An 81,378-nucleotide genomic window follows, 5' to 3' on the forward strand; every position below is an offset into this window, starting at 1 on the left:
CCCTCACCACCCACACACTCGCAGGACGCCAACTCCCTCCACCCTTCCCCTCCGCTCCGTTCCCCTCCGCTCCGTTCCCTCTCCTCATCCACCACCCAAGCCACCTCATCTAACGATGAGTGAACAACACGTCACCGACCGATAATCGACTGTTGGTCGGCAACTGGGTCCACGTTCAGTCCCGTCGACGAAGGTTGCTTTCCGTCGGTCCCCCGACCGGCTTCACCCCCGAGGCGACGGAGAGCAATCCGCATGCTCACGACACATTCCCAACATCCTCGAAACCCCTCCTCCCCTTCAAAGACACGACGCTGTTCCCGTGCCCTCCTCACCGTGTCTACGGCCGCGGTCCTCGTCGGCGCCCTCACGCTGGTGCCCGCCACCGCTTCGCCGGACCAGGCACAGGACTGGGACGACATCGCCTATCGTGGCGCGATCGAGGTCGTCCAGGCCGAGAACGGTCCCGAGAACGACTCGGTGCTGACCGGCAAGGTGTTCGTCGACTCGGACCGGGACAGCGCAAGCGACGGCGAGTCCGGGCTGGCCGGGGTCACGGTGACCAACGGCCGCGACGTGGTGCGGACCGACGACCAGGGCGAGTACGAACTGCCCGTCTTCGACAACATGACCGTGTCGATCACCCAGCCGTCCGGGTACCAGGTACCGGTGGACGAGTACAACGTTCCGCAGTTCCACTACAACCACCTGCCCGAGGGCTCCCCCGATCTGCGCTACGGGGGCATCGAGCCGACCGGGCCGCTACCCGCCGCGATCAACTTCCCCCTGGTGGAGAGCGAGCTGACCGCTGAGGCGGCACAGAGCTGTGTCATCGCCGGTGACCTGCAGACCTACGACAAGCAGGAGGTCGAGTACGCAAGGGCCGGTGCCATCAAGGACCTGTCCGAACGTGACGACTACGCGGGTTGCGGCACTCTGTTCGTGGGCGACATCGTGGGCGATGACCTGTCGCTCTACCCCGACATCAAGGAACTGACCGCCGAGACCAACGGTCCCGCCCGGTTCCTGCCCGGCAACCACGACCTCGACTTCGACGCACCGATCGCCGCGCACTCCTTCGACACCTTCCGCGCGCAGCTGGCCCCCGCCTACTATTCCTACGACGTGGGCGAGGTGCACGTGGTCGCGCTGAACACCGTCGACTACCCGTGCGCGGCGGCCGAGGACAGCCCCGAGGGTATCGAGGAGCACTGCGCCGACCCGGAGGGAAGCCCGTCGTACAACGGCCGGATCAGCGACGATCAGCTGGACTGGTTGGAGAGCGACCTGGAGAACGTGTCGGACGACAAGTTGATCGTGGTCGCCGGGCACATCGGTCTGCTCAACTACGCCGACGAGAGCTCCCCGGTACACCAGGTCGACCAGGTCGTCCGGGTGCACGAGCTACTGGAGGGCCGTGAGGCCGTCGCGGTGTCCGGACACAGCCACAGCATCGAGAACCTCAAGGCCGGCGACGACGCCGCGGGCTGGCGGGACCTCTTCGGCATCGAGGGGATCCCCTTCCCGCACATCACTGCGGGCGCGATCTCCGGTGACTGGTACTCCGGCGAGGTCGGCGAGGACGGCTACCCCACCGCGATCGGCCGCGACGGTGGTCGCCCCGGCGTGGTGACGCTGGACGTGGAGGGCAACAAGTTCCAGGAGCGTTACACCGTCACGGGCGAGTCCGACGAGGTGCAAACGCAGCTCGGACTGAACAGCCCCACCTTCCGCGAGTGGTTCGACGAGCGCCAGGAGTGGAACGACGACCCCGCCGGGGAGGCGCCCGAACTGGACGAGCCTTTGGTGCTCGACCGGGCCGACCTGGCCGACGGCACCTGGCTGACGACCAACTTCTTCTTGGGTTCCACCGGTTCGACCGTCGAGGTCGCCGTCGATGGAGCCCCCGCCGAGGAGGCCACCCGCACCCAGTTGTTGGAGGGTGAGGACGTCAACGTCGGTGTCGAGTACTCCGACCCGCACGCGGTCGCCCAGCAGCTGGTGCACGGCGGCAGCCTCGCCGACCGGACCATGCACCTGTGGCGGTTCGATCTGCCCGGCGACCTCGAGGCCGGCACCCACACCGCCGAGGTGACCGCGATCGACTCCTACGGCCGCGAGTTCACCGACGTCCTCGAATTCGAGGTCGTCGAGGAGCGGTAGGGCGCTCCCGAGGGACAAGGGTCGTCGCCGGTGTTCGATCACGGGCGGCGACCCTTCGTCGTGATCGGAGAACATCGCCATGGGCCACCCTGTGCGGCACGGTTGTCGCCCCTGGTCTCGCCTATGGTCTCTGTCGCACCTGGAGTCGATACCCCAGGTCGATCGCGCGCCCTGACCGGAGCTCCCGTAAGCTGACCTGCCGAACCGGGACGAACCGGACCGGCGATCCAGAGAGCTCCGAGAACCGAAACGTGAAGCGTCGAGCGCCCGAATGGGCGACCCTCTCCCCCAGGCGCGAGGTCCTCGCCGTCGTGCGCAGTGTCCCCGCCGCCGGGCGGCTGCTGGACGTCACCTCGCTGCTGGCCGATGAGCGAGTAGGGGTCACCTTCACCGTCACCCCCGGTTCGGCCTCCGAGTCCGGGATCGAATCCCTGCTGCGCACCGCCGGTGTCGACGAGGTCCTGCCCTGGGAAGAGGCCCTTCGTACCCGGCATGATCTGGCGTTGGCCGCCAGCACCAAGGGCGATCCGCACCGGGTGCCGGCCCCGCTGGTACTCATGCCGCACGGGATCGGACACAACCGACGGGTGGGCTCCGCCCCTGGTTCGTTGGCAAGGGCCTCCGGGCTGGATCCGGGCGAACTCCTCCACGAGGGCGAACCCATCGCGGCGCGATTCCTGTACTCGCACCGTGAACAGCTCGAACGTCTCCATCGAGTGCTTCCGGCGGCCCGAGGCCGTGGTGTGGTGGTGGGCGATCCCGCCTTTGATCGGATGCTCGCCGCCGGCGGGCGACGCGACCGGTACCGGCAAGCCCTGAACGTGGACGACCGTCGGCTGGTGGTGGTCTCCTCCACCTGGAACCGGGGGTCGTTGTTGGGCGCGCGCCGCGACCTGGTGCGGGCCTTGCTCGCCGAGCTCCCCCACGACGAGTACCGGGTGGCACTCATCGCCCACCCCAACGTGTGGCGATCGCGCGGACGGGCCCAGTTGGAGCTGTGGTTGGCCGACGAGATCGAGGCGGGGCTGGCCCTGATCCCTCCGGAGGAAGGATGGCGCGCTGCCCTGATCGCCTCGGACGTGGTGGTGGGCGACGTGGGTTCGGTGACCTACTACGCGGCCGCTCTGGGCCGACCGGTGCTGCTCGCGGCCTTCGACACCGCCGACATCGACCCGGCCTCGCCCCTGTTGGAGTTCGGTTCTCTGTTGCCGCGTCTGGGGTCGGGACGCCTGGTCGAACAGGTGGAGCTGGCGGCACGGTCCTCCGTTCCGCCGGTGGCCGATCTGCTCATCGAACACCACGGCGACTCGGCATCCCGGCTCCGGACGGTACTGTATTCACTGCTGGATCTGCCCGAACCCGAACGCCCCGCCTATTTCCCGCCCTTGCCCGACCTGCGACCCCAGGTCGACGACATCACCGCCTGGCGGATCGACTCGGCGGCCGTTGAGGGGGCGGAGGAGACGGAGCTGCGTCTGCGACGCCACCCTTCGGCCGTGCCCATCGGGCCACCGGAGGAGGCCGCCACCCGCCCGTTGGTCGTGGACGCCGAGGACACCGCCCTCCCTCGTCGGGACGCCGCCGACTCCTGGTCGCGTCGGCGGGTACGGAGTGAGTCGGACTCCGTCTCCTGGGTGAAGGAACGGATCGCCTCCTACCCGCGTGCCCGATCGGCGGTCGCCGCCCTGGACCGGAACTCCACACTGTTGTTGGATCGTTCCGGCGCGGCGATGCGGGTGCACGACGTACACGGCGTCCATCCCCTGGACGCCGCCATCGTGGCGGCCGCCGCCGTGGCCTGGTCACGCCGGGCATGCCCGTGGCGGGCCTGGCACCGGGGGTTGCCCGTTCGTGTGGGTGAGCGAACCCTGCGCCTGAAAGGCACCCCCCCCCCGCCGGAATTCGCTTTTCTGGGGGATGTCGAGGAAGTCTCGGGCTAACGGTGGAGTTCACGCCGGATCTTGGCGGACTCGGTCTCCAGGTGGTAATGGCCGGCGACCTTCCCGGCCCACTCCAACCGCTTGCGGGACAGGTCGTGTTCGTCTCGTGCACGATCCAGTTCGGCCAGGAGCCGCGCGCCGCGCACCTGTTTGACGGGGTCTGCCATCTGGACGAAGACCTCCAGAGCCTCTTCGGCCTTGAGCGCGGCCTCTTCGGTTCGGTCGATCCCGGCCAGGGCCCGGGCCAGAAGCAGTCGGATCCGGGCCCGAAGCTGCTTCCAGTCGTCCACGACCCACCGTGCCCACCGGTGCGGGCTCTCCGCGACGAGCTCGGCGATACGCCGGTCGGCGATGTCCTCCGCGTGGGTGAGCTCCTGGAGCGCGTGGGCGGGATCGCCTCGGCGTAGGGCCTGGCCACCCAGTTGGTAGGTCTGCATCGCCTCACCGCGCGGACGTCCCGCCTCCCGGTGGATCCGCCGGCAACGGGTGAGCAGTTCACTCGGAGAGGACGCGGGCAGCCCTGGCAGGTCGGGCTCGCGTTCCTTGAGCAGCGCCTGTGTCTCCAAGACCACCGCGCGGTCGAGTTCGTGGTCGGTGCGTTCGGCCTCGCGTTCGGCCTCGGCGACCAGGGGAAGCGCCCGTTCCGTCATGTCGAGCTCGATGTACAGACGGGCGAGGTAGTTGGCGCAGCGGGCGACGGCACCGTGGTGTTCCAACCGCCGTGCCACTTCCAGGGCACGTTGATAGATGGGAACGCCGGTCTTGAGACGACGACGGCCGTAGCAGGTCGGCCAGACCGCGTCGGCCAGTGCCGGCACCGCCAGGGGGCGGTCGAGTTCCAGAGCCAGGGACATCAGTTCGGGGACACGCTCGATCCGACGGTCCTGCCACTCCGCCGCCTCCCGCCGGCCGTCGAAGGGGACCAGGTGGTCGCCGGGCGGAACGGTGAGTTCGGCGGTGGGCAGGTCGTCGGTGAGCCGGTGTCGTTCCCCCAGTGCCGCACGATCGGCCAGATGGTGGGTGACGGTGTGGTAGCGCAGCACGGCGGCCACGTCGGAGGCCCACTTCTCACCCGCCTCCTCTCGGACCCTTTTGCGGACCAGTTCCACCATCCCGCGACCGCCGCCCTGGCCGCGATGCAGCAGTCCGGCCTCGGCCAGTCCGTTCAGTACTTCGTCGGCCCGCTCCTTCAGCACCAGGTGGGCCAGTTCCCGGTCGAAGCCGCGGCCCGGGTCCATGGCGAGGACGTCGAGGACCCGGCGCTGATCGGGTGCCAGACCGGAGACCGCGAGGTCGACCACGACCTCGGCGCCGCTCCGTGGCGGGAAGGTGGAACGTTGCCGTTCCCGGATCGCGCTCACCAGTTCGGCCACGCCCAGTTCCTGGGCCTCGATGTGTCCAGCGGCCATCCTCAGGGCCGCGGGCAGGCCCCCACAGAGTTCGACGAGTCGTTCGGCCGCGACCCGTTCGTCACGGTCCCGCAGACGCCGGTCGACACCGTGGAAGGAGCGTAGGAGCGCGAGCGAGTCGTCCCCGCCCAACGCCGTGAGGGTGACGGCTTCGGCTCCACCTGCCACCAACTCCGCGGTCGAGGTGAATCCGAAGGCACAGGCGGCCACGACCAGGTGCGGTCCGGTGCCCAAAGACAGGGATCGAAGATCCCTCTCGTCGGCGACCCCGTCCAGGAGCAGTAGAAGCGGCTCACCCGTGGTGATCCTGCGCAGCCTGCCGTGCAGGACCGACGCGTCGGTCTCCTCACCCACGTCCCCCACCTGGAGTTCGGCGAGCATGCGGCGCAGCACCGCCGCCACGTCGAGCACGCCTTCCCCGTTCCGCCAGTCGCGCAGGTCGAAGTAGAGGTCGCCGGCCTCGAACCCGCGTCCCACCCGGTGGGCCACCTCCGCGAGGGTGACGCTCTTGCCGACCCCCCGATCCCCGGTGAGCAGGGCGAGCGCGCCACGTCGTTCCCGTAGGACCTGCGCGGCCACACTCTCCAGTCGGGCGAGTTCGTCGACGCGGTTGGTGTACTTGCGATCGGCGTTGGGCGCCTGGTGCGGCGGCGCGGGCGGCTTCGGCTCCATGAAGGTGACGGAGACCCGGTCCCCTTGGATGGACGTGCCGTGGTTGTCCCGCAGCTGGTAGTGGTGTCGGGGGTCGGACACCTTCGGCCTCCTGGTGGTGTGTTGGCACGCGTGCGCCGAGTGGTCACGGCCACCGCCGATCCTAGGCCCCGGGCCGGGTCCGGGGCCTGGGACGCCCCCCTCTGTCCACTTCCGGCCTCGGGCTTCAGTCCACGCCGGCGGCCTCCAGGGTGCTCGCGTCCGGAGCCTTGCTGAGCAGACTGGCGATCACCAGGGCCAACACGGCCGCGGGCAGCGCCACGATCACGCCGTTGAAGCCGCCGGGCGCCCCCGCGACCTCCCAGCCGATGGTGACGGCGGATCCGGTGATCAGGGCCGCCACCGCGCCGGCGGTGGTGGCGCGCTTCCAGAACAGGACCGCCAGGACGGCCGGGGTGATGGCCGCGCCGTAGATCGTGTAGGAGTACATCTGCAGGTCGAGCACGGTGGGGAAGTACAGGCCCAGGGCGATGGCGACCAGGGCGATGGCCACGACCGAGGTGCGCTGCACCACCAGGGTGCCCCGTTCGCCGATTCTGTCACCGGCGAACCTGGCGAACAGGTCGTAGGCGATGTTGGAGGCGCCCGACAGCATGAAGGACGATCCGGTGGTGACGACGAACGCGACCGCGCCGGCCAGCAGCAGTCCGCCGATGATGGTGGGCAGGTGTCCGTCGGAGGCAAGGCGCAGCACGGACTCGTCGCCGTTGATATCGGGCATGAGCACGGCGGCGGAGGTGGCCAACATGATCACGGGGACGAACACGAAGAAGCCGGCGATGAGCATGCCCAGGGTGGAGTTGCGGGCGGCGCGTTCGTCCTTGGCCGCGGCCAGTCGCTGGTAGAGGTTCTGGTCGGCGAGCAGGAGCAGGAACAGCGGCAGGAAGTAGCCGAGCAGCTGGAGTGGGCCGAGGCCACCGGTGGGGGTGCGCGCGGCCTCGGGAAGCCCCTCCCAGTAGGCGGGCAGTCCGCCGACGGCGACCAGGATGAGCGGCACCGCCACGATCAGCGCGCCGAAGACGAGGATGGCGGAGACGAAGTCGGTGTAGGCGACCGAGAACAGGCCTCCGGTGACGGTGAGGATGGTGACGACCACCGCGACGACCAATGCGCCCTGGGTGGTGCTGAGCGGCGTGATGAGCGCGAGGACGTAGCCTCCACCGACGAACTGGGAGGCGACCAGACCGATGTAGGCGATGGTGGTGACCACGGCGGCGACCGTGCGGACCCCGGTGCCGAAGCGGGCTTCGAGCAGTTCGGGGACGGTGTGGCGGGCCGCCCTGCGGATGCGGCGCGCGGCCAACAACAGGACGAGGATTCCCAGGGGTGTGCCGGCGAAGAAGACCATGCCCGCCATGGGGCCGTGGTTGTAGGCGAAGTTCGCGCCGCCGATGATGGTGCCCGATCCGACCCAGGTGACGACGAGGGTCGCGATCATGACGGGGGTGGACAGGCTCCGCCCGGCGAAGAGGAAGTCCTCACCCGTGCGGACCTTGGCGGATCGGGTGTAGTACAGGCCGATCCCGACCATCACCACGAGGTAGAGGGTGATGAGGATCAGGTGCGTCGTTTGCATGGATGGCCTCGAGAGGGAGACGGAGGGGTTCGACTGAGGCCCGATGTAACCAGCAACGACAGCAATAATGCAATAGATGTTGCATTCTATGTGACCTGGATCACCTAGAAGAGTTCCGCCTGCTCCCACAGCCGCTCGGTGCGACGCACCGCGGCCAGGGCCGTCTCGCCCCCGATCCTGGCCAGCTCGGCCAGGATCGCGTGCACGATCACCATCGCCGTGGTCAGCGAGGGGAACATGCCCACTCCCTCGCTGGGCACGACGACGACGTGGTCGGCCACGGCGACCAGGGGCGAGTCCCGACGGTCCGTGATCAGCGCGATCGGCACCGATTCGTCGGCGGCCATACGCGCGGCCCGACCCAGCGCCACGGGGAGCATCCACAGATCACAGACCACCAACAGATCACGCTCGCCCAGCCGCGCCAGGGCGTTGACCAAAGAGGTGCCACCGGAGTCGTGGAGTCGCACGTCGTAGCCCATGATCTGGGCGGCGTGGGAGAGCTGGACCCCCGGCGCGGCGAAGGTGCCCGAGCCCAGGACCAGGGACCTGCGCGCCTCGTGCAGGGCCGCGGCCACCGCGCGGACCCGGCCGGGCTCCAGGGTCCGCTCCAGCAGACGCAGGTTCTCCCGATCCGAACGCACCGCGGCCCGCACCGGATCGGCGTCGGAGCCGGCGTGCTCGGCCAGCACCTCCCCCGCGCTGAGCGAGGCCAGGTAGCGCGAACGCAACTCCACGCGCAGCGCCGGCCAGCCGGAGTAACCCAACTGTTGGCCGGCCCGCACCACCGTCGCGACGTTGACCTCGGCCCGTTCGGCCACTTCGGCGGCGGTCGCGTAGGAGGCGAACCTGGGCTCGTCGCGCAGCACCCGCAGCACCCTCTCGGTGGCCCTGCCCGCGCGCCCGCGCTCCAGTGTCTCCTCGATCCAGTCCGCCATCGCCCTGTCCGTTCTCCGTTCGAGCGATCCGGACCGCCCGGTTCGCGCCGAACCCAGCGATATCACCCCCGCTGGACAACGACGCCCAGATGCAACGTATATTGCATCTCATCGTCGTGGCCCATCCCACGACGGGCCCGTGCACCCACGCCTGGAGGTTCCCCGTGACCGACCACCCGCGCCCCATCGTGTACACGAACACCGCGCTGCTCGATCCCGAGACCGGAACACGCGCGCCCGGGAGCTGGCTCCTCGTCGAGGACGGCCTCATCGCGGCCCGTGGTACGGGTGAGGTCCCAGCGAGCGTCACCGACCGGTCCGAGACGGTCGACCTCGCCGGGGCCACGCTCATGCCCGGCCTCATCGACGCCCACGTGCACGCCACCGCGTTGAGCGCCGACCTGGGCGCCGTCGCCGACCACTCCCCCTCCTACGTGGCCGCCTACGCCTCGAACTCACTGTCCGACATGCTCGGCCGGGGGTTCACCACCGTTCGCGACGTCGGCGGCGCCGACTGGGGACTCGCCGAGGCCGTGGACGACGGACTCATCGACGGACCCCGCCTGCTCTTCGGCGGCAAGGCCCTGTCCCAGACCGGCGGGCACGGAGACTTCCGTCCACGCGGCAGGCACGGCACCGACCAGCACGGATGCTGCCCCGGGGCGGGTCTGATCTGTGACGGGCCCATCGAGTTCCGCCGCGCCGCACGTGAACAGCTGCGCACCGGCGCCCACCACGTCAAGGTGATGCTCTCGGGCGGGGTGGCCTCGCCCACCGACCGGATCGACTCCACCCAGTCCTCCGAGGACGAGCTGCGCGCGGTCGTGGAGGAGGCCGAGGCCGCCGATCGCTACGTCACCGGGCACGCCTACACCGCTCGGGCGGTCAACCGCGGGTTGCGTCTGGGGGTTCGCTGCGTCGAGCACGGCAATCTCATCGACGAGAGCAGCGTGGAGCTGTTCGTGGAGCACGGCGCCTTCCTGGTCCCGACTCTGGTCACCTACCGCGAACTGTCCCGGCAGGGGGCTCGCCACGGGCTTCCCCCCGAGAGTCGGGCGAAGGTGGACACGGTGCTGCACCGGGGTCTGGAGGCCCTGCGCATGGCACACGAGGGCGGGGTGCGCCTGGTGTTCGGCACGGACCTGCTCGGTGGCATGCAGGTCCACCAGAGCGCGGAGTTCGCCATTCGCGGCGAGGTCCAGCCCGCGGCCGACGTGGTGCGCGCGGCCACCAGTGAGGCGGCGGCCCTGCTGGATCTGGAGGGCGAGGTCGGCACACTACGCACGGGGGCGCGCGCCGACCTGGTCGTCGTGGACGGTGACCCGCTGACGGATCTGTCGGTGCTGGCCGAACCCGAGCGCGGCGTGCGGGCGGTACTGCGCGGCGGTGTCCTGCGCCGCGGGGGTCTTTGAGGGCATGGGGGCGCCCGAGGGGTCAGGCGGGGCGGGCCACGCCGGTCGAGCGCAGTAGCGCCCGGTCGCGCTTGCGGCGTTCGCAGCGCACTTCCTCAAGAGCCCTCTTGAGCTTTTCCTCGGGAGTTTCCGTTTTCTCGGCCAGGTAGTTCTCGCGGGGGCTGGTCAGTTTGAACTTTCCCATCACGACCATTCCTTTTTTCGGGGTCGGGCCCTCCGGTCGCGCCTCGGGCCGCCTCCGCGAACAATATACCCAGTGCGGCGGCGAACAAAGCGATCGTGGATCCGTGCTGGTGGTCCAGGCTGCCCGGGTCGGGGGCGTCGATGGTGACCATTCCGAAGGCGTGTTCGGTGGAACGGATCGGCGCGGCGATGAAGGTGCTGTAGTGGGCTCCGGTGCCCGCCCAATAGGGGGTGTCGGCGCCCTCCGAGCGCAGGTCCTCGACGATGACGAACCGGCCGGGTAGTTCGTCGAGGATGCGGAAGGCCTGGTCACCGCGTTCGGTGCCGCGGACGAAGTCGCGGGGACGGTCGGGGCGCCCCGCGGGGAAACGGGGTTCCATCCGTCGCCCGTCGTTGGAGACCACGAACACCACGGCTCGCACCCCCGGTACCGAGACGAAGGCGGCGCGCAGGTCGCCCGCCACCCGCATCGCCGCGGCCTCGGCGGTCTCCACCCTCTTGTCACGGGGGCGGAAGGTGGCGGTGGCGGCCAGTTCCAACAGCGGCGCGAGCGCCTCCTCCAGGACCTTCTCCCGGGCGGAGGTGAGTTCGTTGTTGTTCTTGCTGCGCCGTTCCCACCAAAGGTCGAGGGCGGGGATGACCACGCCGACGACGATGGGCGGCACTCCCCACCAGATCACGATTCCGGAGACGATACCGCCGAAGGCGACCAGGAGCCCGGACAACGTCAGGGCCAGGGGTTTGTGACGGTGCGCGATGTAACCCAGCCACGAAAGCGTGCCCAGGAGGGGGTTCACGGGCTTTTTCACGCGCTCACCCTAGCGGGATCGGCGCCCTTGCGTGACGAAGGCCCGGTGGGCGGTACCGGCGTGATGCCGGGCGCTCCACCGGGCCCGAGTACGGATCAGTACGGATCAGTGACGACCGGAGGTGACACCCGGTCCGGGGTCGCTCGTCTCGGTCGGCTTCCGGTCCTCATCGGTCTGCTCGGCCGACTCGTCCTGGTGCAGGTGGGCGCGTTCCAGGGCAGATCCTTCCACGTCGACGTCGGGCAGCACACGCTCCAGCCACTTGGGCAGCCACCAGGCGGCGTCACCGGCCAGGTGCATCACCGCGGGGATGAGCAGCATCCGGACCAGGAACGCGTCCAGCAGCACACCGAACGCGAGCCCGAAGCCCACGGAGCTGATCATCATCATCTCGGAGAAGATGAACCCGCCGAACACCGAGATCATGATGATCGCGGCGGCGGTGACCACCGAACGGCCGGCCCGGAAGCCCTGCACCACCGCGAGGCGGGCCGGGGCGCCGTGCACGTAGGCCTCGCGCATGCCGGTACCGATGAAGAGCATGTAGTCCATGGCCAGGCCGAACAGGATGCCCACCATGATCGTGGGCAGGAAGCTCAGCACGGGCCCCGGGTTCTCCATCCCGAGCAGACCGCCGAGCCAACCCCACTGGTAGACGGCGACCACGCCGCCCAGGGCGGCGAAGTAGGACAGGATGAACCCGAGCGTGGCCACCACCGGCACGAAGATCGACCGGAACACCAGCAACAGGATGACCAGGGACAGGCCCACGACCACGGTCAGATAGGTGGGCAGGGCACCGGCGATCTGCTCGGAGATGTCGATGTTGCCGCTGGCCATACCGGCGACGCCGAGCGGCGCCTCGCCGTGGATGGGTTCCATGCCGCGCAGCGTGTGGACGAGGTCCTCGGTGGACTCGCTGGAGGGGCCCTCCGCCGGTTCGACCTGGAAGATGGCCAGGGTCTGGTCGTCGGAGACATCGATGGGCGCCACCGCCTCGACGTCCTCCAGCGCGTAGATCGCGTCGGCGACCTCGTGCTGGTACTGCTCGGCGTTGGCCTCGGCCTCGTCGTCGTCAGGGCCGCCGGGCAGGTCCGCGGTGACCAGGAGCGGACCGTTCTGGCCCTCGCCGAAGTTCTCCTGGACGGCGACGTAGGCCCTGTACTGGGTGGAGTCGACCGACTGGGAGGAACCGTCCGGCAGGCCCTGGCGCAGGTCCAGGACCGGCAGGGCGATGACGCCCAGGACGATGACGGCGATGGCGGCTCGGCCGATCGCCCGGATGTTGGACATCGGCTTGATGTGGCCGGGCTTCTCGGCCGCCTGGCCGTTGGCGGATGCGGTGCCCAGACGGGCGCGCTCGCGCTTGGACAGGATCCGTCGTCCCACCAGTCCCAGCAGCGCCGGGATGAGGGTGATGGCGACGATCACCGCGATGGCGATGGCGATGGCGCCGACGCTGCCCATGAGGCCGAGGAAGCCGATACCGGTCAGGTTCAGACCCAGCAGGGCGATGAGCACGGTGGCTCCGGCGAACACCACGGCGTTGCCCGCGGTGCCGTTGGCCAGGCCGACGGACTCTTGGAGCTCCAGCCCCTGCTTGAGTTGACGTCGGTGCCGGTTGACGATGAACAGCGCGTAGTCGATGCCCACCGCCAGGCCGAGCATGAGGCCCAGGATCGGGGTGATGTCGGCGATGGCCAGGACACCGGACAGCGCCATGGTGATCAGGGTGGCGATACCCACACCGACGAGGGCGGTGAGGATCGGCAGGCCGGCTCCGATGAGGGTGCCGAGCATGACCACCAGGACGACGCCGGCGACGACAACGCCGATGATCTCGGCCTTGCTGACCAGGCTGGGCAGCTCCATGGCGATGTCGTCGGCGAACTCGACGGTGGCCCCGTCGACCGGTTCCGACTCGAAGACGGAGATGACGGCGTCGCGGGTCTCCTGGGAGACCTCCTCCTGCGCGTCGGCGAAGGAGACCATCACCATGGCGGCGTTGCCGCCCTCGGAGACGGTGCCGATGCCGTCGGCCATCTCCATCAGGGCCTCGCCCTGTTCGAGCTGTTCCTCCTCGGTTTCCAGGGTCTCCAGGCCCTGGTCGATCTCGTCCTGTCCGCCGTCGAGGGCCTCCTCCATCTGGTCGAGCATCCCCGCGGCCTCGGCCTGGGCACGGTTCTCGTCCAGTTCCTCCTGGCCGGCCTCGATCTCGGCGCGGGCGTCGTCGATCTGTTCGCGCCCGTCCTGGAGGAGCTCGACCTGTTCGGCGCGCTCGTCCTCGGTGGCGAACGGGTCGACGACACCCTCGACCCCGTCGACCTCGGTGGCGAGGTCGACCCGCTCACCGATGGCCTCCTTCTGTTCGTCGGTGAAGGGCTCGCCGTCGTCGGTCTCGTAGATGATGGTGCCGGCGCCGCCGCCCATGCCCTCGAACTCGGTCTTGAGGCGCTGGTTCACCTGGTCGGTGGCGGTGCCGGGGATGGAGAAACCATCCTCCAGCTCTCCCGAGAAGAGGAAGAAGGCACCGCCCGCGGCGACCAGCAGGGTCAGCCAGAGCACGATGACGGTGCGGGCGCGCCGTGCCGAGGCACGCCCTAGTCGGTAGAGAAGTTCAGCCATGGTTCTTCCGCAGGAGTGGTGGGTGTGGTGAGCGGATCCGCTCAGGTGGCCGCGGTGCCGGTGTCCAGGGCGCCGAGGCCGTCGCGGTAGGTGCCGATCATGCGGTCGAGCAGCTCGTTCCAGACACGGCGGGATTCGACGGTGTCAGCCCCTTGGGTGGCCCTCTCCCAACGACGGACCACGACCAGGGCACCGCCGATGAGGGCGCCGCACATCAGCTCGACCTCCATGGGGTCGGCCGAGGGGTGGTGGCGCAGGGTGGTGGCCGCGATCCGGGTTCCCAGGTCGGTGAGGGCGCGCTCGAAGAGCACGGCCTGGCGCGGGTTCAGGGCCCGGTCGCCGATGGCGAGGGCGTGGCCGGGGCCGCAGTCCTCGGTCTGGAAGATGCGCGTGAGCTCGTTGATCGGCGTGACCAGGTCGGTGGCGCGCAGGGCGCCCGCGACCCGGTCGAACATCGAGGTGCCCTCGTCGCTCACGGCGAGGTTGGCGTCGACGCCGTCGAGGATGACCGCGAGCATCTCGCGGAACACTTCGAGGGTGATGTCGTCCACCGTCTTGAAGTGGTTGAAGACGGTGCGTCGGGAGACGTCGGCGCGCGCGGCGAGACGGTCGACGGTGAAGTCGGTGCCGCCGATCTCGGACATGAGCTCGGCCGCGGCGTCGACGATGGCACGCCGGTGCCGTGCCTTGAGAGCCTCACGTCGGTCGAGGGCGGGCGAGCGCCGCTGTTCTGCCATGGCACAAGACTACGGAATTCGGTGCACTCAGTGCAACGACGCACTGAGTGCACCTGCTCACATCGTTTCGGACGTGAACGGCCATAGGCCCACTGAACGGACATAGGAGGCGGTCGTGGCGACCATGAGCACCAGCGCCGCGACGCCGAGCAGGCTGTGGTACCACTCCCATTCCGGGCCCGCTCCGAGAAAGGCTCCCCCGACCATCGCCACGGCGGCGGCGCCCACCCCGATCAGCGCACCGGCCAGGAGGAAGAGCATCAGCGGCCGTGGCAGGCGGCGGCCCGCCTCGGTCACCGCGGCCAGGATCAGCAAGGCTCCGAAGATCCCGGTGGCGGCCGCGAGCCACTGTTCGGCGACCACGCCCAACACCGCGCTGACGGGGCGTTCGTAGGCCTCGGGCGGCACGTCCGGGCCGCCGGGAAAACCCAGACGGCCTTGGGAGGCGTAGTAGGCCTTACCCAGGGCGTAGCCGAGGAAGGCCACCACCAGTGGCACGGCGAACCATCGTGGGCGGCGACGGTCGTTCACGGGCACTCCCTCATCGGAAGGATCGGTGCGCCACGGCGAGTGGAGTTCCCGAGCGCGGGCGGGACGCCGGGGTCACTTACGCTTGGCGCGGCGGCCCACACGCCAGTAGGCGCAGAACTGGACGTTGTCCTTGGGCACCCCGGAGTTCAGGGCCAGGGAACGCGTGGCCAGGACGAAGGACGCCTCACCCACCACGTACACGCGGGTGTCGGCACCGATGCCGCGTGAGCGCAGGTGTTCCAGGGCCCGGTCACCGGCGGACTCTCCGTAGGTGCGCACGTTCCAGACCGGGTCGGCGCCGACCAGTTCACGACGGTCCGCGGCGTCGGGGACCTCCAGGACGTAGTCGCAGGGCGCGCCGTTCAGGGAGCGGGCGATCCCCTCCACGCCCGGCAGTCCGCTCTCGTCGGCCACCACCAGGACCGGGCCGGTGTGGTCCTCGACGTTGAAGATGCGCCCCTGGTCCAGCACGCCGATGTGGTCACCGGGGCGGGCATCCAGGGCCCAGCGGGCGGCCACGCCCTCGACCTCACCGGTGGTGACGCAGCGGTGGATGACGAAGTCCAGGTCCAGCTCCCAGACATCGTCCACCCGGCGGGCGTCACGGATGGTGTAGTTGCGCACCAGCGGACGGTGCGACTCCTCGATGTCCAGCAGGCGGGAGTACCAGCCCTCCGCTCCGCCCAAGGGCAGGTCGAGGGTGCCGTCCGGGGCGGTCAGGAACAGTCGGAACCAGTGGTCGAAGCCCAGGTACTCGAAGTCGTCCTCGAACCCGTCGCCGGTGCTGCGCAGGGTGACGCGGGAGAAGCCGGGGAAGGGACGGGAGGTGGCGTGCACGACCAGGGAACGGACCGAGGCGGCGCGGGGGTGGACGGGGCGAAAGTCGGCGAGCTTCTGGGCCATGGGTGCCTCCTCGAGGTGCGGTCGATCGGGAGGGGGCGTCCTCGATCCGCGATTCGGGCTGTTCGGGGTGGGTGCGGCCACGGTTCCGCACGGGAACACCGGAGGACCTCACGTTGGCCAGGTTAGACTAACCTAACTAAATTATCGAGGCCGGGTCGGCATCGAATTTCCGAGCCGACCGGGTCGGGGTTGTGGGATCCCCACAGAGCGCCCCGTCTCACGGTGTGGGCGGTAACACGCCCCCGGGAGGTCCGAGTGGTCCGCGACGTCGGATCACGGGCCGTTTTTGGTCGATCTCCACAACTCCACCCCCTCAAGATGCGTTGGGTGCGTCATGGCGCTCGGAGGTCCCCAGACGAGAAGGTGGAGAACGCCGGGGCCGTCTCTCAGTCGCCGCGCGCACATCATTGGTCTTACAGAAGGGCTCATCCGCGTGTTCAGTCGTGTCGCCATCGTGAACCGTGGTGAGGCCGCCATGCGGCTCATCCACGCCGTCCGTGACATCGCCGCGGAGAGCGGAACACCGATCGAGACCGTCGCCCTGCACACCGACGTCGACCGCACGGCCGCGTTCGTGCGCGAGGCCGACCTGGCCTACGACCTCGGTCCCGCCGCCTCTCGCCCCTACCTGGACATGGAGGTGTTGGAGCGCGCCCTGGTGGACTCGGGCGCCGACGCCGCCTGGGTCGGGTGGGGTTTCGTCGCCGAGGATCCGGCCTTCGCCGAACTGTGCGAACGCGTCGGGGTCACCTTCGTCGGCCCCTCGCCGGAGGCCATGCGCAGGCTGGGCGACAAGATCGGCGCCAAGCTCATCGCCGAGGAGGTCGGGGTACCGGTCGCCCCGTGGAGCCGTGGCGCGGTCGAGAGCCTCGAAGAGGCCCTGGCCGCGGGTGAGCGAATCGGTTATCCGTTGATGCTCAAGGCCACCGCAGGTGGCGGTGGGCGCGGCATCCGCGTCATCAACGACGGCGCGGAGCTCGCCGAGGCCTACGAGCGCACCAGCCAGGAGGCCGCCCGGGCCTTCGGCAGCGGCATCGTGTTCCTGGAGCGCCTGGTCACCGGCGCCCGCCACGTCGAGGTCCAGGTCATCGCCGACGGTCAGGGCACCGCTTGGGCGCTGGGCGTGCGCGACTGCTCGGTACAGCGCCGCAACCAGAAGGTCATCGAGGAGTCCGCCTCCCCGCTGCTGAGCCCGGAGCAGACCAAGGAGCTCAAGGAGTCTGCAGAGCGGCTGGCCGTCGCGGTGGACTACCGCGGCGCCGCCACCGTGGAATTCCTCTACCACCCCGGTGAGAAGCTGTTCGCGTTCTTGGAGGTCAACACCCGCCTTCAGGTCGAGCACCCCATCACCGAGGCCACCACCGGGTTCGACCTGGTGCGCGGCCAGCTGCACGTGGCCGGCGGGGGGAGGCTGGAGGGCGCGGCCCCGGCCGAGCGCGGGCACGCGGTGGAGGCCCGGCTCAACGCCGAGGACCCCGACCGCGACTTCGCCCCCTCCCCCGGGCGCATCGCCCGCCTGGACCTGCCCGCGGGCCCCGGCATCCGCGTGGACACCGGTGTGGCCGAGGGCGACACCATCCCCGCCGACTTCGACTCCATGATCGCCAAGATCATCGCCTACGGGAGTGACCGCGAGCAGGCGATGGCGCGTCTGCGTCGGGCGATGCGCGAGACCACCGTGATCATCGAGGGCGGTGCCACCAACAAGAGCTTCGTGCTGGACCTGCTGGACCGACCCGAGGTGATCGACGCCTCCGCCGACACCGGGTGGATCGACCGGGTGCGCGCCGAGGGCGACCTGGTCTCGCACCGGCACTCCGCGGTGGCCCTGTCGGCCGCCGCCATCGAGGCTTACGAGGAAGAGGAGCGGGTCGAGCGACAGCGGCTGCTGTCCACCGCCTTCGGTGGGCGCCCCCAGGTGCAGCACGAGAGCGGTCGCCCGCTCGACCTGAAGCTGCGGGGGGTCGGCTACCGGGTACGGGTGGCGCGTCTGGGCGCCGACCGGTTCCGGGTGGTCGTGGCGTCCGGAGAGGACACGCGCACCGCCGACGTGGAGCTGGAGCGCTTCGACCGGCACAGCGGTCGCATCACCGTCAACGGCTCCCGCCACCACCTGCTCATCGGCGCCCACGGCCCGGTCCACCTGGTGGAGGTCGACGGTGTGGCGCACCGTGTGAGCCTGGACGAGGGCGGCGTGCTGCGTTCGCCCACGCCCGCCCTGGTGGTCGCCACCCCGGTGGCGGTCGGCGCCGAGGTCGAGGCCGGCGCTCCGGTGTTGGTGCTGGAGAGCATGAAGATGGAGACGGTGCTGCGCGCGCCGTTCCGCGCACGCCTGAAGGAGTGCACGGTGATCGTGGGCGCTCAGGTGGAGACCGGCGCCCCGCTGCTGCGTCTTGAGCCGCTGGCCGACACCGAGGAGGCCGAGGAGGCCGACACCGCCCCGGTCGAGCTCGACCTTCCCTCCCCGTCCGAGGACGTCCCCGTGGTCGAGCGTCTCGCGCGTGGCCGCGAGGACCTGCTCGGCCTGCTGTTGGGCTTCGACGTCGACCCGTTGGACGAGCGCCGGGTGTTCGACGAGTACCTGGCGGCCCGACACGAGGCGGTCTCCGCCGGCCACCGCCCCCTGGCCGCCGAGCTGGACCTGCTCGACGTGTTCGCCGACCTGGCCGATCTGAGCCGCAACCGGCCCGCCGGTGCGGACGACGTCGGCGACACCCACGTGCACAGCCCCCGCGAGTACCTGCACACCTACCTGCAGAGTCTGGACGTGGAGCGGGCCGGGCTGCCCGAGTCGTTCCAGACCAGGCTGTCCCGTGCCCTGGCGCACTACGGGGTGACCGACCTGGAGCGCACCCCCGAACTGGAGGCCGCGGTCTTCCGCGTCTTCCTCGCCCAGCAGCGTTCTTCCAGCGACGCGCGCCTGGTCACCGGTCTGCTGCGCGCCTGGCTACAGGACGCTCCGCCCGAGGCCGAGTTGCACGAGCCCACCGGTCTGGCCCTGGAACGGCTCGTGGCCGCCACCCAGGTTCGCTTCCCGGCCGTGGCCGACCTCGCCCGAGGCGTGGTGTTCGCGTGGTTCGGTCAGCCCATGCTGCGCCGACACCGCGCCCAGGTCTACGCCGAGGTGCGCCGTCACCTGCGTCACCTGGACCAGAACCCGGACTCGCCCGAGCGCGCCGAGCGCGTGGCCGCCATGGTGCGCACCACCGAACCGCTGGTGCGCCTGCTCGGTCAGCGACTGGTCCGCGCCGACCTGGACAACGCCGTGCTGTTGGAGGTGCTGACCCGCCGTTACTACGGCAACAAGGGTCTGGCCGACGTGCGCACCACACGTGGTTCGGGGTGCACCTACGTGGTGGCCGAACGCGCCGGGGTGCGCCTGGTGTCGGCCGCCGTCGGGTTCGAGAACCTGGGAGACGCGGTCCGGGGCCTGGCCGAGCACGCCCAGGGCGACCTTCCGGTGGACGCCGACCTGTACCTGTCCTGGGAGAAGCAGCCCGAGGACTTCGACGCGACGGCAGCCGCTCTGCACCAGGCCGTGAACCTGCACCCGATGCCCGCGGGCGTGCGCCGCCTGACCACCACCGTCGCCGGTCGCGACGGCTCGGTCATGCACCACCACTTCACGTTCCGTCCCTCCTCCTCCGGTTTGGAGGAGGACCGGCTCATCCGCGGGCTGCACCCGCACATCGCCGAGCGCATGCAGATGGAGCGCTGGAACCGGTTCGACCTGACCCGTCTGCCGTCCGCGGACGAGGAGGTGTACCTGTTCCGGGCCGTGGCGCGGGAGAACCCCTCCGACAACCGGCTGGTCGCCTTCACCCAGATCCGCGACCTGACCGAGCTGCGCGACCACGAGGGCAGGCTCATCTCCCTGCCCACCGCCGAGAACACCATCGCCACCTGCCTGGACTCGATCCGTCGCGCCCAGGCCGGACGACCGAAGAAGAAGCGGTTCGACACCAACCGGATCGTCATGTACGTGTGGCCCCCGGTCGGCATCACCGACGAGGAGATCCAGGCGATCGGGCGGCGGGTCCTGCCCACCGTCGCCGGGGCCGGTCTGGAGGAGATCCTCTTCATCGCGCGCCGTCGCGACGCCGAGACCGGTGAGCTGGTCAAGACGGCGGTACGGGTGCCCTTCGACGCCACCGGCGAACCGGGCCTGGCCATCGGTGGTCTGTCCACCGAGCCGGTCGAACCGGTCGACGACTACCGCCAGAAGGTGCTGCGCGCCGGCAGCCGCAACACCGTCTACCCCTACGAGCTCACCGACCTGCTCGGCGACTTCGTCGAGCACGACCTGGACGAGCACCACGCGCTGGTTCCGGTGGACCGCCCCAAGGGACGCAACTCCGCGGCGATCGTCGCCGGTGTGGTCACCACCCGCACCCGACGCCACCACGAGGGCATGAGCCGGGTGGTGCTGCTGGGCGACCCCACCAAGTCGCTGGGCGCGCTGTCGGAGGCCGAGTGCCGCCGGGTCATCGCGGCTCTGGACCTGGCCGAGCGGATGGACGTTCCGCTGGAATGGTACGCGCTGTCCGCGGGCGCCCGCATCTCCATGGACTCGGGCACCGAGAACATGGACTGGGTGGCCGCGGCGCTCAAGCGCATCGTGGAGTTCACCCAGGACGGCCGTGAGATCAACATCGTCGTGGCGGGCATCAACGTCGGCGCGCAACCGTACTGGAACGCCGAGGCGACGATGCTCATGCACACCAAGGGCATCCTGGTGATGACCCCGGACTCGGCGATGGTACTCACCGGCAAGCAGTCGCTGGACTTCTCCGGTGGCGTGTCGGCCGAGGACAACCACGGCATCGGCGGCTACGACCGGGTCATGGGCCCCAACGGGCAGGCCCAGTACTGGGCGCCCAACCTCATCGCCGCCCGCGACATCCTCATGGCGCACTACGAGCACACCTACATCGCGCCGGGTGAGCAGGCTCCGCGACGGGCCGCGACCTCCGACCCCGCCGACCGGGACGTCTCGGACTTCCCGCACGTGGTGGAGGGCAGCGACTTCACCACCGTCGGGGAGATCTTCTCCAGTGCGGCCAACCCCGACCGCAAGAAGCCGTTCGACATCCGAACCGTGATGCGGGCGCTGTCGGACCAGGACCATCCGGTGCTGGAGCGCTGGGCCGGCATGGCCGAGGCCGACACCGCGGCGGTGCAGGACGTGCACTTGGGCGGGATCCCGGTGTGCCTGTTGGGCATCGAGTCGCGGTCGGTGCCGCGACGCGGTTTCCCGCCGGCGGACGGCCCCGACACCTACACCGCGGGCACCCTGTTCCCGCAGTCGTCGAAGAAGGCGGCACGGGCGATCAACGCCGCCAGCGGCAACCGTCCACTGGTGGTGCTGGCCAACCTGTCGGGCTTCGACGGATCGCCGGAGTCCATGCGCAGGCTCCAGTTGGAGTACGGCGCGGAGATCGGTCGGGCGATCGTGAACTTCGAGGGCCCGATCGTGTTCTGCGTGATCTCCCGGTACCACGGTGGTGCGTTCGTGGTCTTCTCCAAGGCGCTCAACCCGAACATGACGGTGCTGGCCCTGGAGGGCTCGTTCGCGTCGGTGTTGGGCGGCGCCCCGGCCGCCGCGGTGGTCTTCTCCGGTGAGGTCAACGCCCGTACCGCGGCCGACCCGCGGGTCGGGGAACTGGAGGGACGTCTGGCCGAGTCCTCAGGGACGGGGCGGGCGACCCTGGCCGCCGAGCTGGAGGAGGTTCGTGCCTCGGTGCGTTCGGAGAAGCTGGGCGAGGTGGCCGCGGAGTTCGACCGGGTGCACAGCATCCAGCGGGCCGTCGAGGTGGGTTCGGTGGACGCGGTGATCCGCGCCGCCGAGATGCGTCCGCGCATCATCGAGGCCATCGAGGCGCACCAGGGCGCTCAGCGGTAACCGGTAAGCGAAAGGGGCCCACCGAGAACTCTCGGCGGGCCCCTTTCACGCTCGGGTGGGCCGGCACGGCGGTCGCCTCACGGCGGATGGCACAACAGGGTTCCTGCCACCTGACGGTGCGGTATTCCCTGAAGGCTGTGTGTAGAGCCCGGGGGACACTTGATACCGCGCCGACCCACCACGTGTAACGGGCCCACCCCCTCCCCTATTCCACCTCCGTCCTCATCGATGAAAGATCACGACCGGTCGGATCCGTCGGAGACCTGCTCGGAATCGGAGAGCCTGGTGAGCGGGGTGCGGACGCTCCCTCCGGTGAGGACGGTGTGGACACCGACCGCCACGGACTCGATGGTCTCGACCCCGTACTGCATACCAGGGGCGTCCGCGGTGCCGTCGGTGAGCACCACCAGGTCGTAGTCGCCGATCGGGGTGTCCTGGAACCCACCGATGCTGTTGATCCGCCAGGTGTCGGTGTCCGGGTAGGGCAACCACCCGTTCTTCAGGTACACGGTGGCGTCTGCGGGAGCCCCGGTGGGCACGCCCCAGCGCTGTTCGTCGATCACGTCGCCCATGAGCCCGCGCGCGTAGTCCCTCTGGCCCGCGCCGAGCACGTCGTTGTCGGTGCGCAGCAGTTCGAGGAGGGTGAGCTGGTCGTCGGCGGTGATCTTCATGAGACCGACGAAGCCGTCCGGGTGCAGGACGGTGTCGTCCATGCCCGCCAGGTCGAGGAAGTCCTGGATGCGTTCGGCTCCGAGTCGATCGCGCAGCTCAACCGCGGAGTCGTTACCGGACACCGTGATCATGTCGGTGGCGAGATCGTCCTCGCTGTCGGTGAGTTCGCGGTCCTCGTCCATGGTCAGGCGCAGCAGCGCCCCGAGGACCACCACCTTGCCCACGCTGGCGGCGTCGAACTCGGCGGTGGGGTCGAGTCCGCACCGGAGGTCGCCGTCGTGGGCGGACACCCCCACCGAGACACGTCCGTCGCGTGCCTCGACCCGCTCACGGATCTCCTCGGAGAGGCGTTCGGCGACCTCGGGGTGGGTGTCGGAGGCGCAGACGGGGTTCTGGATGTCGGCGGCCGCGTTGGTCGGTACCAGCAGGGTGAGTCCCAGGGCACAGGTGGCGGTGAGGGCGACGGGGGTTCGATTCGTGGGCATGCGGTGTGTCCCTCCAAGGGGGCGTCGACCGCCACACCGACCCCGGCCGCGACCAGGGCACGGCGCAGGGTGTTCGAACGTCGATTCGCCGTCCATGGTGCCGCATGGGCGGCGCTTTCGCCCACGACACTCCGCGAGATTCACGGGTGGGGCCGCGTTCGGCCGGCCTGGAAGGCCTACGGGTCGTTGCCGATCAGCGGGCCGAGCAACACGGTCACCCCCGCCGCGACCCGGGAACGCCTCGGCGTGCAGAGGGGACGGTTCCGCGTCGTGGACGCGGAACCGGACGCGGACCTGGATCAGTCGTCCTCTTCCTCGTGGTGGTCGAGGTCGGTGGTGTGCCTGCGCCAGTAGCCGGTCCGCCTCGCTGGTCCGGTTGCGCACGAAGCCGAGTGCGGCCGTTTGGAGGGCCCCGCACTGAAGGATCCGAAGAACCCGTTGAAGACGGCGATCGCGTAGATCGCCCACAACCAGGGTTCGTTGGGCAGGAGCGTCTTGGCGGCCGGCGCTCCGAAGCCGAAGATGGAGATGAGCCGGGCGACGAAGACGAGCCTGAACTCGCGGCTCAGCCGGAGGGGACCGATGTCGACCATCAGCTGGGAGAGTTCCACGGGGTCCTTCGCGGGTGGTGGGTGGCGTCGTTGCGGTTCACCGACTCCAGGCCCGCGACGACCTCGGCGGGTTCGATGCGCACCCCGCCGATCTCGACCTGGTCGTCGGCGCGTCTCAGGTAAACGTCGGCGCGCCCCGTGCGCATCCCCCGGGAGACGGGCGAAACCACGCGAGAGTGAGGTGGCCGTCACCTGGAAGTCGCGCTCCGATCGGGCCGACGACTCCACAACCCCGGGTCCGGCCCCCGACAAGGGTGTCCTAACCTGATGAAGGCCGCCCCCGCAGCACGTCGCGCCTTGCCACGAACCCGAGGAACCACCTTGAACTTCAATTCCCTGTCCGCCCTGGCCTTCCGCGTGGTGGCCGTATTCGAGGCCTTCACCTGGGTCGGGCTCTTGGCCGGCATGTACTTCAAGTACCTGGGCAACGGCAGCGAGCTCGGCGTACAGATCTTCGGCCCGCTGCACGGTGGGGCCTTCGTGGCGTACGGACTGGTCGCCCTGTTGGTCGCCTACCGATTCCGGTGGGGCGCCTGGCCGACCCTGGTGGCGCTGGCCGCGTCGGTTCCTCCGCTGGGCACCCTCCTCGCGGACTGGTGGTTGCACCGGACCGGACGCCTGAACCCCGAGCGCGCCAAGACCGGGCAAACGCCCGAACCGGTGGCCTGATCCCACCGTTCGAAACGAATCCCCGAGCGGGTCACGATTCCTTTCGTGACCCGCTCTCGTCGTTTCCGCCGAACCCGGACCCCGTCGGCCACTTCAGCCACAGGAGGTCACTCCCCTACCTCAGAATGATCTTCCCGAGAAGGGGTGTAAAAGGTTTACCAATTGACCGATAGCGGACAACAGAAACTTTCATTGACCCCTTTGCGTGCGGAAAGGGATCCGTGTTCAGTTGTGACCGCCAAGTAACCTCCCCGATCCGAGAAGGGCTCCCCCCGCTATGTGTCAGCAAGATGGACCCGCACGTCGCACGGTCTTGCAGGGAGCGGCCGTCGCCTCCGGCGCCGCCCTCGTCGCAGGTGCCGGTGTGGCCACCGCGAACGCCCAGACCCGGGCCGCGGCGGCCGAACCGGCGATGTACTTCCGCGCCGACTGGAACGCCCGACCACCGTCGAGCCCCGTCCAGGTCCTGGCGGCCCCTCCCACCCACGTGGTCGTCCACCACACCGCGACCCCCAACAGCACCGACTACTCCGAGGCCCACGCCCTGGCGCTGTCCAGGTCGATCCAGAACCACCACATGGACACCCAGGGCTGGATCGACGCGGGCCAGCAGTTCACCATCAGCCGTGGCGGGCACCTGATGGAGGGTCGCAACCTCGCCGTCGTGGCCGTCCGCGAGGGCACCCACTGCGTCGGCACCCACGTCGCCGACCACAACGGCACCACCGTGGGCATCGAGAACGAGGGCATCTACATGGAGGAGGGCCCCACCCAGGAGCTCACCGACAGGCTCATCGAAACCCTCGCCTGGTTGTGCGGTGCCTACGGCCTCGACCCGCAGCAGGCCATCGTGGGGCACCGCGACTTCAACTCCACCGCCTGCCCCGGTGACGTGCTCTACGCGATGTTGCCCGAGCTGCGCGACGCGGTGAGCGGTCTGATGGCCGCCCAGGGCATGGAGTCCGGTACCGCCGACGTGGCGGCCGAGGACCGTCCCACCTATCCGTCGGCCCCCGAGGACGAGCCCCGGCGCGAGTTCTTCCACGGCCCCGGTCGCGGAGCCGACGACTTCAGCCGCTGATCACCGGATACGACGACTCCCCGCTCGTCGTCGACTGACAGGGGGCGGCGCCACCGGAGAGGCGCCGCCCCCTCTTCGTCCCCGGGACCGGCGCCCCGTTTCCGTCGGAGGACTCCGCTGGCCTCGGAGCGCTCGACGAACGTGGAAGGGAATCCGGTGATGGCGTTGTCGGAACCGATGGAGGAGTTCGCGTCCACCGAGGGAACGGTGCGTTGGCGGGCGACCGGGTCGGGAGAGCCCGTGGTGCTACTGCACGGCACCCCGTTCTCGTCCTACGTGTGGCGGGAGGTCGCCGGCGCCTTGTCCGACCGGTACCGGGTCCACACCTGGGACATGCCCGGGTACGGCGCCTCGGAGAAATGCGCGGGCCAGCGGGTCTCCCTGGCCGCGCAGGGGCGGGTGTTCACCGAACTACTCGCCCACTGGGGGCTGGACCGACCCCGGGTGGTGGCGCACGACTTCGGCGGGGCGGTGGCGTTGCGCGCCCACCTGCTGCACAACGCCGCCTACTCCCGGCTGGCCCTGGTCTCCCCGGTGGCGCTTGCCCCGTGGGGGTCGCCGTTCTTCCGGCTGGTGGGCGAGAACACCGAGGTGTTCGAGCAATTGCCGCCGGCTCTGCACCGTGCCCTGGTCACCGAGTACGTGAGTTCGGCGAGCGCCGTCGGGCTGCGACCGGACGTGCTCCAAGCCCTGGTGGACCCTTGGACGGGCGCCGGGGGACAGCCCGCGTTCTACAGACAGATCCAGCAGGCCGATCAGGCGCACACCGACGAGATCCAGGGCTCCTACCCCGAGCTGGACCTGCCGGTACTGCTGGCCTGGGGCGAACAGGACACCTGGATCCCACCGGAGCGCGACCGCGAACTCGCGCGGTTGATCCCTGACGTGGTCACCCGCCCCATCGACGGCGCCGGCCACCTGGTCCAGCTGGACGCTCCCGCCCGGCTCACCGCCGCCCTGCTCGACTTCCTCCGGGAGTGACCGACCCGCGTCCACCGGAGTGGGATACCGGTGGGGCGGGTGTGGAATGGTGAGCGATGAGCGGCGCGCCACGTGCCGCGGACCGGCCACCATGGACGACAGGAGCTCACATGTCCCAACGAGTGCAAGGTGTCATCTCACGCGCCAAGGGGGCGCCGGTGGAACTCACCACCATCGTCGTCCCGGACCCCGGACCGGGCGAAGCGGTGGTGCGGATCCAGGCCTGTGGGGTCTGCCACACCGACCTGCACTACCGGGAGGGCGGGATCAACGACGAGTTCCCCTTCCTGCTCGGCCACGAGGCCGCGGGGACGGTGGAGTCAGTGGGCGAGGACGTCACCGGTCTCGAACCGGGCGACTACGTGATCCTGAACTGGCGGGCGGTGTGCGGGAAGTGCCGGGCGTGCGCCCGAGGCCGCCACCAGTACTGCTTCGACACCCACAACGCCACGCAGAAGATGACCCTGGAGGACGGCACCGAGCTCTCCCCCGCGCTGGGCATCGGCGCGTTCGCGGAGAAGACCCTGGTGGCCGCGGGCCAGTGCACCAAGGTGGACCCGACCGCTTCGGCGGCCGCGGCCGGCCTGCTCGGTTGCGGAATCATGGCCGGGATCGGCGCGGCCGTCAACACCGGCGGGGTCACCCGCGGCGACTCGGTGGCGGTCATCGGCTGCGGTGGCGTGGGCAGCGCCGCCGTGGCCGGGGCCCGTCTGGCCGGGGCGAACCGGATCATCGCCGTGGACCTGGAGGACCGGAAGCTGGACTGGGCGCGCGGCTTCGGCGCCACCCACACCGTCAACGCCTCCCAGACCGACCCGGTCGAGGCGATCCGGGAACTCACCGGTGGGTTCGGCGCGGACGTGGTGATCGACGCCGTCGGCAACCCCAAGACCTACGAGCAGGCGTTCTACGCCCGTGACCTGGCCGGCACCGTGGTGTTGGTGGGGGTGCCCACCCCGGAGATGAAGCTGGAGCTGCCGCTGTTGGACGTGTTCGGTCGCGGTGGGGCGCTCAAGTCGTCCTGGTACGGGGACTGTCTGCCCTCCCGCGACTTCCCGATGCTCATCGACCTCTACACCCAGGGCAGACTGGACCTGGACGGATTCGTCACCGAGGAGATCGGTATCGGTGACATCGAAGAGGCCTTCGCCCGCATGGAGCGCGGCGACGTACTGCGATCGGTGGTGCGACTGTGAGTGACGCGCGAGTGGAACACCTGACCACGTCCGGGGTCTTCACCCTGGACGGTGGCTCCTGGGAGGTGGACAACAACGTCTGGTTGTTCGGTGACGACGAGGAGGTCGTGGTCATCGACGCCCCGCACGACGCCGACACCATCGTCGAGGCGGTGAACGGACGCCGGGTGGTGGCGGTGGTGTGCACGCACGGCCACAACGACCACGTCAACGCAGCGCCCGCGCTGGCCGACATGGTGGACGCGCCCATCCTGTTGCACCCCGACGACCGGGTGCTGTGGGACATGACCCACCCCGACCGCGCCCCGGACGGGGAACTGGCCGACGGCCAGGTGGTGAAGGTGGCCGGCACCGAGCTGCGGGTCATCCACACCCCGGGGCACGCGCCGGGCGCGGTGTGCCTGTACGCGCCGGAGGCGGGCGTGCTGTTCAGCGGGGACACCCTGTTCCAGGGCGGACCGGGGGCGACGGGTCGGTCCTACTCGGACTTCCCGACCATCGTGGCCTCCATCCGGGACCGTTTGCTTTCCCTGCCGAAGGAGACCGTGGTCAACACCGGTCACGGTGACTCCACCACGATCGGCGCCGAGGCCCCGCACCTGCAGGAGTGGATCGACCGGGGCGCCTGAGCCCCCGGTGTTCGGCCATGCCAGGGGCCCCGCACCCGTTCCGTGCGGGTGCGGGGCTCCGGTGTTCTTGCGTTCGGTCCCCTCGCCCTCAGGTTCCGGACGAGCGCTCGGTACAGACCTCGTCCGACACCGCGATCTCGTCGACGCCGAGCACCGCGATGACGATGAAGCAGTACTCCTGGGACGGTTCCAGGGCGTTGACCCGAACGGAGACGGTCCCCGGTTCGGCGTCGGCGAGGTTGCCCGGGTCCTGCCCGGCCACACCACCGATGACCTGGTGGGGCGCATCCACACCGGTGTTGTCGATCCACGACACCACCACCGTGTGGCCCTGGTCCGCCAACTCGACGTCCGTGGGACGGGCCTCCTCGACCCGTGCGGCCGCCGGCGCCGGTGGGTCTTGGGCCTCGGACGGTGCCCCGCTCTCGGGAGCCGTCCGGGGTTCGGTCGGGCTCTCCCGCGCCCGTTCGACCAGCCTGTCACCGGCGTCGGGGCGTAGAACGGCCACGGCGCCCAATCCGAAGGCGAGGACCACGACGGCCGCGACCGTGATCATGACGGCCCATGGACGGCCCACCGACGGGGTGCTCGGTGCCCCCGCCCGAAGTGGTTCGGGGGGTCGCGGCGGTGTCGGGACCTCGACGTGCTCTTCGCCGTCTTCGGGTGTCTCCGTGGCCGGTCTTCGTTCCTCTGACCCGGGGACCCGCGGGTCCCCTCCACCACTCCAGCCCGGGAGGGCGGCCCAGGCCGCGTCGGGGTTCTGCCGAAGGAATTCGTCGACACCAACGGGCTCGGGAGCGGTGGGCACCTCGTCATCGTGGTCCTCCGCCGCCAAGGCATCGGCGAACGCGGCCGCGTCGGGATACCGTTCGTCCGGTTCCCGGGCCACGGCGCGTTCCAGGACGGAGCGCAGCCCGGCCGGTAGGTCGGCACGGGGCAGGCGTGGTGGATCGGTGGCCAACACCTTGTCGCGGTAGGCGAAGGGGTCGAGGCCGGGGTCGGGCCCCTGCGCGAAGGGCGGATGCCCGGCCAGGAGCGTCCACAACGTGGTGCCGAGTCGGTGGACGTCCGAGGCCGGTCCGCCCGGTTCTCCTCGCAGGATCTCCGGTGGGGTGTGGGCGATGGCCATCGGGTCGGGGGCCACCGGCCCGGGCCGTTCACCGATGGGCAGGACGCCTCCGGCGTCCGTGAGGGCCGCCCCGCCCGGGGCGCGCAGCAGGTTTGCCGGCTCCACCCCGTGGTGGAGCAGGCCGCGTTCATGCAGTGACCGCAAGGTGTCCGCGACCGAACGGGCCACGGTCAGCACTTCCGCCAGGGGCAGCGGACCACGGTCGGCCAGGGCCGCGGCGTAGTCACCCTCCGGATGGTGCTCCAACACGGCGAACGCGCGGCCGGACGAAGTCTCACCGGTCCCGATCACCCGGATCATGCCCGGCAGGTCCGAGAGCTCACGCGCCCGCTCGACCTCGGCCCGGCCATGCTCGTCTCTGACGACCTTGAGCACCACCGTGGTGTCGTCACCATCGCGTCCGGCCAGGTAGAGGGTGGAGGACGCACCGCGATAGAGGATCTGTGGGGAGTGGTACCCGGGGGCGAGTCTGTCGTCGGATCCGCTCGTGCTCATCGCTGCCCTCTCCACGTGCGCGCCTCATGGCCCCGGTCCCGCCACAGCAGCGGTCGGGGGTCGAACCACCAGGTCAGTCTTTTGATGCGGGGCCGAGTCGCCCGCAGGCTCCGCAGGTGGGTGCGCACGGTGGTCGCGGCGCCGTGGGCGACCGCATCGTCCACGTCCCGTCCAGCGCCGAAACCGACGCTGTTGACGGCGTGGGCGAGCCGGTCGAGCCCGGGGGCGTGGTCCGAACCGGGCACCCGGTCGCGGGCGGCGGCCACGGTCGCGCTGACCGTGCTTCCGGGCGACAGCGGCACCGATGCCTGGCGCAGACCGTCGAGGAGTTCGCGCCAGGCGCCCAGGACGCGGACGTTCGGTGGGCCGGACCCCAGACGGATCCGGGTGCGCACCATCCGTCCGAGTGGGATCGACAGGAACAGCGTGAGAAGGCAGCCGCTCATGGTCAGGCCTATGGTCCACCCGCGCTGGTCGGGTTCGTCTCGCCCCGGCGCGGTGACGGCGTGGTCGTCGGAGGCCGAACCCTCGTAGTCCTCGGCCTCGGTGCCCTCGGGATCCTGGACGTCCTGTTCCGCGGTGTCCTCGGTGCCGTGCTCGTCCCGCCCACCGGGGGTGACGGCGAAGGGGACCCAACCGACCCCGTCGAAGTACACCTCGCCCCAGGCCACGGCGTCGCCGCTACGGACCTCGTACTCCCCGCCGCCCTGGTCGGTGCCGGGCGCGAAGCCGACGGCGACCCGGCTGGGCAGCCCGGCGGCCCGGGCGAGCATGGCGAAGGCGCTGGCGAACTGTTCCGACGTGCCCCCGCCGCCCTGCCCTCCGGGGGCCGCCAGGAGTGCGTCGATGTGGGCGTAGCTGTGGCCGCCCGGGGTGTGGGGGTCGAAGGAGTGGGATTCGCGCAGGTAGCGGGCCAGGGCGGTGGCGCGCTGGTAGTAGGGGCCTTCGGCCGCCACCGAAGCGACCACGTCGTTGAGGATGGCGGGGGCACCCGGCGGGAGTTCCCGGTAGTCGTCGTAGACGTCACCGGCGGGCGGGGAGGCCCGGGTCAGGTCCGTGGAGTCCCAGTCCGCGACCTCCCCGACGACCTCGTAGTCCTGTTCGGCGATGGGTCCGTCCATGGTGGCGACGGTGCCCGTACGGGCGTCGTATCCGGGGTCGTCGAGTCCGACCCGTCGGGGGGCGCCGATGACCGGGGCCCAGGCACCGGGCAGGTCCTGCCCCACCCGCACGTGCCCGGAGACGGGGGTGGCCCCGGGCGGAGGGGGAACCGGCGCGGGAAGGACTCCGTCGGCCTTGCGGTACCCGGACTCGGGCAACCAGGTGGTCCCGGTGAAGTCGGCGAGTGCCGCCCACCGTAGCTCCACGGGCCGGTCCGACTCGACGGTGAGCAGGTGCTCGTCGGGTTCCGCGGCCCAACCCGCCAGGTATCCCAGGGGGTTGATGGCCGGTGAGGAGTCCATGGGCGGGGTGAGAACGGTGCGCGGGTCACCGGGTTCGGTCTCCCAGCCGGCGAGCAGGCGGGGCCCGCCGACCAACGCGATGGTGGCGGTGAGGACGCAGATGGATCCGACCACCACGGCCCGGTGGACCCGCGAAGGGACCGAGGGACGCGCGTCCACCTGGATGCTCAGCGCGGCGGCCGCTCCCGTGTGGTCCGCCGTCCCGGTCCCCGAACGTACGGACATGACCAGGACCGCGGCCACCCCGGTAAGGGCGATCGCGGGGAAACCGGGTGGGGCGACGGGTCCGTTGATGACCACGGCGCCGACGAGGAGCAGCAGACCCGGCATCAGGACGAGCCCCCGGCGTTCGGCGCGCCAGGCCAGTGCGGTGGCGGTGCCGGTCAGCCAGGTGGCCAGCAACGGCAGGGTGAGGGTGTCGACGCTGAGCGGGGTGGGCGCGGTGCTGGTGAGGATGCGCGCCCCCGAGTGAAGGAGCGCTTCACCCGCACCGTGCAGGACCCCCTCCCCCTCTCCCGGGCTCCACGCCGCGCTCACCGGCACGGCGGCCAGGGGCACCGGCACACCGAGGAGTACCGTCCGAAGCGCACTGAACCGGGAGCGTAGGAGCAAGGTGAGCACGACGGAGACGATCGCGCAGGCGACCAGGGTCGCGCCGAACGGCCCCGGGGAGGCATAGGAAGACGCCAGGGCGACCCCGCCCGCGGTCGTGGCGAGGATCGGTCCGACGGGGGCGAGCAGGGCCCGGGGCGAGGACGAGGGGGACCACGCCCCCCGCACCGGCGCGGTGGGCGCCTGGCCCGGTGTGTCGTGCTCGGGGACGGAGGTCGTCACCGTGGCCATGGTGCCTCGTTCCAACGGTCGGCGAAGGACACGGCGTCGCCGGCGGTGATGAGTGTGACGGAGGCCGGCGCGGTCGGGCGCTCACGCCCGCCGAGGGCCACCGCGTACAACCCGGGGTAGCGATCCCCCAGCTGCGCGAAGAGGCTGAGGTCGGCCGCGTCCAGGTGGCCGCTGACCAGGATGGCGGTGTCCCCTTCACCGTGGGTTCGGGCCAGGTGGAGGGCGTCGGCCAGGTTCGCGTCGGGGTCGGGTGCGGCCTCGGCCAGCAGGTCGAGCAGGGGCGGCAGACCACCGGTGCTGTCCCTGCCGCGCCCGCCGACCAGCCGGAGTTCGCAGTGCAGGGCGGCGCGCACGCCCGTGGCCAGGAGGGACGCCGCGGCCCCGGCGACCTCGTCCATTCGGTCGACGCCTTCCGGTGTGGGCCGGTCGTCGACCAGAAGGCACACCCGGGCCTGAGAGGTGTCGACGTACTCGCGGACAACGAGCCGGTCCAGGCGTGCCGAGCTGCGCCAGTGGACGTGGCGCAGGTCGTCTCCGGGTGCGTAGTCGCGCAGGGTGTGGAAGGTGAGGGTTCCGGTCCTGGCCCCGTCGACCTCACCGTCGGGGTCGGACACGTTACCGACGGGGACGGCCCGCAGATACCGCCACGGGGGGTGCACCCACACCCGGTCCACGGTGCCGTGGGACCGGCCGCTCGCGGCCAGGCCCAGGGGATCGGAACGTCCCGCCCACAGGGGGCCGAGTTCGATCATTCCGCGACGGAGGGGCTGGATCCAGTAGTCCGAACCTCCGGTGCCGCCCCTGGTCAAGGGTGCCAGGGGGACCTCGTGTTCACCGTCGGGGCCCAGGACCCGTTCGGCGATCCGCACGGAGCGACGTCCGGTGTTGAGGGCCTCCATCCGCACCCGCACCGACCGACCGGGGGTGGTGCGGGTTCCGGTCGGCAGGGATCGGCGCACCGTCACGTCGGCGACACGGCCCACGGTCAGGGCGGCCACGACCACGGCGATGAGGGCGAGCCCCCCGAGCAGGGCGAGTTCCTGGTACTGGGAGAGGATGCCCACGGCCAGTAGCAGCGCCCCCACGGCCGCCACCAGCCACCCCCGTGTGGTCGGCATCAGCGGTTCGCCGTCGCCCCCGGCCCGCCCGGCTGTGGGGTCGGGGTCCCGTCGAGGATCTCCTCGAGTACGTCGATACCGGTGCGGCCACCGACCGAGGCCTCCGGGGACAGCACCAGGCGGTGCGCCCAGACCGGGCGGGCCAGGGTCTGGACGTCCTCCGGGGTGACGTAGGGACGACCACTGGTGAGAGCGAGCATGCGCATCGCTTCGGCCATGGCGACCGTGGCCCGGGTGGACAGCCCCACGCTCAAGGCGTCGTGGGCGCGCGTGGTGTGCGCCAGACGCAGGACGTACTCGTAGACGGTGTCGTCCACATGGGCTCTGCGGGCGGCGGCGCGAGAGCGGGCGATCCTCTCGGCGTCGGTGTGCGTGGTCAGGGAGTCCGGTGAGACGAGACGGTCGCCGCGGATGATGGCGAGTTCGGCGGCGGGGTCCGCGTATCCGACGGTGAGTCGCATCAGGAAGCGGTCCAGCTGGGCCTCCGGCAATCGGTAGGTGCCCGACATCTCCACCGGGTTCTGGGTGGCGACCACCAGGAAGGGTGTGTCCACGCCGTGCCGATGCCCGTCGACCGTGACCGCGCCCTCCTCCATGACCTCCAACAGCGCCGACTGCGTCTTGGGCGAGGCCCGGTTGATCTCGTCCGCCACGACGACGTTGGCGAAGATCGGCCCCTGGTGGAACTCGAACTCCCGGGTGGCCTGGTTGAAGACGGTGACACCGGTGACGTCGGAGGGCAGCAGGTCCGGGGTGAACTGGATCCGGCGCCACCGGCCCTGGACGCCGGCGGCCAGGGCCCGGGCCAGGGTGGTCTTGCCGGTGCCGGGGACGTCCTCCAGCAGGATGTGCCCCTCACAGAGCAGCGCGACCAGGGCGAGCCGGACCACCTCGGTCTTGCCGAGCAGGGCGGTCCCCACGGAGGAGACCATGGAGTCGAACGCGTCCGCTTCGAGGGCCGCTTCGTCCGCGGAGAGGGGAGCGGCGGGACCTTGGAGGTTCACTGGTGTCTTTCGATGTTCGTGGGTGGACGATCAGGGGTTCTGATCGGTTCCCTGGGGATCCCTCTCCTGTGGGGTCAGAGGGGTCAGGGGGTTCTGCGTCTGGTCCTGACGGCGTTCCTCGTTGAGGTCGCGCTGGGTCTGGAAGGCGCCGAACACCACGAGTGCCGCGGCGACCACGGCGGCCAGGATCAGACCGACGATCACCGAGGGCCACACGCGTTGTCGTGTGCGCCAGTAGCGGCTGGATCCGTACAGGACTGCCGCACGCAACTGCCGACGGCGCAGGGCGTCGGCCTGAAGGACGTAGCGCTCGGTGTCGGGCGTGCTCTGGAAGGCCTCGGGAAGCCGTGCGGAGGGCGGCGGAACCGGTGCCTGCGGTTCCGCCCCCGTCGTCCTGGGTGGATGGGACATGTGCGTCCGGGACCGTTCCGCCGTCAGTCGAACAGGTCGTCGAGGTAGCGCTTGGTGGTCTGGTAGCCGTCCGCGGCGCCGTCCACCGCGTCGATCATCTTCGAGAAACCACGGTTGGTCATGTCGAAGGCGTTGTTGAACTCGGCGGCGCGGGCCTGGAACTTCTCGTCGCCGCCCTCCCACTTGGTGACGAGGTCCTTGGCCTGCCCGTCGATCTCCTGCATGATCGAGCGGAAGTAGCCCAGGTACTGGCGTTGGTCGATGTTCAGCTCGGTGAGCTGGTCGATGTCGCCGCCGACCTCGTATCGGTTCAGGCTCATGTGGTGGTCTCGCTCTCTGGTGCGCTGAGGCCCGGCCGTTGCGAAGAGCCGGGCGCGAGGGGCCCGCTCAGTTGATCGGCTTCATGAAGGAGAGCTCGCTCTGAGCCCGGGCGAAGTCTTCCTCGCTGTCGAGGTCGGTCGAGTTGACGCGTTCCTGACCGAGGTTGAGGTTGACGCCGTACTTGTCGCACCAGGCGAGCAGCGAGTTGAACCCGGTCACCAGTTCGCTCTGGCCTTCCCGGTAGGCCCGGAGAGCACCACCCTGGAGCGCCTGCCCGTCCTGTTCCAGGGCGCCCAGCAGCGACTGCAGGCGGTCCCTGAGCCCCTGGCTCTCCTCGTCGAGGCGTGACCCGCCTCGGGAAAGGGAGGTGGTCTCCTCTGTTCCGATCCTCTGACTCATCTACCGGTCCTTTCCTCACCGACCCCCCTGAACTGCGTTCATCGCCGGCTCAGGGGCGTTCTCACTCCGTGGAGTTCCGGGAGGTCGCCCGGTTCGGTTGTCAAACCACTCGAAAAGGGAAGGTAGTGAACCTTCGAGTCCTCTGTCAACGCGGTTGAAATCGCGCCGACCGCCGTGCGATGCCCGGTGCCCCAGGGCATCCGGATGACCGTGGGTTATTCCCGAAATCGTGACCGCCGTCACTGCGACATGGGAGGAACTCACTGGAAGGTGTCGGAGGAATTCCCTACTCTCATAGGGCTCGTGCCCCGTGGCACCAGCCGGCCCCTCGTGCTCCCGGGTCCCCTGGCCGTACCGGTACATCCAGCGAAGCAGAAGTGAGGAGAGTCGGCCATGGGCGAAGCGTCGATGATCGCGGGCAACACCGGCGACGGGGCCGCGGGCGGGCGCGACAGTGAGGGGACCCACGAACTCCTGGCCGGGGTCTCCAAGGCCTTCGAGACCGCGATGGACGCCTTGGACGAGGAGTCCGTCGAGGCCAGGATCAACGGTGCCTTCGCCACCTACTTCGCCGACCACAAGGGGCCGGTGGAGAAGGTGGAGCGCAACGGGATCACCATCTCCAGGAACATCGTCTCCGCCTCCGGGCTCATCGAGCGGACCGACGGAGAGGCCGAGGGGGAACAACGTTCCGCCTTCCCGTACCTGAACCCGCGGCTCACCTCCCAGGACCAGGTGCCCCCGGGCATCGCGGCGCCGGTGTCCGACGTCCCCGTCGGGCCGGTCGGGCCGGTCGGGCACACCCACCTCCGGCTCGACGTGAACCGCTAGGTCCGGGCGTTCCCGCCTCCTCCACCACTCCACCTCCCCGTGTCATGGAAGGCACCCGAGCATGACCTCGACCCCCGAACCCTCGGTTCCTCTGCTCCCCTCCACTCCCTCGCCCCTCACCCCGCCCGCCGAGAGGGTTCCCGACTTCGATCCGCCGGACACCGAGGTACGGACGGCCTCCCTCAAGGAGAGCTGCGACGACGCCTGGAAACTGACCGGACGGGTCTTGGGCGACGCGAGAGCGGGGCGTGCGACCATCACCAGGTCCGCCAAGGAGTTCAGCGAGATGATCGACGGCGACATCAGCTCCGCGGGGGCCTTCAACGAGAAGGAGTGGCGCAAGGCCTGCCTCGCCCTCACCTACGCCGCGTCGATCGCCGACATGTGGCGCGAGGACGTCGAGGAGTTCAGGCGTGAGCGCAAGAAACTGATCGATCGGTACTCGACCGCGATCGTCATGGCGGGGCTCGCCAACAAGGGGAACCCCATGTACCAGGACACGGGTCCGCTCCAGGGCCCACCCACGTACGGGCCGCACGTGCCCAGTCCGCGCCAACTCGCCTACTACGAGGTGCACCGCGAGTACATGGCCAAGGGGCGAAAGCTCAAGGACGGTTTGGAGGAGACCGCGGCGGAACGGGCCACCCTGCTCCAGGAGGGACCCGAACCGAGCAACCTGAAGGTCCTCGTGGAGGCCGGGGTGCTGGGCTGGGGCGCGTACAACATCCTGGGCGCGGAGCGGGACGTCCCGCTCCCGGTCTCCTCGAAGGAGGCCGAGAGAATGGCCCGGGAGATGAAGCCCTACCTGGACGGGGACAAGGAGCCGGACGCGCGCTTCTACGAGATCATCGCGGCGCTCGGCGCCGTTTCGACGAAGGCGAAGAAACTCCAAGCGGCCAATCGGGCCACCCTGGGGCAGCCCCATGAGGTCTCGAAGTACCGGCCGACCCTGAGCGAGGAGGAGCTCGACTTCCTCGAGACCTTCTACGGAGAGATGGAGGACCAGGCCCCGAACGGCGTCGTCCGGATCGTGCCCTGGTTGGAGGGGCACGACGGCCCCGACTGGAGTGACGCCGAACGCAAGGCGTTCACCGGAGCGATGGCCGACGGTCTCCTGGTGCTCTCCGACGAGAAGGTCGGTGGTGGCCGGTACCTGCTCCCCCAGAGCGTGCAGGACTTCGCCAACGGCGTCCCGAGCCCGAACGACGACGTGCGCACCGGCCGCCACATGAACGATCCCTCCGGAAACTGGCTGGCCGACGCACGTGACTTCGGTCTGCTGATGGCCGCGTCGGATCCGGACATGCGCGGTGGAACCGAGTTCTCCGCCAACACGACCCTGAGCATGGGCCACCACCTGGCCAACAAGGACCTCGACCTGCACGAGTCGTACGACAAGGGCCTTTCCGCGGTATTGGACGTCACGACCCGCAACGAGGAGGCCGACCACCGCATCCTCACCGGCGCCCACGACCACCCCATGACCCAGGCGGCCCACGAGAAGGCGGCCCGGATCCCGGGGATGCCGGACTTCGAGAACAACGCCGACGCACTCCTGGGCCTGTACTCGTACGACTGGCATGACAAGGGCGAGGCCGTCGCCGGGCTCACCGACTGGATTCCGGAGTTCAGCAAGGGAACATCCTCCCAGGCAGAGATGGCCGGCACCGCGACCGTGGGACTGTTGGAGTCCCTGGCCAGGAACGACGGGGAGAAACCCTTCCACGACACGGGCGAGCGAAGCGATACCGAGTACGAGCTCTCGGTGACAGAGATCAACCCGAAGCTCGCGGAGAGCCTGACCGGGGTCTACTTGGCCTATCGGGACGACCTCACCCTGGGTAGTGACACGAACGGCTACAGGAACATCGGTTCGGCGGAGCAGAGCCTCCTGCTGCATGACCCTTCCGACACCGCACTCCTCATCAACGATGAGACGAAGGCGGACTTCATCCAACTCCTGGTCGCGGACAAGGAGAACGCGAAGGTCGTCACCGCGTCCGTAGAGGAGGTGGAGCGCAACATCATCAGTGCGGCCCTGGAAAGTTCCGAGCCGTCCGCAGCCCTCAACGCGGGAGCCAACGTCGGCTCCATGCGCACCATCGTGCACGACGCCATGATCAACGAGTACGTGGATCGTGCGGACAACCGGGCGGAGGCCAAGCAGGATGCCGCCGACAGGTGGCAGGAGGGCTTCAACATCACCGTCGCCCTCAGCAACGGGACACTGGGAGCGGTCCCCGGGGTGGGTCCCGCCCTCGCGACCGCGGGGGAGAGCGTTCTCCGGCTCTACGAGCACCCCGAGAAGGCGCAGTACCTGGAGGAATGGGACCAGAAGTACCAGGGTGACGAACTTCCTCTGAAGGAGGTCGTCGACTACGGGCCCCAGTCGGTCCAGCACGCCCAACTCCAACTCCTGGACGTCATGGTCGACCAGGGCAGAATCGAACCCGAAGACCTGGTGGAAAAAGGCCTCCTGTCCTCAGACTTCGATCCGAAGAAGGACAAGGTACTCCCCCGCCTGGTCGAAAGGATGGGCGGAGAGAACAAGGCCGGCACGTACTCCGTCCTCATGAAGGTTCTGGAGGAGGCGGGAGCAGGCAAGGCCGACGGAAGCAGCGCGGGGAACCCCGTCCCCGACTTCTTCGACGGTGTCCGGGACTACTACGCGCCGGACTCCAAACAGGACAAGGGCGAAGGCTGACACATCCCCAGAACGGAGCCGCCCGCACCCCTCGGCCGGGAGCGCGGGCGGCTTCTCGCATCAGAAGGGCAGGTTGATCGAGGTCACGGCCTCGTACACGCCCAGCGCCCACACGGCGGCCACGCACATGGCGATGACGGCGACGACCTCCATCGCGTTGAACAGGCGCCGGATGGAGGCCCGGGGCACATCGGTCAGGTGCACCATGCTCAGGGCTCCGACGGCCGTGCCGGCGAGAAGACCCAGCGCGGGGAGCAGGGCCGATCCTCCTCCCGAACCGGTCGATGCGACCGCGGCCGTCACGACCAGCCCGAGCACACCGCCCAGGCGGACCGGCAGCACGTGGGCGACCCTGTCGAAGAGCCGGGAACGCAGCAGCAGGACCGTCGACACCAGGGCCGCGAGCAGCCAGTCGCGAGAACCCGACCCGGTGAACGCCAACAGCGCGACGGAGGCGACCGCGGCGGCCACCATCCCCAGCAGCGAACCGAGCAGCAACCGGTCGCCGGCGGCCAGGCTCGTCTCGAACCGTTCTGTGTCGGTCCGGCCCACCTGACGCACCTCGTAGTCCAGTCCGGACAACCCTCCCAGTGCCAGGGCGGCTCGCGGCAGCACCCCGACGCCCAGGACCAGCAGGGCCGCGAGCAGTCGCAGCGCCAGGGGGCCGTCCACGAACAGACCCACGGCCACGAGCGCGCCCGTGGCACCGGTGAGCACGCTCAGCCCGGCCAGGTAGGGCAGCATCGCGTTGTCCAGGGCCCAGCCCACGGCCGAGGCCACCAGCGCCCCCGCGCAGGCGAACAGGCCCAGGGCCACGGGGGCGGGTGGTGCCGAACCCATGGCCGGTACCGTCAGGACGGCGGTCAGGGCGCCCCAGCCGCAGGCGGCGACCTGGAGCGCGTGGGCGGTTCCGGGCAGGGAACGGCGCTCGGCCACCCACAGTGCGCCCAGGGAGACCAGGAGCCCCATCGGCGCCACGGCGAGGTCGACCGGGGCCGTGCGGATCGCGGCCATCACCACGGCGAGCAGCAGGGGTCCGAGGGTGGCCAGGGCCAGACCGAACCCGAGGGTGGTGGAGGGTCGCCACAACCACGCGGTCTCGTCCACCCGATCCTCGACGGCACCGCGTACGTCGTCGACGAAGCTCGGCCGTTCCGGAGCGGCCTCCTTGCGCAGGAGGAGGACGTCACCGTCGAGGACCCCGGCGTCGCGCAGGGAGCCCTTGGAGGCCAGAGGGGTGCCGTCGACACGGACCAGGCTCCACGCCGCGGCCTGCAATCCTTCGGGGTCGGGTGAGCACACCCGTACCACCTGAGGCATGAGGGTCGCGACGGAAACGGTTCCGGGAAGGGCGAGATCCGCCCATTTATCCGGCCCGGTGACCGTGACCCTGCAGTATCCGCTCACGACACGCACTCCGTTCCGCAGGTGTTCAGGGGGTAGGTGGTTCAAGGGGTGAGAGACGCCCGGTTCGGTGGAACCGAAGGCCGTTGGATGGGATCCCACAAGATCGCGACCGGTTCTCCACTGGTCCGCGCGGGCGGAGTTGTCCGTCGTCGGGCGAAGCGGAATCATCACGTTAGCAATCGATGTGTTCCGGTGCGGCCGGCGCACACGAGCGGAAAGGCCCCCCTTGTCGACAACGTTGGTCCATCGGCCGGCGCGCCACGCGGTTCCCGACCCCGGAACCTCACCGCTGGTGATCGCCACACCACCGCAGTTGCCGGAGAGCCCTCCGGCGACGAGTTCCTCGGCGATGATCGTGATGCCGATCATCACCGGCTCGGGCTCGCTGCTGATGACCATCACTCTGGGCAACCGGCCGCTTTTCGCGGTGATCGGCGCGCTGGTCATGCTGGCCAGTGTCGCCGTGGGCATCGTCATGTTCGTTTCCCAACGCAACGGTCCTCGTCGGCGTATCCGCGAGCAGCGCGAACGGTACCTGGACTACCTCGACCACCTGAGGGAGACGGTGCGCGAGGTCGCCGGTCTACAACGGGCCGCGGGCCTGTTCCGGCACCCGGCCCCGCACCTGCTGTTCGAGGCGGCACGGTTGCCTTCCCGGCGTTGGGAGCGCCGGGTGGGCGATCCCGACTTCCTGCACGTGCGCGTCGGCGAGGGCGTGCGACCACTGACCCGAGGCCTGAGCCTGAGCGTCGACAGGGCCAACCCGTTGGTCGTCTACGACCCCGTGTGTCAGGGCATCGCCGAGCAGCTGGTCGACCTGTACGCGAACGTGTCGGAGCAACCCCTGGTCCTGCCCCTGCGCGAATGCGGGGTCGTGTCCATCGTGGGAGAGCGGGCGATGATCCGTAACGTGGCACGAGCCTTGATCGCCCAGGTGGCCACCTTCTCCGCCCCGGAGGACGTACGGCTGGGCCTGGTACGCCACCAGCGGCTCATCACGGAGTGGGACCCGGTGAAGTGGCTGCCGCACAACGACTTCGACGGGGTCCGGGACGGTCCCCTGCCCGCGCGCCTGGTCGCGGGCAACACCGTGGAGATGACCGAACTGCTGTCGGCGGAGATCGAGCGGCGCACCGTCGACATGCAGCGTCGACGCGGAGCCCCGCCGGGACCTGGGACGCAGCGGTTGGTCGTGATCGTCGACGGCGAGTTCCAGACCACCCTGTCGGGGCTGGCCGCCGAACCACCGGTGCGGTCCCTGGCCGACATCGGCATCCACCTGGTGTTCCTGGTGACCGAACGCAAGGAGGAACCCGAACACGTCGACACCCGCCTGTACGTGGGTGCCGACGGCTCACTGCGCGAGGACCGCGAAGGCCCGGAGCACTCCCCCGGCCAAGCCGCGCCCGTGGAGGAGCATCCCCCGTTGTCGGGCCGGGCGGACCAGGCCGACCCGGAGTCGCTCACCACCTTGGCCCGGACCCTCTCGCCCATGAGGTTGGCGGCCACCGACGGCGGCGACTCCATGCACAGCACGATCGGTCTGCCGGAGATCCTCGGGGTTCCCGACGTGGCCCGGCTGGACACGGAGCGGACCTGGGCCCCGCGCGGAACCGGTGACTTCCTCCGGGTGCCCGTCGGGGTGGGGCCGGAGGGCAACGCCGTCCTGCTCGACCTGAAGGAGTCGGCCATGGGCGGGATGGGTCCGCACGGGCTGGTGGTGGGCGCCACGGGTTCGGGCAAGTCGGAGATGCTGCGCACCCTGGTGGCATCGTTGGTGATCAACCACGCCCCCGACCGGCTGGCACTGCTCCTGGTGGACTTCAAGGGCGGCGCGACCTTCGCCGACACCGATCGTCTGCCGCACAGCGCCGGACTCATCACCAACCTCGCCGACGACGACTCCCTGGTGGAGCGTTTCCGCGAGGCGATGTTCGGTGAGCTCACCCGACGTCAGCAGGCCCTCAAGGACGCGGGGAACCTGCCCAACCTGCACGCCTACGAGACCGCGCGGAGCAGACGCCCCGAACTGGAACCCCTCCCCCACCTGATGGTGATCATCGACGAGTTCTCCGAACTGCTCACCGCGCATCCGGACTTCGCGGAGCTGTTCGTGGCCATCGGTCGGATCGGTCGTTCCATCGGCGTGCACCTGTTGCTGGCCACCCAACGGCTGGACTCGGGCAAGATCAAGGGGCTGGAATCACACCTGTCCTACCGGATCGGTCTGCGCACCTTCTCCGAGGCCGAGAGCCGCGAGGCCATCGGGGTCGGCGACGCCTACCACCTGCCACCCGAGCCGGGGTCCGGATACCTGAAGGTGGACACGACCGTCTTCGAGCGGTTCAAGGCCGCCATGGTCTCTCAGCCGTACGTGCCGCCCGGTCAGGACAGCGAGGAGGAGCTCCCCCGGGTGCTTCCGGTGATCTCCTTCAACGGGTTGGCGGCGCTGACCCGGGCCACCGAACCGGCGCGGGAGGAGAGCCGGGACGAGGAGGACCCGGGGGATGAGGCCCCCACCACCCTGCAGGTGACGGTGGACCGCTTGGTGGCCACGGGCGCGGACCCGGTGCGACCGGTCTGGCTGCCGCCGTTGCCCGCCCGTATGACCATGGACGAGCTGTTGGAGCGGTCGGGCGAGGACCTGACCGGGCCCGACGGCTCCCCCGTGGAACCCGACCCCGCGGAAGTGCGGGCGATCATCGGCCTGGCGGACCTGCCTCGGGAACAGGCACAGACCCCGGCCGACCTCGACTTCACCGGCGGTGAGAGCAACGTCGTGGTGATGGGCGGCCCCCAGTCCGGCAAGTCGACCCTGTTGCGCACCCTCATCACCGCCCTGGCCTGGCGTTATCCTCCTGGTCGGGTCGCGGTCTACGCGATCGACTTCGGCGGCGGCTCGCTGACGCCGTTCGACGACCTGCCACACGTGGCGGGTGTGGCGGGGCGCTCGGACCTGGAACGGGTACAACGGGTCCTGGCCGACGTACGACTCCTTCTCGACCAGCGCGAACGCGTGTTCCGTCGCGCCCGGCTGGACTCCCCCGCCGACCTGCGGCAGGCCCGCGTCGATGGGCGGGTGCCCGAGGGGATCCACGGCGACGTCTTCTTGCTCATCGACGGCTGGGCCGGGGTTCGCGAGGCCCTACAGGACGTGGACGACGTCCTCAACGACATCGTCTCGCGTGGCCCCGCCCTGGGCGTGCACACGGTGCTGACCGCTTCGGCCGGCAACCAGGTCAGGTCCAAGACCCAGTCCCTCTTCGGCGGCAGGTTCGAACTGCGCCTGACCGACCCCTACGACTCCCAGGCGGGTCGCAAGGCCGCCGAGCGGATGCCCAAGGACGTTCCCGGCCGGGGCCTGCGTTCGGACGAGTCGTTCGTTCAGGTCGCCCTGCCCCGCCTGGACGGGGTCCGCGAGGACGCCGACCTGGGCGACGCCGTGCGCGAGGCGGTGCGGGTGCTGGCGGACCGCTGGCCGCACGCCCCGGTGCCCCGGGTCCGCGTGCTGCCGGCCCAGGTCACCCTGGACGAACTCCTTCCCCGTCACCAGGGGCCCGGGCTGATCCTGGGGTTGAGCGAGAGCGACCTGGCCCCCGCCCTGTACCGGCCACAGGAGGATCCGCACCTGGTGGTCTACGGCGACCCGCAGACCGGCAAGAGCACCCTGATCCGCTCCCTGGTGCGGCAGGTGATGCGACGACCGGCCGGGGAGGTGGGCATCGTCATGGTCGACTACCGGCGGGCCCACCTGGGTCTGGTCCCGGAGGAGTACCTGCTCGCCTACAGCACCAGCCCACAGCACACCCAGGGGATGTCCGGCGAGCTCGCCGGGATGATCCGTCAGCGGCTGCCCGGACCGGAGACCACCCCCCGGCAGTTGCGGGAGCGCAGCTGGTGGGAGGGGCTGGAGGTGTTCGTGTTCGTCGACGACCTGGACCTGGTGGCCGGCCGGAACAATCCGTTGGAACCGCTGGCGGAGTTCCTCACGCAAGGCGCCGACCTGGGGCTGCACCTGATCACCGCACGACGTACCGGTGGTGCCTCACGATCGATGTTCGACCCGGTCACGCAGACGATCGTGGACATGGCCACGCCGGGGTTGTTGTTCTCCGGGGACCGGATGGAGGGACGGCTCGCCAACGGGGTGGCGTCCCGGCGTCTGCCGCAGGGGCGTGCCCTGTCGGCCCGCAGGGGCGTCCCGGCAGAGCAGGTACAGGTGGCGTGGAGCGACCCCACGGACTGAGTGCGGGGTGGGCCCGGTGCCGGGCCCACCCCTTGGCTCACGCGTGCCACCTCACTCGTCGCAGTTACCGCTCGGGAACAGCGTCGAGCGCTCCCCCACCGCGGCGGTTACCTGGACACACACACCCGGGGCATGGACCAGGACCGGCCCCGCGAGAGTGCCGCTCTCGACGACGTCGGTGTCCTGGGCACCGCCATCGCTGCGGATACCGATGTCCATGCGGGTGGGACCACCGTTGGAGACCACCACCGCGCAGTTGTATCCTCCGGTGCTCTCGTAGAAGAGGTACACCTGTCCCCCGGGATCTCCTGGAACGACCTTGGGCCAGTCACCGGCGTTCTGGGTGTACCTGGGCACCTGGCCCACGTCGGGGTGGGCGTCGCTGCACAGGTCCGCGGGGTCGGCGCTCTGCACGGCGGTCGCCCCGCTCAGGAGCAGACCGCCCACTCCCAGCGCGCAGGCGGCCGACCACAGCGCCCGGCGGCGCCACTTCCTCTGCGTTGTCATCGGTTCGCTCCTCGAAGGGCCGGGTTCGGTGGTCACTCGAAGGGGGCGAGGCAGCTCGACGCGCTGCGCGCCGAACCCCCCTCGGTGTCACCGGGGCCCAGCGCGGTGACGGTGAAGGAGAAGCATCGGTGGGCTTCGACGGTTCGGGTGAAGGTCTGGGAGGTGGTCTGTTCCACCGTCGTCTCCGTGGCGAAGTCGACCGCGTCCCCCATGGGGGTGATCCGGTATCCCTCGGCGTTCTCAGCCGCCGTCCAGGTGACGGTCACGTCGGCGCCCGAGACGCCGTGGGACACCTCGCCAGGATCGCCCACCTGGACCTCGGGCATGGTGACCGGGTCGCTGGTGACCGATTCCCCGGTCACCCCGCCCGTTCCCCGCGAGGTCACGGTGAAGGTGTAGGTGCCGCCCTCCGTCAGCCCGGTGACGTCCAGGGAGTTCTGGCCACTGGTGCGGTCGGCGGGGGCCGACCCTCCTGCGGTCTCCGTGGTGGACACCAGGTAGTCGGTGGCGCCGTCGGCCGCACCCCAGGAGACGGTGGCGGTCCGCGCGTCGACCACCTCCACCGAGACCTCCCCTGGAGCACCGGGGGACTCGGAGTCCGGGGTGACCTGGGATGACTGCGCGGCCGGCCCGGTGCCGTGTTCGTTGACCGCGCGGACCCGGAACCGGTAGACGGTCCCGTTCTCCAGGCCGCTCACCTCGGTGTCCAGTTCGTCGCCGGCCACCGTGGTCTCCCCACCGTCCCAGGTGATCTCGTAGGAGGTGACGGGGGCGTCCGGTGAATAGGCCTCGGTCCAGCTCAGTCGCACACCGCCGTCCCCGGCCTCGGCGGTCACCGGGGTCGGAGCACCGGGCGGTCCACCGGCCTCCTCGGTCGGTTCTCCGTCCCCTCCTGCGGCGTCGGCACCCTCGCCGGAGCCGTCGGAGCCACCGCCGCCCTGCCCCGCCTCACCGCCCATCTCTGGCAGGTTCTCCGATTGCCCCGCCCCCGGGGCGTCGGAGGACGTGGGACTCTCTCCTCGCAGTTCGCCCGGCCCCGGCGGGGGCTCGCTGAGGTCGACCAGGGTGGCCTGACCGGAGGGGTCGATGACCGCGGCCGCGCCGGTGTCGGGGGCACTGACGAACAGACTGCCCTCCCGGGCCTCCAGTTCGAGCGGGCCCTGGGCGTCGGGCAGGGTGACGGTGTCGAGTTCGCGGCCGTTGGGCGTGTAGGACCGCACGACACCCTCGTCGTCGTAGGGCACGTACACACGCCCCTCGAAGGGAACGCCGAGGCCGCCCCCGGGATGGCCCAGAGGGAACTTCGAGGTCTGCGCGGCGCCGTAGGGGTGTAGGAGGGTGACGATCTCCCCGTCCTCGGTCTTGGTCACCGCGGCCATGTCCCCATGGGTGCGGGCGGGCATCTGTGAGCCCTCCAGTGTCACGGGCATGGTGACCATGACCGGTTCGTCGCCCTCTCGCATGGCGACCGCCCGGTCACCACCGCGGTCGAGCACCATGGCCCCGTCGTCGAACACCGTGACCCCGATGTCGGATCCGGGTGAGGAGACGGCCACGGTCTGTGTGATGGCGGCCTCGCCCTCGGTGACCTGGATACCGACCGCGTTGCCCTGGGCGGGCACACCCAACCACAGGGTGTCGGAGTCGTCGAAGCCCCCTCCCACCAGGGGGCCCTCCAGGGTGAGGGAGGCGCCGGTGGCCTGGAGCGTGGCCGGGTCGACCGCTCTGACCTCCCCGGCCGCGCGATCGACCACCACCGCCGCCGATTTTCCCAAGATGACGGCGAAGTCCCCTCCTCCGAGGTCCAGTCTCCCGGAGAAGCCCAGGTCATCGAGGTCGACCGAGGTGACCCGACCCGTCTCGGGATCGGTGAGCAACAGGTAGTCGTCGTTCTGCTCGACCTCGACCCGGCCGCCCTCGGATTCGGGCAGGGACGCCACCAGGTCGATCTCGGCGTTGTTGCCGTTGACGCGGATGGCCTCACCGACGGACGAGTTCCACAACCAGGCGGCGCCGTCGGAGACGTCGTCCTCCTGGCCGAGGGCACCGACCCCGAAGGCGGTACCGACCAGGGCCGTGGCCATGATCGTCAACACCAGCCCGGAGGAGCCCGCCCGGGTACGCCTGGCGAGTGTGCCGAGTAACCGTTTCGATCGCCCGAATCCAGCACGCGCCGACTGATGGCTCACGATCTCCACGCTCTCCTTCGACTGTCCACGCCGAACGCCTTCCGCCCTCCAGGCGGCAAGGGAGGTGGAATCGACCGCATCGGGGGGCGATACGGGCATCTGTACAAAACCAGACGCCCCGGAAGACGTCAACGCGAATCCCCCTCGACACCGCACCCCTCCAAAGAACCGGATTCGTCAGGGGCGGTGGGTCAGTCCAGGAACAGCTCCGCGACGACTTCACCGTCGAAGACCCGGCCGGTCTCGCGGAAGCCGAGTTTGCGATAGAACTCCGCCGGGCCACCTTCCCCCGGCACCCACATCACGGTGACCCGCTCGTTTCCGCGACCGCGCGCCTCCGTGAGGAAGGACCGCACGGCGAAGCGCCCGTAGCCCTTGCCCTGCTCCCCCTCGGCGACGTTGAGCCGCCACAGGCCACAGCGGAAATCGGGGTCGTCCTCATCGGAGGCGAAGTCGGCCATGACGAAGGCGACGGGGCGGTCTCCGTCCAGGATCAGGCGGGTCCACACGGTCTCGCGCGAGGCGTAGGCCTCGGCCAGGGAGGTGACGACGGGGGCGACGAAGGTGTTCTGGTCCTCGCGGACCTTCACCTTGAGGGCGGTGGCGACGTTGTCGGGGGTGATCTCCACGGCGCGGAGGGAGGGGATGCTCATCCGAACACCGTAGAGGTCCACCCCCGACGGTTCCCACCCGTTTTCCGCGCCCGGACACGGGTGCGCCCCGGAGCGACACCACCCCGGGGCGCACCCCTTCGTGCCGGGGATCAGGCGGCGCCGTCGACGGCGGCCGACCAGTGCAGGGCCTGACCGACCTGCCCGAACAGGCCCTTGGGGTGGTTACGGAACAGTGGTTCGGTACCGAACAGCACCACCGCGGCGCCGGTCTCGGTGACCCCGCTGACCACGGACGCCTGTCCGGCCGCGTCCTGTTGACCACCCGTGCCATCGGTTCCGGATCGCCAGTGCCCGGCCACCAGGGGACTCTCGGCCGCGTAGGACTGCTCGACCCGCACGCCGTCGCCCAGGTCGGTGAACCAGCCGGGCGAGTACACGAACCCGTACCCGCCGGTCCCGCCCAGGACCCCGTCGCCCTCGTCCACACGCACCACGCCGTTGGCGTCGGAGCGGCCCGCCTCACGAGTGGCGTCCAACAGGTCGGCCGCCTCGTTGAACCGGGCCCCGGTCGCGCCGCGCGCCACGACCCCACCCCGTTCCAGGAACGTGTCCAGGCCGGCCCTCGCTTCCTCGTCCAGGTCGCCGTGGACCAGACCACCGGCCACGTACAGCACGTCGATGTCGGACCAGTCGAACCCGTCGTTGAGCACGGCGGTGGACACCGTGGTCACGTCGAAACCCAACTCGCCCAGGGTGAAGACCTCGTCGGCGGCCCCGGCCACGGCCACCCGAACCGGCCCCAGAACGGGACCGTCCGGTGCGGTGTCGGCGGCGGTGAACACCGCTCCGTGGCGTTCGGCGACCTCGGCCACCGTGTCCGCGGCACCGGCCGGCACCCACACCGTTCCCCGACCTGCCTGAACCGGCTCCATTCCGGCCTCGACCAGGTCGTTGAGCGCGGCGACGTCCGCGGCGTCGTCCAGCCGCAGGTTCCAGTCGCCCTCGCCCTCGACCCTCCCGGTGGGATCGGCGACCGCCACGGCGGTGCCGGTGGGCGGCTCGGACTCGACGGCGGTCACGGTGGCGCCCCACAGGCGCCCGTGGCTCCACCCGGAGATGTCGTACATCGCGTCCACGTCGTCGCTGATGTCGCGTCCGTCCTCCAGCAGGACGTTGGCCATGCCGCGTTTGGGCTGGTGCATGTCCACCACGTAGGACCCGGCCGGGTAGGTGGTGCCCTCCAGCTCGAACCCCTCGTCGGCGCGTTGGACACGCACGTCGTTGGCGACGAGGAAGTCGACCAGGCGTGCGGCGGCCGGCGCGGACCGCTGTTCCTCCCCGGCGGGGATCACGTAACCGCGTGGGAAGTCGGTGGTGTACACGTCCTCGGGGCCGAAGCCCGGCACCCAATCCTGGGGCGGGACGACCTGTTCCTCTCCGTTGGCCCCGCGACGGAACACCTCGATCTGGTCACCGACCAGCTCTTCGTGGTTGTCCTGGGCGTAGTCCAGGGTGGCCTCGATCGTGGCGGCGGAGATGTCGGTGTTGATGGCGCTGCGCCGCCGCAGTTCCTCCTCCGGCAGGTCGTAGTCGGCGTTGTTGACCCGCATCGGAAACTCGATGGTGGCCGCGGCGACCGCGCCCTGGTAGGGGGCGTACATCGGGGTGAAGATGGGCGGCCAGTCGTCCCAGCCGTCCTCTTGGTCCCGGAAGGGGATCTGCGGTGGTTCCACCCCGTCGTCCTCGGGGGTGTACCCCAGGTCGAGGACGGCCTGTTCCATCTCGATGGCGTTCGCGTAGGTGTTCTTGATGAACAGGTCGTACTCGTAGTTCTGGCCGTGCGGCGGCGTGGTGGGTTCGATGAGGGTGCCGTTGACGTACCCGTGTTGGTCGATCATCACCACCGGCCGGGTGTCGATCATGACCTGGCGGATCGCGGCCGACTCCGGTTGGGAGACGGTGACGAAGTCACGGTTGAGGTCGAACCCGGCGCTGTTGGCGCGGGTGCCCGCCACCCGACCGTCCGGGTTGGCGGTGACGGTGAAGTACAGACGTGAGGACTCCAGCAGCTCCTCGGTCCGTTCATCCTCGGCGGTGGCCAGCTCCTCGATGACGCGCAGCGAGGCGTCGGTGCCCTCCCATTCATCGCCGTGGATGTTGGCGTTGACGTGGACCGGTGTCTTGTACCGGTCGATCAGGGTGTGGTCGCGGGCGGCCCGATCGGGGTCCTCGGAGATCAGCTCGCGCATGCGCCGCTGATGGCGGGCCTCGGCGCGCGTCTCGGGTTCGGTGACGGTGACCAGGTACAGGTCGCGTCCCTGCACGGACTCACCGATGATCTCGGCGCTGACCCGGTCGGAGGTCTCCTGTAGATCGTTGAGCGTCGGCGCGATGTCGTGGAAGGGGGCCAGCCCGAGTTTGACGGAGTGGTCGTCGGGGTCCTCGGGCGGGACGGGAAGCTCGTTCTGACGTGGGTAGGCGGCGTCCGCCTCGACCCCGGGCGCGGGCTCGGCCAACGGTTCGACGGTCAGGGACTCCGCGCCGGCGGCGACCTCGTCGCGTTCGGGGCCGTTGGCGTCGTCGCGAGGTTCGGCGAGGGCGGGTGTGGGTGCGGCCATCAGGCAGAGGGCCGCGAACGCGGCCGTGGCTCCGGCGAGTGCTACGGGGCGTGCGGTGCGGCTATGGTCCGGACTCGGATCGGGGGGATTGTGCACGAGGCTCCTCCTGTGGTCTTCGACGTTCCTACCTGTCCGGTGGGACGGCCACAAGACGGCCAGGGTCGTTTTTCCCTGTCCACCCGCGACCTCTGCCGGAATGTCGGTGCCCCCGTTTAGGGTGCGCACCATGGACGAGCGCCTTCTCACCGGTACCGAAGCGCTGATCGACGCTCCTTCGGCCGACTGGACCGCGGTGTCGCGGGAGTTGTCGGAGACGGCCGGGACCTACTGGCTGACCGCCACTCGCGCCGGCTCCACTCCGCACACGCGGCCGTTGCTCACGGTGTGGTCGCGCGGGCTGCCCCACTTCGCGTGCGGGCCGGGCAGCGCGAAGGCGCGGTTGCTGACCGAGGGGGCATCGGTGAGCCTGGCCGTGTCCACCTGCCGTTGGGACGTGGTGGTGGAGGGCTCGGTGGAACGGGTGCGCGATCCCGAGAGAGTGCGCGTTGTCGCCGAGACCTACCCGGTGGTCTACGGGTGGGCCCCGCTACCCGAGGGAGACCTACTGGTCGGCCCGGACGGCGCACCCTCCGCCGGTCCCCCGCCTTACGCGGTGTACGCGGTACGGCCGAGCACCGTGTACGCCTTCCCCACCGACGCCGCCGACCACGGCCCCACCCGCTGGCGATTCGAGCGCCCATGACCACGGGGACGCGCTCGTAGGTGAGGATCGGGGATCGCGGGGTAGGTCTTCCCAAGAAATTCGAGACCCCGACGATCGCAACGGCTCCACCCCCGGGAGGCATTAGTGCGCATCAGTATCGTTCTCTCCGTCCTCGTCGTGCTGTGGTTGGTGATCGGTCTGGTAGCGGCCTTCCAACGCGGCTACTTCAGTCCGGCGGACACCAACTGTTCGACGCTGGGCAGCACCGTGGTGACCGTCTTCGTCGGTCCGCTCAACTACTTCGGGGTCAACCCGACCGTCGAGTGCCCGACGGTCCCCCAGCCCTCGGAGTGAGCGGCGGCTCCGGGGCGGTTTCGCGACCGGGGGCACGAAACGGAGTGCCGTTTGGGCCCGTGCTTCCGTAACGGGCAGGATGTCGGGTATGGATGTTCTCAGCAGCCGCGTGATGATCCACCCCACCGATCCGACGCGTAGCCGTTCCTTCTACCGTGACGTGCTCGAACTCGGCGTGCACCGCGAGTTCGGGCCGCCCGACGCGCCAGGAACCGTGTTCTTCCTCGGCAACGGCCTGTTGGAGGTGTCCGGGCACGCCGAATCCTCCGGGGTGCCGTCGATGTCACTGTGGTTGCAGGTGCGCGACGTGCGCGCCGAGTACGCCCGAGTGACCGCTCTGGGCGCCCGGGGGCTGCGTCCCCCGCAGAAGGAGTTCTGGGGGTTGGTCGAGGCGTGGGTCGCCGACCCGGACGGGGTGCGCATCGTCCTGGTGCAGGTTCCGGACGACCACCCGTTGCGCCGGGACCAGCGCGAGTTCTGACCACCGGACGAGCCTGGCTCTCGCCCGCCCGATCCGTCGCCATCACGCGCCCAATGACCCCGCCGACTCCCACGGCGGGGTCTTCTTCGTTCGCGTCGTCTCCTCATAGCGCCGGCCCCGATGCGGCGAGGGGCACCACTTCACGACGACACGCCGGATCACGCTCCGGCACCGGTCCACTCGGCCCGGGCAGACTCTTGACCATCCCGTGCCATCCCCAACGGCTCGGGCGACCTCTCCTCTCCCCCCGTATCCCCACGGAAGACGACACCACCGAGAGAACGGAGTCCATGTGCGATCCGAGTGGCCGGGAGTAGGTGCACTTGTCAACAGGTGGAACGCGGTCCGCCGGGCCCGTGCCGAACAAGACCGGCGACGGGAGGACGACCGAGCGGAGAACCTCCCCGTCGACGAGGCCACCGGGGCACAGGAGGAGGCCGGCGCCGGTGACCTCCTACGGAACATCAGCGACACGTGCTGGCGGCTGTTGATCATCGGCGTGGTCGCCGGCCTGCTGGTCTACGGGCTGGTCCACCTGTCCGTGGTCACGCTTCCGGTGATCATCGCGGTGTTCCTGACCGCGTTGCTGATGCCGCTGGCCAACCGGCTGCGTCGGCCCAACATGATCCGACGCGCGGGGTTCGGCCGGGGCTCGTCCACGACCATCACCCTGCTCGTGGCGTTGATCGTCTACAGCGTGGCCGTCACCCTGATCGTGACGCCCGCGGTCGCCGGCTTCGGTGGCCTGGTGGAGAGCGTCAACCAGGCCATCACCCGGATCGGGTCGATTCAGCTGCCGTTCGGGCTCGATCCGGCCCTGCTCACCGAGGCCATCGACAACGCCTGGAACCAGGCCAGGTCCCTGATCTCGAACAACTCCGACCAGATCCTCAGTGGCGCGTGGACGGCGACCACCGCCGTGTCCCGGATCGTGCTCGGAATCGTGCTGATCCTCGTCCTGACGATCTACTTCCTGCACTCGGGCGACAAGCTCATGGAGTGGATCGCGCGGCTGCTGCCGCCCCGTTCTCGCCCGATCCTGCACCGCTCCTCCCGAGTGACCTGGGACGTCATGGGTCACTACGTTCGGGGCGTGGCGCTGGTGGGCCTGTTCGACGCGGTGGGCGTCGGTATCGCGCTGCTCCTGCTGATCGACACCGGCCTGGCGGTCCCTCTGATCGTCCTCACCTTCGTCGGGGCGTTCCTGCCGGTCGTCGGCGCGTTCGTGAGCGGTCTTCTGGCCGTTCTGGTGGCCCTGGTGACCGAGGGCTGGATCGTGGCGCTGATCATCCTCGGCGTCGTGCTGCTGGTGCAGCAGTTGGAGAGCAACGTTTTCGCGCCGCGCGTCTACGGCCGATCCCTGGACCTGCCCTCCGCCGTGGTGTTGATCGCGCTCACCGTCGGCGGTTTCCTCGGCGGCATCGCGGGGTTGTTCCTGGCCACCCCGATCGCCGCGGTGCTGGCGGCGCTGCTGCGCGAACGCCCGGGGAGCGGGCCGGACACCGCGCCCCTCTCCGAGCCGGACGGTACACCTACGCCCTAGTACACCGAGGTGGCTCCGGTGCCGGGCCCGTAACCTGACTCCATGATCAAGCGCGAAGATACCGACCTCGACGTCGACGCCATGCTCCAAGACCTGCGGACGCTCGTGGAGGTCGAGTCCCCTTCTCGGGACCTCGCCGCTCTGCGAAGGTCGGCCGAGGCGGTGGCCGCGCTGGTCGAGCACCGCATGGGCGGGCGCGCCACCCTCGTGGACGGGCCGGCCGGGACGCACGTGCGCTGGTCGGGCGGGGGTACGCCCCGGGTCCTGGTGCTCGGCCACCACGACACGGTCTTCCCCTTGGGCACCCTGGAGCACCGCCCGTTCCGGGTGGAGGGCGGTCACGCCACGGGCCCTGGTGTCTACGACATGCTGGGCGGCCTGGTGCAGGCGATCCACGGTCTGGCCACGTTGGAGGATCCCTCCGGGGTGGAGCTGTTGGTGACCGCCGACGAGGAGGTCGGCTCGCATTACTCGCGGGCGCTCATCGAGGAGCGGGCGCGGGCGTGCGACGCGGTGCTGGTGTTCGAGGGCGCCACCGCGGACGGGCACCTGAAGGTCGCCCGTAAGGGCTGCGGGACGTTCGAGGTGGCGGTGCGCGGCGTGGCCTCACACGCCGGGTTGGAACCCGAGGCGGGCGTGAACGCGCTGGTGGAGGCCGCCCACCAGGTTCTGGCGATCGCCGCGTTGGATCGCCCAGAGGTGGGCACGACAGTGACGCCGACCGTGGCCGCGGCGGGGACCACCGACAACGTGGTGCCGGCGGAGGCCACGATCGTGGTGGACGTGCGTGTGCCCTCCGCGGCGGAGAAGGACCGGGTGGAGACGGCGTTCGCGAATCTGAGCCCGGTCCTGGCGGGCGCGGAGCTCACGGTGACGGGTTCGGTGAACCGGCCGCCGATGCCGCCGGAGGGGGCGGCGGAGCTGCTGGCGAAGGCCCGGTGGTCGCTGCCGGGAATCGAGGGTGTAGCGGTGGGCGGTGGCAGCGACGGCAACTTCACCGCGGCGTCGGGCGTGCCCACGTTGGACGGGTTGGGCGCGGTCGGAGGCGGCGCGCACGCCGACCACGAGTACCTGGTGGTGGACTCCATGGTCGAGCGCGCGCGGCTGGCCGCCGACCTGGTGAGGGCGATCCGCACCTGACCCACGAAGTCGCCGGGGTCAGAGGAGTTCGGCGAGGAGGGGGATCTGGTCGGGGTCGGCCAGTGCCGAGCCGACCGCCACCATCCGTGCCCCCGCGTCGAAGTACTCTCGCGCGTTGTGGGCGTCCATGCCGCCGGTGGCGACGATCCGCACGTCGGGGAAGGGCCCGCGCATGGCACGGAACCACTCCGTGCCCAGGGCCGTGGCGGGGAAGGCCTTCACCCAGTGTCCGCCCGCCTTCAGCACGCCCTGGATGTCGCTCGGAGTGGCCACTCCGGGCAGGTGGGGCAGGCCCGCGGCCTCCGATGCGGCCATCACCTGGGCGTCGAAGCCCGGGGCTACGGTGAAGGCGGCGCCGGCCAGGGCCACGGCTCGGACCTGCTCGGTGCAGATCACGGTGCCCGCGCCGACGGGGTGGCCGCGTTCGGCCCCGGCCCGAGCGGTCGCTCGCAACGCCTCCAGGCCCGCTTCGTCCCGGGCGGGTACCTCGATCGCGGTGACACCCAGTTCCCAGGCACGTTCGGCCAACGCGACGGTGGTGTCGACGGGCATGCCGCGCAGGATCGCCAGCACGCTGTGTCCGGTGAACAGGCCGTCCAGACCCTCGTCACTCATGGTCGTCTCCTCTCATCGCGGCCATCGCCGCGGAGGCTCGGTCGATCCACCGCTCGTCGGGGACCGACAACAGTTCGTCCAGCTGTTCCGCAGGGGGTGGGGCGGCGAGGTCGCCGGTCACCCGTAGGACACGCCCCGCGCACAGGTGCCCCAGTCGTAGGCGTCCCGTGGCGTCCAGGTCGCGCAGTTCGCCGGCCAGGTACCCGGCGGCGAACGCGTCTCCGGCGCCCACCGGTTCGACGACCTCCACCGCCGGTGCGGGTACGTGGCGTTCCGTGTCACCGTCGAACTCGGTGGCCCCGTGTTCGGCGTCCTTGACCACCAGACGATCCACCTCGGGCAGGAGTGAGCGCACCTCGCGGGCCGTGGTGGTACCCCACAGTTCCTCCGCCTCGTCCCTGCCGACGAAGACGAGGTCGGCGCGCCGGGCCAGTTCCAGCAGACGAGTGGCCGCCCGCCCGGGGCTCCACAGCCGGGGCCGGTGGTTGACGTCGAAGCCCACCCTCAGCTCGGGGTCGGTGAGCAGGCGCTCGGCGAGGGCGTCGCACTCGGGTGAAAGGGCCGGGGTGATACCCGATAGGTGCACCGTCTCGGCCGCCCGGACATGGGGGTGATCGGCGATGTGGGGCCCGAGCGCCGAGGCCGCCGATCCCGCCCGGTAGTAGTGGACCGTGCTCCCCGAGGGCGAGGGGTCCTTGGCGATCAGACCCGTGGGGCGGTCGGGGTCGACGCGGACGCCGGACACGTCCACGCCCCGACGTCCCACGCTCCGCGTGACCACCCGTCCGAAGGGGTCGTCGCCCACGGCACTCAGCCAGGCGGAGCGGTGGCCCAGCGCCGCCAGTCCGCAGGCGACGTTGGACTCGGCGCCGGCGACGCCCATCACCAGGTTCGATGTCCGGTCCAAGGGGAGCGGTTCGGTCGCGGTGAGCAGCAGCATGGTCTCACCGACACAGGTCACTCGGGGCGTCACGGGTTCCCTCCGAAGTACCGGACCGGCGGGGCGCCGACCTCCACGGGGACTGCGAAGAGCGCACCGTCGAAGGGACCGGGGTCGCGCAGGCCCACCGTGGCGGAGGTGACGAAGAGCCGGGGTCGCGGCCCGTCCACGACGCACACGCTCGTGGGTTGGGCGGCGGGTAGGGCGACCACGCGTTCCAGGCTCCCGTCCGGGTCGTAGCGGTGCACCCGCCCGGCTCCCCAGAGCGCGACCCACAGGTGTCCTTCCGAGTCGACCTGCATCCCGTCGGGGTCGCCTTCGTCGACGCGGACGAAGACGGACGGGTTCGTGGGTTCCCCGGTCGCGGAGACCTCGTAGGTGTCGATCCTGCCCGCGGCGCTGTCGGCGAGGTACATGCGGGAGCCGTCGGCGGTGAAGGCCGGCCCGTTGGGGACCGTGTAGCCCTCCAGGACCCGGACGACCCCGCCGGCGGGGTCGGCGCGGTAGAGCGCACCGGCGCCGGGTGTGCCGTCATAGGCCATCGATCCGGCCCAGAATCTCCCCTGGGGATCGCAGCAGCCGTCGTTCATCCTCATCGGTGTGGCCGCCTCGTCCTCGGGTCTGGCCAGCCACCGGGGTCGGGCGTCCTCGGCGAGCAGCGCCACCCCGGTGCCCGCGGCCGCGACGTAGGTTCCCGGCCGGTCCCGTACGGGGGCGACCGCGCCCAAGGGCGCGTTCAGGTCGACGAGCACCTGGGCCGGTCCGGGCAGACCGGGGTCGAGCCGCAGGAGCCTGCCGGTGAGGATGTCCACCATGAGCAGGTCCGGGCCGTGAAGGCGCAGGCCCTCCCCGAGTTCGAAGCGGTCCGTGCTCCACGGTTCGTGTCGCATATGCGTCATCTCCTCCTCACCATTCCGCGAAGGATCCGTCGTCGTGGGTCCACAGTGGGGGACGCCAACGGTGGCCCTTCCGATCCGCCCTTCGGACGGCGTCCTCGTCCACTTCCACGCCCAGCCCCGGGGTGTCGGTCCTGTGGATGTGCCCGTCGGGGAAGTCGAAGACGTCGGTGTCCAGGACGTAGTCGAGCAGTTCGGCGTCCCTGTTGTAGTGGATGCCGATGCTCTGTTCCTGGATGAGGAAGTTGGGGGTGGCGAAGGCGATCTGGAGGCTCGCCGCCAGGGCCAGGGGGCCGAGCGGGCAGTGCGGTGCCAGGAGGACGTCGTAGGTCTCGGCCAGGGAGGCGATCCTGCGCACCTCGGAGATCCCTCCCGCGTGGGACAGGTCGGGTTGGGCGACCGCGATGCCGGCCTGGAGGGCGGGGAGGAAGTCGCTGCGGCCGAACAGGCGCTCTCCCGTGGCGATGGGCACCGGGCTGCACCGTACGACGTCGCCCAGCAGGTGCCCGTACTCGGGCAGCACGGGTTCCTCCACGAACATGGGACGCAGGGGTTCCAGCAGGGGCAGGACCCGGCGTGCGGTGGCCGCGTTGAAGCGGCCGTGGAAGTCCACGGCCACGTCCCGGTCCGGGCCCAGTACCTCGCGCACCCCGGCCAGCCGTTCCACGACGTCGTCGAGCTCGCGGACGGTGGCCGAGCGTCCCATCACCCCCGAGGCGTTCATCTTCACGGCGGTCAGACCGGACTCCACGCGCGCGGCGACCGAGTCCGCCAACTCCGCCGGGTCGTCGCCGCCGACCCAGCCGTACACGCGCACCTTGTCTCGGACGGGGCCGCCGAGGAGTCGGTGCACGGGAACGCCCAGGGTCTTGCCCGCGATGTCCCACAACGCCTGGTCGAGCCCCGCGACCGCGCTGGAGAGCACCGGGCCGCCCCGGTAGAAGGCGGCCTTGGTGAGTCGCTGCCAGTGGTACTCGATGGGGGCGGGGTCCTGGCCCAGGAGGAGTTCGGACAGCTCCTCCACCGCGGCCCGCACGGTCTCGGCCCGGCCCTCCACCACGGGCTCGCCCCAGCCGACGATCCCGGCGTCGGTCTCCACCCGGCACATCAGCCACCGGGGCGGCACCAGGAAGGTCTCGATACGGGTGATTCTCACTGTGGTCTCTCCAGTCGGTCTTCGGTCGCGTCGTACTCGGTGACGCGAAGCTGGTCCGCCCTGGCCTGGGCCAGCAGGGAACGCATGGCGGACTCGGCCGCGAGGGGGTCGCCGGCGACGACCGCCTCGGTGACCGCGCCGTGGCTGGGCACCGGGTCGCCGTGGTCGCCCCCGTGGACCAGGCGGTCGCGTTCGGACAGCCCCGCGGCGAAGAAGACGTCCGTGCGGGTGAACAGTTCGTTGTGCGTGGCGTCCAGCAGGGCCCTGTGCCAGCGCAGGTCGGCCCGTACGGCCGCTTCGGCCGGCCCCTCGACCGAGGCCGCTATGTCGGCGAGCGCGGCGCGCAGCTCGACGACGTCGGCGTCCTCACGGCGCCCGGCCGCCAGCCTGGCGGCGGCCGGTTCCAAGGCGTCACGCAGTTCGGCCAGTTCCTGGAAGAAGACGTCGCCCGCCCCGGCGGCGATCCGCCACCGGACCACGTCGGGGTCGAGCAGGTTCCAATCCCCTCGCGGACGCACGAACGTCCCCTTCTTCTGCCGTGAGCCCACCAGGCCCTTGGCCGCCAGCACCTTGATCGCCTCGCGGAGAGCGGTCAGGCTCAGGTCGAGTTCCTCGCTGAGGGCGACCAGGTCGATCGTCTCCCCCTCACCGAACCCGCCGGAGAGCAGTCGCTCACCCAACAACCGCACCGTCTGGCCGTGCACACCGCGTCCCGAATAGGCCGCCATCACTTCCTCCGCTCCAGGCGTCCGGTCACGAGGACGCCTTGTAGATACTCCACCCTCCGTCGACCGGGACACTCGCCCCGGTGACGTAGGAGGCCTCGGCGGAGGCCAGGAAGGAGATGACGGAGGCGACCTCGTCGGGGTCCCCGAAGCGACCCGCGGCGGTCTGGGCGACGCTGGCGCGACGTTCTTCCTCCCCCACGCCCTCCCAGGCGGCGGTGAGGACGGGTCCGGGCAGTACGCAGTTGACGCGCACCTTCGGTCCGTACTCGACGGCGAGTTGGCGGGTCAGGGCGGTGAGGCCGCCCTTGCCGGTGGCGTAGGCCGGTCGGCCGGGCAGCCCGAACCAGGCGTGGACCGAGGAGGTGAGGACCACGCTTCCCTCACGGGCGATCAGGTCGTCCAGGCAGGCGCGCACCCCCAGGAACGCCCCGGTGAGGTTGACGGACAGTTGGCGCTCCCAGGAGGCGAGCGAGGTCTGGTGTGCGGGTGCCTCCTCGAACGTGTAGGCGTTGGAGACGAGGACGTCCACCGGCCCGAAGGCGCTTCGGGCCTGGGCCACGACCCCGTCCCAGGAGGCCTCGTCGCTCACGTCCGCCCGTACGGCCAGCGCGCTTCCGCCCTGCGCACGGATGCGTTCGGCGGCCCCCTCCAGGCTCGGGGACAGGTCGGTCATCACCACCGCGGCCCCCTCGGCGGCGAGGTGGCGGGCGGTGGCCTCGCCGATGCCCCGTGCCGCTCCGGTGACCACCGCGGTCACTCCGTCGTGCCTGGTCTTCGTCATGTCTCTCCATGGAGTGGTCGATGTGTCGGGTTCACGGTCGGTCACGGCCGTAGCGGTGTGAACACGACATCGGTCGTGGTGTGCTCGTCGGCTCCGGGGATCGGGGCGGCCCAGCGTGTCGGCTCCCCCGGCCCGGTCCGGGCCACGACGTGCCCGGAGGCCCGGTGGACGAGGCCGCCGGAACGCAGGGCGGTGAAGGTTCCGGCCAGCCGCCCTCCCCGGGCGTCGAATCCGGTCCAGTGCGGCGGTTCGCTCCAGAAGCCGTCAGGGACCACCTCGGAGACCGGTTCGGCCCCCGTGCCGAAGCCGAACTCGATGTCCAGGGTGGTGCGTCCTCCGGGTGCGAGCTCGGTGCGCGGCCCCAGTGCCTCGACCTCGGTCACCCGGTCCACCGGGTACAGCCCGCCCAGGTGCTCCAACGGTCGCTCCACCGGCGCTTCCAACCAGACCTCGGCCCGGGATCCGGAGTCGGGGTAGTCGGCCCCCTCGTTGACCTCGAAGCGCTGGGTGAGCGTGCCCGAGGCGCCCACGTGGGCCAGCCATCCGGACGCCGTGGGGAAGCCGACCTTGCCGACGACCTCCTGTGAGGGCACCCGCATCACCCGGGGCGTGTGTTCCACCACGCGCGGGTGCCCGTTGCCGGCGACGAGCGCGACGACGTGGGGCCCCTCCCCTCGTACGCCCACGAAGACGCCACCGGCGTCCTCCCTCGTGGCGGGCGCGCCGTCGATCTGGGTCACGTTCCACAGCGCCCACCGGCGCACCGTGTCGGAGACGTTGACCGCCTCCAGCTCCAGCCGGTAGCCGGCGACTCCCGGTTCCAGGGTCAGGCGACGGCGTAGGCGCAGGCCCGACCTCGGATCGTCCCCACTGGTGAGGGTGAGCGTGACGGAGCCGTCCGGCGCGGAGGCGGTCTCGACGACGTAGTGGCCCGAGTCCAGGACGGGGTCGGGCGGACCGGCCCACTCGTCGGGGCCGTCCCACCCCTGGGGCGCGGGCCAGGTCTTGTCGCCACCGACGTTGTTCCAGGCGCTCATCGGCCCGTCGACCGGGCCGAGCACCACACCTTCCACGGGGCGCAGGTCCTCGTCCAGCAGACGGGGGTTGCGGTACAGGTGTTCGTGTCCGCGGTGGCGGACCGACAGGACGCGGCCACCCAGCCCGGGCGCCGCGACCAGCCGGACCACCCCGTTGTCGAGCACGATCAGCTCACGCGCGCCCGACCCCTCATGACGGACCTCGACGGGACTCATCCTTCCTCCCGGTTCACCAGGCACACCTTGCCCCGGCTCTCGCCCGCGGCGAGCCGGTAGGCGGTGTCGGCCTCGGTGAGGTCGAAACGATCGGAGACCACGCGCTCCGGGGACAGCCCCCACCGGACCAGGTTCACCGACAACTCGGCCATGGCCGGCAGGGAGGTCACCCAGGAGGCGTACAGGGTGAGCTGCTTGTGCAGGAGGGTGTCGGACACCTCGGTCTCCAGCGTGCCGCCCTCACCGACCAGCGAGACCCGTCCCCACTCGGCCGCGTTCTCCAGGGCCAGGGAGCGGCCCGGGCGCGAGCCCGAGCAGTCGATGACCGTCGCCGCGCCCCGGCCGGCGGTGGCCCGACCGATCGCCTCGGCCGCCTCCGCCGGTGCGGCGAGGACGTCGAAGACGTCCAGGTCGGCGGCCCACGCGCGGCGCCGCTCGTTGGGTTCCACCCCGATGACCCGGGTGGCTCCCATGCCCCGGCCGATCATGCCCGCGGCCAGGCCGACCGGTCCCAGGCCGACGACGAGCAGGTCCCCGTCGCCGTCGACCCCGATGCGTCGCAGCCCCTCATAGGCGGTGCCGAACCCGCAGGCGATGAGCGCCCCGTCCACGAAGGAGAGTTCGTCGGGCAGGGGGACGCAGGTCGATTCCTCCGCCAGCAGGTACTCGGCGTGGCCGCCGTCGCGCTGCCAGCCGTAGGAGGCCCTGTCGGCTGCCGTGCAGCTGATCATGTACCCGCGCCGGCAGTTGTCGCACAACCCGCATCCGGCGATGTGGTAGACGATGACCCGGTCGCCCGGGCCGAACCTTCGGCATCCCGGGCCGGCCTGGACGATGGTCCCCGAGGGTTCGTGTCCCGCGACGACGCCGCGGTAGGCGGGCCCGTCGACGCCCCGGTGGCCCTTGTGCTCGTGGTAGATGTAGCCGATGTCGCTGCCGCAGATACCGGAGGCCCCGACCCTCAGCAGGACCTGGCCGGGTCCGGGCTCGGGCACGGGCAGGGTCTCCACGACCGCGGTGGAGTCGCCGGGCAGGCGCACCCCGCGCATGGCCTGGGGCGGAGTGTTCGGGTCCTTCGCGTTCATGTCGGTGTTCCCCCGTTCTACTCAGGCGAGTCGGTTGGCGGCGCTGCGCCTGCTGATGAGGACGTTGATCAGGACGGCCCCGACGATGATGAGGCCGCGCACCACGTCCTGGAAGAAGGAGTTGACTCCGAGCAGTACCAGGCCGTTGGCGATGACGGTGATGAAGACGACGCCGAGGAAGGTACCGCCGAGCGAGCCGCGCCCACCGGCGAGCGCGGTGCCCCCGATGACGACGGCGGCGATGACGTCGAACTCCAGGCCCGCCGCCGCGCCTCCGTTGCCCGAACCCAGACGGGCCGCGAGCAGCACACCGGTGATGGCGGCGAGCAGTCCGGTGGTGGCGAACAGCAGGATGCGGACCCGGACCACGTTGAGCCCGGCCAGTTGGGCGGCGGCCGCGTTGCCGCCGGTGGCGTACACGGACCGACCATAGGCGGTGTACTTGGCCACGTAGGCGAAGACCGCGAACAGCACGAGCATGACCAGTGCGGCCGTGGGCACGCCCAGGACGGAACCGCCGAGCACGTCGAACAGGGCGCTCTCGGGCAGCGGCACGGGGAGCGCGTCGGTCATGTACAACGCCAGCCCGCCCAGCACGCTCCACAGTCCCAGCGTGGTGATGAAGGAGGGCACGTTGAACCGGGCTCTGAGCCACCCGGCGAGCGCGCCCCACAGCAGACCCATGGCCAGGGTGAGCAGGATGGCGCCGAGAACCCCCAGGTTCCACTCCGTGGCGCCCTTGGCGACGATGACCGAGGCGAAGGCCACGGCCGGGCCGATGCTGATGTCGATCTCCCCGGCGATGATCACCAGGGTGACGCCCCAGGCAGCGATGCCGATCGTCGCGGCGTTGCGCAGCAGACCGAGTTGGTTGTCCATGCTCAGGAACCCGGAGGCGGAGAGCCCGAGGACGATGTAGAGGATGAGGATGGCGGCCAAGAGGCCGATCTCGTTGAGGCGGTGGCCGTAGCGGCCGATGAAGTCGCCACGGGCGGAAACCGCTTCGCCGGTGACCTTGGTCGTGGTGGTCATTGTTACCTCGCCCTTCACGCCGCCATCGCGGCGGCCATGATGTTGTCCAGGGTGATGTCTTCGCCGGTGAACTCGCCCTCCAGGCGGCCACCGCGCAGGGCCAGCACGCGGTCGCACACGAGCGGGAGTTCCTCCAGTTCGCTGGAGACGAAGAGGACCGCGGCGCCCTGCTCCGCGAGTTCGCGGACGATCGCGTAGATCTGGGCCTTGGCCTCCACGTCCACGCCGCGGGTGGGCTCGTCCAGGAGCAGGATGCGGCTTCCGGCGTGCAGCCAACGGCCGATAACGGCCTTTTGCTGGTTACCGCCGCTGAGGTTGACGATGGGGGTCTGGGGTGTGGCCGCCTTGATGGACAGGCGGTCGATGAGGTCGCGTCCGATGGAGGAGACCCGCGAGGGGAGCACGGTCCCGGCACGGGACGCCCCTCCGTACCAGGTCATGACCATGTTCTCGGAGACTCCGAGCAGGGGGACCACGCCTTCTCCCTTACGGTCCTCAGGGGTGATGCCCACGCCCAGGCGCCGCATCGTGCTCGGGGTGGGGCGGGCCACCGGCCCACCGTCCACCGCCACGGTGCCCCGGGACGGGGTGAACCCGGCCAGCGCGCGCAGGAGTTCGGTGCGCCCGGACCCCATGAGTCCGCCCAGCCCCAGGACCTCGCCGGGGTGGAGGTCGAAGGAGACGCTCTCGACCTTGGGCGGGACCGCCAGGTCGCGGACCGACAGCAAGGGGGTACTTGAGAGGGGGCTCCGACGCCGTGGCACGGTCTCCGCCTCCTCGGCGCGTTCGCCGAGCATGAGGGAGACGATGCGCTCGGTGGTGGCGCCTTGGACCGGCACCGTCTCCACGATGGCGCCGTCGCGCATGACGGTGACGGTGTCGGCGACGCGGCGGATCTCGTCCAGGCGGTGGCTGACGTAGATGACGCCCACTCCACGTGCGGCCACGCGGGTGACGGCCTCCAGGACCGCCTCCGCCTCGGCCGCGGCCAGGGCGCTGGTGGGCTCGTCCAGGATGAGGAGTCGGGGCCTGGACCGGAAGGCGCGTGCGATCTCGACGAGCTGTTGTCGGGCCAGGGGCAGCTCTCCCACGCGGGTGCCGGGAGAGATGCGCACTCCGAGTTCGGTGAAGATCTCCTCGGCCCCGGACGTCATGGCGGCGTAGTCGATGCGTCCACGTTCCTTGGGCCAGGACCCGAGGTAGAGGTTCTCCTCCGCCGAGAGCTCCGGGACCAGGCTGAGCTCCTGGTAGACGGTGCCCACGCCGAGCTCGGCGGAACGGCGGATCCCTCCGTCGCCGAGGAGGAGGTCACCGATCTCGATCTCGCCCTCGTCGGGTGTCTCCACCCCGGCCAGCAGTCGGATCAGGGTGGACTTGCCGGCTCCGTTGCGGCCGAGCAGGGCACGGACTTCTCCGGCGTTGATCTCGAAGTCTGCGTGGTCCAGGGCGGTGACTCCGGGGTAACTCTTGGTGGCGCCGCGCACGCGGGCCACGACCTCGGTGGGGTTGTCGCTCATGGGTGCTCCATGGATGGGACGAAGGATGGACGGGTGGTCGAGGAAGAACCGTCAGGGGATGCCTTCCGGATGGGTCTCCAGCCACTCCTCGCCGTCCTCGGGTGTGGTGTAGAGGTCGATGGGGGCCGGGGTGACGAACTCCTCGGAGTTCTCGCCGGCGATGACGCGCTCGACCGTCTCACCGGCCAGGAGTCCCACCTCGATGCCGGAGATGTCGACGTTGGCCTTGAGGATGGTGTGGTCGGACAGCGCGCGGGCGGCGTCGGTGGACATGTCGCTGCCGAAGACCACGACCTCGCCCTCCGCACCGCGGTTGCTCACGGCGCGGACCGCGCCCATGGTGGCGCCACCGGCTTCGCCGTAGAAGGCGTCCAGGTCGGGGTGCGCGGTGAGGAGGCGCTCGCCCACGTCGACGGCCTCGTCGATGGTGGCGCCCTCCTGGTTGGCCACGATCCGCGCCTCGGGCAGGCGATCGAAGAGCGCCTCCTCGAATCCCTCGCGACGCTGTACGCAGACCTCGACGAACTCGCAGTTGAGGACGGCGATCTGCGGGTCCTGCACCCCTTCGCCCTCGAAGTGTTCCGCGGCGGAGTCGCCGAGCAGACGTCCGAACTCGTGGGGATCGCCGAGGATGTAGGAGGTCACGTACTCCTTGGCGGCCTCGTCCTCGATGCAGGTGTTGTAACAGATCACCGGCACGCCGCTCTCGTGGGCCAGGCGCAGGGCCGGGACCGAGGCGGTGGCCGAGACCGGTGACAGGACCAGCGCGTCGACGTCGGCGGAGGAGGCGACGTCGACGAAGGTGCTCTCCTCCGAGGCGTCGCCGCGGGCGTTGAGCTCCAGGAGTTGGAGTTCGCGTCCGGAGTTCTCGGCGTAGTCCTGCATGCCCTGGCGGACTCCCGCGTAGAAGCCCTGCGCGTCCATGTAGACCACGCCGATCCGGCCGTCCTCTCCGAGCCGGGCGCCGCATCCGGCGAGTGTCAGCACGCACAGGACGGCGGCGAGCGTGGCGAGCGCGCGGCCCGAGGGGCGTGGCGATCGTCTGCCCATGGGGGTCCTCCTTGACGTAGGGCGCACCGCTCACCTGCGCGGACGCCTTTCTCAACTGCGCAAGAGCATCGCAGAGTGACCTACGCAACGTCAAGAATAAATACTAATTAATTATTTTACGGGTGCGTGCGGTGGTGACCAGGCCCCGAACGCACGTCGGGGAGGCTCCCCGAACGGGAGCCTCCCCGGTGCACCTCCTCGCGCTACTTCACCGCCCCCGCCGACAGTCCGGACACGAGGTAGCGCTGGATCAGCATGAACGCGATGACCACCGGCAGGGAGATGGTCAGCGACGCCGCCAGGAGCTGGTTCCACAGCGTGTCGGTCTGGCTGGTGTAGAGCTTGAGCCCGATGGAGAGCGTGCGGGTCTGGGTGTCGGTCAGCACCGACGCGAACAGCACCTCGCCCCAGGCCGTGATGAACGCGAACACGCCGACCGCGATGATGCCGGGCCTGGCCACCGGAAGGATGACACGGACCAGGGCGCCGACCCTGGTGGTGCCGTCGATCATGGCCGCCTCCTCCAACCCCTCGGGGATGGCGCTGAAGTACCCGGCCAGCATCCAGATCGAGAACGGCAGGGCGAAGGTCAGATAGGTGACGATCAGCCCGAGGTAGGAACCGGTGAGCTCGACACCGATGAGGTCTTCCACCCGCACGAAGATCAGGAAGAGCGGTAGCAGGAACAGGATGCCCGGGAACATCTGTGTCGAGAGCACCGTCATGCTGAACAGCCGCTTGCCGCGAAAACGCAGTCGCGACAGTGGATAGGCCGCCAGTACCGCCACCAACAGCGCCAGGACCGTGGCCGTGGTCGTGACGATGAGGCTGTTGCCGAGGTAGCTCGCCAAGGGGATCGTCGTCCACATGTCCACGAACGGTTGGAAGGTGATCCGGTCGGGGAACCACGTGAACGTCCCCCTGACGTTCTCCAACGGCTTCACCGAGGTCACCACCAACACGTACAGCGGCAGCACGGTGAACACGGTGAGAAAGGTCAGGACGACCTTTCGAAACCAACGGAATCCCTTGGTCTCAATCATTGCCACTTCCCTTGGGCAGCACCATTCGGACGTATATCGCCGACGCGACGATCAGCACGACCAGCAGCAGCACACTCATCGCGGCGCCCAACCCGAAGTTCCAATTGACGAAGGAATGCTCATAGATGAGTGGCGATATCAACCGTGCGCTCTCGGGCGAGGTGTCACCGAAGAGCAGATAGGGAATGTTGAACTCATTGAACGTCCACAACCCCATGACGAGCAGGACGACCAGATTCGCCGAGCGGACCATGGGCAGCGTGATGTCGGTGAATCGCTTCCAGGTCGAGGCGCCGTCGATGGCGGCGGCCTCGTAGACGTCCCCGGGAATACTCTGTAGCGCCGCCAGCAACATCAAGAACGCGAACGGCCACAGGCGCCATACCGACACGATCACCAGCACCCAGAACGCGTTCTCGCCGATGAGCCAGAAAGGGCGCTCGTCCAACAGGCCCATGTCCTGCACGAGCACGCGGTTGACCATGCCGTCGCGCTGATTGAACATGAACGCCCAGAGGATGGCGGCGACGTAGACCGGCAGCGCGTAGGGCACCAGGAACAGCGTGCGAAGTACGCCGCGCCCCCGGAACCTCGTGTTCAGCGCGACGGCCGCCGCCATGCCCAGCGCCCACGACAACCCCACCACCAGCACCGTGTAGACGATGGTGCGGAACAGGCTTTCGAACAGGGCGCTGCCCAGGGCGCTGCCGGGATCAAGACCGCGTACGAAGTTGTCGAACCAGACGAACGGAGCCGTCGTCCATCGCCGGATGGTCAGCTGCGTCAGCGAGGTGAACGAGATGTAGATCCCCAGGAGCATGGGGATGATGTGGACCAATAACTCCAGCACCGCCGCCGGCAGGATCATGCCGTACGGCAGGAACCACCCGGGGCGGCGCGACCGTCGCCGATCGGACCCGGGCGCGGCACCGGGCCGCGGTTCTTCGGTGAACGACATCTGGTGCCTTCCATTGATCGGACGTCCCACCGCGTGGACGAGACGGCCGACGGGGTACGCCGATCAGTTCGCGGCGTCCATCTCGGCCTCGGCGTCCTCCATGGCCTGACGGACGTCGGCCTCGGTGATCTCGCTTCCGGTCGCCACGTCGGCGAAGATCCCACCGATCGCCGCGCCGAGCACCGTCTCCATCTGCCCCTCTTCGGGGATCAACGGCATCGGTTCGGAGTGTTCGGCGAGGATCCGTCGGAAGGTGTCCATCGACTCGTCCTGGAGCTCTTCGCTGTCGTAGGACTCGGTGGCCACCGGTAGCGTCTGGAACTCCTGCGAGAGGTAGACCTGCTCCTGCGGGCTGGTCAGGTGCTCGACCAGCCGCAACGCGCCCTCCTGGTCGTCGGTGTCGTTGAAGACACTGATGTTGATGCCGGCCGCGATGCTCTGAACCGGCTCCCCCGGAAGTGGGTCGAGCACGGGTACCTCGGCGATCTCGTAGTCGTCGAAATCGCGGGCGGCCATGGTGGTACGGGCACTGCCCTGCACGATGGTCATGGCCGAGCGCTCGTCGACGAAGTCGGCGATGGCCTGGGTGCCGTCGCTGAACTCGGCGCTGCTGGGGTCGACGACGTCCTCCGTGGCCATCAGGTCCACCCACTGCTTGACCGCGGTGACCTGCGCGTCGGAGGAGAAGGTGGGCCCCTGGTCCGCCCACAGCCGCCCACCCTGCTGTCGACCGAGGATGAAGGCCATGTGGGAGTTCTGCCGCTCGTTGCCGCCCTCCAGCCCGAAGCCGTACTGGTCGATCTCACCGTCGTCATCGGTGTCACGGGTCAACTCGTTCGCGGTGTCGACGAACTCCTCCCACGTCGCGGGCGGCTCTTCGATGCCCGCCTCCTCGAACATGGTGGGGTTGTAGAACAACGCGTAGGACAGGCCGTAGAGCGGCACCGACGTCGGGGGCGCGCCTTCGGCGCCACCCGTGGCGAAGCTGGTGGCGACGAAGCGTTCCTCGCCGCCCACCGCCTCCAGTTCCGCGCCTTCGAAGGGCACGAAGGCGCCCGTTTCCTGAAGGCTGGCCGCCCAGGTGTTGCCGATGTTGAGCACATCGGGCGAGTTGCCGCTGCTGACCGCGGTGAGGACGCGGTTGTACAACTCGCTCCAGGGGACGACCTCGAGTTCGACCTCGATTCCGGTCTCCTCCGTGAAGCGGTCGAGCGCGGGCTGGAGGACCTCCTGGTCCTCCTCTACGCTCGCGCCCTGGTTACTGGCCCAATAGGTCAGCGTCTGGCCCTCGGAACCTTCGTCGGGACCGCAGGCGGTCAGTGCGGCGACGAGTCCGAGCGCGGTCGAAGCGGACAACACCGCTCTGGCGGAAATCTTCACGACCGTCTCCGTTTCCCATTGGTCGTGCGCCCGCCCATCACCGACGGTTCGGAGCGCAATGGAATCGACCGGTCACGTGTTCTCCGATCGGCCTCCGACCAATCAGGTAAACCGGTTTACTTCGCGAGTGTAAGTGAGATCTCGCGCACATAGGAGAGGTGGTTGTGAAACCGTTACACGGGTGGACCCGGTCGCCCTGAGGACTCCCTTAGACAAAGCCCACCGGTCAGCACGGTCGACGGCGGCGGTTCCTGTCCCTTGAGCATGTCCAGCAGAATGCGGGCCCCGGTGCTGCCCAGTGCTCGGTGCCTGCTGCGGACGGTCGTCAGCGGCGGCGAGACGAACGAGGCCAGGGGGATGTCGTCGAACCCGGCCACCGCCATGTCGTCGGGGACCGCCAGCCCTGCCTTCCCCAATACCGAGTAGCCCCCGACGGCCATGATGTCGCTGCCGTAGAAGATGGCCGTGGGGCGTTCGTCGACGTGCAGGTCGACGAGGCGCTGTGTTGCCCGGGCTCCACCCTCGATCGTGTACCCCCCCTGTTCCTCCACCGGGCCCGGTTCCAGCCCGAACTCGCGGACCGCCTGTTCCCAGTGGCGCCTGCGCTGGAACGCGTGCAGCATGTCGGGGGCGCCCTGGACATGGGCGATACGACGATGGCCCGCCTCGACGAAGCGCCGCACGAGACCGCGGATCGCCTCCTCGGAGTCGATGGTGACGGAGGGAAGGTCAGTAGAGCCCTCGGGCACACCGACCACGACGGCGGGCGCGCCCACACGGCGCAACAACTCGGGACGGCCATCGTCCACCCGCAGGTCGGTGACGAGGAAACCGTCGACGAAGCGGTCATTGAACAACCGCTCGTAGGTCGCGGTCTCGGTTCGTGTGTCGGGCACGAAGCGGATGACGGTGGCGTGCTCCTCACCGGAGAGCACCGACTCGATCCCCGACAGGACCGAGGGGAAGAACGCGTCGAAGTCGAGTATCTCGGGGGCACGACGCACCACCAGGCCGATGGTGCCCAGCGGCTTGCCGTTGAGCGCGCGTGCGGCGTAACTCGGGCTCCAGCCCAGGTCCACCGCCGCCTGACGAATGCGCTCACGGGTGTCGGAACTGGCCCCGGTGCCGCTGTTCAAAGCCCGCGACACCGCGCCCTTGGACACGCCCGCTCGTCTGGCGACGTCACTGATCGTGGGACGCTTTCGTCCCGGATTCCCGCTCGTCATAGGGGGATGATAGGGGCTGGGGGAGGGTTCCGCCCTGGAGCTCATGTTGCAGGGCGTCGAGTTCGGCGCCCCCGGCCATGTGGTGGGCGAGCGCCTCCGGGGACAGGTTCTCGCGGGGCTCGTCCAGTTCCACCGCGCCCAACTCGAGCACGGTGAAGTGGTCGCCGACCAGGTGGGCGTGGTGGGGGTTGTGGGTGATGAAAACGACGCCCAGTCCGGCCTCGCGTGCGGCGTTGACGTACTTGAGCACCACCCCGGACTGTTTGACCCCGAGCGCGGCGGTGGGCTCGTCCAGGATGAGCACCCGGGCCCCGAAGTGGATGGCGCGGGCGATCGCCACCACCTGGCGCTGTCCACCGGACAGGCGACCCACGGGCGCGTCGATGTCGGGCAGGTCGATGCCGATCTTGCGCAGTTCGGTGTCGGCGATGGAGCGCATGCGCGCCACGTCCAGCCTCGACAGCGGGCCCCGCCCTCGACGGAGTTCGGAACCGAGGAAGAAGTTGCGCCACACCGGCATCAGCGGCACCAACGCCAGATCCTGGTAGACGGTGGCGATGCCCCGGTCCAGGGCCTGGCGCGGCGAGGTGAACGCCACCGGTTCGCCGTCCACCAGGTACTCCCCCGTCGTGGGCCCGTACAGACCGGACAGGATCTTGATGAGCGTGGACTTGCCGGCGCCGTTGTCGCCGAGCACGCAGGTGACCCGTCGGGCGTGAACACGCAGGTCCACACCGGTCAGGGCGCGGATGTTACCGAAGTGGCGATGCACGCCGCGCAGCTCCAGCAGGGGTGTGTCGTCGTCGCCCATGCTCACCTCCGATCGGCCTGGGTGCGCACCCAGCCGTTGATCACGACGGCGGCGAGCAACATCGCGCCGACGAAGAACATGACCAGGTTGTTGTCCCAACCCGCGTAGACGATGCCCTGTCGGGTCATCCCGTAGATGAACGCGCCGATGGCGGCGCCGATCACCGTCCCGTAGCCACCGGTGAGCAGGCATCCGCCCACGACGGCGGCCATGATGTACAGCAGCTCGTTGCCCACACCCTCGCCGGACTGGACGGTGTTGAACGCGAAGAGCAGGTGCATGCCGCAGAACCAGGCGAAGAAGCCCACCGTCATGAACAGGCCGATCTTGACCCCGGCGACGGGGACGCCGACGGCGCGTGCGCTCTCGGCGTCGCCGCCCACCGCGTAGATCCAGTTGCCCACGCGGGTGCGCACCAGCACCCAGGTGGCCAGGGCCACGAACAGCAGCCACCACAGGACGGTGATGCGCACCGACACCCCGCCCACGGAGATGGTGGAGGCGAACACCGCCCGAGCCGACTCGAAGCCGTCCATGTCGGAGATGTCGCGGGTGGACACTCCCCCGGTGACCAGGCGGGTGACCGCGATGTTGACGCCCTGCAACATGAGGAACATCGACAGGGTCACCAGGAAGCTGGGCAGTTTGGTGCGGGTGAGGATCCATCCGTTGAGGAACCCCGCCGCCAGGGACACCGCGAGCGCGAACAGGGCGCCGACCCACACGTTCAGCGAGAACCACCAGGCGAACATGGACGCGCTCAGCGCGGAGGTGATGACGGCGACCCCCGCGGACAGGTCGAACTCGCCGCCGATCATCAACAAGGCCACGCCCACCGCCATGATGCCGATGGTGGAGCCCGCGTAGAGCACGGTGGCCATGGCCGAACCGGTGCGGAAGGGTTCCGCGACGGTGAAGAACACCACGAACACGACGACGGCGCCCAGCAGCGACCCGACCTCGGGGCGGGTCAGGAAGCGGCGCAACGGACCCCGTCGTCCCACGCGCAACGTCTTCTCCCCGCCCTCGGCGGCGGGCGGCACCTTCGGTACCACTGTGCTGCCCATGGTCAGCGTGTCCCCCTCTCCGCGTACTCGGCGACCTCGTCGATGTTGGTCTCGTCGATGAACGCCGGTCCGGTCAGGACGGGTTCTCCGCCGCCCAGGGTGTTGCCGTTGGTGCGGTACAGCCACAGCGACTCCACCGCCAGGTATCCCTGTAGGTAGGGCTGTTGGTCCACGGCCCACAGCACGTCACCGTCCTGCAGGGCGGCGACGAGTTCGGCGTTGGTATCGAAGGTGGCGATCGCCGCCTCGCTGCCGGCGTCGTCGACGGCGTCCAGCGCGGTGATGGCGATCGGGGCGCCCAGGGCGGCGACCAGGTCGATGTCGGTGGACTCCTCCAGGCGGGCGGAGATGGCCGAACGCGCCTCGGGCATGTTGGCGCTGTCGACGTAGAGGGTCTCGGAGTCGCCGTCGAACTCCTCGGTCAGACCCTCACAGCGCGACTCCAGGCCCACGTTGCCCTGTTCGTGGATGACGCAGACGACGTTCTCCAGGCCCTCCTCGTCGAGGCGTTCGCCGAACGCCTCGCCGGCCAGGTGCTCGTCGGTGCCGAAGTACTGCTGTACGCCCAGGTCCTGCCATTGTTCGATGCCGGAGTTGAGTGCCACGACCGGGATGTCGGCGGCCTCCGCGGCTGCCAGCGCCCCCTCCATGGCCTCGGGGCTGGGCAGGGTGACGGCGATGCCGTCGACGCCGCGGTCGACGGCGTTCTGCACCAGGCTCGCCTGTTCACCGGCCTCGGGGTCGGAGGCGTACTCCAGTTCGACGCCGCTCTTGTCGGCGGAGGCCTCGGCGCCGTTGCGCACGATGTCCCAGAAGGTGTCGCCCTGCACCTGGTGGGTGATCATGGCGATGGTCAGGTCGACGTTCTCGGTGTCCTGCGCGGACTGTTCCCTACCGCCCTCGGAACTACAGGCGGTGGCGAACAGGAGCGCGCCCGCGGCTCCCAGGGCCAGGGCCCGGGTGGTGGGTGTACGTCGCATCGTTGGCCTCCGGGGGATCATGTCGAATGGATGTGGGGGTGGTTCAGGGCAGCCGTTGGTGGCGTGCGCCCAGGCCGCACCCGTTGAGGTAGCGGCGAGTGCGTTCGGCGATCGGCCTGGGCACGTCGAAATCGCAGGGGTACAGATCCTGCTCGACGATGACGAACACCCGAGCGTCCACCTCGACGAGGGCGTCGACCACCGAGGCGGGCGAGGGCACCCCGGCCGGGGGTTCCACGCACACCCCCCGCCGGACCGCCTCGCCGAAACTCAGTCCCTCGGTATCCACCTGCCGCAGGACCTCGGGGTCCATCTGCTTGATGTGGACGTAGCCCACCCGCTCCCGGTAACGCCGGATGAGGTCGACGGCGTCACCGCCCCCGTAGGCGACGTGGCCGGTGTCCAGACACAGCGAGACCAGGTCGGGATCGGTGGCGTCCAGGAACCGTTCGATCTCGCCCTGGGTGCGCACGTGGGTGTCGGCGTGCGAGTGCAGGCACAAACGCACGTCGTACTCGTCGATGAGGATCCGGCCGAGCTCGTCGGCGGTGCGGGTCAGGTGCCGCCACTGGTCGGCGTCCAGGGTGGGCGACTCGGTGTACTCGCCGGTGCGCTGGTCGCGGTACATGGGCGGGATGAACACCAGGTGGTTTGCGCCCACGGCCGCGGTGAGCGCGGCGACCGTGCGCGCGGTGGCGAAGGTCTCCTCGCGGTTGTGGGCGTTGTGCAGGTCTCCGAAGACGGTGCCGCCGCTGACACGCAGGCCCCGGTGGCCGACCTCGTCGGCGAGCCGGGCCGGGTCGGTGGGCAGGTAGCCGTAGGGGCCCAGTTCGAGCCACCCGTAGCCGGAGTCGGCGAGTTCGTCGAGGAACCGGGACCAGGGGATCTGGAGGGTGTCGTCGGGGAACCACACGCCCCAGGAGTCGGGGGCCGAGCCAAGGACGAGGTGGTCGTGGACGGTGCGGGGTCCGGTGGGTGCCGCTGTGTCGGTCATGGCTTGCTCCTCGCGGGGGGCTCACAGGTGGTGGCGGCGGGTGCGCCGGTGCCGCTGGTATTCGTCGTGGGCGTTCCTGGTGGTGTCGAGGGTGGACACCTCGGCCACGGGCACGTCCCACCAGGCGGTGGTGGGCGGCCCGGGCGCGTGGGGGTCGGTGCGTACGTGGACGACGGTGGTGGTGCGGGCGGCGCGGGCCTCGCGCAGGGAGCCGGCCAGGTCGCCCTGGTCATCGACCCGGATGACGTGCGCGCCGAGGCTGGCCGCGTTCGCGGCCAGGTCCACGGGCAGCGGAGCTCCGTCCAGTAGTCCGGTGGTGGGGTCGCGGTAGCGGTAGCCGGTGCCGAAGCGTTGGGATCCCACGCTCTCGGACAGGGCCCCGATGGAGGCGAAGCCCTGGTTGTCGACCACGACGATGACGATCGCGACGCGTTCGGCGACCAGGGTGGCGATCTCCTGGGCGAGCATGAGGTAGGAGCCGTCGCCCACCAGTACGAACACGGCCCGCTCGGGGGCGGCCAGTTTCACGCCCAGGCCCGCGGCGATCTCGTAGCCCATGCAGGAGTAGGCGTACTCGACGTGGTAGCCCTTGGGGTCTCGGGCCCGCCAGAGCCTTTGCAGGTCGCCGGGCATGCTCCCGGCGGCGTTGACGACCACGTCATGGTCGTCGAGGACGTCGTTGAGGGTGCCGATGACGGCGCTCTGCGCGGGCAGGCCGCCATGGGGTCCGGCGCGACGGAAGCGATCGCTCTCGGTGACCCAGTCGTCGGCCAGCGCTCGGGAACGGTGTTCGTGGTCGGAATCCACCCGCCAACCGGCCAGCGCCTCACGCAACGCGGTGAGGGTGGTGCGGGCGTCGGCGACGACCTCGGTCGCGGCGAGTTTGGCGGTGTCGAAGCGGGCGACGTTGACGTTGACCAGGCGCACGTGCGGGTTCTGGAAGAGCGTGCGGCTGGCGGTGGTGAAGTCGCCATAGCGGGTGCCGACGCCGATCACCAGGTCGGCCTCACGGGCGAGTTCGTTGGCCGAACGCGCGCCGGTGGAACCGAGCCCGCCCACGGCTCGCGGATGGTCCCAGGGCAGGGCGCCCTTGCCGGCGTGGGTGTCGGCGACGGGGATACCGGTGGCCTCGACGAAGGCGCGCAGTTCGGCGGTGGCGCGCGAGTACACCACCCCTCCCCCGGCCACCAGCAGGGGACGGCGGGAGGCGCGGATCGCCGCCACGGCACGGGCCAGGGCGGCGGGTTCGGGCACTGGGCGGCCCACGCGCCAAAGACGTTCGCGGAAGAACTCCAGGGGCCAGTCGTGCGCCTGTGCCTGGACGTCCTGGGGCAGGCACAGGGTGACGGCTCCGGTCTCCACAGGGTCGGTGAGCACCCGCATCGCGGCCGGTGCGGCGGCGAGGAGCTGTTCGGGTCGGGTGAGGCGGTCCCAGTAGCGGGAGACGGGGCGCAGGGTGTCGTTGACGGAGACGTCGCCGGCTCGCGGATCCTCCAGCTGTTGCAGGGCCGGATCGACGGCGCGGCTCGCGAACATGTCCGAGGGCAGCAGCAGGACGGGGACTCGGTTGGTGGTGGCCAGGGCGGCGCCGGTGACCATGTTGGTGGAACCGGGGCCGGTGGAGGCGGTACAGGCGTAGGTGGAGAGCCGGTCGGTGGCCTTGGCGTACGCGGCGGCGGTGTGCACCATGGCCTGTTCGTTGCGGGCCAGACGGTAGGGCAGGTCCACCTCCGCGGTGACCGCGGCCTGGAGCAGGGCCTGGCCGATTCCAGCGACGTTGCCGTGGCCGAAGATACCCCACACGCCGGCGATGAGACGGTGGCGTTCACCGTCGCGTTCGGTGTACTGGGCGGCCAGGAAGCGCACCAGGGCCTGGGCCGTGGTGAGCCGGACGGTATCGGTGGGATCGGTCGATCCGGGCTGGTTCACGTCCGGCCTCCTCCGCCTCGGTGCGAACTCAACGGCAGCCGGGGATCCATCGGCTGTTCGGCCCAGGTGTCCCGGACCCAGGCGTGGGAGGGGTGGTCGCTGATCCGCCAGGCGCGTTCGGTTCCGGGGCCGGCCATGACGTTGAGGTAGTACATGTCGTAGCCGGGCGCGGCCATGGACGGCCCGTGCCAGCCGTGCGGGACCAGGACCACGTCCTCGCTGCGCACCTCGGCCATGACCTCGATGGGTCGTCTCTCCGTGCCGTGCACCCGGTGGTAGCCCACCCCGTGTCCGTGCGGTCCATCGGAGATCTCGAAGTAGTAGATCTCCTCCAGCTCGGACTCGGTGGCGGTGACCTCGTCGTGTTTGTGCGGCGGATAGGACGACCAGTTCGCCGAGGGGGTCAGGACCTCGCACACCAGGAGACGGTCGGCGGCGAAGGTCCCCGGCAGGCACAGGTTGTTGACCTGGCGGCTGCTCTGTCCGGCCCCGCGCAGTTCGACGGGAACGTCCTCGGCGGATCCGTAGCGGGCGGGCAGGGCACGGTCGCAGCGCGAGGCGGGCAGGGCGAACCGGCCCCCGTCCCGGCTGGTGATGGTGGCGCGGGCGTCTCGTGGCAGGTACACGAAGTCGCTCACCCGTGAGAACACGTCGTCGCGGCCCTCCACCTCGAAGACCACCGAATCCAAGGCGACGGTACAGCCGCCCTCCAGCGGTAGGACGAGGGTCTCGGAGTCCCCGGTGGTGATCCGAGCCGAATGCCCGGGCTCCAGTGCCAACACCCGCAGGCCCGAATGGACCCACCCAGCGGTGTCGGGGGTGACCACGGTACGGAACGGTGGTCGGGCGGTGCTCAGCGCGGGCAGATGGTGTTCGGTGTTCACAACAACCCCACAGCGGTGTCGACGGCGGCCTCGACGTCGTCGTCGGCCGGATACAGCAGAGAGCGGCCCACGGCCAGCCCGATGACGGTCGGTGGCTCCAGTGCCTTGGCCCAGCGGGCGTAGGCGGCCTCCGGGTCGGCGGCGACCTCACCGCCGAGGATGACCGTGGGCAGTGTCGTGGCGGCGGCGACACGCTCCATGTCCTCGACCGCGGGGAGTTTGAGCCAGGTGCGCGCCGAGGAGGAGCCGAGACCGGCGGCGATCGTGGCGGCACGGGTGACGGATTCGATGGACAGGTCGTTGCGCAGCCCTTGGCGGGGACCGTCCGGCCGGCGGGACACGAAGGGTTCGACCATCGCGACCAATCCGGTCTCGGCCAGGTCGGCCACGGCCCGGGCGCAGTGTTCCAGGGTGCGGGCGGTGCGGTCGTCGGCGTAGTCCAGGCGCAGCAGCATCTTGCCTCCCTCGAAGCCGGAGCGTGCCAGACCGTGCGCGGTGTAGCCGGTGAACCGGTCGTCGACCTCCCAGTCGGCGCCGGCCAGGCCTCCCCGGTTCATCGAACCGAACACCGCCTTGCCGTCCAGGGCGCCCAACAGGAGCAGGTCCTCCAGGACGTCCGCGGTGCCCAGGACCCCGGTCACCCCGGGGCGGGCCAGGGCGACGCACAGGCGGGTGAGCAGATCGGCACGGTCGGCCATGGCCAGGGGATGCGCCCCGGCGCGCAGCGAACCGCGGGCGGGATGGTCGGCGGCGATGATGAGCGCCCGCCCCGAGGGGCCCACGGGGGCGGTGGGGCGTCTTCGTCGGGCGGCGGCGTCGGTGATGGCCGCGGGGTGGAGCAGGCGGGCGCGGGTGAGTTCCCGGAGCCGTTCGCGGGTGATGGCGGGGACGGTTCGGTGGGCCGTGTCATCGGGCATGGGGCACCTCCGCTCCACCCGTCTCCAGGGCGGCCCGCACCTCGGCGGTGGTGGGCATGGCGTCCGAGCACGCCAGCCGGGAGGCGACGATGGCGCCGGCGACGTTGGCGAAGCGCAGGATCCGTTCGGTGGGCCATCCAGAGAGCAGGCCATGGCAGAGGGCGCCTCCGAAGGCGTCCCCGGCGCCGAGCCCGTTGACCACCTCCACCGGAACCGGGGGCGCGCGGTGCAGGCCGGTGTCGTCGACGGCCGACACTCCGTCCGGCCCCTGTTTGACCACGGCCAGGGTCAGGCCCAGTGCGCGGCCACGGCGGGCGGCCTCGACGGGGTCGCGGGTGCCCACGGCCGCCTCCCACTCGTCGAGGTTTCCACAGGCCACGGTGGCCAGGGGTAACGCCTCGGCGACGTGCCGGCGGGCCTGTTCCCGGGAGTCCCAGAACATGGGGCGGTGGTCCAGGTCCAGGACGGTGGGGTGGCGGCGCCCGCGCGTGCGCAGTGCGGTCAGGGTGGCGGTGCGGCCGGGTTCGCGGCACAGACCAGTGCCGGTGGCCCAGAACAGGTCGGCTCGGGCGATGGCCCCGATGTCGAGTTCGTCGGCCTCGATGAGCAGGTCCGGCGCGGGGTCTCGACCGTAGAAGTACAGCGGGAAGTCGTCCGGTGGGAAGAGTTCGCACAGGGTGACGGGGGTGGCGGTGCCCGGAACGGTGTCGACGAAGCGGTCGTCCACCCCGTAGCCGCGCAGGGCCCGGCACGCGAACCTGCCCAGGGGGTCGTCGCCGACGCGGGTGATGACGGCGGCGGCGCGCCCGTGGCGGGCGGCGGCCACCGCGACGTTGGTGGGGCTGCCACCGAGGAACTTGCCGAACGACTCCACCTCGTCCAGGCCGACCCCCACCTGGTGCGGGTAGATGTCGACCCCGATCCGGCCCATGGTGATCACCTCGGGCGGGGCACTCAGGGGGTTCGGTTCGCTCACGGCCGCACCTCCGTGGTCCGAACCGGACGGTGTTCCCTGCGCGACAGGTCGGCGGCCTCGGCGATCAGCACCGCCTCCAACGCGTCGGCGACCGTGCAGGGGCTGGGTGCGCCGTCGACGACCATGGCGACGAACGCGCCGATCTCGGCCTCGTAGGCGGCGGTGAAACGAGGCCAGAACACCTCCCAAGGCTCACCCGGGGGGAAGTCGATCCCGGGTTCGGCCGAGCGCAGCGGCACCTGGTCGTCCAGTCCGACGACCAGGGTGGAACGGGAACCGGCGAGTTCCATGCGGACGTCGTACCCGGCCCCGTTGTACCGCGACCCTTGGAGCGTGGCCAGGGTGCCGTCGTCCAGACGCAGCACCGCGGCGGAGGTGTCGACGTCGCCGTGGTCGGTGAAATAGGAATCGCCCCGGTTGGCGCCGTAGGCGAAGACCTCCTCGACCTCGCGTCCGGTCACCCAGCGCAGGATGTCGAAGTCGTGCACGTGGCAATCCCGGAAGAGCCCACCGGAGGCCGCGACGTAGCCGGCGGGCGGCGGCGCCATGTCACAGGTCAGGGCGTGGACGCGGTGCAGGTCGCCGAGTTCGCCCGCGCGGACGGCACCGTGGGCGCGCAGATATCCGGGGTCGAAGCGGCGCATGAACCCGATGTGCACGGCGGCCTCGGCGCGCCGTACCTCCTCCAGCAACCGGACGGTCTCGGTGACCGTGGAGGCGACCGGTTTCTCACAGAAGACGGGGACCTTCGCGGCGATCCCGGCACGGATCAGCTCGGGGTGGGCGGGGGTGGCGGCGGCGATGACCAACGCGTCGACGGCACCGGGGCGAAGGAGCGCGGCGACCTCGACCGGTCGGGCACCGACCCGGTCGGCCACGGCGTGGGCGCTTTCGGTATCGACGTCGGCGAGCAGGAGTTCGGCCACCTCGGAGCGGGCTCGAAGGGCGGCGGCGTGCGATCGTCCGATGCGTCCGGTTCCGACCAGGCCTATGCGCATGTGGCTCCCTGGGTGTAGCGCGTATCACATCCGGGGCCTCATGCTCACCCGCCGCTCTTCCCGCTGTCAATACTTTGTCCGGACATACTGATGTAGTAACCTCGTGTTCCGTTCTCCCGTCCACGAGGTAGCACCGGTGACCCACAGTCCTTTGTCCATCGACCTGGACCGCAGCAGCCCAGTGCCGCTCTACTTCCAGGTCGCCCAGGAACTGGAACGGCGGATCATGGCGGGCGAGATGCCTGCGGGCACCCGTTTGGAGAACGAGCTCCTGCTGGCCGAACGGCTGGGCCTGTCCCGACCGACCCTGCGTCAGGCCATCGAGTACCTGGTGGACCGCGGCATGCTGGTGCGCAAACGCGGCGTGGGAACGCAGGTGATCCGCCCGCGTGTGCGTCGTCCGGTGGAGCTGTCCAGCCTCTACGACGACCTGGCCCGTGTGGGTGAGGAACCCGGGACCCGGGTGCTACGCCTGGCCGTGGAGGTGCCACCCGACCCGGTCGCGGCACAGATGGAACTACCGCCCGGGACCGAGGCGTACGTGCTCGAACGGCTACGCCTGGCCAGGGGCGAACCCCTGGCCCTGATGCGCAACCATCTGCCCCTGAGCCTGGTGGAACTACGTGAAGACGAACTCTGCGAACAGGGGCTCTACCGACTGCTGCGCGCCGCCGGCGTCACCTTGAAGATGGCTTCACAGAGCATCGGCGCCCGCAACGCCACCCCCACTGAGGCCGAGGCCCTGGACGAGCCACCGGGCGCGCCGTTGCTCACCATGGAGCGGGTGGTCTACGACGACACCGGGCGGGTGGTGGAGGTGGGATCCCACGTCTACCGCGCCTCGCGCTACTCCTTCGAGCTCACCCTCACCGGCTGAGACGTCCCGGACCGGGCATGATCCGTAGCGGTTCCTCGTGCCCGGATAGACTCCTGCGATCCCCCACAGTGCAAGGAAGTACCCCATGGCTCTCGCTTCCCGTAACACCGCGGGCACCAGATCGCTCCCGGATGTCCTCCGTGATCCCCGTCAGTGGTGGTGGGGGATCCAGGGCGGGGACCCTCGGGTCGCCGCGCAGGACCTGGACGACCTCCGGCAGGGCCTTCCGCTGCACTCGGTCGCCCATCTCCGCCACGGGCGCGCTTTCTACCAAGGCCTGCTCGTCATGCACTTCGCCGCCCCCGAATCGGAACGGCTGAAGTGGCGCCTTTGGAGACCCTTCCGGACCTACGCGCAACCCTTGCTGGTGCCCACACCCACCGAGGTACTCGGCGTACGGGAACCGTCGTCCTGGCGGGAACTCCGACTCGGTGACATGCGCATCGTCGACTTCCGTGCCGGCGGCCGCCCCTGGGAGATGGCGGTGGTCCCCATCGACATCGCGGTCGTCACCACCGCCCTCGACGAAGCCGGGGGTTGAGGCCAGGGGGAGAAACCGCTTGGCTCGATGGGTGTACGGGAGCACCGGGCGTGTGGGGGTCTGG

Annotated in this window: 66 protein-coding genes; 19 read left to right on the top strand and 47 right to left on the bottom strand. The window is 70.1% G+C overall.

Going from position 1 to position 81,378, the window contains the following annotated elements; translation table 11 throughout:
* The first annotated feature begins 333 nt into the window (after positions 1–333).
* The gene (locus tag NLI01S_RS13190; protein WP_067604157.1) at positions 334–2,160 is read left to right on the top strand and encodes a calcineurin-like phosphoesterase C-terminal domain-containing protein; all 1,827 of its coding nucleotides are present in this window, start codon (positions 334–336) and stop codon (positions 2,158–2,160) included.
* Between the two features lie 251 nt (positions 2,161–2,411).
* Entirely contained in the window at positions 2,412–4,100 is a 1,689-nt protein-coding gene (locus NLI01S_RS13195; RefSeq protein WP_067604159.1) for a translation initiation factor IF-2, read from the top strand.
* On the opposite strand, the gene NLI01S_RS13200 is transcribed toward NLI01S_RS13195, so the two are convergent.
* The 3 genes from NLI01S_RS13200 to NLI01S_RS13210 all read right to left on the bottom strand — a co-directional run bounded on the left by NLI01S_RS13200 (position 4,097) and on the right by NLI01S_RS13210 (position 8,734).
* Complete coding sequence (locus tag NLI01S_RS13200) at positions 4,097–6,262, bottom strand: NB-ARC domain-containing protein (protein WP_067604161.1); 2,166 nt, start codon at positions 6,260–6,262, stop codon at positions 4,097–4,099. The genes NLI01S_RS13195 and NLI01S_RS13200 overlap by 4 nt on opposite strands.
* 124 nt (positions 6,263–6,386) lie before the next feature.
* Positions 6,387–7,796, bottom strand: a complete 1,410-nt coding sequence (locus NLI01S_RS13205; protein WP_067604163.1) for a sodium:solute symporter family protein — start codon at positions 7,794–7,796, stop codon at positions 6,387–6,389.
* Between the two features lie 104 nt (positions 7,797–7,900).
* Positions 7,901–8,734 carry a MurR/RpiR family transcriptional regulator gene (locus NLI01S_RS13210; protein ID WP_067604165.1) on the bottom strand — a complete coding sequence of 278 codons (834 nt, stop codon included), beginning with the start codon at positions 8,732–8,734 and terminating at the stop codon, positions 7,901–7,903.
* Positions 8,735–8,898: 164 nt separating this feature from the next.
* Between NLI01S_RS13210 and NLI01S_RS13215 the strand changes: the two genes are divergently transcribed.
* Positions 8,899–10,146 (top strand): metal-dependent hydrolase family protein, encoded by a 1,248-nt coding sequence (locus tag NLI01S_RS13215; RefSeq protein WP_067604167.1) that lies wholly within the window; start codon positions 8,899–8,901, stop codon positions 10,144–10,146.
* A 95-nt stretch (positions 10,147–10,241) separates the two neighbouring features.
* On the opposite strand, the gene NLI01S_RS13220 is transcribed toward NLI01S_RS13215, so the two are convergent.
* The 5 genes from NLI01S_RS13220 to NLI01S_RS13240 all read right to left on the bottom strand — a co-directional run bounded on the left by NLI01S_RS13220 (position 10,242) and on the right by NLI01S_RS13240 (position 15,934).
* Positions 10,242–11,138 carry a GAF domain-containing protein gene (locus tag NLI01S_RS13220; protein ID WP_157091026.1) on the bottom strand — a complete coding sequence of 299 codons (897 nt, stop codon included), beginning with the start codon at positions 11,136–11,138 and terminating at the stop codon, positions 10,242–10,244.
* A gap of 105 nt (positions 11,139–11,243) precedes the next feature.
* Positions 11,244–13,763 carry an MMPL family transporter gene (locus tag NLI01S_RS13225; protein ID WP_067604172.1) on the bottom strand — a complete coding sequence of 840 codons (2,520 nt, stop codon included), beginning with the start codon at positions 13,761–13,763 and terminating at the stop codon, positions 11,244–11,246.
* A 41-nt stretch (positions 13,764–13,804) separates the two neighbouring features.
* The gene (locus NLI01S_RS13230) at positions 13,805–14,500 is read right to left on the bottom strand and encodes a TetR/AcrR family transcriptional regulator (RefSeq protein ID WP_067604174.1); all 696 of its coding nucleotides are present in this window, start codon (positions 14,498–14,500) and stop codon (positions 13,805–13,807) included.
* Positions 14,501–14,557: 57 nt separating this feature from the next.
* The gene (locus NLI01S_RS13235; protein ID WP_067604176.1) at positions 14,558–15,031 is read right to left on the bottom strand and encodes a hypothetical protein; all 474 of its coding nucleotides are present in this window, start codon (positions 15,029–15,031) and stop codon (positions 14,558–14,560) included.
* A 72-nt stretch (positions 15,032–15,103) separates the two neighbouring features.
* Positions 15,104–15,934: a siderophore-interacting protein gene (locus tag NLI01S_RS13240; RefSeq protein WP_067604178.1), complete on the bottom strand. Its 831-nt coding sequence runs from the start codon at positions 15,932–15,934 to the stop codon at positions 15,104–15,106.
* Positions 15,935–16,367: 433 nt separating this feature from the next.
* Between NLI01S_RS13240 and NLI01S_RS13245 the strand changes: the two genes are divergently transcribed.
* A complete protein-coding gene (locus NLI01S_RS13245; RefSeq protein ID WP_067604179.1) occupies positions 16,368–21,836 on the top strand; it encodes an ATP-binding protein in 5,469 nt (1,822 codons plus the stop codon).
* A gap of 236 nt (positions 21,837–22,072) precedes the next feature.
* Here the strand turns inward: NLI01S_RS13245 and NLI01S_RS13250 are convergent, their stop codons facing one another.
* The 3 genes from NLI01S_RS13250 to NLI01S_RS25720 all read right to left on the bottom strand — a co-directional run bounded on the left by NLI01S_RS13250 (position 22,073) and on the right by NLI01S_RS25720 (position 23,774).
* Complete coding sequence (locus NLI01S_RS13250; RefSeq protein WP_067604180.1) at positions 22,073–22,993, bottom strand: serine hydrolase; 921 nt, start codon at positions 22,991–22,993, stop codon at positions 22,073–22,075.
* 299 nt (positions 22,994–23,292) lie between these two features.
* A complete protein-coding gene (locus NLI01S_RS13255) occupies positions 23,293–23,604 on the bottom strand; it encodes a hypothetical protein (protein ID WP_067604182.1) in 312 nt (103 codons plus the stop codon).
* Positions 23,586–23,774, bottom strand: coding sequence for a hypothetical protein (locus NLI01S_RS25720; protein ID WP_157091027.1), 189 nt, complete (start codon positions 23,772–23,774; stop codon positions 23,586–23,588). The genes NLI01S_RS13255 and NLI01S_RS25720 overlap by 19 nt, the downstream gene beginning before the upstream one ends.
* Before the next feature lie 151 nt (positions 23,775–23,925).
* On the opposite strand from NLI01S_RS25720, the gene NLI01S_RS13260 reads away from it, so the two are divergent.
* From NLI01S_RS13260 to NLI01S_RS13280, 5 genes are all read left to right on the top strand, one after another.
* On the top strand, positions 23,926–24,273 hold the full coding sequence (locus NLI01S_RS13260; RefSeq protein WP_067604184.1) for a DUF3817 domain-containing protein: 348 nt from the start codon (positions 23,926–23,928) through the stop codon (positions 24,271–24,273).
* Between the two features lie 277 nt (positions 24,274–24,550).
* Positions 24,551–25,354 carry a peptidoglycan recognition protein family protein gene (locus NLI01S_RS13265; protein WP_067604186.1) on the top strand — a complete coding sequence of 268 codons (804 nt, stop codon included), beginning with the start codon at positions 24,551–24,553 and terminating at the stop codon, positions 25,352–25,354.
* 159 nt (positions 25,355–25,513) lie between these two features.
* Positions 25,514–26,335 carry an alpha/beta fold hydrolase gene (locus NLI01S_RS13270; protein ID WP_067604188.1) on the top strand — a complete coding sequence of 274 codons (822 nt, stop codon included), beginning with the start codon at positions 25,514–25,516 and terminating at the stop codon, positions 26,333–26,335.
* Positions 26,336–26,445: 110 nt separating this feature from the next.
* Positions 26,446–27,531, top strand: coding sequence for an S-(hydroxymethyl)mycothiol dehydrogenase (locus tag NLI01S_RS13275; RefSeq protein WP_067604191.1), 1,086 nt, complete (start codon positions 26,446–26,448; stop codon positions 27,529–27,531).
* Positions 27,528–28,160, top strand: a complete 633-nt coding sequence (locus NLI01S_RS13280) for an MBL fold metallo-hydrolase (RefSeq protein WP_067604193.1) — start codon at positions 27,528–27,530, stop codon at positions 28,158–28,160. The genes NLI01S_RS13275 and NLI01S_RS13280 overlap by 4 nt, the downstream gene beginning before the upstream one ends.
* A gap of 88 nt (positions 28,161–28,248) precedes the next feature.
* On the opposite strand, the gene NLI01S_RS13285 is transcribed toward NLI01S_RS13280, so the two are convergent.
* The 7 genes from NLI01S_RS13285 to NLI01S_RS13315 form a co-directional block, all read right to left on the bottom strand.
* A complete protein-coding gene (locus NLI01S_RS13285) occupies positions 28,249–29,784 on the bottom strand; it encodes a serine/threonine protein kinase (protein ID WP_067604195.1) in 1,536 nt (511 codons plus the stop codon).
* Positions 29,781–32,090 (bottom strand): transglutaminase-like domain-containing protein, encoded by a 2,310-nt coding sequence (locus tag NLI01S_RS13290; protein ID WP_067604197.1) that lies wholly within the window; start codon positions 32,088–32,090, stop codon positions 29,781–29,783. The genes NLI01S_RS13285 and NLI01S_RS13290 overlap by 4 nt, the downstream gene beginning before the upstream one ends.
* Positions 32,078–33,208 carry a DUF58 domain-containing protein gene (locus NLI01S_RS13295; RefSeq protein WP_067604199.1) on the bottom strand — a complete coding sequence of 377 codons (1,131 nt, stop codon included), beginning with the start codon at positions 33,206–33,208 and terminating at the stop codon, positions 32,078–32,080. The genes NLI01S_RS13290 and NLI01S_RS13295 overlap by 13 nt, the downstream gene beginning before the upstream one ends.
* The gene (locus NLI01S_RS13300) at positions 33,208–34,140 is read right to left on the bottom strand and encodes an AAA family ATPase (protein WP_067604272.1); all 933 of its coding nucleotides are present in this window, start codon (positions 34,138–34,140) and stop codon (positions 33,208–33,210) included. The genes NLI01S_RS13295 and NLI01S_RS13300 overlap by 1 nt, the downstream gene beginning before the upstream one ends.
* A gap of 102 nt (positions 34,141–34,242) precedes the next feature.
* On the bottom strand, positions 34,243–34,623 hold the full coding sequence (locus NLI01S_RS13305) for a hypothetical protein (RefSeq protein ID WP_067604201.1): 381 nt from the start codon (positions 34,621–34,623) through the stop codon (positions 34,243–34,245).
* Positions 34,624–34,646: 23 nt separating this feature from the next.
* Positions 34,647–34,943: a WXG100 family type VII secretion target gene (locus tag NLI01S_RS13310; protein WP_067604203.1), complete on the bottom strand. Its 297-nt coding sequence runs from the start codon at positions 34,941–34,943 to the stop codon at positions 34,647–34,649.
* Between the two features lie 67 nt (positions 34,944–35,010).
* Positions 35,011–35,343, bottom strand: coding sequence for a hypothetical protein (locus NLI01S_RS13315; RefSeq protein WP_067604205.1), 333 nt, complete (start codon positions 35,341–35,343; stop codon positions 35,011–35,013).
* 393 nt (positions 35,344–35,736) lie between these two features.
* On the opposite strand from NLI01S_RS13315, the gene NLI01S_RS13320 reads away from it, so the two are divergent.
* Complete coding sequence (locus NLI01S_RS13320) at positions 35,737–36,174, top strand: hypothetical protein (protein ID WP_067604207.1); 438 nt, start codon at positions 35,737–35,739, stop codon at positions 36,172–36,174.
* Between the two features lie 61 nt (positions 36,175–36,235).
* Entirely contained in the window at positions 36,236–38,878 is a 2,643-nt protein-coding gene (locus NLI01S_RS13325; protein ID WP_067604209.1) for a TPR repeat region-containing protein, read from the top strand.
* Positions 38,879–38,938: 60 nt separating this feature from the next.
* On the opposite strand, the gene eccD is transcribed toward NLI01S_RS13325, so the two are convergent.
* A complete protein-coding gene (eccD, locus tag NLI01S_RS13330; protein ID WP_067604274.1) occupies positions 38,939–40,285 on the bottom strand; it encodes a type VII secretion integral membrane protein EccD in 1,347 nt (448 codons plus the stop codon).
* Positions 40,286–40,634: 349 nt separating this feature from the next.
* Here eccD and eccCa point away from each other — a divergent pair, with 349 nt between their 5' ends.
* A complete protein-coding gene (gene eccCa, locus NLI01S_RS13335; protein ID WP_067604211.1) occupies positions 40,635–44,531 on the top strand; it encodes a type VII secretion protein EccCa in 3,897 nt (1,298 codons plus the stop codon).
* A 51-nt stretch (positions 44,532–44,582) separates the two neighbouring features.
* Here the strand turns inward: eccCa and NLI01S_RS13340 are convergent, their stop codons facing one another.
* The 4 genes from NLI01S_RS13340 to NLI01S_RS13355 form a co-directional block, all read right to left on the bottom strand.
* Positions 44,583–45,038: a hypothetical protein gene (locus tag NLI01S_RS13340; protein ID WP_223809230.1), complete on the bottom strand. Its 456-nt coding sequence runs from the start codon at positions 45,036–45,038 to the stop codon at positions 44,583–44,585.
* 32 nt (positions 45,039–45,070) lie between these two features.
* Positions 45,071–47,236 (bottom strand): fibronectin type III domain-containing protein, encoded by a 2,166-nt coding sequence (locus NLI01S_RS13345; RefSeq protein ID WP_223809231.1) that lies wholly within the window; start codon positions 47,234–47,236, stop codon positions 45,071–45,073.
* Positions 47,237–47,418: 182 nt separating this feature from the next.
* Positions 47,419–47,880, bottom strand: a complete 462-nt coding sequence (locus NLI01S_RS13350; RefSeq protein ID WP_067604278.1) for a GNAT family N-acetyltransferase — start codon at positions 47,878–47,880, stop codon at positions 47,419–47,421.
* A 110-nt stretch (positions 47,881–47,990) separates the two neighbouring features.
* A complete protein-coding gene (locus NLI01S_RS13355) occupies positions 47,991–50,555 on the bottom strand; it encodes a M14 family zinc carboxypeptidase (protein WP_223809232.1) in 2,565 nt (854 codons plus the stop codon).
* A 130-nt stretch (positions 50,556–50,685) separates the two neighbouring features.
* Between NLI01S_RS13355 and NLI01S_RS13360 the strand changes: the two genes are divergently transcribed.
* The 5 genes from NLI01S_RS13360 (at position 50,686) to NLI01S_RS13380 (ending at position 54,680) form a co-directional block, all read left to right on the top strand.
* Positions 50,686–51,201, top strand: a complete 516-nt coding sequence (locus tag NLI01S_RS13360; RefSeq protein ID WP_223809233.1) for a pyridoxamine 5'-phosphate oxidase family protein — start codon at positions 50,686–50,688, stop codon at positions 51,199–51,201.
* A 105-nt stretch (positions 51,202–51,306) separates the two neighbouring features.
* Positions 51,307–51,516 (top strand): hypothetical protein, encoded by a 210-nt coding sequence (locus NLI01S_RS13365; protein ID WP_067604215.1) that lies wholly within the window; start codon positions 51,307–51,309, stop codon positions 51,514–51,516.
* A gap of 88 nt (positions 51,517–51,604) precedes the next feature.
* Positions 51,605–51,997: a VOC family protein gene (locus tag NLI01S_RS13370; RefSeq protein ID WP_067604217.1), complete on the top strand. Its 393-nt coding sequence runs from the start codon at positions 51,605–51,607 to the stop codon at positions 51,995–51,997.
* A 292-nt stretch (positions 51,998–52,289) separates the two neighbouring features.
* On the top strand, positions 52,290–53,540 hold the full coding sequence (locus tag NLI01S_RS13375; protein ID WP_067604219.1) for an AI-2E family transporter: 1,251 nt from the start codon (positions 52,290–52,292) through the stop codon (positions 53,538–53,540).
* Positions 53,541–53,582: 42 nt separating this feature from the next.
* On the top strand, positions 53,583–54,680 hold the full coding sequence (locus NLI01S_RS13380; RefSeq protein ID WP_067604221.1) for a M20 family metallopeptidase: 1,098 nt from the start codon (positions 53,583–53,585) through the stop codon (positions 54,678–54,680).
* A gap of 18 nt (positions 54,681–54,698) precedes the next feature.
* On the opposite strand, the gene NLI01S_RS13385 is transcribed toward NLI01S_RS13380, so the two are convergent.
* The 24 genes from NLI01S_RS13385 to NLI01S_RS13500 all read right to left on the bottom strand — a co-directional run bounded on the left by NLI01S_RS13385 (position 54,699) and on the right by NLI01S_RS13500 (position 79,896).
* A complete protein-coding gene (locus tag NLI01S_RS13385; RefSeq protein ID WP_067604223.1) occupies positions 54,699–55,295 on the bottom strand; it encodes a bifunctional 4-hydroxy-2-oxoglutarate aldolase/2-dehydro-3-deoxy-phosphogluconate aldolase in 597 nt (198 codons plus the stop codon).
* Positions 55,288–56,268, bottom strand: a complete 981-nt coding sequence (locus tag NLI01S_RS13390; RefSeq protein ID WP_084392571.1) for a sugar kinase — start codon at positions 56,266–56,268, stop codon at positions 55,288–55,290. Before NLI01S_RS13390 ends, NLI01S_RS13385 begins: the two co-directional genes overlap by 8 nt.
* Positions 56,265–57,125, bottom strand: coding sequence for an SMP-30/gluconolactonase/LRE family protein (locus tag NLI01S_RS13395; RefSeq protein ID WP_067604225.1), 861 nt, complete (start codon positions 57,123–57,125; stop codon positions 56,265–56,267). Before NLI01S_RS13395 ends, NLI01S_RS13390 begins: the two co-directional genes overlap by 4 nt.
* 16 nt (positions 57,126–57,141) lie before the next feature.
* A complete protein-coding gene (gene dgoD, locus NLI01S_RS13400) occupies positions 57,142–58,287 on the bottom strand; it encodes a galactonate dehydratase (protein ID WP_067604227.1) in 1,146 nt (381 codons plus the stop codon).
* A complete protein-coding gene (locus tag NLI01S_RS13405; RefSeq protein WP_067604230.1) occupies positions 58,284–59,015 on the bottom strand; it encodes a FadR/GntR family transcriptional regulator in 732 nt (243 codons plus the stop codon). Before NLI01S_RS13405 ends, dgoD begins: the two co-directional genes overlap by 4 nt.
* A 25-nt stretch (positions 59,016–59,040) precedes the next feature.
* Positions 59,041–59,796: an SDR family NAD(P)-dependent oxidoreductase gene (locus tag NLI01S_RS13410; RefSeq protein ID WP_067604232.1), complete on the bottom strand. Its 756-nt coding sequence runs from the start codon at positions 59,794–59,796 to the stop codon at positions 59,041–59,043.
* Between the two features lie 41 nt (positions 59,797–59,837).
* Entirely contained in the window at positions 59,838–61,049 is a 1,212-nt protein-coding gene (locus NLI01S_RS13415; RefSeq protein ID WP_067604234.1) for a hypothetical protein, read from the bottom strand.
* On the bottom strand, positions 61,046–62,134 hold the full coding sequence (locus tag NLI01S_RS13420) for a zinc-dependent alcohol dehydrogenase family protein (RefSeq protein ID WP_067604236.1): 1,089 nt from the start codon (positions 62,132–62,134) through the stop codon (positions 61,046–61,048). The genes NLI01S_RS13415 and NLI01S_RS13420 overlap by 4 nt, the downstream gene beginning before the upstream one ends.
* A gap of 21 nt (positions 62,135–62,155) precedes the next feature.
* Positions 62,156–63,166, bottom strand: coding sequence for an ABC transporter permease (locus NLI01S_RS13425; RefSeq protein WP_067604238.1), 1,011 nt, complete (start codon positions 63,164–63,166; stop codon positions 62,156–62,158).
* Positions 63,167–63,180: 14 nt separating this feature from the next.
* Positions 63,181–64,683, bottom strand: a complete 1,503-nt coding sequence (locus NLI01S_RS13430; protein WP_067604240.1) for a sugar ABC transporter ATP-binding protein — start codon at positions 64,681–64,683, stop codon at positions 63,181–63,183.
* Between the two features lie 51 nt (positions 64,684–64,734).
* Positions 64,735–65,733: a substrate-binding domain-containing protein gene (locus NLI01S_RS13435; RefSeq protein WP_067604242.1), complete on the bottom strand. Its 999-nt coding sequence runs from the start codon at positions 65,731–65,733 to the stop codon at positions 64,735–64,737.
* A 203-nt stretch (positions 65,734–65,936) separates the two neighbouring features.
* A complete protein-coding gene (locus tag NLI01S_RS13440; protein WP_067604244.1) occupies positions 65,937–66,776 on the bottom strand; it encodes a carbohydrate ABC transporter permease in 840 nt (279 codons plus the stop codon).
* Positions 66,769–67,734 carry a carbohydrate ABC transporter permease gene (locus NLI01S_RS13445; RefSeq protein ID WP_067604248.1) on the bottom strand — a complete coding sequence of 322 codons (966 nt, stop codon included), beginning with the start codon at positions 67,732–67,734 and terminating at the stop codon, positions 66,769–66,771. Before NLI01S_RS13445 ends, NLI01S_RS13440 begins: the two co-directional genes overlap by 8 nt.
* Positions 67,735–67,797: 63 nt before the next feature.
* Positions 67,798–69,114 carry an extracellular solute-binding protein gene (locus NLI01S_RS13450; RefSeq protein ID WP_067604250.1) on the bottom strand — a complete coding sequence of 439 codons (1,317 nt, stop codon included), beginning with the start codon at positions 69,112–69,114 and terminating at the stop codon, positions 67,798–67,800.
* A 173-nt stretch (positions 69,115–69,287) separates the two neighbouring features.
* Positions 69,288–70,340: a LacI family DNA-binding transcriptional regulator gene (locus tag NLI01S_RS13455; RefSeq protein ID WP_067604252.1), complete on the bottom strand. Its 1,053-nt coding sequence runs from the start codon at positions 70,338–70,340 to the stop codon at positions 69,288–69,290.
* Positions 70,297–71,151 (bottom strand): ATP-binding cassette domain-containing protein, encoded by an 855-nt coding sequence (locus tag NLI01S_RS13460; protein WP_067604254.1) that lies wholly within the window; start codon positions 71,149–71,151, stop codon positions 70,297–70,299. The genes NLI01S_RS13455 and NLI01S_RS13460 overlap by 44 nt, the downstream gene beginning before the upstream one ends.
* Positions 71,152–71,153: 2 nt before the next feature.
* Positions 71,154–72,218, bottom strand: a complete 1,065-nt coding sequence (locus NLI01S_RS13465) for an ABC transporter permease (RefSeq protein WP_067604256.1) — start codon at positions 72,216–72,218, stop codon at positions 71,154–71,156.
* A 2-nt stretch (positions 72,219–72,220) separates the two neighbouring features.
* The gene (locus NLI01S_RS13470; protein ID WP_067604258.1) at positions 72,221–73,198 is read right to left on the bottom strand and encodes a substrate-binding domain-containing protein; all 978 of its coding nucleotides are present in this window, start codon (positions 73,196–73,198) and stop codon (positions 72,221–72,223) included.
* A gap of 43 nt (positions 73,199–73,241) precedes the next feature.
* Positions 73,242–74,192 carry a TIM barrel protein gene (locus tag NLI01S_RS13475; RefSeq protein ID WP_067604260.1) on the bottom strand — a complete coding sequence of 317 codons (951 nt, stop codon included), beginning with the start codon at positions 74,190–74,192 and terminating at the stop codon, positions 73,242–73,244.
* A gap of 21 nt (positions 74,193–74,213) precedes the next feature.
* Positions 74,214–76,121, bottom strand: a complete 1,908-nt coding sequence (iolD, locus tag NLI01S_RS13480) for a 3D-(3,5/4)-trihydroxycyclohexane-1,2-dione acylhydrolase (decyclizing) (protein WP_067604261.1) — start codon at positions 76,119–76,121, stop codon at positions 74,214–74,216.
* Positions 76,118–77,005, bottom strand: a complete 888-nt coding sequence (gene iolB / locus NLI01S_RS13485; protein ID WP_067604262.1) for a 5-deoxy-glucuronate isomerase — start codon at positions 77,003–77,005, stop codon at positions 76,118–76,120. Before iolB ends, iolD begins: the two co-directional genes overlap by 4 nt.
* Positions 77,002–77,886, bottom strand: a complete 885-nt coding sequence (locus NLI01S_RS13490) for a Cgl0159 family (beta/alpha)8-fold protein (RefSeq protein WP_157091029.1) — start codon at positions 77,884–77,886, stop codon at positions 77,002–77,004. Before NLI01S_RS13490 ends, iolB begins: the two co-directional genes overlap by 4 nt.
* Before the next feature lie 25 nt (positions 77,887–77,911).
* On the bottom strand, positions 77,912–78,853 hold the full coding sequence (iolC, locus tag NLI01S_RS13495) for a 5-dehydro-2-deoxygluconokinase (protein ID WP_067604287.1): 942 nt from the start codon (positions 78,851–78,853) through the stop codon (positions 77,912–77,914).
* Positions 78,854–78,894: 41 nt separating this feature from the next.
* Positions 78,895–79,896: a Gfo/Idh/MocA family protein gene (locus NLI01S_RS13500; protein ID WP_067604266.1), complete on the bottom strand. Its 1,002-nt coding sequence runs from the start codon at positions 79,894–79,896 to the stop codon at positions 78,895–78,897.
* A gap of 136 nt (positions 79,897–80,032) precedes the next feature.
* Between NLI01S_RS13500 and NLI01S_RS13505 the strand changes: the two genes are divergently transcribed.
* Positions 80,033–80,773 (top strand): GntR family transcriptional regulator, encoded by a 741-nt coding sequence (locus NLI01S_RS13505; protein ID WP_067604268.1) that lies wholly within the window; start codon positions 80,033–80,035, stop codon positions 80,771–80,773.
* Positions 80,774–80,858: 85 nt separating this feature from the next.
* Entirely contained in the window at positions 80,859–81,314 is a 456-nt protein-coding gene (locus tag NLI01S_RS13510; protein WP_067604271.1) for a hypothetical protein, read from the top strand.
* Positions 81,315–81,378: the final 64 nt, after the last annotated feature.

The organism is Nocardiopsis listeri NBRC 13360 (assembly GCF_001570765.1).
Taxonomy (GTDB): domain Bacteria; phylum Actinomycetota; class Actinomycetes; order Streptosporangiales; family Streptosporangiaceae; genus Nocardiopsis; species Nocardiopsis listeri.

Bases quoted from the DNA above. Each gene is read 5' to 3' on its own strand.
- NLI01S_RS13205 (WP_067604163.1), bottom strand. From the start codon at position 7,796: ATGCAAACGACGCACCTGATCCTCATCACCCTCTACCTCGTGGTGATG.
- NLI01S_RS13210 (WP_067604165.1), bottom strand. From the start codon at position 8,734: ATGGCGGACTGGATCGAGGAGACACTGGAGCGCGGGCGCGCGGGCAGG.
- NLI01S_RS13225 (WP_067604172.1), bottom strand. From the start codon at position 13,763: ATGGCTGAACTTCTCTACCGACTAGGGCGTGCCTCGGCACGGCGCGCC.
- NLI01S_RS13230 (WP_067604174.1), bottom strand. From the start codon at position 14,500: ATGGCAGAACAGCGGCGCTCGCCCGCCCTCGACCGACGTGAGGCTCTC.
- NLI01S_RS13240 (WP_067604178.1), bottom strand. From the start codon at position 15,934: ATGGCCCAGAAGCTCGCCGACTTTCGCCCCGTCCACCCCCGCGCCGCC.
- NLI01S_RS13250 (WP_067604180.1), bottom strand. From the start codon at position 22,993: ATGCCCACGAATCGAACCCCCGTCGCCCTCACCGCCACCTGTGCCCTG.
- NLI01S_RS13265 (WP_067604186.1), top strand. From the start codon at position 24,551: ATGTGTCAGCAAGATGGACCCGCACGTCGCACGGTCTTGCAGGGAGCG.
- NLI01S_RS13270 (WP_067604188.1), top strand. From the start codon at position 25,514: ATGGCGTTGTCGGAACCGATGGAGGAGTTCGCGTCCACCGAGGGAACG.
- NLI01S_RS13275 (WP_067604191.1), top strand. From the start codon at position 26,446: ATGTCCCAACGAGTGCAAGGTGTCATCTCACGCGCCAAGGGGGCGCCG.
- NLI01S_RS13285 (WP_067604195.1), bottom strand. From the start codon at position 29,784: ATGAGCACGAGCGGATCCGACGACAGACTCGCCCCCGGGTACCACTCC.
- NLI01S_RS13290 (WP_067604197.1), bottom strand. From the start codon at position 32,090: ATGGCCACGGTGACGACCTCCGTCCCCGAGCACGACACACCGGGCCAG.
- NLI01S_RS13295 (WP_067604199.1), bottom strand. From the start codon at position 33,208: ATGCCGACCACACGGGGGTGGCTGGTGGCGGCCGTGGGGGCGCTGCTA.
- NLI01S_RS13300 (WP_067604272.1), bottom strand. From the start codon at position 34,140: ATGGTCTCCTCCGTGGGGACCGCCCTGCTCGGCAAGACCGAGGTGGTC.
- NLI01S_RS13305 (WP_067604201.1), bottom strand. From the start codon at position 34,623: ATGTCCCATCCACCCAGGACGACGGGGGCGGAACCGCAGGCACCGGTT.
- NLI01S_RS13310 (WP_067604203.1), bottom strand. From the start codon at position 34,943: ATGAGCCTGAACCGATACGAGGTCGGCGGCGACATCGACCAGCTCACC.
- NLI01S_RS13315 (WP_067604205.1), bottom strand. From the start codon at position 35,343: ATGAGTCAGAGGATCGGAACAGAGGAGACCACCTCCCTTTCCCGAGGC.
- NLI01S_RS13320 (WP_067604207.1), top strand. From the start codon at position 35,737: ATGGGCGAAGCGTCGATGATCGCGGGCAACACCGGCGACGGGGCCGCG.
- NLI01S_RS13325 (WP_067604209.1), top strand. From the start codon at position 36,236: ATGACCTCGACCCCCGAACCCTCGGTTCCTCTGCTCCCCTCCACTCCC.
- eccCa (WP_067604211.1), top strand. From the start codon at position 40,635: ATGATCGTGATGCCGATCATCACCGGCTCGGGCTCGCTGCTGATGACC.
- NLI01S_RS13340 (WP_223809230.1), bottom strand. From the start codon at position 45,038: ATGACAACGCAGAGGAAGTGGCGCCGCCGGGCGCTGTGGTCGGCCGCC.
- NLI01S_RS13350 (WP_067604278.1), bottom strand. From the start codon at position 47,880: ATGAGCATCCCCTCCCTCCGCGCCGTGGAGATCACCCCCGACAACGTC.
- NLI01S_RS13360 (WP_223809233.1), top strand. From the start codon at position 50,686: ATGGACGAGCGCCTTCTCACCGGTACCGAAGCGCTGATCGACGCTCCT.
- NLI01S_RS13370 (WP_067604217.1), top strand. From the start codon at position 51,605: ATGGATGTTCTCAGCAGCCGCGTGATGATCCACCCCACCGATCCGACG.
- NLI01S_RS13380 (WP_067604221.1), top strand. From the start codon at position 53,583: ATGATCAAGCGCGAAGATACCGACCTCGACGTCGACGCCATGCTCCAA.
- NLI01S_RS13385 (WP_067604223.1), bottom strand. From the start codon at position 55,295: ATGAGTGACGAGGGTCTGGACGGCCTGTTCACCGGACACAGCGTGCTG.
- NLI01S_RS13395 (WP_067604225.1), bottom strand. From the start codon at position 57,125: ATGCGACACGAACCGTGGAGCACGGACCGCTTCGAACTCGGGGAGGGC.
- NLI01S_RS13405 (WP_067604230.1), bottom strand. From the start codon at position 59,015: ATGGCGGCCTATTCGGGACGCGGTGTGCACGGCCAGACGGTGCGGTTG.
- NLI01S_RS13410 (WP_067604232.1), bottom strand. From the start codon at position 59,796: ATGACGAAGACCAGGCACGACGGAGTGACCGCGGTGGTCACCGGAGCG.
- NLI01S_RS13415 (WP_067604234.1), bottom strand. From the start codon at position 61,049: ATGAGTCCCGTCGAGGTCCGTCATGAGGGGTCGGGCGCGCGTGAGCTG.
- NLI01S_RS13420 (WP_067604236.1), bottom strand. From the start codon at position 62,134: ATGAACGCGAAGGACCCGAACACTCCGCCCCAGGCCATGCGCGGGGTG.
- NLI01S_RS13425 (WP_067604238.1), bottom strand. From the start codon at position 63,166: ATGACCACCACGACCAAGGTCACCGGCGAAGCGGTTTCCGCCCGTGGC.
- NLI01S_RS13430 (WP_067604240.1), bottom strand. From the start codon at position 64,683: ATGAGCGACAACCCCACCGAGGTCGTGGCCCGCGTGCGCGGCGCCACC.
- NLI01S_RS13435 (WP_067604242.1), bottom strand. From the start codon at position 65,733: ATGGGCAGACGATCGCCACGCCCCTCGGGCCGCGCGCTCGCCACGCTC.
- NLI01S_RS13440 (WP_067604244.1), bottom strand. From the start codon at position 66,776: ATGATTGAGACCAAGGGATTCCGTTGGTTTCGAAAGGTCGTCCTGACC.
- NLI01S_RS13445 (WP_067604248.1), bottom strand. From the start codon at position 67,734: ATGTCGTTCACCGAAGAACCGCGGCCCGGTGCCGCGCCCGGGTCCGAT.
- NLI01S_RS13455 (WP_067604252.1), bottom strand. From the start codon at position 70,340: ATGACGAGCGGGAATCCGGGACGAAAGCGTCCCACGATCAGTGACGTC.
- NLI01S_RS13460 (WP_067604254.1), bottom strand. From the start codon at position 71,151: ATGGGCGACGACGACACACCCCTGCTGGAGCTGCGCGGCGTGCATCGC.
- NLI01S_RS13465 (WP_067604256.1), bottom strand. From the start codon at position 72,218: ATGGGCAGCACAGTGGTACCGAAGGTGCCGCCCGCCGCCGAGGGCGGG.
- NLI01S_RS13470 (WP_067604258.1), bottom strand. From the start codon at position 73,198: ATGCGACGTACACCCACCACCCGGGCCCTGGCCCTGGGAGCCGCGGGC.
- NLI01S_RS13475 (WP_067604260.1), bottom strand. From the start codon at position 74,192: ATGACCGACACAGCGGCACCCACCGGACCCCGCACCGTCCACGACCAC.
- iolC (WP_067604287.1), bottom strand. From the start codon at position 78,853: ATGGGCCGGATCGGGGTCGACATCTACCCGCACCAGGTGGGGGTCGGC.
- NLI01S_RS13500 (WP_067604266.1), bottom strand. From the start codon at position 79,896: ATGCGCATAGGCCTGGTCGGAACCGGACGCATCGGACGATCGCACGCC.
- NLI01S_RS13510 (WP_067604271.1), top strand. From the start codon at position 80,859: ATGGCTCTCGCTTCCCGTAACACCGCGGGCACCAGATCGCTCCCGGAT.